The following is a 115,343-nucleotide window of genomic DNA, read 5'->3' on the forward strand; positions in this document are numbered from 1 at the left end:
ATGCGGAACCGGCAGCCGGCCGCCGCCACCACGTTCTCCTCGAGCATGGTGCCGCCCAGGTCGTTGGCCCCGAAGAAGAGCGCCACCTGGGCGAGCTTCGCCCCCTGGGTCACCCAGCTCGCCTGGATGTTGGGGACGTTGTCGAGGACGATGCGCGAGAGCGAGAGCACCTTCAGGTACTCGACGCCGGTCGCACTGGCGCCTCCGAGTTCGGTGTTCCCCGGCTGGTAGGTCCAGGGGATGAAGGCGGTGAAGCTCCCCCCCTCGGCCTGCAGGGCGCGCACCCGCATCAGGTGCTCGACGATGTCCTCGGGCCGTTCTTTACTGCCGAACATCATGGTCGCCGTGGTGGACATCCCAAGGCGCGCCGCCTCGCGCATCACCTGGGCCCACCCCTGCCAGCCGATCTTCTTGGGCGAGATCTCCTGGCGCACGCTGTCCACCAGGATCTCGGCACCGCCGCCCGGGACGGAATCGAGTCCGGCGGCCTTGAGGCGCCTAAGTGCCTCGGGGACGCTCAGCCCGGAAACCTTGGCGATCTGGGTCACCTCGGCGGGCGAGAGCGAGTGGTTCTGCACGCCGGGAAAGCGCGCCTTGATCTCGCGAAACAGCGCCTCGAAGTACTCGATGGAGAGCTCGGGGTGCAGCCCCCCCTGCATCAGGAGCTGGGTCCCTCCCTGGTCCACCAGTTCCTGGATCTTCGCCAGGATGGTGGGGGTATCCAGGAGATAGGCGTCCTCGGCGCCGTGGTCGCGGTAAAACGCGCAGAACTTGCACTTGGACTCGCAGACGTTCGTGTAGTTCACGTTGCGGTCCACCACGAAGCTCACCTCGGGCTCCGGGTGCAGCCGGCGCCGGATCGAGTCGGCAAGCCGCCCCAGCGCCAAGAGCTCACCATCGTTTAAAAGCCAGAGCGCCTCCTCGGTCGAGATGGCAACCCCTGCCGTAACTTTTTCATTTATCTGATTCAGCATGCCGTTCCTTGTCGAGCCGGGCTCGCGGGGCGTGTGCTTATCCCCTCCCGGTTTCCCCTAGTAGCCTTGAGCTCGCGGTACAGGGTGTCACGCTCCACGGGTACCCTGCCCGCCTTCCGGATCAGCGAGACGATGGCGTCGCGGCTCATGGTCTGCGGCGAGTCCGCACCCGCGTCGTGGCCGATGCGCTCCTCGACCACCGTGCCGTCCAGGTCGTTCACCCCGAAGGAGAGCGCCACCTGGGCGATCTTCTCGCCGAGCATCACCCAGTAGGCCTTCACGTTTGCGAAGTTGTCCAGGTAGATGCGCGCCACGGCGAGCGTCCTTAGATCGTCGACGCCGCTTGTGCCGCTTCCCACCTTCAGTTCCGAGTGCTCGGGCTGGAAGGCGAGCGGGATGAAGACCTGGAAGCCGCCGGTTCTGTCCTGCAGCTCGCGCAGCTGGCGCATGTGGTCCACCCGGTCGGCGACCGATTCCAGGTGGCCGTAGAGCATGGTGGCGTTGGATTTCAATCCCGCCTGGTGCACCTGTTCCATGATGGAGAGCCAGGCCGCGCCGCTGATCTTCTCAGGGCAGAGCTGGTCGCGCACCGCGGGGGCGAAGATCTCGGCGCCGCCGCCGGGGAGCGAGCCGAGCCCTGCCTCCTTGAGGCGCTCCAGGGTCTCCGGGATCGGGGCACCCGCGAGCTTCGCCAGGTAGGCGATCTCCACCGCGGTGAAGGCCTTCACATGCAGGGTGGGCGACACCGAGCGGATGGTCTTCAAAAGCTCCAGGTAGAACTCGAAGGGGAGCTCCGGGTGCAGGCCCCCCACCACGTGGATCTCGGTGGCCCCCTGGGTAAGCGCCTCCTCTGCCTTGGCGCGCACCTCGTCGAGCGTCATGAGGTAAGCGCCCGGCTGGTCCGCGGTGCGGTAGAAGGCGCAGAAGCGGCAGCGGTTCACGCAGATGTTGGTGTGGTTTATGTGCCGGTTGACGTTGAAGAAGACCCGGCGCCCGTTTTTCCGCTCGTTCACGGTCTGGGCCAGTTCGCCCAGGGCGAGCAGGTCCGGGTGCGCGAAGAGCACGAGCGCCTCGGCCTCGTCGATGCGCGCACCGGCGCGCACCTTGTCGGCTATTGCTGCAAATGTCGTCATGGTTAAGTCGCCTTAGGTCGTCGGACCGATCGGTCGGATCGACCGGATAAATGATTTCAGCTGCCCCAGCGCCGGAACAGCCCGTGCTCCACGCCTGCCGCGTCGAGCACCTTGCCGACCACGAAGTCGACCAGGTCCTCCAGGGTCTCGGGCCCCTGGTAGAAGGCCGGCATCGCCGGTACGATGCGCACCCCAAGGCGCGCCAGCTTGAGCATGTTCTCCAGGTGGACCGCGTTCAAGGGGGTCTCCCGGGGGACCAACAGGAGCGGGCGCCCTTCCTTGAGCATCACGTCCGCCGTGCGCTCCAGGAGGTTCCCGGAGACGCCGTGCGCGATGCGCGCCAGGGTCCCCATCGAGCAGGGGGCCACGATCATCTGGTCCGGCGCCGCGGAGCCGCTGGCGATCGGCGCACAGAAGTCGTTTTCGGCGTAGTAGCTGAGCCGGTCCGGCCCGGTCTCGAAGTAGCGGCAGAGCTCGCCCTGCAGGTCGTCGCACCCCTGCCAGTCGAGCCCGCACTCGGTTTTCAGCACGGCGAACCCGGCGCAGCTGATGGTAAGACTCACCCGCGCCCCGGCGCGCAGCAGTTCCCGGCAGAGCTTCAGCCCGTAGATCGAGCCGGAGGCCCCGGTCAGGCCGAGCGCCAGGTGCCGCGCACTCACGCCGCCACCTTCAGGGTGTCGAGCAGGGTCGCCAGGCAGATGGTCACGCTGATGTACCCGTTCATGTTGAAAAAGGCCGCGTCGAGCTTCCCCAGGTCGCCGCCGCGCAAGAGCCAGTGCTCGTAGAGGAGCATCGCGCAGGCTGCCGCGAGCCCCGCCAGGAACCAGGGCCCCAGCCCGAGCACCAGGTAAAGCGCCCCGAGGAAGCCGAGCGCCGCCAGGTGGAAAAAGCGCGCCGTCCAGAGCGAACCGGTGACGCCAAGCGCCGCAGGGATCGAGTGCAGCCCGGCCGCCCGGTCGAAGTCGAGATCCTGCAGGGCGTAGAGGACGTCGAAGCCGGCGACCCAGAAGAGGACCCCGAGCCCAAGGAGCAGCGCCGGGAGCTCGACGGCCCCCCGGATGGCGATCCAGGCCCCAAGCGGCGCACCCGCGAGACAGATGCCGAGCACCACGTGGGCGAGCGCCGTGAACCGCTTGCAGTAGGAGTAGAGCAGCAAAAAGGCGAGCGCTACCGGAGAGAGGTAGAGGCAGAGGGGGTTCAGCATCCCGGCGGCAAGGAGCATGAGCGCCACAGAGAGCGCGATGAAGACCCAGACCGCGGCGCGGCTTAAAAGTCCCGCCGGGATGGCGCGGGTGGCGGTGCGCGGGTTCCTGGCGTCGATCTCGGCGTCGATCACCCGGTTGAGTCCCATGGCCGCGGTACGGGCCCCCACCATGGCCAAAAGGATCCACCCCGCCTGGGCGGGGGTGGGGAGGCCGCGCGCCGCCAGCAGCGCCCCGGTGAAGGCGAAGGGGAGCGCGAAAATGGTGTGGGAAAACTTTATCATCTCCAGGAAAACGCGGATCCTGGCGTACAGTATCATCTCTGCTCCTGCCTGACAGCTCATGGCTACCTTTCTAGGCGGCTTAGTCCTTAAAGCCGTACTCTTTCCAGCGGCGCGTTACCAGCGCCTCGACCGCGGCGTCCTGCCCCAGCCGTACCTTCTCCTCGCCGCCCTCGCCCGGCCACTTGGCCGTGGCGTCGACCCCCAGAAACTTGCCGTCCACCAGGAGGTCCCGGGAGAGCCGCACCTCGTTGAGCGCACGCCACAGCCCGTAGGAGAGCGAAAGCGGAGCCGCCTCGGCATCGACGACCACCAAAAGCCGGCTGGCGCGCAGCCACCCCGTTTCGTGCAGCCGCTCGAGCACCCGGCGCCCCTGACCTGCGGCGCGCTTCTCTATGGCGACCACGGTACAGCCGTGGAAGATCCCCTCCAGGGGCTGCACAAGGTCGACGATCTCCGGGCACAGGCGCCGGCTCAGCGGCAAGAGGAGCCTCTGCGCGGCGAGGGCAAGCCAGCAGTCTTCCATGGGGGGCCTTCCCACCACGGTGGCCAGGCAGACCGGGCTGGCGCGGTGGGTGATACAGCTCACCCGGACGACCGGGACCTGCTCCCCGGGATGGTAGCTCCCGGTGTGGTTGCCGAAGGGTCCCTCGTCGCGCAGCTCGCCCGGTTCGATCACCCCTTCGATCACCAGCTCGGCGTCCGCCGGCACCAGGAGCTCCGAGGTCTTGCAGCGCACCAGCGGCACCGATTCCCCCCTTAAGTACCCGGCCAGGGAGAGCTCGTCCAGGGTCTGCGGCAAGGGGAGCGCGGCCGCCAGGGTGAGCACCGGGTCGCCGCCCAGCGCGATCGCCACCGGCATCGCACGTCCCGCGGCCTGGTACTTCCGGTAGTGGGCGTGCGCGCCGCTTCCCGGCTTCCAGCGGATCCCGGCGCAGCGGGGGTCGAAGAGCCGGACCCGGTACATGCCGAGGTTGTAGGCACCGGTCTCCGGGTCCCGGGTAACCACCAGGGGGAGCGTGATGAAGCGCCCGCCATCTTCAGGCCAGCTCTTGAGAAAGGGGAAAGAGAACAGGTCGGGCGGCTCTTGCTGCACGTCCTGGCACGGGGCACGTTCCACGATTCGCGGGGGCAAGACCTCGGCGGGGCGGTCCAAAAGCCGCTCCATGCGCGCGCTCAGCTGGTCCAGGTGGTCCACCCCGAGCGCCGCGCTCAGGCGCACCGGCGAGCCGAACAGGTTGGTGACCAGGGGAAACCGGCTCCCCTTGACGCGGCTGAACCAGAGCGCCTTGCCGCCCCCCGGCTCCTTGCTCTGCCGGTCGGTGATGGCCGCCACCTCCAGCTCCGGGTCGACTTCCACCTCCACCCGATGCAGCTCCCCGAGGGGGGCCAGCCTGGCCAGAAAAGCGTGTACATCCCGATACGGCATGGGCACTCCGGAAAGATCCTTAACTGGGCGTTTTTATCACTTCCGTCAGGTGAAGACAACGTTTTTCTCGGCGCGCCGCCCGCCATCCGCCGCGGGGTCCCGGGACGCGGGGAGGAGGCGCGCCCGGAAGCCCGGACGGCGGCGCCGGAAATGTGGGAGTTCGCCAGCGCAACAACCGTTAAGAAGCGCTAAAATTTCTCCGGTGCGGGGCTGTGCAGCGCGGGCTGCAGGTACCAGACAAAGCACAGCTCATGTGCAGGAGCTGAACATCCGCTTCCCGAAAAGGATTTTCAGATCCTGGCCGGAGCGCCGGGATTATCCGTTATAACCTGGGCACTTGCAGATTTCATTGGCATAGCATTCGTTATGGCACCTTGCGTGTAATGAGAAAGGCGAACGAACCTCAAAGGGGGTCACCAATGAACAGCAACCAGCACACTCAGACCCGACGCGGCACCCGGTTGGCAGCAGCGGCGCTCTGCGCTTCCCTTTTCATCGCCGGCTGCGGCGGCGGTGGCGGCACCCCGGGCGCGGTGAACGGCGTGGTCCCCAACGTCACCCCCTTTGCCGGCAACTCCTACAACCTGACCAGCGACAACTACGGCATGGCGAGCCCCACCTACCTGGCAGCCAGCAGCTCGCCCCTCGGGGTGGTACTGCGCAGCGCCCTGGCCACCAGCCTTACCGATCCCGACTTCAAGACCGTCACCCGCATCGACATCCCTGCCGGTGTGCCCCCCCGCGGCAGCTACGCGCTGGGAAGCGCCGGCCCGGGAACGCCGGCCTTCCCGGGAGCGGTCTACTTCTTCAACGGCCACCAGTCCACCCTGTTGCGGACCGTGGGCGGCACCATCAGCTTCAGTTCCTTCGGCGCGAACCCCGGCGACCGGGTCACCGGCTCGTTCAGCGCGCTCGTCGAGGACGGTGCGGACAGCGCGACCCCCAAGGCGACCTACACCATCGCGGCGAGCTTCGACTTCCTGAACGAGACTTCCGGCGCCGTCCTGCCGGCCCCGGCAGCGGCGGGCGCCGCAGCACCGAGCTACGACGCCAAATGCGCCTCCTGCCACGCCTTGGGGAGCTACGACACCACTACCCAAGGCACCGCCTCCGATCTGGCCCTCAAGGGTGGGAAACTCACGGCTCAATTCGGCAGCGACCTCCCCAGCCACCAGGGCGTGACGCTCGCCCCGGGCGAACTGAGCGCGTTGAAGGTGATGTTGAACGCCTACTGAGCTTTCCGGCGCTAACCTGCGAGGCACCCGGCAGGTTAGCGCCCCCCCCCCCCGGCCCCCCGCCTCCTCCAGCCCCTCCCGAAAACCACCCCCTCGAATCGTCTCCCCCCCCGCTGCCGGGCCTGAAAGGGCGGAACAATTCCTGCACAAACTGCCCTCTCATTGGATTTTCGGCAGCCCACCGCTAACTCGCGGCTCGTAAGTCTTCGATTTCCGTAGGGCTCCAATCTCTCTCATTCACAGACGTTCCCATTTTTATTGGGAAATTGCCGTTATCTCTGTCAGTTTATTTGCCTGTGTAACACGGTGATTCGATCATCGTCTCATTGGTGAAATGGCCAATTTTCGGCCCGACAACTGCCGTAAATTGTCACCCCACGCTGCCGGACCGCGCGCTTTATTAAAGCGCGACGCCCTCCAGTTCATGGGTGAAAAATAATTTGCTCCCCAAAACGGTCAACCGCTTGAAATTGTAAGTTTTTGCAGGCGAACAGAAACCCTTTTCGCCAAGGAGGACGAGCAGAGCCCCCGCCACATAACGTCTAACTCCGATAAAGGCAAAACCGGAGCAATCCGGTGACGCAAAGCCACGGGTCCACCACCTACCTTCAGTGGGGGATAGCCGGGTTACCGAAGAGAGGAGTCAGGCAGCAGCAGCGATCGACCTCGCCCGAGGTCCGCACTGAAGACGCCCAGGCTCCGCCGCCTCGGGCGTTTTTCGTTTTCGTGCCCCGCAGGCGCCAGCAGCACCGAAGGAACTGACAGCGGCACTTTTTTGTTATGCATGAGACACCAAAAAGGAGGAAACAGATGAAACACCCCGCCCCCACCGGCCTCGGCAGTCTTGTCCGAGGCGGGTCCCTAGCCCTCGCGGCGCTGGCGGCCCTGGCTGCAGCCCCGCAGCAGGCCCACGCGGCACTTCCGGGCAGCGCCGGCAACACCATCGTCCGCAACACCATCACCGTCAACTACGCCGACGCCAAAGGGAACGCCCAGGCAGCGGTGAGCGCCACGGTCGACATCACGGTCACTACGGTGGCTGCCACCCCGACCGTGATCGCCCCCTCCTCGGGGAGCACCGACGGCACCGGCGCCGCCCTGCCCTACACCTTCCGGGTGCGCAGCAACTCGAACGGCCCGGGCTCCATCAGCTTCACCACCAGCGACGGCACCTTCACGAACATTGCTGCAGGGACGGCGCCGACCGTACCCACCAACATCTTCCTGGGCGCCACGGTGATCGATCCCAGCGAGACCAAGACCGGTTCCCAGGCCGTCGCGGTCAACGCCACCATCACCCTGGCCGTCCCCAACGACGGCGGGGTCCCCACGGCAAGCGGCACCAGCGGCGGCGCGGTGAACGACGGCGTCATCAACGGCCTCGTGGTGAACGACATCGTCTACGTGGGCGACAGCAGCTCCAGCAACTTCTTCGGCCCCTTCACGGTCACCGCGGTCAGCGACCCGGCCGCAGGAAACGGTGCCACCGCCGCTCCCGGCAGCATCACCCTGAAGAACACCTCCAGCGCCTCCATCTCCTTCACCCCGGCCGCCGGGGTGCAGATCGTCGAGGCCAAGGACGTGACGCTCACCGTCACCCAGGGGCAGATCCCGATCGCCACCGCCCAGAACCCCGCCAGCTGGGTCACCACCCTGAGCGCCACCATGGGCGCGGCAGCGGCCGGCACCGGCACGGTCACCACCAACGCCCACGCCGGCAAACTTTCCATCGTGAAGTACGTGCGCAACGTGACCACCCCCGTGGCCGGCACCGGGACCCAGCTGAGCCCGGCGGTCACCGTGAACGGGGTTTCCTCGAACCTCTTCTACCCGGCCGGCGTGGTCGGCAAGCCGGGCGAGATGCTCGAGTACCTGGCGGTGGTCACCGACGCCGGCACCGGAACCTCCACCGCGGTCAGCGCCACCGACGTGGTACCGACCTACGCCGCGCTGGTTGCCGGCGTAAGCTACGGCAGCAGCACGGCGGGGAGCATCTTCGCCAAGGCGAAGCTCGGCACCGGCACCGAATACGACCTCAAGACCGACGGAACCGGCGGCGACACCAGCACCGCCAACGGCAAAACCACCGGAGTCTCCCCGGCGCCGGTAACCATGAACTTCTTCATCGGCGCCGGTGCCACGAGCAGCGCCGGCGGCAGCCTGACCCCCGGCCAGGCCGCCTACCTGATCTACCAGGTGAAAATCCAGTAACGTACCGCGGCGCCCGGGCGCCCAAAGCAGCAGGATCGGCCCAGCGCCGGCGAACCACGGGACGCTTTAGCGGTCCCAAAGGAGACGAACATGAACAGATCACTCATCGGCAGCACCCTCTTGCTGGCAGCCCTTATGCTTCCCGCGGTCGCCTTCGCCAAACCGCAGGTCACCATCGGCGTGACGGCGGAGAAGGAAATCACCGTGGTGAACCAGGGGAAAAAGAGCGTGAAGCTGGTCCCCGCCACCAAGATCACCCCCAACGAGGTGATCGTCTACACCGTGCACTACGCGAACAAGGGTGACGAGACCGCCACCAACGCGGTGATCGAGGATCCGATCCCCAAGGGGACCGTGTACCTCGCCGACGGCAGCGCGTCCGCCCCCGAGCCGGAGTTCTCCATCGACCACGGCAAGAGCTACAACAAGGCGACCCTCCTGAGCTACGAGATGAAGCTCCCCAGCGGCAAGGCCGAGCGCCGCCAGGCCACCAGCTCCGACTACACCAACATCCGCTGGACCATCAAGGAGATCCCCGCCGGTTCCAGCGGGAAGCTTAAGTTCCGCGTCAAGGTGAAGTAACCCGAAAAAGCAGTACCCCCGCCGGAACCGGGGCAGCACCGGCCGGCGGGCTTTTTGAGCAGCGACCCTAAGCAGTACCTGCAGCACCTTGCTATGCATTTTTTTCGGCACTACAAAAAGGAGACAACTGTGAAAAGAATCCTCAACCTCTGCGCTGCCGGCGCACTGGCGCTGGTCGCACTGGCCCCCTGCTCGGCCCACGCGGCGGGGACCCAGGGATCCGCGGCCAACGCGAAGATCCTCAACGTAGTCACCGTGACCTACTACGACGCCACCGGCAGCAACGTGCACCAGGCGGCCACCTCCACCAGCGTCCTGGTGGCCCTGAAGCCCACCCAGCTTACCGCCACCGTGGTGAACCCGTTCCCCAACGTCGACTCCGGCACCACCACCACCTCGCTCATCGCGCTGACCTCCAACGCGAACGGCCCGGACACCTACAAGGCGACCTGGGCGAGCTCGACCCAGTACCTGGTCACCCCGACCGGCATCACCGGCACCATCCTCACCGACGTAACCGGCGGGAGCTCCACGAGCTACACCTCCGGCGCCGACCTCGCCCTGGGCGCCACCTCGATCGTTTCGGTACAGCCCGCCGCGGGGGGGAGCCAGGTGATCAACATCCCGGCCGGCTCGCTGAACGGCATCGTCCCCGGGAGCGTCGTGGTGATCAACGATACCTCCTACAAGGTGACCGCCACCAGCGCCGGCACCCAGGCCGGCTACACCCAGACCGGCGTCTCCACCACCACCGGCACCGCCACCGCCGAGGTGCTGGGCAGCATCACCATCACCACCGACACCCACGGCTCGAACGTCGCCCCGAGCCTCGCCGGCTCGCTGGCCGGCATGATCGTTGGAGAGCGCAAGTACCTGCAGCTCCAGGACACCGCCGTGGTCTCCTCCAACACCAACAACGGCGTGGACACCGTAAGTATCGTGACCGACACCAAGACCGGCGGCTACGCGACCAGCGCCCTCAACGACACGGCCACCTTCTTCTTCGTCTCGGTCAGCATCGAGAAGACCGTAGCCAACGTGACCTCCCCCGGTGCCAGCGGCGGGAAGCCGGGCGAGGTGCTGGAGTACACGGTAACCGTGCGCAACGCCTCCTCGGGTAACGCCGGCAAGGTCTCCATCGCCGACGCGGTCCCCAGCTACACCACCCTGGTCTCCGGCCCGGGCGCCTACGGCACCGGCACCGGCAACCTCACCCCGAGCGCCAGCGACAAGTTCGCCGTGGTAAGCGACGGCACCAACAGCGTCGACATCACCCTGAACCCCAGCGACAGCGAAAGCCAGACGGTTGTGGTCGGTTACGGCGGCACCCAGAACAACGCCGCGGTCGCCGGAACCCCGATCACCTTCTTCCTCGGGTCCGGCTCCAGCAGCACCCTGGGCGGCACCGTCGCCGCCTCCAAGACCTACACCATCAAGTACCAGGTGAAGATCAACTAGTACCCCGGATCGTCCCGCCTCCCGCCGGTACCGCTGCGCCGGCAGGAGGCCCGGGCGATCCCGGTCTATGGGCACGCTGCCGTGCCGTGGCCCACCTCGACGCACCACGTAGCACCGTAGGACCCGTAACACCGTAGAACCCGCAGCACCGCAGGACCTTTTATTTTTTTATGCAATGCAGTACCAAAGGAGAGCATATGAAACCGCTGAGAGCAGGGCTTACCCTGCTTTGCCTGGCGGCCCTCGGCCTGGCCACCCCCTCGGGGAGCGCCTTCGCCAACACGGCTGCCAACACCCAGATCGTCAACTCCGCGAAGCTTACCTACGCGGGGGGGTCCGCCGCGGCGACCGTCGTGGTCTCCGTCGCGCTGGTCCCCTCGACCCCCAACGTCAACATCACCTACGGCAACGCCGCCTACACCGGCCCGAACACCCCGGCCATCGCCACCTCGGTGACCATCACCGCCACCGCCAACGGTCCGGCGAGCTACACGGTCACCCCGGCGGTGGGAGCCACCTCTAACGTCGCCGCCGCGAGCCCGGCCTCGGTGAACGCCCCGACCCCCAGCGTGACCGTGGGGGCGAGCGTCACCACCGGCACGAGCGGCACCACCTTCGTCACCGTACCCGCCGGCATCGCCTCGGGAAGCGGCAGCGCGGTGAACGGTATCGGCACCTCCTCCACCATCATCTTCACGGTGAACGGGACGAGCTACACCCGCCAGGTAACCGGCACCGCCGACAACGGCAACGGCACCTTCACCATCAACTGGGCGACCCCGATCCCGGCAGCCGACGTGCCGCAGGCCGGCGTCCTGGTAGCCGAGCAGAAGAGCGTGCCGGTGAACGTCCTCCCCGGTAGCGTGCTCGCCCCGGGGACCAACATCACCGTGATGGTCTCGGCCACCGTGAGCACCCCGGGCGCCGGCGACAAGACCGTAACGACCGCCACCCCGAACACCTGGACCACCCCCTCGCCCAACGTCTCGCTCGTGAAGTACGTGCGCAACGTGACTACCGGGGTCGCAGGGACCGGCGCCTACAGCGCCACCATCAACACCAAGACCAGCAGCTACTACACCGCGGGAGTAACCGGGAAGCCGGGCGACGTCCTCGAGTACCTGATCGTCGCGAGCAACACCGGCTCGACCGACCTCAACTCGAGCGCCATCTCGGACCTGGTCCCGACCGCCTACGTGAACCTGGTCAGCGCCCCGGGCCCCTACGGCGGCAACGAGGTCTTCTACATCGACCCGAGCAACACCGGCGTCAGCATCTCCGCCGCAGCGCTCGGCGCCAACCAGGCGAGCTGGGTTCCGGCCAACAACCCGAACCTGGTGGTCAACGTCGGCACCGGTGCCAGCAACACGGCAGCGGGGGCGATCCCGGCTCAAAAGAGCGTGTCCATCGCCTACCAGGTCACCATCAAGTAGGCAGGCCGCTCGCGTAGATGACCGTCGCCACGTTTCTTAAGCTCTCCCGAAGGCTCCCCGGCTCCAGGGCCGGGGAGCCCGAGGAGTGCCCGGCGCGCGCCGCATGCGCTCCGGGCTCCACGGCCCCCGTGCGCCGTGTAGGGAGAGTTGCGTCCGCGGCGCGTCAGGCCTTCCTTTTCCTGGCAGCGTGCCTCTTCTTCCTGCTGCCGGCCTCCCCCGCGGGGGCCTCGGTGCAGGGGGACCTGATCGTGAACCGTGCAAGCCTCGAGGTGGAAGGGGTCACCCAGGCCACCAGCTCGGTCACCGTCTCGGTGGTCCAGCGCACCAGTTCCACCATAGAGTTCCTGAAGTACGCCGCGCCGCTTGCCGACGGGAGCCTGATCCCCGGGGCCGCGCCGGTGAACGTCGACACCAGCCACTACCGCACCGGGAGCTCCAGCTCCTCCCCGTTCGCGGCGCTCCCTGCCCCGACCCCGTTGGGCGCCGGCGCGCCCCTGTCGCTTTTAAGCCCGCTGCCGCTCATCGCCGCCACCGCCTACCACGCCGGCGAGCCGGTCTTCATCCGGGTCACCGACCTCGACCAGAACCTGGACCACGGCGTGCGCGAGACCATCACCACAACCATCGTGAACACCGCGACCGGCGAAACCGAGGTGCTCAGGCTCACCGAGACCGGCCCGGACACCGGGGTCTTCGTGGGGTATATCCCCTCCCAGGACGGCAGCGGCGCAAGCTCCACCGGCTCCTACAACGGGGTGATCCCGGTCACCCAGGGGAACCCGCTCACCGCGCACTACGTGGACCAGGTGGACAGCTCCGACTCCTCCACCACCTCGGTCATCGTCGACCCGCTCGGTATCGTCTTCAACAGCTCAACCGGTGCCCCCATCGACGGGGCCACCGTGACCCTGTGGGACGTGGCCCGCAACCGTGCCGCCACCGTCTTCGGCGACAACGGGGTGAGCAGCTTCCCCTCCACCGTGGTCACCGGCTCGGTCCCCAAGGACTCCACCGGCCGGGCCTACGCCTTCCCGCCGGGCGGCTTCCGCTTCCCGTTCATCGAGCCGGGGACCTACCAGCTGCGGGTCGTTCCCCCCGCCAGCTTGAGCGTCCCCTCGGCGACGAGCGACGCGGCACTCGCCCAGCTCTCCGGCGGGCCGTTCCTGATCGCCACCGGCTCGCGCGGCGAGACCTTCACCGTGAACCCGGGGCCCGCGCTCAGGATCGACATCCCGGCCGACCCGGTCTCCGGGAGGCTCTGGCTGCAGAAGGCCGCCACCAAGTCCCAGGTCTCGGCGGGGGATTTCCTCCCCTACCAGATCAACGTCCAGAATAACGACCAGACGCTTCCGGCGAGCGCCATCGAGGTGACCGACCGCCTGCCGCTCGGCTTCCGCTACCGTAAGGGTTCAACGAAGTTAAACGGCCTCTCCCTTGCCGACCCGACCACCTCGGCGGACGGGCGCACCCTGGTCTTCGCCGTGGGCGACCTGGCCCCCAAAGGGACCGCGAGCCTATCCTACGTGGTCGAGGTCTCCGCAGGCGCCAGGCTCGGAACCGCCAACAACACCGCCGTCGCGCAGAGCGCCGGGGTGAGCTCGAACACGGCGACCGCGCAGGTCGAGGTCCGCTCCGACTTTTTGACCAGCCGCAGCCTGATCCTCGGCCGGGTCTACGCCGGGAGCTGCTCCGAAGAGGCACAAGGCGCCGAGCAGGGGGTCGCCGGGGTGCGCATCTACCTCGAGGACGGCAGCTTCGTGGACACCGACAGGAAGGGGATGTTCCACTTCGAAGGGGTGACCCCGACCCCCCACGTGGTGCAGCTCGACCTCGACTCGCTCCCCGCAGGTTACGTGGCGCTCCCCTGCGAGGCGAACAGCCGCTTCGCCGGCCGCGCCTACTCGCAGTTCGTCGAACCGCAGGGGGGAACCCTGTGGCGGACCGACTTCCACGTCGCGAAAAAGAACGAGCGCGCCGCAGCCGGCGAGCACCTCCCCCCTGCCCCGCTCACCCCCGTCGAGGGTGCCGGCGGCGCCGACGGAGTCCGGGGTGCCGGCAGCGCGACCGAGACCGGCGACCAGCCCGGCTCCCAGGGCTCGTCGCACAGCTCACTGGGGAGCGTGCACCTCGACCTCTCCTCGACCCTCAAGGACGCTGCCGTCGAATACCTGGTGCGCATCTGGGGACCGGCAGGGGAACTCAAGAACCGCCGTCTCACCCTCACCCTGCCGCCGGGAGCCACCTACCTCACCGGCTCGAGCGAGCTCGACGGGGTAAAAGCGGGCGACCCGGCCCTGGACGGCCAGGAGATAAGCTTCCCGCTGGGGGACTCCCGTGAAGAGTGGGTGAAGCTGGTCCGGCTGCGCGCCGAGATCAAAGGCGCCGGTACCGGCGACCTCCTGACCCGCGCCAGGCTCTCCTTCGAGACCCAGGGGGGGAGCCAGTCCACCCCCGATGCGGAGAACGTGCTGCGCCGGGTGAGCGAGGCGGGGCGCCAGGCGATCCCTGACCTGGTGCTGCACCCGCACTTCCCGACCTTCGGGGCCGAGTTGAGCGACGAGGACCGCGCCCGTCTGGACGAGCTCGCCCTGCTCCTTTCGGTGCTCGACATCGAAAAGATCAGCGTGACCGGCCATACCGACAACGTGCGCATCGCGCCCAGAAGCCGGGAGATCTTCCGGGACAACAAGGCGCTCTCCCTGGGGCGCGCCTCCAGCGTCGGGCGCTACCTGATCCAGAAGCTGCACCTCCCCCCGGCGAAGCTCGAGCTCTTCGGCTTCGGCGAGACCCGGCCGGTGGCGAGCAACCTCTCCGCCGAGGGGCGTGCCGAGAACCGCAGGGTCGAGATCCGGGTGCAGGCGGGGCGCCTGTTCAAGAAGGAGCGCCTGGAGCTCGCCAAGGAGCGCGGCTCCCAGGACCTGGCACTGGTCCAGCCGCTCGTAGCCCCCAAGGCCGAGCCGGCTCCCGTACCGGCACCCGCCCGCGCCCAAGCCGCCGAGGCGACTCCGGAGAAGGATCGTGAGGGGGCCGAAGCGGGCCCGAAAATCAAGGAGGAGCCGGGGATCCTGAGCCCGGCAGCAGGAAGCGTCCTGATCCACCCGATCAACGGGGTCCGGGTCTGCCTGGTGGCGAGCCTCACCCCGCGCCTGCTGCTGGACGGCAAGGAGGTCTCCGCGGAGCGCATCGGCTTCACCATGAAGGACCCGCAGACCGGCAAGGCGATGTACAGCTACATCGGCGTCGACTTCGGGGGGGCCGGCGAGCACACCCTGACCATCGAGGGGGTCGATCCCTTCGGCAACCCGCGCTTCAGCAAGAGCGCCAAGGTGACCCGCTCCGGCGAGGTGGTCGGGATGAGGCTGCTCGACAACCGCGGCAACGTGGCCGACGGCAAGACCCCGGTGCGCCTGAAGCTGGAACTTCTGGACGGCGCCGGGCACCGGATCCCCGCGGCCGCCGACCTGGAGATCCTGGAAGGGGAACTCAAACCGTACCGCGCCGAGGGGGAAAAGCTCGAGGCGAAGAACGGCAAGTTCGAAAAGGTCCACCTGGACGCCCAGGGGAACGCCCTGTTCCAGCCCATCACGAAGACCGGCCTGTACCGCCTGGTGCTGGGGATCAACGGGGTGCGGCTCGAGGCGGAGACCTACCTGAAGCCGGTGATGCGTGACTGGATCCTGGTCGGTATCGCGGACGGCACCGTGGGGTACCACACCATCGCCGGGCACATGGAGAGCGTGAAGGACGCCGGCATCGACGACAAGTTCTACGACCAGGAGCGCGTGGCGTTCTTCGCCAAGGGGACCGTGAAGGGGGAGTGGCTGGTGACCGCCGCCTACGACTCCGCGAAGAGCCGCGGCGCCACCGGGAACGGCCTGTTCCAGAGCATCGACCCGAACACCTACTACACCCTCTACGGCGACGCGAGCCAGCAGCAGTACGACGCGGCAAGCACGAGGAAGCTCTACCTGAAGATCGAGCGCGACCAGTTCTACGCCCTCTTCGGCGACTTCGACACCGGGCTTACCGTGACCGAGCTCTCCCGCTACAGCAGGCGCCTGAACGGGGTGAAGACCGAGTACAACGGCAAGAACTTCGAGGTGAGCGCCTTCGGGAGCCAGACCGGGCAGTCCTACGTGAAGGACGAGATCCAGGGTGACGGCACCTCGGGGCTCTACCACCTCACCCGCAAGGGGATCGTGATCAACTCGGACAAGGTGCGCATCGAGGTGCGGGACCGCTTCCGCTCCGAGGTGCTCATCTCCAGCCGGCAGCTCTCCCGCTTCGCCGACTACTCGATCGACTACGATTCGGGGACCCTGCTCTTCAAGGAGCCGATCTACAGCCGCGACGACCAGTTCAACCCGATCTTCATCGTGGCCGAGTACGAGACCAACGACGCGAGCTCCAAGGCGATCACCGCCGGCGGGCGCGCCGGGGTGAAGCTTCTGAACGACCGGGTCAAGGCCGGGGTCTCCTTCATCCACGAAGGGCAGGTAAGCGGCCGCGGCGATGCCGTCGGCTTCGACACCACCGTGAAGCTCACCCCGCAGACCACCGTGAAGGCGGAAGTAGCGCACACCGAGACCAACTTCGGCACCTCGACCAGCGGCAACGCCTACCTGGCCGAGCTGGCGCAGCGCACCGGCAAGCTGGACTCCCGGGTCTACTACCGCGAGATCGAGACCGGCTTCGGCCTGGGGCAGCAGCAGGGGAGCGAGGTGGGGACCCGCAAGTTCGGGGTCGACGCCGGCTACAAGCTGACCGACACCATCTCGGGGAGCGCCCAGGCGAACCGGCAGTACAACCTCGCGACCGGGGCGACCTCCGAGCTCGCCGAAGGAAAGCTGAACTACCAGGGGGCGAACTACGGCGCCAGCGTCGGGCTGCGCCACGCCAGCGACCACCTGGGGGACGGCAGCACCCAGGATTCCGAGCAGCTGAGCCTGGGGGCCTCCTACCTGACGCTCAACAAGCGGCTCACCCTGCGGGCGAACCGCGACCAGTCCATCGCGGGGAACAACAACGCGAGCTACCCGACCCGCACCGCGCTGGGCGCCGAATACAAGCTCACCGAACGGGCGAGCGTCTTCGCCCAGCAGGAGTTCACCGAGGGGAACAACGAGCGCAGCAACGCGACCCGCGGCGGGGTGAAGCTCTCCCCCTGGGAGGGGAGTTCGGTGAACAGCTCGCTGGAGCGCAACCTCTCGGAGAGCGCCGACCGGGTCTTCGCCCTCTTCGGGATCAAGCAGACCCTGAAGCTGACCGAGCGCTGGAGCATGGACGCCGGCCTGGAGCGCAGCCAGACCCTGAGAAACGCCTACCGCTTCAACCTGAACACCCCGCCGGTCTCCGGCAGCAGCGAGGACTTCACCGCGGTCTCTTTGGGGGCCGAATACCGGGAGAGCCTCTGGACCTGGAACGGCCGGGTGGAGATGCGCACCGCGGCGTCGCAGGACAAGTGGGGGGTGGTGAGCTCGGTGCTGGGCGAGGTGCGCGAGGGGATAGGCGCCTCGGCCCGCCTGCAGCTCTTCGATACCATCGGCTCCGGCCAGCGCACCCTGAGCGGCGACCTGCGCTTCGGCCTGGTCTACCGCCCCTTCACCACCCGCTGGATCGTCCTGGACCGCCTGGACTTCCTGGTGGACCGCGCAACCGGCGGGAGCGGCTCCACGGACAACCGCCGCGTCATGAACAACCTGAGCCTCAACTACAAGCCGGGCCGCAAGCTGCAGCTCTCTCTGCAGTACGGCGCCAAGTACGTCCTGGAGAGCATCGACGGCGCCGACTACAGCGGGTTCACCGACCTCATGGGGTTCGAGGGGCGCTACGACATCACCAAGAAGTGGGACCTGGGGGCCCGGGGAACCCTGCTGCACGGCTGGGAGAGCCGGCAGCTCGCCTCAAGCGCCGGGCTCTCGGTGGGGTACAACCTGGTGGAGAACGCCTGGCTGAGCCTCGGGTACAACTTCACCGGCTTCACCGACAAGGACTTCTCCCAGGCCGACTACACCGCCCAGGGCCCCTACCTCCGCTTCCGCTTCAAGTTCGACCAGAACTCGGTGAAGGACGCGGTGAAGTGGCTGAACCAGTAACGGGAAGCCCGCCGTAGCTGAGAGGCCCGGCGGAAGGGAGAGCTGCAGATCCCTTATCTGCCTTATCAGTCCCATCGGTCCGACCAGGATCGGTCCCATAACAAAAGGCTTAAACGAAATTTCCGGGGTACAGCCCCTCCCTCGACGGGAGGGGGCCGGGGGATGGGTGAAGCCGCCATCAGCAATGATGTGGCACCTTCCCCCTCACCCTGTCCCGCAAGGGGAGAGGGGACCTCCGTTGAACAGCTCTCCCTGAGTCACTTGAAACACCTGAATCCGTGCCTCCCCCCCTGAAGTCACTGGATCCCCGCAAGCACCTAACAGAAGAGGGCCACATTCAACCGAATGTGGCCCTCTTTTTTGGTCCTTCGTGGTGGCACCGGCGGCCGCGCATCGCCTCAGCGCAGCATCACCTTGTAGTTGATGGTGAACCGCGCCCCGCTTGGGTTCATGGTGCCGGCCATGGGGATCTGCCAGTTAGTCACCAGCCCGTCGTAACCGGCCGGTGCGCCGCCGGCGCCCGACGTGGGCACATACCCCCAGGTGGCGCCGCCGTCCTTCGAGTAGACCGGCGTCCCCAGGGTGAGCCCCGAAGCCGGGCTCCCCTCGGCGAACTGGAACGGGACCCCGACACCGTAGGCGTTGAGGCTCCAGTAGGAATAGGGGCTCAGGACGTCGGTCAAGACGACGCCGGTCGCATACCCGGAACTGGGGTTACTGATAACCTCGCTGTAGGTGATGAGCTGCCCGGGCGCCGCGGCGGTCGGCGTCACGGTCTTGGTGACCCCGAGGACCGGCGCCGGCGTGACGATGAGGGTCGCCGAGGCCGCGCTGCCGGTTCCCGCGTTCCCCGTCGTGATGGCGCCGGTAGTGTCCAGGTAGCTCCCCGCGCTCGCGCTGGTCACGTTGACGGTCACCGTGCAGCTCCCGTTGCCGGGGATGGTCGCGCCGGAGAGCGCCAGCGAGCTCCCGCCGTTTGCCGCCGCCACGCTGCCGCTGATGCAGGTGGTGGCCCCGGAGGCCGAGCCCGTGTTCACCAGCCCCGCGGGGTAGCTGTCGGAGAAGGCCGCCCCGGTTATCGCGATGCTGTTGGGGTTACCGAGGCTCACCGTAAGCTGCGTTACGTTGTTGAGCAGGATCAGCGCCGGGTTGAAGCTGACGCTCGCGCTCGGTGGCTGCAGCACGTTGAGGGTCGCCGAGGCGGCACTCCCCGTGCCGGCATTGCCGGTGGTGATGGTCCCGGTGCTGCTCAGGTAGCTCCCCGCGGCTGCCGCGGTCACGGTGACGGTCACCGTGCAGCTGCCGTTGGCGGGGATGCTGGCCCCGGAGAGCGCGAGCGAACTCCCGTTGTCGGCGGCAACTACCGTCGCGCCGTTGCAGGTGGTGGCGGCTCCGGCACTCGCCGCGTTGACAAGCCCCGTGGGGTAAGTGTCGGTGAAGGCCGCGCCCGTGATGGCCACGGAGTTCGGGTTGTTCAGGGTCACCTTGAGGAGCGAGCTGCCGCCTACCCCGATCTGGTTCGGCGTGAAGGCGAGGACCGCGCTCGGGGAGGTCATGGGGGCGACCGTCAGTACCCCGCTCGCCGTCGCCGAGGTCTGCGCGTTGGAGCTCGTCACCGTGGAGGTGGTGTTGGTGTAGGTCCCTATGGTGGGGGCGGAGACCCCGACCGCCAGGGTGCAGCTGCCGCCGGCCGGGATACTGCCGCCGGTAAGCGAGAAGGAGTACTTGTTGGCGGCGATCACCGCCGTGCCGCCGCAGCTGTTACTGAGGGTGCCCCCCGTCGCCACCACCATCTGCCCCGGCGAGGTCGGGAAGCTGTCCGAGATGGCCACGCCGGTGAGGGCGCTGGACCCGGGGTTGCTGAGGGTGACGCTTAAGGTCGCGGTGCCGTTCACCACCACCTGGTTGGGGGTGAAGCTCTTCTGTACGGTGGGGGCGGGCAAAAGCGTGGTGGTCAGGGTGGCGCCCGCTGCCGCGGCGCTCCCCGCGTTGCCGGTCGTGACCGTGCCGGTGGAGTTCGGGTAGCTCCCCGCCGCGGCGCTGGTGACCCTGACGGTCACGGTGCAGGAACCGTTGGCCGGGATGGTGGCCCCGGAAAGGGTGAGGAGGTCGTCGCCGTCCGCGGCAGCCACCGTCGCCCCGCTGCAGGTGGTGCTCACCGAGGAGGGGGTGAGGTTCACGAGCCCCGCGGGGTAGTTGTCGGTGAACGCGGCACCGCTGATGGCGGTCGAGTTCGGGTTACTGAGGGTCACGGTCATGAGCAAGCCGGTGTTCACCAGGACCGAGGCCGGGGCAAAGCTGAGGGCGACGCTCGGGGCGCTCAGGACGGCGAGGGTGGCGCTCGCTGCCGCGGCGGTTTCGGCATTGCCGCTGGCCACCGCCCCGGTCGAGTTGAGGTAGCTCCCCGCACTCGCACTCGTCACGTTGACGGTGACCGTGCAGCTGCTGCTCGCCGGGATGCTGGCGCCCGAGAGGGAGAGCGAGCTCCCGCCGTTTGCCGCCGTCACCGTGCCGCCCGGGCAGCTGGTGGCGCCCCCGGCCGCCGCGGCATTGACGAGCCCCGAGGGGTAGCTGTCGCTTAAAGAGACCCCGGTCACCGTGGTGGCGCTGTTGTTGGTGAGCGTGATGGTCTGCAGCGAGTTCGAGTTGACCGGGACCTGCGCCGGGGTGAACGACTTCACCACCGTGGGTGCGGCGAGCCGGGTGGTGGTGAGGGTCGCGCTTGCCGTCGCGGCGCTCCCCGCGTTCGCGGTTCCGATCGGCCCGGTGGAGTTGAGGTAGCTCCCGGCAGTCGCCGAGCTGACGTTGACCGTGACGCTGCAGGTCCCCCCAGCCGGGATGCTGGCTCCCGAGAGTGCCAGGGAAGTGCCGCCGTTGGTCGCGCTCACGGTCCCCCCGCTGCAGCTGGTCGCGGCGGCGGCACTCGCCGTGTTCACCAGGTTCGCCGGGTAGCTGTCGCTGAAGGAGACCCCGGTGATGGCGGTGCTGGTGTTCGGGTTGCTGAGCGTGACGGTGAGCTGGGAGGTGCTGTTCACCAAGAGTGAGGCGGGCGAAAAGCTCATGGTTGCCACAGGGGGAGCCATCACCAGGAGGGTTCCGCTCGCCGCGGCCGCGCTCCCCGCGTTGCCGGTGGTCACGGTCTCGGTGGAATCGGTGTAGTTGCCGGCTGCCGTCGGGGTTAGGTTCACCGTGACCGTGCAGCTCCCGTTGGCCGGGATGCTGCCGCCTGCCAGGGAGAGCGAGCTGCCGCCGTTAACCGCGGTCACCGTACCGCCGCAGGTCGTACTCCCCGAGGCGCTCGCCGCGTTGACCAGGCCGGAGGGGTAGCTGTCGGTGAAGGCGACCCCGGTGACCGCCACCGCGTTGGGGTTACTGAGGGTCACGCTCAGCTGGGAGTTCGAGCCAAGGACGATGCTCGCCGGGGTGAAGGCGAGGGCCACGGTGGGGGGCTGCGGTCCGTTCAAAGAGGCGGTTGCCGCCGCGCCGGTTCCCGCGTTACTGCTGCTGATCGGCCCGGTGCTGTCGGTGAAGGCGCCGGTTGCCGTGACGGTCACGTTGATGGTGACGGTGCAGGAGCCGCCGGCCGGGATGGTGGCGCCGGAAAGGGCGAGCGAGCTGCCGTTGTTGGCCGCGGTTACCGTACCGCCGCAGCTGCTGGTTCCCGACGCCGAGGCGGTGTTCACCAGGTTCGCGGGATAGCTGTCGGTGAAGGCAGCCCCGGTGATGGCCACCGTGTTCGGGTTCGAGAGGGTCACCTTGAGCTGCGAGACCCCTCCGATACCGATACTGCTCGGGGTGAAAAGGAGCGCGGCGGTCGGGGGGGCCATGACGGTGAGTGTTGCCGAGGCCGCCGTCGCGGTCCCGGCGTTTATGGTAGAGACGGGTCCGGTCGAGTTGGCGTAGACGCCGGCAGAGGCCGAGGTGGTGGTCACCGTGACGGTACAGCTGCCGCTTGCCGGGATGATGGCCCCGGTGAGCGACAGCGAGTTGCCGTTGTCGGCGGCGACGACGGTGCCGCCGGTGCAGGTGGTACTTTCCGCGGCGTTGGCCGCGTTCACCAGCCCGGCAGTGTAGGTATCCGTGAAGGAGACCCCGGTGATGGCGGTCGTGTTCGGGTTGCTGAGCGTCACCTTGTAGACCGAGCCCGCGCCGGGAAGTACCGTGGCCGGGGTGTAGCTCGCGCTCACCGTGGGGGGCTGCAGCACCGTGAGGGTGGCCGAGGCGGAGCTGCCGGTCCCGGCGTTGCCGGTAGTGACCGTCCCGGAGGGGTCGCTGTAACTCCCCGCGGCTGCCGAGGTGACGTTGACCGTGACTGTGCAGCTGCCGTTCGCCGGGATGGTGGCACCCGAAAGCGACAGCGAGTTGCCGCCGTCGGCCGCCGTCACCGTCCCGCCGGTGCAGGTGGTGCTCTCCGAGGCGTTGGCCGTGTTGAGCAGCCCCGCGGTGTAGGTATCGCTGAAGGCGGCGCCGGTGATGGGGGCCGCGTTGGGGTTCGTGATGGTGATGGTCGCCACCGAGGTGCCGTTCACCCCGATCTGGTTCGGCGTGAAGCTCTTGGTGATGGTGGGGGGAGCCATCGCCACCAGGGTCCCGGAAGCAGCGGCACCGGTCCCTACGTTGGTTGTCGTGATCGACCCGGTCGAGTTGAGGTAGGACCCTGCCGTGTTGCTCGTGGTGTTGACGGTGACGGTGCAGCTCCCGTTCGCCGGAATGGTGCCGCCGGTCAGTTTCAGCGAGGTGCCGCCGTTGGCCGCGGTCACCGTGCCGCCGCAGGTGGTGGCGCGCGCCGCCGAGGCGGTGTTGACCAGGTTCGTGGGGTAGTTGTCGGTGAAGGCGACCCCGGTCGCGGCGACGTTGTTCGGGTTATTGAGGGTCACGGTGAGCAGCGAGGTGCTGCCGCGCGGCACCGAGGCCGGCGTGAAGGTCTTGGTCGCCACCGGCGGGGCGTAGACCGTGATGGTGGAGCTGGCGCTGTCGTTGTTCGGATAGTAGTCGGTGACGGCACCCGGCTTGACCATGGTCGCGGTGTTGGTGAGCTGGCCGCCGGGCGGCGCCGCGTTCACCGTGGCGTTCAGGGTGTAGAGTACCCCGCCGTTTTTAGGGAGGTTCGCCGTACTGTTCAGGTTCCCGGTCCCCGAGGTGGCAGCGCAACTGGTCCCCGCCGGCGAGCCGCTTAGTACCGAGCAGGTCCAGTTCCCCGGGGTGAGGTAGGAGGGCATGGTGTCCTGCACCCCTACCCCGGTCGCCGTGATGGCGTTGGGGCCGTAGTTGCGCACGTTCAGCTGGTACTGGAAGGAGCCCCCCACCAGTGCGCTCGTGATCGCCGTGCTGGTGCCGGTGGCGACCGCGGTCTTGGTGACCCCCAGGTCGATCGAGGTGCTCTGGTTGATGGTGGTGATCAGGAGGTTCCTGATCTCGTGGTAGTTGGTGCTCGCCCCGGTGCTGGCCCCGAAGCCGACCTGGAGCTGCTGCGAGGCCGAGATGGCGGGGAGCGCCTGGTTGCTGATCATCTGCACCGGGGTGGTGTTGTAGCCGAACTGGATCCAGGCGTTGAGGACCGGGTTGGGGGCCGGCGAGATCGAGATGATCACCTTGCGGTAGTTGCTGCTGGTCTGCACCGGGCGGGTGGTCCCGCTGTAGCCGAGGGCGCCGTTATTCGAGGAGGTCGCGATCCAGGGGTAGGAGGTGCTCCCGGCGGTGGAGCCGGTGGCGCCCCCTCCGAAGCCGGCCACCGAACCGCGCACGGTCATGGTGTTGGCGGTCTGCCCCGGCCCCAGGTAGCGCCCTTCGGTGCCGGAGGCGAAGTTGCCGAACTCGTCGACCCCGATGCCGACGTAGCCGCCGCTCACCCCGGGGACCGCCGGGTTCACGGTCGGGGGGAGCTTCTGGGCGTAGCCCAGCGACCCGCCGAAGGCCCCGATGTTGAAGGCGGGGACCCCGGCGTCGAAGAGGAAGACCGAGTAGCCGTCCGCGCCGGTGCCGCCCCAGGTGGCGTAGTCGAACTGGACCAGGAGCCCCGAGGAGAGGTCGAAGGTGGTCGAGTTGGTGGCGTAGCCGGTCTGGTTGGTGGAGTTGCTGGTAAGGCGCAGCCAGCCGTCGCCGACCGCGTCGTCCCCGCCGGCGGTGTTGCCGGTTCCGGTGAGGCGCGCCGTGGTGGGGTTGCCGCCCAGGGTCCAGCCGGCGGCGTTATTGTCCGTCATCGGCGCGTTGATGATGATATAGCCGTAGGCAGAGGCGGAGAAGGCGAAACACAGGGCGAGTGCGAGCAGCCAGGCGAAGAGCGACCTGATCCGGCTGCTGCCAATGGTGTTGGCAAGCGGAGGTGTAACCAGAGACATTCTCATACTCATAGAACTTCAGTAGTGTGCATGTCGTTACACACCAGGTGAAACGAGGCAGACCACCGCTTGGACCTACGCGGTTCCGACAACGTCTGCGCAGTTAATCCGATTTGAAGCGCCTCTAGCTGATTAGAATGAGGAGCCGTGAAGATATCAGGAAAAGCACTGTGCTACAATCGAAAATTACTGTGACTCCAACAACTTTCCTCGATACAGCTTGCAATGGATGAACTACAGGCATCCTCGCTGGATTTCCTGTCCTGCTTCAGAAACGGCCGAGGGAATCTCGAAGAAAGAAGTACCCGGCAGTAAGCCCTGGCCCGCGCATCATTTGGGAGCCCCACCGGAAAAAAAACGGCACCCCTTGCAACTAATGCTTGCAATCCGTTTCGAAACTTGCTATACGTGTCCATCTGGTTGGCCCGCCAGACGAAGTACTCGCCGGAATGTAGCGCAGCCTGGTAGCGCACCTGCTTCGGGAGCAGGGGGTCGGAGGTTCGAATCCTCTCATTCCGACCATTACAAATCAAGGTCTTTGGAGAAATCCAAGGACCTTTTTGTTTATCTATTCCGGTCCATCCTGTCCTGTTCCGGTACCGGAGCTATCGCCCCACCTCGTTTAGCACGACCCATAGCAATTTTTTCTTTCTTCGAACCCTTGGACCTCCTGGCTAGTGCAGGGGTAATCCCTCCGGTTCTTCCGGTACGCCTCCGTTACACTTGCCCTACTTCCCATCACTAACCCATCGGAACGTTTTAAACATTCCTGCCTGGTTGCTGTAGCACGAAAAGAATTCCCCTACCTGCTTCCATGGTGATTACGAACACTGCCTCCGAAAGGTTAACGGTGCTAGAAAGGCGGGTAACTATCTCTTTTTGTTGCATACTGGCTCCTTCTGTGGCAGATAGTGGACAAAAAAACCCCCAATAGCCGATATGGACAAAGGGGCTGGAAACCGCAACTACCTTTATATAAAATTTGTGCACCGCCCCGGCGCTCTCCCCCTCTTTCACCTGTCACCGTGGAACTGATACCTCGAGGTCAGAACAAGGCAAAGGGCCACGCATGACACAGGTTCAGGCCAGCACTGTCATAGCTTACGGCCTTGAACACATAGGAGGGTGCAAGTCTTTCGTCTCAAACACCAATCCTCGGACCTTCTGTCCATCCGCCACAGTCGAAATGCTGCTCTCCTTGTGTCGACATTCCTTACAAAGCATCATAAATCTTGTCGATTCTCCTTACACTCTACATTCTCTTTAACCATTGCCAGAGGATGCCCGGGCCTAGAAATTACTGAAAAATTGAGCACTTCGAAAACACCCTATTCTTGGCACAAAGAGTGCTCAATCTTTAACACCAATATCTTTCTGCAGGACCAAACGCAGCTCAGGGAGAAAAAAATGAAAAAATTCGTTGCGGTGCTGGTTGGCGGCATGGTGTTTGGATTGGCCGGAATGGCTTCCGCCTATACCCTTAACTACAACTACCAACTTGACGGAAACGGTGGCATGACCTCTCCGTACGCGTCGGTCTTGGTGGAAACGTTCGACGCAGGCGACACTTTAAATCTGACCTTATCAGGCGATTTCAACATCGTTCAAGGTAACGCGTCAGGCCTGCATGCCGCACCTACGGGTCCCAGCGGGCAAGACCAGACTAATTACCTGACCGTCCCCAATGCTCGGAGTACTGGTTCCACCTTTGCAACTGGATTTGGCACTGCGAATTATCTTGGCCTCTGGTGGGGTTCCATAGATGTCTATAACACATTTAACTTCTACAATAACAACGTCTTGGTGCAGTCCTTCACCGGATCCCAAGTTTCAACCTTGGCAAACGGCAGTTGGACAAACCCAGCAACTAACAAATACGTGAACATCCTCGACCTGCCGGATTTCGACAAAATCGAGTTCGTCAGCACTCAGTATGCCTTTGAAACTGACAATATCGCTGTAGGCACCGTTGTGCCCGAACCGGGCACCATGATGCTTTTGGGCGCCGGCTTCCTCGGCCTCGCCATCTTCGTCAAGCGCCGTAAATCTGCCTGATAGCGAGCCTGGTAGCGCACCTGCTTCGGGAGCAGGGGGGGAGTTTCGAATCCTCTCATTCCGACCATTTTAAAGCAAAGGCCCCTGGAGAGACCCAGGGGCCTTTTTCGTTTTGAGTTGCAACACCCCTGCCACTTGGGGCACGCCTTTCCTTGCTCATCAGCAAGGAACGCGCCACGTCCCTCCCCCATCGCCGCCCGGGCTGCCATATTCCCGAGTCTGTCCTTCCAAGAGACGCCACTTTTAAGTTGCAACCCACCAAATTCGACTGTATATGAATTAATTACTACTTTTAAAAGAAAGCGACTGGCCGCTGTTGTGACAACCTGGTCTGACTTGGGAGAGTTGATGAAGAGCACCATAAAGCGTGGCTGGCGTAGGCTGGCGGCAAGGCAGTCCTTCAGGAAGATTAACGAGCTCATGTTCGATTGTGCTATTGCTGGGCTCGGAATACTTAACTATGAAAACGAGTATTGGTCCGGCGAAAAATTTTTTAGCGAGAAGTTGTTGCCGCTTTATCTGACAGCTCCCAATCCCGTCCTCATGGATGTCGGTGGCAATACTGGCGACTACACGAAGATGTTGAAGACTGCCGTTCCCGAGTCAACCGTCTGGACTTTTGAGCCGAATCCCAAAACATTTGCGAAGATGTCGGAAGAGATAGCCGACCTGGGCGCACACGCGATCAACAAGGGTCTAGGTTCTGAGGAAGGAATACTGAAGTTCTACGATAGAAAGGATCAGGCTTCGTCGTCTCAGCACGGCTCTCTCTATCGTGAAGTAATCGAGGAGTTACATCGAGTCGATTCGGAAGAGATGGAAGTTTCCATCACGACACTGGACAAATTTTGTGAGGCCAACAGCATTGAGCGAATAAACCTGCTCAAGATAGACACCGAGGGGCACGAGCTTGAGGTTTTGAAGGGTGCACGGGGGCTCATTGAGGCAGACAAGATCGATGTACTCCACATCGAGTTCAACGAGATGAACATCGTAAGCCGAGTATTTTTCAGGGATCTTGCGAAGATTTTGCCCAATCATTTGCCTTACCGGCTGCTTCCCCAAGGTGCCATCCCCCTGAGCGGGTCACCGCTCAAGACTGAGCTTTTTGCCTTTCAGAACCTGATATTTGTGCATCGCAAGTTTTCCCCGGACAAGTCGATGAAGCCGGGCAAGTACGCATGACGCATTTGCATTGGGAGCAGGGGATCGGGGGTTCGAATCCTCTCATTCCGACCATTTAAATCAAAAGCCCTCGGCTCTTAGCCGAGGGCTTTTTGCGTTGCTGTTCCGTGGCTCCTCCGGTCCGCGCAGCATGCTCCTTTCACGCGTTGACACCTTTTGTCTCCCCCAACTCCCCCATCAACAGCCACAGCAGGCAATCTCGCTCTTTCATTGGTTTTGACCTAGGTCAAACCAATGCAGCAGGTAAGACGCCATGATTAGGTCATGATGGCATATCGTGCGACGATACGGCGTGTCGCGATCCTGACGGTGCTGGCGCTCTTTATGGCGTCTTCTGCCGCTCCCGCCCACAGCCTGCGGCTCTTGAACCTCGACGCTCTCGATACGGTGACGGATTGCCATGAAAGCGACCAGAGCGGGGGCAACGGCTCCGGCGCCGGCAACGCGGACACAACAAGCCGCTGCGGGTTAGATCATCCTTTCGACACCTCCCCCACGGGAGATCTCATGGTCACGAGAGTCGAGGGGAAACTGGCCTGGCGTTTCCTGGGTGGAAGCCGCGAGGGCTACACCAGGCAGATCTATGTTCCTCCACGGTGTTCTCCTGGGCCCCGGGCTTCGTAGCAGCCTGAGGACTTCAGGCTGTTACCAGTGGACCACTTCCAACGGAACAGGAGATCTCGCCATGAAAACAAAAAATCTGACACTTGCACTGGCAACGGCTGCCGTTGTCGCCTTAAGCTCACTTTCAGCGCCTCGGCTTGCATCCGCACATTGCGATACGCTGGACGGCCCCGTGGTTCGCGATGCGCACCGGGCTCTTGAGAGCAAAAACGTCACCCCTGTCCTTAAATGGGTAAAAGCAAAGGATGAGTACGCAGTCAAAGCTGCCTTTGACAAGGCACTTGCGGCGGGCGGCGGAAAAACCGAAGCTGCCCACGAAGAATTCTTCGCGACCCTGGTAAGGATCCACCGTGCCGGCGAAGGCGCCCCTTTTACCGGGTTGAAACCGGCTGGAGCAGTGGAACCTGCGGTGGCCGAGGCCGACAAGGCACTGGCAAGCGGCTCTGCCGAGACCCTGGAGCACCTGGTCACCAAGGCTGTGCAGGAGGGAATCAGGAAACGCTTCGAGCGCGTGGCGGCGGCCTACCGGCACAAGGATGAAAGCGTCGTCCAAGGCAGGGAGTTCGTCGAGGCCTACGTGGACTTCACCCACTTCGTCGAGAACCTGCATACCGCCGGATCGGCTCCTGCTCATGGCGGGGGTGATGCGCATTCCGGGCACGGATCTTTCGAGGGTGCCGGGGAAAAACACCCGGACCGGGAACCGACCCATTCCCACTGACACACCTGGGGTTGCGGCAGACGTGCCGCAACCCCTTCCCTCGCGCCCCATCTGCCACGGATACTGTACGTGGGGCCCGTTTCCGGCCTTTCTCCCCTTGGTCTTGATGCGGGAACTGGTCCAGCAGCACCCGTACCGGTTTTGAGACCGTCACGGGCTACTCGTCGTCCCTCGCCACTGCTTCCCATTCGTAGTGCGATGCGACACCTTCCGTTCCATTTCAAAGCGACCTCGTCGAACGAAATTGCCCCTTCCTTCCTGTTTTCTTGCCTGCTGTGGACTTACAAGCTCCACAATTCACGGCCGAGATTCTAGAGCTTAGCTTAAAAATCTGCTCCAAATGCATTTCTCTTTCCTGGGAATGCAGCACCAGCGGCAGAGATCGCAGTTTCGGACGGCGGAAATTCATGACGGCACCGCGGGAATTCCAACCGGAAACGTGGAAATTCATACTGGCGACGTGGGAATGGATTCCCGCCCTTGGGAAATGCCAGTCGCGGGTGTAGTTAGAAATTCCGCCTCGGCGGGAATCGATTACCAGAGGGTGGAATTGTAATTCGTGGTGGAGAATAGGCCATCCCAGGAGTCAGTGAAGCATGTGTGGAACAAAACAATGCATCCCCGACGGGTGATCATCCTTGCGTGGAGCAAAGGAATGCATTCTCAGAGGATGGTTCAGGGTTTCGGTGCAGCGGGAATAGAATTGACCCGAAGAGAGCTCATTGTGATGGGCGAAAACTGGCTGAACAGCGCCAGTTTGACTTCGGAGGTGGGCATTTACGGGTGAGCGACGGTGAGTTTCCAACAGCGCGTGCATCAGTATCGCGCGACCGCAGGAATTACTGCAGGCAGGTTCAGCTCGAGGGGCGTGGTTGGGTTTTCTGCTGAATGAATACTCTGTGCCGACCGGGCGGTCAGCGACGGGTGCTACGATGCTCCTTCCGCAACAGGGATCTTTGCAGGTGCGGACTTCCGGCAGGCTCTCTTCCTGCCTCCAGGACTCACGATACACAGCCCTTGATTGCGGAATTCCTTAAAATCCTCCTCGGTCGCTACCGATTCCAGGAAGCTGAAGATTTTGTCGAAGGCTGCCGCGATTTCTCTCATCGTTTCGTTGCGCCAGGCGACTTCCCGCGTGTCCCGGAAGGACGCAGCCGAGATCTTCTCCAAAAGACGCCCCAAAAGAGTGCGCAAAAGGTCCGGACCGGGGACTCTGTCCGGTCGGGACAGGTACAAGGTCAACTCGGAGACGACTCTGAAGAGCCGGCATGCTTCAGCCCAGAACGCGGCAGGGTTTTTTGGCATTTTGCGGGCGATACGGTCTTTGATCCACCTCCTTTCCGTTGCCGGCACTCTTCAACGGCTTCGACTTTGGGTACGGCGTGTCCTCCCGACCTTTTGTAGGCAGCCAGGGCGACCATGGTTGCGACTGGGGCAAACCCCGCCCCCAGCCATCGGCCAGTCAAGAGTATCCTTCCAATTCCGGAACGCAAGCGGATTCAGTTCCGCCAACCTACACTGACAGCTCCTGTGGCAGAATGCGGCGGTCAGGCCATCATTCCCGGCTCGGACCATAGCCTTAAAACGGCAGGCTGCGTGCCACCGTTACGGCAGAAACCGCCTGTGCCCCCGCCTCCTCCAGCGCCTCCGCGCAGGCGCTCAGCGTGCTCCCGGTGGTGCAGACGTCATCCACCAAGAGCACCCGTTTCCCCCTCAGGCGCTCCGGCCTGCGTACCGCAAACGCCCCCTTCACGTTATCCCGGCGCTGTTCCGCATCGAGGCTCGTTTGCGGTTCGGTCCAGCGCTCCCGGCACAGGCTCCCCGTGTCTATGCGCAGCTTCCAGCGCTTGGCCAGCACTTCCCCGATCAGTTGCGACTGGTTGAAGCCGCGCTGGCGCAGGCGCTTGCGGTGCAACGGCACCGGAACGACAAGATCCGGTGCGGCGTCTTCCCGAAACGGCGACAGCGCCTGGGACATCATAATCCCCAGCGGGTCGCCCAGGTGCACCTTGTAGCCGTACTTGAAGCGGTGGATGAGCTCCTGCACCGGCCCGGCGTAGAGCGTGGCGGAGCGGCTCAGGTGTGAGGGGGGATGTTTGAGGCAGGCGCCGCAGAGATGGTCGCGGCCGTTTTCAGTCTTGAAGGGGGTGCCGCAGCTCGGGCAGAGCGGGGTAACCAGGAAGGTGATCTTCTCGAGACAGGCGGGGCAGATGAGGAGGTCGCCCGCGTTGGGGATGAAGGTCTTGCAGCAGTGGCAAAGCGGCGGAAAGAGGAGATCCAGCAGAGGCCGAAGCAACATGGTGCCCTCCGGTGCTGCGTGGGTGCAAGGTAGAAGGCCCAAGAGTCCCCCCTCCCCTTGCGGGAGGGGGTTAGGGGGTGGGGGAAGCTGCTACGGAGTGACCGGGTCGGTGCTTTCCGCTGCCCCCTCACCCCGACCCTCCCCCGCCAGGGGGGAGGGGGAGCTGGGAGAAAGCGGGGCAACTGCCAGCTTGCCGCGTCAACCTGGAGAAGTCTACAGCCCCATGTCTTCGTTGACCACCAACACGCGGATGTCGGTGTTGCGGGGCTTCTTGTCGATGATGGTGGTGACGCGGCAGATGCGCTGCGGGGAGTCGCAGTTGGAGCAGAAGCCGGTGGTCGCACACGGGGTCGCAAAATTCAGCCGCTTGGCATTGGCGGGAGCCGCAAAATTCTTGATCCGCTGGATCGCGTCCTCGACGCCGCCGTCCACCAGCTTGTTGCGCCCCACCACGACGATCACCTTCTTGGGGCCGAAGAACATGGAGGCGACGCGGTTGCCGTTGCCGTCGATGTTCACGAGGACGCCGGAAAGGGTCACCGCGTTGCTCCCGGTGAGGAAGAGGTCGCAGGTCAGCTCGCGGCGGCAGAGCTCCAGCTTCTCTTCGGGGGTGAGGTCGGGCAGATTGTGGTCCACGATCTCCTTACCCATGCCCTTCAGCTTCTCCCCGAGTTTCAGATCGGCCACCGACAGCGAGCCTCCGAAGCCGACGGTCTTGGCGTCGCCGACTTCGTTCAGGATGTAGTGGAACACCTCGCCGCTGTCCTGGCAGAAGACTGCGGTGAAACCGTTTTTCGCGAGGCCGGCCACCGCCTTCTCGCACTTCTTGGCATAGGCCCAGTGGTTGAGTTCTTCGGTTTTGCTCATGGTTCTCTCCGGGAGGTAGGTGATGGTTCAGCCGCGGTTGGCCCAGAATTCGCGCTCGTAGGTCCAGTAGTCCCCCATGAAGCCCACGAGCTGCTTCATCCGCTCCTTGAAGGCGTTGTGCGCCGCCATCTGGTCCGGGAAGGCGCGTTTTTCGGCGATGCTGGCGCAGAGCTCGGCGCCCAGGGTGCGGGCGTTTTCGAAGAGTTCATCCTGGTCGGGGAACTGGCGCGGTCCCGCCCCGGGGGAGGCCACGGAGCCCACGGTCAGGGCACCCAGCGCCGATACGACGCGCTCCAGGTACTCGATGACCTCCTCGTCGCCGCCGCCACCGGAGGTCTCCACCAGGGCCGCGTACTTCCCTTCCAGTGCGGTGCAGTGGACCAGGCCGTTCAGGCGGTCGATGAAGGCCTTCATCTGGGCCGAGACGTTGAAGATGTAGTTGGGGGTGGCGAGGATGAAGCCGTCGGCGTTCATGAGCTTGGTGCGCACCTCGCTGAAATCGTCCTTGATCGGGCAGTCGCCCACCTTGTGGCAGGCGTCGCAGGCGACGCAGGGGCCGACTTCGGTGCGGTCCAGACAGACCACTTCGACCTCGGCGCCGACCTGGGCGACCCCGGCCAAAACTTCTTCGAGCAAACGGCCGGTGGTGCCGCGCATGCCGCGCGGGCTGCCGTTGATAGCAATGATTTTCATCGGGTTCTCCTGTTTCGGGCGGCGCCTCGTCAGATCGCACCGGTCGGTCGGATCTGTCGGACCGGTCCTATCGGATGCGCCGCCTCGCGAAAGTTGCCAGCTGCTACTTCACAATAACGCTTTTGCCGGTCATCTCCGACGGCTGGGGGATCCCCAGCATCTCCAGCATGGTGGGCGCCAGGTCCGCCAGCACCCCTTTTCTCAGCTTCACCTCTTTGCGGCTTTCGTCCACCAGCACCAGGGGGGCCATGTCGCAGGTGTGCGCGGTGTGCGGGCCGCCGGTCGTGTCGTCCACCATCATCTCGGCGTTGCCGTGGTCGGCGGTGATGATCGCCGCCCCTCCCAGCTGAAGCACCCGGTCCACCAGCTTGCCCACGCACTCGTCCACCGCCTCGACGGCACGCACCGCGGCTTCCATGATGCCGGTGTGCCCGACCATGTCGGCGTTGGCGAAGTTGAGGATGATCACGTCGTACTTGTCCTCGTCAAGCCGCTTCAAAAGCTCGTCGGTCACCAGGTAGGCGCTCATCTCGGGTTTCTGGTCGTAGGTCGCCACCTCCTTCGGGGAAGGGATCAGGGCGCGGTCCTCGCCGGCAAAGGGGGCCTCGCGGCCGCCGTTGAAGAAGAAGGTGACGTGGGCGTACTTCTCGGTCTCGGCGATGCGCAGCTGGGTAAGACCCGCCTTGGCGATCACCTCGGGGAAGATGTTGGTGAGCTCCTCCGGACCGAAGGCGACGGGGAGGTCGAAGGTCTCGTCGTAGCTGGTCATGCAGACGTAGCTCGCGAGCTGCGGGAGCGCACCGCGCTCGAAGCCGCTGAAGGAGTTCTCGGTGAGGCTGCGGGTGATCTCGCGGGCCCGGTCCGAGCGGAAATTGAAGAAGATGAAGCCGTCGCCGTCCTGCACCTTTCCGGTGTGCGCCCCTTCGGCAGCGATCACGCTCGGCACCACGAACTCGTCGGAAACCCCTTCGCGGTAGCTCTCGCGCATGGCGGTCGCGGCAGACGGGTACGGTTTCCCCTCGCCCAGGACGATGGCCCGGTAGGCCTGCTCCACGCGCTCCCAGCGGTTGTCGCGGTCCATGGCATAGTAGCGCCCGATCACGGTGGCGATGCGCCCGAGGCCGATCTCGGCGATCTTCTCCTCGAGCCGGTCGATGTAGTCGGCACCGCTTCGCGGCGGGGTGTCGCGCCCGTCCATCAGGCAGTGCACCAGTACTTCCTTGATCCCCTGGCGCTTGGCCATCTCGATCAGGGCGTAGAGGTGGGTCTCGTGGGAGTGCACCCCGCCGTCGGAGAGCAGCCCCGCCAGGTGCAGCCGCCCGGTCGCCTCCTTCGCCTTCTTCATGCACTCGACAAGCTCCGGGTTCTCGAAGAACACGCCGTCCTGAATCGCCTTGCTGATCCGGGTCAGGTCCTGGTACACCACGCGGCCGGCGCCGATGTTGGTGTGGCCCACCTCCGAGTTCCCCATCTGCCCGTCGGGAAGCCCCACCGACATCCCCGAACCGTCGATCTCGCCCGAAGGGTAGTTCGCCATCAGCCGGTTCATGTTGGGGGTCTTCGCCTTGGCTACCGCGTTGGTTTCGGTTTCGGGGGCGATTCCCCAGCCGTCCAGGATCATCAAGAGCAGAGGCTTCTTTGGCATGTCACTCTCCTTGAATACTAGAATAAAAAAAGGTGAAGAAAAACTTCACCTTAATCGTTTACTCGTGGTGGTACGGCTCGCCGTTCATGATGGTGAACCCGCGGTAGATCTGTTCCAGGAGAAACACCCGGACCATCTGGTGGGTCAGCGTCATTTTGGAGAGCGAGATTGCCTTGAAGGCCTGGCTGCGGAAGCCGTCGGTAAAGCCGTAGGCCCCGCCGATGGCGAAGACCAGGTCCTGGGTCCCCTGGTCGCGCTGCTTGGTGAGAAAGTTTGCGAGCTCGGGGGAGGTCAGCTGATCGCCCCGCTCGTCCAGGACCACCAGCTTCGCCCCCTTGGGGAGCAGCTTCACGAGGCGCTCACATTCGCGCTCCCGCATCACTGCCGCCTGGGCTCCTTTTTCCTCGCGTGCCTCCAGGATCTCCAGGGGGCAGTAACGTTTGATGCGGCCTGCGTACTCCTCGATTCCTGTCTTGACCCACGCCTCCTGGGTCTTGCCGACCCAGAGGAGCTTCAGCCTCATTTTTCCTTATGCTCCCAGAGGAACTCCTCGGGGATCTCCAGCTGGGGAGCGCGCTCCCACAGTTCGTCCAGGTTGTAGTGGGCGCGCACCTCTTCCTGGAAGATGTGCACGATGATGTCGCCGTAATCCATGACCACCCAGCGCCCTTCCTGCAGCCCTTCGGTGTCGATGGTACGGTCGAAGGGCTTGAGCCCCATCTTCACGGAATCCGCGATCGCCTGGACCTGCTTGTCGGAGCGGCCGCTCGCGAGCACCAGGTAGTCGGCGATGCTGGAGATCCTGCTGATATTGAGCACCCTCACGTTGAGGGCCTTCTTGTCGAGGGCGAAAGCGGCGCACTTGATGGCACGCTCCTCCGCCGGCATTACTACTTTATCTTCCATCCGTGTATAACCTTTGTCCTTTGAGGTAATCTGCCACGGCTTCCGGAACCAGGTACCTGATCGAGCGGCCGGTCCGGGCCAGTTGCCGTATGTGACTGGACGAGATGTCCAGGAGCACTCCGTCCAGCGCGTAAACTGCATTTCCCGAGCTGTGACTGAGTTTTTTAGCCTGATGGTTATAGCAGAATTCCCCTGCTATAGCAACAGGGAGGGCCTGAGCCAAGCTCTTGATAGTAGAGCCCGGACGCTGCATGCAGACCACGTTTGCCAGGGTGAAAATGGCCGCGTACTCGCGCCAGGTCCCGATGTCCGCAAACGAGTCGCCCCCAACGATGAAGTAGAGCTCGTCGTCGGGGTGTTCCCGCTTCAGCTCCCTTAAGGTGTCGATCGAGTAGGAGCGCCCGCCGCGCACCCCCTCCATGTCCGAGACCGCGAAGGCAGGGTTGTCCTGGATGGCCAGGCGCACCATCTGGTAGCGGTCGGTGAAGGAGAGCTGTCCCACCGAGGGCTTGTGCGGCGGCGTCGAGGCCGGGATGAAGAGCACCCGGTCCAGGGCGAAGCGGTCCCTGACCTCCTCCGCGATGCGCAGGTGCGCCAGGTGGATCGGGTTGAAGGTCCCCCCGAGGATCCCAATCTTCATGGAACCGCGACCTCCGCGCGCCGGGAGCTCGTGAACATCAGGCGCGCACCTGCCCTTCGCCGTAGACGATGAACTTGGTCGTGGTGAGGTCGGTGAGCCCCATCGGGCCGAAGGAGTGCAGCTTGGTGGTCGAGATGCCGATCTCCGCCCCGAGACCCAGCTGGTTGCCGTCCGAGAAACGGGTCGAGGCGTTCACCATGACGACGCCGGAGTTCACCTCGCGGATGAAGCGCTGTGCGTTGCCGTAGTCCGAGGTGATGATCGACTCGGTGTGCAGCGAGCAGTACTTGTTGATGTGCTCGATCGCCGCATCCATGTCGTCCACCACGCGGGCCGCGAGGATGAGCTCCAGGTACTCGGCGTACCAGTCCTCCTCGGTGGCGGCGCCGGCTGCGGGCGCGTACTTCCTGAAGGCCTCGTCGCCGCGCAGCTCCACCTTCTCCTGGGTGAGCGCCTCGGCGATGAAGGGGACGAAGCGCTCGGCGATGTCGCGGTGGATCAAAAGCGTCTCCAGCGCGTTGCAGACCCCGGGGCGCTGCACCTTGGCGTTCACGATGATCCGCTTGGCCATCTCGAAGTCGGCCGAGGCGTCCACGAAGACGTGGCAGACCCCCTTGTAGTGCTTGATCACCGGGATCTTCGAGTTCTGCACCACGAAGCGGATCAGCCCCTCGCCGCCGCGCGGGATGATGACGTCGATGTACTCCTCCTGCTTGAGCATCTCGGTCACCCCTTCGCGCTCGGTGAACGGGATGAGCGAGAGCGCCGCGGCCGGGATGTTCCGGTTGGCGAGCGCCTTTTGCAGGATGGTGGCGATGGCGAGGTTCGAGTGGATCGCCTCGGAGCCGCCGCGCAAGACCACCGCGTTCCCGCTCTTAAGGCACAGGGCCGCAGCGTCCGAGGTGACGTTCGGGCGCGACTCGTAGATGATGCCGATCACCCCCAGGGGGATGCGCATCTTGCCGACCATGAGGTCGTTGGGGCGCTTCCACATGCCGGTCACCTCGCCCACCGGGTCGGGGAGCGCCGCCACCTCGCGGATCGCGTCGGCCATCCCCTTGATGCGCGCCTCGTTCAGCATGAGCCTATCCAGCATGGCCGCGGAGAGCCCGTTCTTCTCGCCGGCCTCCAGGTCCTTCTTGTTCTCCTCGACGATCTTGGGGGCGTTGTCGACAAGGGCCTGTGCCATGTCGAGCAGGAGCTCGTTCTTGACGCCCGGGGAGAGCTTCGCCATGGCGAAGGAAGCCTGGCGTGCCGCGCTGGCAATGCTCTTGATCTGTTCTGCTACGGTCATGGGAAACTCCTTCCGCGGGGAACCGCTCTAAGACGTAAAGCTCCCGCCTGTGAGTACGGCGCGGGAGCCTATGAGTAGCAAAGGTACCGCCTTTAACAGTACCAGATTGGGCGAAGCTATAACAATACCAGATTGTCCCGGTGAATCACGTCGTCGCCGTAGCGGAAACCGAGGATCTGCTCGATCTCCGAGCTCTTGTGCCGGCTGATCTGCTCGATCTCCTGGCTTGAGTAATCGACCAGGCCGCGGGCGAACTCGACTCCCTCGGTATCCACGATCCTCACGCAGGCGCCGCGGGCGAAACGCCCCTCGACCTTGGCGATGCCGGAGGGGAGCAGGCTTTTCCCGTGCTTCGCGAGCACCTCGCGCGCGCCGGCGTCCACGACGATGCTCCCGGCAGGCCTCAGGGTGTAGGCGATCCAGTGCTTGCGGCGGTTCAGGCTCTCCCCGGCGGGTAGGAACAGGGTCCCCACCAGTTCGCCGTCCATCACGCGCGTCAGGTTCCCCGGCACCTTGCCGGCGAAGACCACTGCGGCCACCCCCGACTTCATCGCCTTCTTGGCGGCGGCGAGCTTGGTCGCCATGCCGCCGGTCCCCACGCTGGTGCCGCTGCCGCCGGCGCCGCGCTCCATGTCGCGGGTGATGCTGCGCACCTGGTGGATGAGCGCCGCGTCCGGGTTGGAGCGCGGGTCGGCGGTGTAGAGCCCGTCGATGTCGGTCATGATGAGCAAAAGCTGCGCTTCCACGAGGTTCGTCACCAGGGCGGAGAGGTTGTCGTTGTCGCCGAACTTCAATTCGTCCACCACGACGGTGTCGTTCTCGTTGATGACCGGGATGATGCCGCAGGATAGAAGCGTATCGAGCGTGCCGCGGGCGTTCTGGAAGCGGCGCCGGTTGGCGAGGTCGTCACGGGTCAAAAGGATCTGCGCCACGTTGAGGCCGAAGCCGGAGAAGGCCTCCTCGTAGGAGCGCATCAGGCGCGACTGCCCGACCGCGGCCGCCGCCTGCTTCTGCGGCAGGGTGCGCGGCCGGTCCGGCAGACCCAAAACCGGGCGCCCTGCGGCCACCGCGCCGGAGGAGACGATCACCACCTCCATGCCGCGCTTCTTGAGACCGGCGACCTCCGAGGCGAGCCCCGCGAGGAAATCCGGATCGATCCCGGTTCCCGCTCCGGTCAGTACGCCCGAGCCTATCTTCACAACGATCCGCTTTACCTTCTTGAGTAGTTCTTTACGCATCACTCTAGTCGCACCGATCATGATATTTTTTTAAAGGAGCAGATACTAGCACGTTTGTAAACATCTGGCAAACCCTTGCTTGTAGGCCGGGTTAAATGAATTGACAAACCACCGGTCGGCCTTTAGACTGAGCGCTTCACATCGAGGTGACTGTTTGCTGAACAAGAAACGCTGGAAAAAAACGCTCTATAAGATCCTATCTCTAGACAGCCATCCCGGGCACATCTCCGCCGGATTCGCCGTCGGCGTTTTCATCAGCTTCACCCCGTTTTTCGGTCTGCACACCCCGATGGCCATCGCGGCCGCCTTCATCTTCCGCCTCAACAAACTCACCTGCGTCACCGGCGCCTGGATCAACACCCCGCTCACCATCGTCCCTATTTTGGGCATCAGCTACAAGCTGGGGCGCTTTCTGCGCGGCCGCCCCGTGAACGAGCTGCCGCTTACCGGGGGGAGCCTCGAGTGGCACAACCTGGAGAAGTACGCCAAGTCGCTGCTCCTGGGGACCTCGATCCTCGGTTTCTGCGCCGCCATCATCGCCTACTTCGTCTGCTACTACCTGGTGATCCGCTTCCGCTCCCGCGACGCCGCCCAGAAGGAGCTCACCGAGGAGATGGAAGAGGTCGGCGAGGAGCTGGAGTAGGCGGGGAGAGGGGAGTCGTACCTTACTCAAAACGAAAAGCGCCGGCAGCTTCTTGGCTACCGGCGCTCTTTTTTTGCCTTCAGTTCCTGACGCCTTAGCGCCCCAGGAACGGTGACAGCACCGTGTAGCTCAGAAAGCCGACGCCGGCGGAGGCTGGGATGGTGATGATCCAGGCGGCCACGATGCGGTAGGCGACCGTCCAGTTCACCGCCGACATGCGCTTGGAAAGTCCCACCCCCAGGATGGCGGAGGTGATCACGTGGGTGGTACTGGTCGGCAGCCCCATGGCCGAGGCGCCCAGGATGACGCCCGCCGAGGCGGTCTCCACGCAGAAGCCGTGCACCGGTTGCAGCTTCACGAAGTCGTGCCCCACGGTCTTGATGATCCTCCAGCCGCCGGCCGCGGTACCGAGCGCCATGGCGACCGCGCAGGCGATCTTCACCCAGGTCGGCACCTCGAAGCTGCTCAGGGTCCCGTACGAGACCAGCGCCATGGTGATGACCCCCATGGACTTCTGGGCGTCGGCGGTGCCGTGCGAGAAGGCCATGACCGCCGCGGAAAGGATCTGCAGCTTGCGGAACACCTTGTTGAGGGTGTACGGGGCCTTGTTGCGGAAGGTCCACATCATGATGATCATGAACAGGAACCCGAAGAACGCGCCGACCACCGGAGAGACCAGCAAAACGGTGACGATCTTCTTAAGACCCGCCCAGTGCAGCGCACTCATCCCGGCATGGGCGACCACCGAACCGGCCAGGCCGCCGATGATGGCGTGCGAGGAGGACGAGGGGAGTCCGTAGTACCAGGTGATCAGGTTCCAGACGATGGCACCGAGAACCCCCGCCAGCACCACCATCTGGGTGATGTTGTTGGCGTCCACGATCCCCTTTCCGATGGTGGCTGCCACCTTGGTGGAGATCATGGCTCCCACGAAGTTGAGCCCGGCAGCCATGAAGATGGCGCTCCTGACGGTCAAGGCACGGGTCGAGACGCAGGTGGCGATGGCGTTGGCCGTGTCGTGGAATCCGTTGATGTAATCGAAGGCAAGCGCCGCGACGATCACGGCGACCAGCATCACGAGCATCGCATCAGGCATTTTTTACCACCACGCTTTCCAGGATGTTTGCCGCGTCCTCGCACTTGTCGGTCGCGGTTTCCAGCGTCTCGTAGATCTCTTTCCACTTGATGAGCTGGATCGGGTCCTTCTCCTCGTCGAACAGGCGGCTGATCGCCTCGCGGCTCACCCGGTCCGCCTCGTTCTCCAGGGCGTTTACCTCGATGCAGTAGGCGCTGATCGGCTCCAGTTTGCCCCCCAGGAGCGCCACGGTCTTATCGATGGTCTGGCAGGCCTTCAGGATCAAAAAGCCCAGCTCCTTGGATTCCGGGGTCGGCTTCTCGACGTTGTACATCACGATCCGCGCGGCGCAGGCGTCGATCAGGTCGAGGATATCGTCCAGCGCGCCGGACAGGGCGTAGATATCCTCGCGGTCGAACGGAGTGATGAAGCTCTTGTTCAGCTTCTTGATGATGTCATGGGTGATGGTGTCACCCTTGTGCTCGATGTCCTTGATCTTCCGCTGGCTTTGGGCGGGGTCGGTGAAATTGTCCAGCATGTCCTTGAGAAGCTCAGCACCTACGACGATGTTGTGCGACATTTCACGGAACATCACGAAATACTGTTCGTCTTTCGGAATCAGTCCAAACATGTATACTCCTCCACATGGGCGGCCCCTGCCGGGCCAAGGTTACAAAACTGGCAAGATATAACACAACTGTCACAAAGATCACAGCACGAAATGAGTAATAAGTCCTTATGTGATGAATACATACCCCTTTCCGCCTTGATTTATGTCGGAATTTCGCTTATGGTTGCGATATTTTGCGACGAAACAGGAGTTAAGCCAGCATGAATCCAACGCACGCCGCGGTCCTTGGAGCGGTCCAGGGGCTCACCGAAGTTCTCCCCATCAGCAGCTCGGCCCACCTCATCCTGATACCTGACTTTTTGAAGTGGCCGGAATCCGGCCTCACCTTCGACGTGGCGCTGCATGTGGGTACCCTCCTCGCGCTGCTCCTCTACTTCTGGCGCGACTGCCTGGAACTGGTCGGCAACTTCTTCGCAGCCTGCCGCGGCGGCCTCACCACCCCGGCCCGCCGGCTCCCCTTCTACATCATCGCCTCCACGATTCCCGCAGCCCTGGTGGGGAAGACCCTGGAAGGGCCCATCGAGGAGATCTTCCGCAAAAGCCCCGCCACCATCGCCGTTTTCCTGATCCTCTTCGGCCTCCTGCTGGCCTTTGCCGACACCACCGGCGCCAAGCGCTGGCGCATGGACCGCATGACCCTTAGGTGCGCGGTCATCATCGGCCTTGCCCAGTGCCTCGCGCTGGTGCCGGGGGTCTCCCGCTCGGGGATCACCATCACCGCGGCGCTTCTTCTGGGCTTCCACCGCGATGCTGCGGCCCGCTTCTCCTTCCTCATCTCGCTCCCCATCGTGGCCGGTGCCGCGATCCTCAAGGTGGGCCACCTGGTGAAAGCGGGGATCCCTGCCGACGAGCAGCTCCCGCTTGCCATCGGCATCGCCACCTCCGCAGTCTTCGGGTTCATCAGCGTCGCCTTCCTGCTCAAGCTGGTGCAGCGCGATTCCCTCTACCCCTTCGTCTGGTACCGGCTGGTCGCCGGCTGCGCCGCGCTGGCCTTCGTCTTTCTGGGCGCCTGAACTGGCAAACCCCGCTTCCTGAGGTATCATTCCCTTCGTTTGGCGTCCGCCAGGGGAGGTAAACCATGGGAAGCGGGATCAAGGATTGGCCGGAAAACGAGCGTCCCCGGGAGAAGCTGCTCCGCCTGGGGAGTGGCGCCCTGAGCGAGGCGGAACTCCTCGCCCTCATCCTCGGCAGCGGCGACGCCGCCTCTAACCGCAGCGCCCTCGACCTGGGGCGCGCCCTTTTGACCGAGTTCGGTGCGCTGCGCCGGCTGGCCGACGCCTCCTGCAGCGAGCTGCAGCGGGTGAAGGGGGTCGGGCTCGCCAAGGCCACCAGCATCAAAGCCGCACTCGAGCTCTCCAACCGCTGCAAGGCACGCCCACTCGAGAGCCTCGCCAGCTACACCTCCCCCTCGCAGGTCTTCGAACATCTCAACTACGAATTTAGGGATCGCCGCAAGGAGTACTTCATGGCGCTGCTCTTGGACGGCAAGAACCGGATCATCAGGCGCGCCCAGATCTCCGAGGGGTCGCTGAACCAGAGCCTGGTGCACCCGCGCGAGGTGTTCAACGTGGCGGTGCGCGAATCCGCCGCGGCCCTGATCCTTCTGCACAACCACCCGACCGGCGACCCCACCCCCAGTCCCGAGGACCTGGAGGTGACCCGGCGCCTGTGCGAGGCGGGCGAACTGATGGGGATCAAGGTGCTCGACCACATCATCATCGGCGACGGCAGCTTCTACAGCTTCACCGAGCGCGGCATCATGTAGCCCAAAGGAGGCATCATGCGCAAGGAACTGATCACCCCCAACGACCAGGCGGAAAAATCGTCGCGCTGGCTCGACCTGGAAAACCTGGCCAAGGTCGAGCTCAGCTCGGAGGATCCGCGCCACCCCATCGAAGCCGCCCTAACACCCGGCACCGGCGACGGCTGGCTCGCTTCACAGCTCGGCCCGCAGACCATCCGGATCGTCTTCGACACCCCGCAGTTCGTGCGCCAGATCTACCTCGAATTCCGCGAGGAAAAGGCGAGCCGCACCCAGGAGTTCCTCCTGCGCTGGTCGCCGGACCCGGGACAGAGCTACCGCGAGATCGTGCGCCAGCAGTACAACTTCAACCCGCCGGGCACCACGACCGAGCGCGAGGAGTACCAGGTGAACCTGACCGGGGTGAGCGTCATCGAGTTGCAGTTGGTCCCGGACCTGGGGGGTGCCGAGGTTCTGGCCTCGCTGGCCCGACTGCTGATCGCCTGACGCGGCGCGCTTCGAGGAGGTTTCCCATGCTGCACAGCTTCGATGTCCTGGTTATCGGAACGGGAACGGCCGGCTACACCCTGGCCCTCGCGCTCAGCAAGGCGGGGCGGCAGGTTGCCGTCGTCGACCAGCTCCCCTACGGCGGCACCTGCGCCATGCGCGGCTGCCAACCCAAGAAGTACCTGGTGGCGGCCGCCGAAGTGGCGCAACTCTCCCACCAGATGTCCGAGATCGGGATCCACCCCGAGGCGAAGATCGATTGGCCCGCCCTGATGCGCTCCAAGTCCGCCTTCACCGACGCGGTTCCGGAGCGCACCGAGCGCAGCTTCGAGAAGGCCGGCATCCACCTCTTCCACGGCAGCGCCAGATTCAGCTCGCCCGGCGAGGTCGTCATCGGCGACGAGGAGAACGTGCAGGCCGAACACTTCGTCATCGCGACCGGCTCGCGCCCCGCGCCGCTCAACTTCCCCGGGGCGGAACTGATGAGCACGAGCGACGACTTTTTGAGCCTCAGCTCCCTGCCGCGCCGCATCCTGTTCATCGGCGGAGGCTACATCTCGCTGGAACTCGCCCACGTGGCGCGCGCCGCCGGAGCCGCAGTCACCATCCTGCACCGCGGGGAGCGCATCCTGAAGCGCTTCGACGCCGAGCTCACCGTCCGGCTCGCCGAAGCGGCCCACGCCCGGGGGATCGTCATCGTCACCGGCATCAACGCCTGCTCGTTCGAGCGCTACCGTGGAGCCCTGATGACCTACGGCGCCGCGGGGTGCACCGAGAGCTTCGTCTCCGACATGATCGTGAACGGCGGCGGCCGGATCGCCGACCTGGAGAGCCTCGATCTCGAGGCCGGGGGGGTGGAGCGGGTGCCGCGCGGGGTCGCCGTGAACCAGTACCTGCAGAGCACCACGAACCCGCGGGTCTACGCCATCGGCGACGCCTGCGACTCCCCCTACCAGCTGGCCACGGTGGCCGACATGCAGGCGGAGGTGGCCGCCTTCAATATCCTGCACGGCAACCAGGTGGCACCGGACTACGCCGCGGTGCCGACCGTGGTCTTCAGCCATCCCCCGCTGGCGAGCGTCGGGGTGACCGAGGAACAGGCCCTGAAGTCCGGCGCCCGTTTCCGGGTGAACCGCGGCTCGATGGCCAACTGGCCGTCCTCGCGGCGCATCGGGCAGCAGCACGCCTACTTCAAGGTGCTCCTGGAGGCGGGCACCGGGAAGGTCCTCGGCGCGCACCTCCTGGGGCACGGAGCGGAAGAGGCGATCAACATCTTCGCCATGGCCATGAAGTTCGGCCTCACCAACCGCGACCTGAAGCGGGTGCTCTGGGCCTATCCCACCCACGTTTCCGATCTGAAATACATGATTTCCTGATCCAGACCCGGATCGCATTCAATGCCCCCAGGAGGATGTCCCATGCCAGTCCAGCTCCGTATCTACACCATCACCCCCGGCAACCTGCAGCAGTTCGCCCGCGAATGGCAGGAAAAGATCCGGCCGGCCCGCGAGAAGGTCGGCTTCAGCATCCCCGGTGCCTGGAGTGTCCCGGAAACCGGCCAGTTCGTCTGGCTGATGGAGTACCCGGACCAGGCGGCCTGGGAGGAGCGGGACCGCGCCTACTTCGATTCCGACGAGCGGAAGGCGATGGATCCCAACCCGGCGCGCCTCATCGCCAAGATGGAGCAGTACTTCGTCGAACCGGTTACCTGACGGAAAAAAGTTTTTTTGTTTGACGCACCGTCAAATCTTTGAAGAGAAGAGACCGGCACTGCGGGGCGGGGGTTGAGGCAAAAAAAGGCGCCCTTGGCGAATGGAGGGTTCGCAAGGGCGCAAAAGGGGATCCTGCTTGTTACGTCTGGTACTGGTCCCAGGTTCTCTTCCCGGTGAAACGGTATCCGGGGGTATCCGGGAAGTTCCCCGTTTGGTCCAGTAACCTCCATATTTCAATTATGGTGCCAAGAAGATCTTTTGCGGTGACACCGAAGAACAAGGTTGGACCGCACGATGGTGGGGAGAAAAAAAAGACAACCGGGGGGGCCTCAGTTGTCGGATTACGGCAAAAAAAAGGCGCCGACCAAAAGAAGGAGAACTCTCAGTCGGCGCAAAAAGTGGGGTGTTGCTGGTTACTGCTGTGCTACCTCGGTTACCTTGGTCCAGACTGCTATGCTAATGTTTCGGTCGAGAAGTTCCCACAGCCTGCCCGGGTCTGGGAGAGCTGGCTCGACGGAACGGGTCGTCGTCGTTGAGTCGGTGTTTCGCCGCGCCCTGAAGGCGGCCAGCGAAACCAACATGCCCTTGCTCATGACTTACCTCGTCATCTTTCTGGTCAGGCGCCCTAGCGTCACTCGTTCGCCCGACGCCTTATCCCTTTACAAATCCGGTGCCAGAACGCGATAAAACCAAAAAAGCAGCGTAAATCGCATAGTTACGCCTCGCCGGCAGGGTTTCCGAAAGCGCCTGAAAAGTGCAGGCGCTGAACAGCATCCGGGCCAGAGCCGGCCAAGTCGCCGGAGTGGCGCGGAATAGCAGATTTTCAACAGCAGTTCAACATCTGCACAGTCGCCCACCAACAAGAAAAGGCCACGGTTCGCACCGTGGCCTTTTCTGCGTCCTACCTGCTATCTTCCCGGGAAACTACTTCTGGACCCAGCGCCCGTTCTGCAACTGGACCCACCAGCCGGGCTGGGCCGCCTCGCGCTTGGTGTCGGCGTAGGTCGCTGCGGCCTTCCCCATCACCTGGTCCAGGGCGGCTTTGCTCTCTTTCTGCTTGTTCAGCTTGACGATCGCCTTGGCCATGCTGGTAACCACGGTCTTTCTGCTCTGGTTTTCCGCGGCGAGCAGGCTCTCGTCCTGCGCCGCCAGCTTCGCCTTGTCACGCACCGACACCAGCCCCTGGTTGGTAAGTCCGACTGCGCCACTTGCGAACAGGTCGTTCAGCCTGGAGAGCCTGCGGTTCATCTCGTCGTAGGCCTTGAGCACCTCCGGCATGCTGGAGAGCTCCACCGCCAGGGCGTCGGCATCCACGTCGGCGGCAAGCGCCTCCGACACCAGGGAGAAGGAAGGGATCTCGTCGAAGAGCCGGCTCTGCGGCTTATCCGGTTGCGCCTGCTGACCGGGCGCCGGAGCGGGCGGAGCGGGCTCGCCGGTCGGAGTACCCGGGGTACCCTTGTCGCCCGGCGCTTTCAGGAGCATCTCGTCCAGGGACTTGTAGGCTTCCTTGGCGGCCTTCTCCGGGAAATACACGTTCACGGTTATCACCGCGCACGCGGCCAAAACTGAGCAGGCAGCGGCCAGCAGGCACTTCAAAAGTCGTCGCTTCATGTGAACCTCCAGGTGATGGATAAGGTAACGGCAGCCTGTGTCGGGGGCGCCGGAATCATCAGCTTTGCGCCGTGCCAGCTAACAATATAGCACGCTTAGCATTTATGGGAAGCCTCTCGTGGCTGCGCAGCCGCTTACTCGCCCCATTTGAACTCCGGGGCCGGCGCCGCCTCGGGTGCCGCCTCGGGAGCACCCGCCGGAGCCGGCTCGCCGGTGGCAGCCTTCCCACGGGTGGCAGCCTGCTTCACCGAGTCGAGCAGGTGGTCCAGGGCGATCCGGTTCTGGGTCGGTGCGATGGAGACGTTCAGGTCCTTCACGCCGATGAAGTTGGTGTGCAGGATCTTCAGGCTGTCGAAGGTGAGGTAGCCACCCTCCATGATCGCCTTGATCTCGGCTTCGTCGTAGCTGCGGTCCGAGCGGAAGAAGAAGCCGCTCAGCTTCTGCTTGGCAAGCCGCTGCAGGAACTCCTTGCTCACCAGCATCTTCTCCCCCTTCCCGTCGCGCGCCCAGAGTTCGGTGAACCCCGTGATGCCGGCCAGGCCGTGCGCGCCGCCGCTTACGCTGAAGACGCCATCCACCCGCCCCGAGATGTACCCCTGGATCCCGGGGAAGATGCTGCAGAGCTGGCGCAGGCTCATGCCGTTGAGCAAGAGGTCGCCGCGGTAGTTCACCCCCTGGTGCAGGGTAAGATACCCCTTCCCCAGGAGCGCCCCTTCGTAGAGCGAGGAACTGAGCGCGGAGATCTCGGTTGTGCCGCGGGTGGCGTTCAGGTGCATGGTCAGCGCCCCAAGCTCGAGCGGTCCGAAGGCTATCTTGGCGACCCGGACCACCTCGCCGCTGGAGCGCTGGCTGCGCAACTGTTCCAGGAGCTTTTGGTAGTTGTCCCGGCTAAACGCCATGCTGGCCGGTGGCTTCCCCCCCGCTTTCCCGGAGAGGTCGAGCGAGAAGGGGAACCTGCCGTCGATTCCGGAGACGGTCAGCTTCTGCTGCGGGAGCTCGAAGCGCGCCCCCTTGAAGTCCAGGGTCCCCTCGAGGAGCCGGCTCCCCTGCCCCAGGTCGAGCCGCCCCTGCGCGGCCAGCGCTCCGTCCAGGTTTGCCTCCTGGAGCGCACGCGGCAGCAGGTCGATGAGCGCGTCGACCAGGTTAGTGGCGCTGACCTCTGCCAGGGTGAAGGTGAACCACCCGGCACGCTCGGGGGCGAAGGGGCGGTTGAGAGTTCCCCGGATCCCGAGGTTGACGCCAGGGCCGGGCATGAGCTGCGCCTTGGTGACGCTGAGCTGGTCCTTGGCAAGCTCGCCGCTCAGATTCAGGGCGGCGCCACGGACGAGCCCCTTGCCGCCGGATCTGGTAAGTGCCACCTCGCGCGCCGCACCGTCCAGCCGGCAGGCGAAGCCGGGACCCTTCTGGTAGCTCCCCGCCAGGTGCAGGTCGACCTTGCCGGCCGCCGGGAGCACGCTCGGGTTCTTGGGGAGAAACGGGGCAACGTTAACCAGCTCCGCATCCTTGAGCGTGAGATCGAAACGGGTGCCGCTTCCGGGCGCGAAGGGATCCGCGGAGACCACCCCGGAAAGGGCGCCGCCGGCGAGTTTGCCCCCCAGCTCTGCCTTGCCGCCGGCCTTGGCAAAGCTGAGCTTCAGCACCGGGGCGGCAACCGGTTTCCGCTGCCAGGTAAGCGCTGCGGCACTGAGCTCCCCGGAGCCGTCGATCCAGCGCCCGCCCGCCTCGGAAACGATCCGGCCGCGCAGCGCACCGGCAAGCGAACTCACGGCCAGCTCCTTCCAGGAAAGCGAGGCACCGTCGAACTGCAGCACGAGCGGTGCCGGGCCCCCCTTCGCACCCGAGGCGGCCGGCAGCGTGGTGTTGAGATGCGCGAAGGAGAACCTAGTCGCGCCGAGCTCCGCGCGGGCCGCTTCCAGGCTCAGCTGGCGGTCGGCAAGGCGGTAGGCGAACCCGGCCGAGCCGCGGGTGGCGTCCCAGGCGGCGCCCTTGAGATCGGCGTTCCCCTCGGCGAAGAGATGCCCTGCCGAGCGACGCAGCTTCGCCGCCACGACGCCGTCCTTCAGCTCGACCGCGTTTTTGCCGCGCCTGCCGGAAACACCTGCGAGGTGTACGTTAAGCGTCGCCGTCAGCTGCTGCAGGTCCCGCCCCGAGGCTTCGAGCTCGAGCGCGGCCGTGCCGGAGCTTGCGCTGACCTGGTATTTTTGCAAAAGCGACTGGAAGTTGGCCAGCCGCGCCGCCGGCACCTTGAGCGAGAGGTTCAGGGGGGCGGGGCGCGCAGGGTGGTAGGCTCCCTTCCCGGAGAGATCGGTTCCGAAGACCCGGGCGCTGAAGCCCGAGCTCTCGGCGCTTACCGGTTTGAGCCGCGGAGAGAGCTCGACCCGCACCGGCAGGTCGAGCGCCTCGACGAGCGCCGCGCTCTTTGCTGCAGAAGCGCTGCAGCGCCCCTGGGCAAGCACGCCTTCCGGGCTGCGCGAGAAGGTCAGGTCGCTGCTGAGCCCCGCCACCAGCAAACGGCCGGCCCGCTCCAGCCTCCCCTCCCGCAGGTGCAGGCTTCCCGTTGCCGTGGTCAGCTCATTGCCGCGCCCCGCCAGGTGCAGGGTATCGCCGGAGAGCCGCCCCGCCACGCTGAGGCCGCGGCGCGCTTTCTCGGGGACCAGCGCCCCCAGGTGCGCCAGGTCGACGTCGCTGAAGCCGAGGTCGGCGGCGAAGGCCCGCTCTTTCTTCACCCCCCGCACGGTTGCGCTCGCGCTGACGCGGACCAGGCCGTCCAGCTCCAGCCGGGCCATCTCGAGCCGGGCCGTATCGCGCTTAAGGCCGTAGCCGGCGGCGAACTCGAGCCGGCCGGCGAGCGGGTACGGCTTTCCGGCGACCCGGTAGCTCATGCCGGCGAAGCGGAACAGGCCCGAGGCGGAGAGTTCCTTACGGTGCAGTCCCGCCTTGAGTTCGAGGCTCCCGGTGCCGCCCTGCAGCAGTTCCGGCACCTTGAGCTGCAACAGGGCAGCGGTTTTTGCCAGGGCGAGCCGCGGCGCCGCCAGCTGCAGGTCGAGGTCCGGCTCCGGGCCGGGGCGCAGCTTGCCGGTGAGGGTAAAGCGGTTGCGGCCGGAGTCCTCGAAAGAGAGGTCGAGGTCAGAGGAGGTGGAACCCTTGGTGGCGAGGTTGTACACCTTGAGCGAGATCCCCTCGACCCCCTGGCCGTTTATCGTGAGGGAGCCGGAGTCGAGTGCCAGCCGATCGATCCTGGTTTCGGTGGGTGAGGGTTTGCGTGCGGCGAGCAGTTTCTGCAGCTGGCTGAAGTTCCAGGTCCCCCGGCTGTTCTGCTCCAGGTTCACCTTGAGTCCCTTCAGCTCGATGAGCCGGTAGCGCTGCCGCCCCGCCATGAGGTCGCTCCAGCTGGGCGCAACGGCCACGGTATCGGCTGCGGCCAGGTTCCCCCTGGCAAATCCCGGCGGGTTTTCCAGTTTCAGGCCGCGCAGGTAGAGCGTGGCGCCCGAGATCTCGAGCCGCTCCACCACCAGGCCCTGGTGCAGGAAGGACGAGCCGAGCCGGGAGAGGTGGCGGGCCGGAAGCGGCGTGGCCAGGTAGAGCCCCGCAGTCAGCACCATAAGGATCAGCAGGCACGCAACTGCCAGCAAGATGCGCCGCAGCAGGCTGCGCCTTGTCCCCTGGTTTTCGGTTTTCTCGTGCGCCGGTTCAGACATGCACTAGGGCCCTCGACCGTAGAATTTGCCAGCACCTCATTGTACTACAGGTTTTCCGATTGGTGCCGCGGTCTCCCGCCATCCCTGGGGATCCGGAACAGCCGCGGCAAAAGGAGCAAAGGGCACCCCGACGAGGTGCCCTTTGCGGTAAGGCGGACTGCAGAAGGGGTGCTACTCCGGCAGGGAGGGGAGTTCCAGTCCCGCCATGCGCTGTACCATGCGCACCACCTGGCAGCTGTAGCCGAACTCGTTGTCGTACCAGACGTAGACCACGCAGCGGTTTTTCTGCACGATGGTGGCGAGCGAATCGACCACGCCGGCGTGCCGCGAGCCCACGAAGTCGCTGGAGACCACGTCCGGCGAGTTGGTGAAGTCGATCTGGTTCTGCAGCGGCGAGTCGAGAGAGGCGGCGCGCAGTTCGCCGTTCAGCTCCTCGACGCCGGTCGCGGCGCCCAGCTCGAGGTTCAGGATCGCCAGCGAGACGTTGGGGGTCGGGACCCGGATCGCGTTGCCGGTGAGCCTGCCGGTCAGCTCCGGGAGCACCTTGGCCACCGCCTTGGCGGCGCCGGTCTCGGTGATCACCATGTTCAAGGGGGCGCTGCGCCCGCGGCGGTCGGCCTTGTGGTAGTTGTCGATCAGGTTCTGGTCGTTGGTGTAGGAGTGGCAGGTCTCCACGTGGCCGCTCACGATCCCGAAGCGGTCGTGGATCACCTTGAGAACCGGGACGATGGCGTTGGTGGTGCAGCTTGCCGCCGAGAAGATCTTCTCCTGCGAGACGATGAGCTCGTTGTTCACCCCGGACACCACGTTCGGGATGTCCCCCTTGCCCGGTGCGGTCAGGAGTACCTGCGCGACGCCGGGTGCCTTCAGGTGGCGCCCCAGCCCTTCGCGGTCGCGCCACTTGCCGGTGTTGTCGATGAGGATCGCGTTGTGGATGCCGTACTGGGTGTAGTCGACGTTCTCCGGGGCATCGGCGTAGATGATCCGGATCATGTTGCCGTTGGCGATGATGGCGTTTTCTTCCTCGTCGATGGTGATGATCCCGTTGAAGGGGCCGTGCACCGAGTCGCGGCGCAAGAGGCTCGCGCGCTTCACCAGGTCGTCGGGACTCCCTTTGCGCACCACCGCGGCGCGCAGCCTGAGCTTCTCGCCGCTGCCGGACTTCTCGATGAGGATGCGGGCCAAAAGGCGCCCGATGCGGCCGAAGCCGTAGAGCACGATGTCCTGAGGTTCGCTCAAAAGCGGGGTGCGGCCGGTGTTGACCGCGGCCAGTTCCTGGCGCACGAAGCTGTCCAGGTCGAGCTTGCCCGCCTGCGCCTGGTAGCGCACGGTGAGCCGGCCGATATCGATGCGGGCCGGGGCCAGGTCCAGCTTGGCCAGGGCCTCGAGGACGGGAAAGGTTTCCAACACGGTAAGCTCGTCGTCCAGGATCAGGCGAGCGAAGCGGTGCGCCTTCAGGATGTCGATGGTCGGCGTGTTGACCAGGGAGCGGCCGTACACGGTGGTGACCACGTTGTTGTCGCGGTACAGGTGACCGATGATGGGGAGCATGCGCTCGGCATACTCTTCGTGCCCCTGCCATTCCTTCAGATAGACTTCTTGTTTCTCGGTGTTCATGTGCGATCCTTTCTGTTGATGTACCGCCAGCCAGGCATCGCTTCCACTGTCCCAGTAACCAAAGCGAACCGTTAACACAGCACCTTGTCCTACTATGGCACAGCGAGGTGGATCCACTGTCAAAGGGCGGCAGGCGACGTATCGGCGAGGGCTGAACTGAGTATATTACTGCATAAATTTCGCGTAAACAAACAGAAAAACTCGGACACCTCCTTAAAGATTCTTTGCACGATGTCCGCTTCGCAGCAACGCCTCCCCCCGCTTTTGCCGCGCGTCCTGCGCCCGTGGCGTCCCCCGCACCTTGCTTAGCCTTGGCAAGTCGTGGTATTCTCACTTGGTTTTAATCCCCGTGAAGGATGCACTTTTCATGAAAACCGTCGTACTTCTCGTCATGTCCAACGTCTTTATGACCTTTGCCTGGTACGCCCACCTGCGCAACCTGCGCGCCGCGCCGCTGATCGTCGCGGTGCTGGCCAGCTGGGGGATCGCCTTTTTCGAGTACCTGCTGCAGCGGGGTACGGGATCTTCACCCTGGCGCAGCTCAAGATCATCCAGGAGGTGATCACCCTTTCGGTGTTCGTCCCCTTCGCGGTCTTCTACATGGGGCAGCCGCTCAAGCTCGACTACCTGTGGGCCGCCCTGTGCCTCGCCGGAGCGGTCTTCTTCATCTTTCGCAGCTGACGCGCGGCAGCGTCTCTTGTGCCCGCGGGAAAACTCTTTACTATTTCTCGTGTCAAAGGAGGGAACCTTATGAGTGACAAGCCCATCGGCGCCGGCAAGAGCAGTTTCGAGCTCATCGACTTCCCGGCCCTTTTGGCCGAGCTCCCCATGGCCGACGACACCTGCCTCTTGGACCTGGCCTGCGGCGCGGGGGCCTACTCCCTGGCACTTGCAGAGCGTCTGGGCAAGGAGGCGGAGATCTTCGCCTACGACTTGTGGGCCGAAGGGATCGAAAGGCTCAACCGGGAGATCGAGGCCCGGCAGATCAAGCAGATCCAGGCCGGGCTCGCCGACGTGACCCAGTCGATCCCCCTGGAGGACGGCTGCGTCGACGTCTGCCTCATGGCGACGGTGCTGCACGACTTCGTGGCCATCAAGGCTGAGCAAGGGGTCTTGGGCGAGTTGGCACGGGTGGTGAAACCCGGGGGGACGCTGGCGGTCGTCGAGTTCAAGGTGCTGGACGGCCCGCCGGGCCCGCCGCGCGAGGTGCGCATCAGCGCCGAGACCGTGGCAAAGCTGGTCTGCAGCCACGGGTTCCGTCTCGCCGGGATGAAGGAACTGGGCCCTTACAACTACCTCTCGCTCTTCCAGAGAAACAAATAACGTCACACGGGAGTTTTCATGATCAGCGTCATCGCCTCCATCCGCCTCAACGAAGGTGCGCGGGAGAGTTTTCTGCAGATTTTTAACGCCAATGTCCCCGCAGTGCGCCGGGAGGACGGCTGCCTGGAGTACTACCCCGCGGTCGACGTCGACTCGGGAATCCCGGTGCAGCGCCTCGACGCCGACATAGTGACCATCCTCGAGAAGTGGCAGAGCCTCGAGGCACTCCGGGCGCACCTCGCCGCCCCGCACATGCTCGCCTACAAGGAAAAAGTCGCCCCCCTGGTCAAGGAGACCGTGCTCAAGGTGCTGACCAGCGCCGAAGGGTGAGCGACCCGCTCCGGAGGGATCCATGAAAAAGAAACCGGTCAAACCCGCCTCGAAAGGTGGCCTGCGCGTCGTTGCCCTCTTCGAGGCGATGAAGGGTGTGCTGGTGCTGCTGGCGGGGTGCGGCCTGTTGACCTTCATCCACAAGGACCTGCACGAGGCCGCCATTCACCTGGTCCGGGTGCTCCACCTGAACCCTGCGAAGCACTACCCGAGCATCTTCATCGACGCCACCAACAAGGTCACTGACCTGCAGCTCTGGATGATCGCGCTCTCGGCGCTGCTCTACGCGACGGTGCGCCTGGTCGAGGCCTACGGGCTCTGGCGCCAGATGCAGTGGGCCGAGTGGTTCGGGCTCCTTTCCGGGGCGATGTACATCCCGCTGGAGATCTTCGAGGCCTCCCGGGAGTTCACCTGGCCCAGGATCACCGTCCTCGTGGTGAACCTGGCGGTGGTCGGCTACCTGGGCGACGCGCTTTTGCGCTCGCGCAAGAGTCCCAAGTTCGTCAAATAAAGGTTCCTGAATTCCAGATGGGCCTGAAAGAGAGGAGCTACCATGCAGCACAGGATCGTGAAGAAACAGTACAACTCGAAGCTCTGCTTCATCTGCGGGCTGAAAAACGGCTCCGGGTTGCAGGCCTCCTTCTACGAGACCGAGGGGGGCGAACTGATCGCCACCTTCACCCCGAGCGACGAGCACCAAAGCTACCCCGGGCGGCTGCACGGCGGTATCGCCTCGGCGATCCTGGACGAGACCATCGGGCGCGCCATCCTGGTCGGGCGCGAGGAGGAGATCTGGGGGATCACCATCGACCTGAGCCTGAGCTACAAAAAGCCGATACCGCTCGGGGTCGAGCTGAAGGTGGTGGGGAGGATCACTGAGGAGAACAGCCGCTTCTTCCACGGCACCGGCGAGATCGTGCTGCCCGGCGGCGAGGTGGCGGTGACGGGTAAGGGGAAGTATCTGAAAGCGCCCTTGGACAAGATCGCCGATTTCGACCGCGACGCCCAGGAGTGGGCCGTGGTAGCGAGCGAGCGGGATCCCGAAATTATCGACATTTAACAGGCTTCTGCCGCAAAAAGGCACAAAAGGCACAAGAGAAACCCGAAGGGGGGCAGGCACCGTCTCGTAAAGGCGGGACAGTTATAAAAAAGGGGACCGGCACCTTGCGGAGCCAGTCCCCTTCACCATTCACCGCCGACCGATTACTTCGAAACCCTCAACGAAAAAAACCCGGCCCGCCTTTCGCGCCAGCCGGTTTTTTTGTGTCTTTTGTGCTTTTTTTTGCGGCAAAAAGATTTTGCTAGTTACTTCAGCCACTTCTCCAACGCGACCAGCGAGCGCTCCAGATCGGCCTTGCTGTGAGCCTCGATGGTGTAGGCGGCGTTCGGGGCGTAGCGCTCCATGAGATCGAAGTAGAGCTCGAAATCGATGGCCCCCTCGCCCGGCGGCGCGTGATCGTCCCGGGTGCCGCTGTTGTCGTGGATGTGCACCTCGGTGATCCGCTCGCCGAGCACCTCGAACCACTCCGGCATCCCCACCTTCTTGAACAGGTTCCAGTGCCCCACATCGAAGCAGTGTCCAAGCTGCGGATCCCCCACCGCCTCGAAAAGCCGCCTGAGCATCTCCGGGTCCTCGTCGAAGATGTTCTCCACCGCGATCCGGGTGTCGATCCGCCGCGCCCGCTCGAGCACCATCTGCCAGGCCGGCACGCTGTGGGCGAGCCACAAGTCGCTCGCCTCGCCGTAGCGCCAGCGGTCGAAACCGGGGTGGAATACCATCACCTCGGGACGCAGCATCTCGGCGGCGTCGAGCACCTGGTTGAAGCGGTTGAGCGTCGCCTCGCGCAGGTAGCGCTCGAAGGAGCCGGGGTTCAGGTCCATGAAGGGGGCGTGGATGGTGCAGCCGAGCCCCCCCTCACGCAACTTCTCAGCCACCCCCTCCAGCTCGCCCGGATTGAGCGTCTCGAGCGCATCGGCGGAGAGGAAGATCTCGGGGTTCAGGCGGTTTTCCAGAAGGTACGGGAGATGCCCGGCGAGCTGCGGGAAGGGGACGTGGACGAAGACGCGTTTACTCATGGGGCCTCTTGTGCTTCTTGATGGTTTCCTCGGCGCAGCTCGAGCAGCGCACCAGCTGGTCCAGCTTGGTGATGGCGGTCGGCTCGCCCAGGACGATCAGGGTGTCGCCGGACTCGATCCTGGTGTGCGACTCGGGGTTGAACCCCATCTTGCCGCTCTCCTTCTTGATGCCGACGATGATGACGCCGGTCTCCTTGCGAAAGCCGGAACTCGCCAGGCTCTCGCCGATGAACCCGGAATGCTCCGGTATCACGATCTCCTCCATCTGCAGTTCCATGTGCTCGTGGCCGGTCGCTATCTCGATGAAGTCGACCACCGTGGGGCGCAGGATCGCCTGGGCCATCCTGGAGCCGCCGATCAGGTAGGGGGAGACCACCTTGTTGGCGCCGGCGCGCTTCAGCTTGATCTCGGACCCCTCCTCGCCGGAGCGGGCCAGGATGTAGAGGTCCGGGTTCAGCCCCCGCGCGGTCAGGGTGATGTAGACATTCTCGGTATCGGAGGTGACGACCGAGATGAGCCCCTTGGCGGTCTTGATCCCGGCCTTCAACAGGGTGTCGTCCACGGTGGCGTCGCCGCGCAGGAAGAGGTAGCCGTGACCGTCGGCCTCCATCCGTTCGATGGTCTCGGCGTCCTTCTCCACCACAACGAAGGGGAGCGGTTTCGCCGCGAACTCCTTGCAGATGAGGGCACCGATGCGGCCGAAACCGCAGATGATGTAGTGATCCTGCAATGCCGCAATCGCCTTTTCCACCTTCTTCCTCCCGATGATGCGATGGAACTGCCCTTCGAACATGATCTGGGCCAAGCTGCCGACGATGTAACCGATGACGCTCACCCCGAAGAAGATGAGCAGCATGGTGAAGACCTTGCCCGGGGCGCTTAAGGGCTGCACCTCGCGGAATCCGACGGTCCCCAGCGTGATCACGGTCATGTACAGGGCGTCCAGCGTGTCCCATCCCTCGATCGCGATGTAGCCGAAGGTCCCGAAGGAGAGCAGCAAGAATAGCACGCAGATGGATATCTTCAGATGTCGGACCGGATCCATGAAAGCCCCCTTGGCGCGACAAGATACCGTTGCAGAGCCTAAATTTCAAGACAATTGCGCGAAATAGCTTGAAACTTCGGGGAAGTCCTTGACAAATTATGGATACTGTATACAATACTCCGCGATCTTGGGGGGGCCAATGAAGAAGAACGTCGAGAAGCATCTAACCCTTAGGGAACGGATCCTGGAAACGATCCGCGACGCCATCATGACCGGTGCCCTGAAGCCAGGGGAGAAGGTAGCGGAGCCGGAGCTCGCCTCCCGCTTCGGCATCAGCCGCACCCCGATCCGAGAGGCCTTCCGCCAGCTGGAGTCCGAAGGGTACCTCACCGTGGTGCCGCGCAAGGGTGCCTTGGTTGCCTCGTTTTCTCCCAAGGATGTCGAGGAGTTCTACGCCATCAAGAGCATTTTGGAAGGGTACGCGGCCCGCAAGGCGTGCAGTCGGCTCAGCACCCGCGAGATCGCCAAGCTCGAGGGGATCAACGAGAAGCTCCGCGAGATCGCGGCGGAAGGGGACGTGCGCCACTTCTTCAAGGTGCACAACACCTTCCACGACACCTTCATCAAGGGGGCCGGCAACGAGAAGCTGCACGAGATGATCGGCGGGCTTTTAAAGAAGTTCCAGCGCCTCAGGCTCGCCTCGCTCAGCAAGCCCGGGCGCATGCTGATCTCGGTCGAGGAGCACGAGAAGATCATCGAGGCCTTCCGCAACCGCGACGCGGTGCTCGCCGAGATGCTGGTGCAGAAAAACGCCGAGTTCGGCGGCAAGGTGCTCATCGAGGAGGAGCGCCTCCAACTGAACGCCGGCGGCTACCCGGAGACCGATCTCTAACCGTATCGTCCACCGTCTCTGCCGCGGCCCCGCCTCGAGCGCCCCTCCTTGCAGCGCCCCTCCTTGCAGCGGCGCCCAAGGAGCATGCTACCTGTCGCTCTTTCTGGCTCCCGTGCAACACGCTTCCGCCCCCTTTCCTCGATCCGTCCCTGCCCCAGCCTTTTTACCTGTTCCGCCTCGAGCGCTCTTCCTCTCTCCCACCCTCGCCCGCCGAAACCACCGTTGTTCTTGCCTCTCACCCGACTTTGGGTTAAATTTGCCGCTGGAATTTTCTCATGGGAAAAGGGAGGCGGCGTGCAGCAGCTCAAAATGATACCCAAGGTGGACAAGGTCCTGGAATGGCCCGCAGTGCGCGCGCTTTTGGAGCGCCATGCCCGGCCCCTGGTGCTGAAAGCCCTGCGCGTCGTGCTCGATGAACTCCGTGCCGCCGCCCTGAAGGGGACGCTCGCCAAGGACGCCTTCGGCGAGGCGGAGCTGGTAGCCTCCCTTACCCGGGAACTCGAGAAGCTCCAGGCGCCGAGCCTCAGGCGGGTGATCAACGGCTCCGGTATCGTGATCCACACGAACCTGGGGCGCTCCATCCTCCCCGAACCCGCCCGTCAGGCCCTGAACAACATCGCCTTTTGCTACTCGAACCTCGAGTTCGACCTGGCCGCAGGGGAGCGCGGCAGCCGCTACAGCCACGTCGAGTCGCTGATCTGCGAGCTGACCGGCGCCGAGGCCGCCATCGTGGTGAACAACAACGCCGCGGCGGTGCTCCTCGCCCTGACCGCGCTCGCCAATGGCCGCGAGGCGGTGGTGTCGCGCGGCGAACTGGTGGAGATCGGCGGTTCCTTCAGGATCCCGGACGTGATGCGGCTTTCCGGGGTGACGCTCAAGGAGGTCGGCACCACCAACCGGACCCACGCGAAGGACTACCGCGGCGCGGTGACCACCGAAACTGCACTCTTTCTCAAAGTGCACTGCAGCAACTTCGCGGTGGTCGGCTTCACCGCCGAGGTGGGCGCGGCGGACCTGGTCTCCCTGGGCGCCGAGTGCGGGGTGCCGGTACTGGCGGACATGGGGAGCGGCAACCTGGTGGACTTCGCCGGCAAGCTCCCCTGCGATGAGCCGACGGTGCAGGAGTTCGTGCGCGCCGGGGTGGACGTGATCACCTTCAGCGGCGACAAGCTTTTGGGCGGCCCGCAGGCCGGCATCATCGTCGGCAAGAAGGCCTTCATCGAGCCGATGAAGAAGCACCAGCTCCTGCGCGCCCTGCGCATGGACAAGCTGACCCTCGCCTCGCTGGAGGCGACCCTGGGGCTGTACCGCGACGAGCTCGTGGCCTTGCGCGAGATCCCCACCCTGCGCATGCTCACCATCCCCTACTCCGAACTCGCCGAGCGGGCCCGGCGTCTCGCGCGCCAGCTGCGGCGTAGGATCCCCGCAGCTGTGACCCTGGCGCTCGTCGAGGGGTTCTCCCAGGCCGGCGGCGGCACACTGCCGCTTTTGAACCTCCCCACCCTGCTCATCGAGGTGCGCCGCGAGGGGCTCTCCCCCAACGACATCGAGGCCGCCCTGCGCGGTTTCTGCGTCCCGGTCATCGGCAGGATCTCCAAGGGGGGCTTCCTGCTCGACCCGCGCACCCTCCTGGAGGGCGATCTCGCCGACTTGGCCGCGGCACTCACCTCGCTCGCCTGAGCCTGGGATCCCCGGCTGCACGAAGTTCTTGGATATTTGAGCGCGCCGCTGTATAATCGGCCCCTTATACCAGACAACTCTTTCATGAGGCATCGTGTGAAAAAGATCTACGCCCTGATTCCCGCCGCGGGGATGGGAAAACGGATGGGGGCGGGGCACAACAAGCAGTACCTGCAGTTGGAGGGGAGGCCGATCCTGGCCCACACCCTCAAGGTGTTCCAGGAGGCTCCCTGCATCGACGGGATCTACCTGGTCTCCCCTGAGGCGGAGATCCCCTTCTGCCAAAAAGACGTGGTGGAGCGCTACGGCTTCTCCAAGGTGCGCGCCGTGGTACCGGGTGGGGCCGAGCGCCAGCACTCGGTGTACAACGGGCTCTGTGCCATCGAGGAGGCGGGCCCTGACGACCTGGTGCTGATCCACGACGGGGTGCGCCCCTTCGTGACCGGCGCCATCCTCGAGGCGGCCGCCCAGGCCGCGGACCGCTTCGGCGGCTGCGTGGTGGCGGTACCGGTGAAGGACACCGTGAAGGTCGCCCGCGACGGCATCGTCACCGCGACGCCCCCCCGCGAGGAGCTCTGGCTCGCCCAGACCCCGCAGGCCTTCCGTTACGGCATGATCCGCGCGGCTCACGACGCCGCGGCCGCCCAGGGGTTCCTGGGGACCGACGACGCCTCCCTCTTCGAGCGCCAGGGGTGGCCGCTGCACCTCGTCGCCGGCGACTACCGCAACATAAAGATCACCACGCCCGAGGACATGATCCTCGCCCAGGCGTTTTTGGACCACGCGCAGCACTGATACTTTAAGAAGGGGGGACATCAATGAGGATTGGACACGGCTACGACGTACACCGGCTGGTTGCCGGCAGAAAGCTCATCCTGGGCGGCGTCGACGTCCCCTACACCAAGGGCCTTCTGGGGCACTCGGACGCCGACGTGCTCCTGCACGCGCTCTCCGACGCCATCTTGGGCGCCATCGGCGAGGGGGACATCGGCAAGCATTTCCCGGACACCGACCCCGCCTACAAGGGGGCCGACAGCCTGAAACTCTTGCGCCACGTGATGGCGCTCGCCGACGCCAAGGGGTACCGGATCGGCAACGTTGACGTGACGGTAGTGGCGCAGCGCCCGAAGCTTGCCGGTTACATCCCGCAGATGCGGGTGAACATCGCGCGCACCCTCTCCTGCGACGAGGAGCGGGTCAACGTGAAGGCGACCACCACCGAGGAACTCGGCTTCGCCGGCCGCGGCGAGGGGATCGCCTCCTACGCGGTGGCACTATTGGAAAACAAGCGCTAGCGGTTTGCCGCGCCAGACGGCGCCAGCGTATAATGAGAGCGGCGGCACCCGGCAACTGCGGCGCACCAGCGCGCGGCAGAACACGGCCCGCTCAGTGAACAGACCAACTACTCCAACGCGCCTCACCCATGAAGGCGCCAGGGATCGAGCTCATGACCACCGAAATCCAGACACCCGAGAAACCGACCAACTTCATCCGCAACATCATCAACGAGGACCTGAAAAACGGCAAGCACACCGGCATCGTGACCCGTTTCCCTCCCGAGCCGAACGGCTACCTGCACATCGGCCACGCCAAGTCGATCTGCCTCAATTTCGGGCTCGCGCTCGACTACCAGGGGCGCTGCCACCTGCGTTTCGACGACACGAACCCCGCCAAGGAGGAGATCGAGTACGAGGACTCCATCCGCGAGAACGTGAAGTGGCTCGGGTTCGAGTGGGGCGAGCACCTGCACTACGCCTCGGACTACTTCCAGGCCTTCTACGACCATGCGGTGACCCTCATCAAGAAGGAGCTCGCCTTCGTGGACGACCTCTCCGCCGAGGAGATGCGCGCCCACCGCGGCAACCTGAACGAGCCGGGCAAGGAGAGCCCCTGGCGCACCCGCTCCGTCGAGGAGAACCTCGACCTCTTCAGGCGCATGCGCGCCGGCGAGTTCGAGGACGGCTCCAAGGTCTTGAGGCTCAAGATCGACATGGCCTCCCCCAACCTCAACCTGCGCGACCCGGTCATCTTCCGGATCAAGAAGGTGGAGCACCACCGCACCGGGGACACCTGGTGCATCTACCCGATGTACGACTACGCCCACTGCATCTCGGACTCCATCGAGGGGATCACCCACTCCATCTGTACTCTGGAGTTCGAAGACCACCGCCCGCTCTACGACTGGGTGCTGGACAAGCTGGAGGTCCCCTGCCACCCGCAGCAGATCGAGTTCGCCCGGCTGAACCTCTCCTACACCGTGATGAGCAAGCGCAAGCTCCTCGAGCTGGTGCAGGAGAAGCTCGTCGACGGCTGGGACGACCCCCGCATGCCGACCCTGGTCGGCCTCAGGCGCCGCGGCTTCACCCCGCAGTCGATCCGCGCCTTCTGCGAGACCATCGGCGTGGGCAAGAGCGACAGCTTCATCGACATGAGCATCCTTGAGGAGGCGGTGCGCGAGGACCTGAACCAGCGGGCGCCGCGCGCCATGGCGGTCTTGAAGCCGCTCAAGGTGGTAATCGACGGGTATCCCGAGGGTGACGGCGAGGCGTTCGAGGCGGCGAACCACCCGAACGACCCCGCGCTCGGCACCCGCAAGGTCCCCTTCTCGAAGGTGATCTACATCGAGCGGGACGACTTCCAGGAAGAGCCGGAAAAGGGGTTCTTCCGCCTTGCCCCGGGTCGCGAGGTGCGCCTGCGCTTTGCCTACATCGTGCGCTGTGAAGAGGTGGTAAAAGACGCAAGCGGCGAAGTGGTCGAGTTGCGCGTCAGCTACGATCCGGCTTCGCGCGGCGGTACCGCCCCCGACGGGCGCAAGATCAAGGGGACCATCCACTGGGTCTCCGCGGCCCACGCGATGGACGCAGAGGTGCGCCTCTACGACCGGCTCTTCACCGTCCCGAACCCCGGCGGCAAGAACGAGGCGGATTACCGCGAGAACATCAACCCGAAGTCGATCGAGGTGCTCACCGGCTGCAAGCTGGAGCCCTCCCTGGCCAAGGCCGGCGTCGACGACCGCTTCCAGTTCGAGCGCCTGGGGTACTTCTGCCCGGACTCCCGCGACTCGAAGCCGGAATCGCTGGTCTTTAACCGGACCGCGACCCTGCGCGACTCCTGGGCCGAAAAGAAATAATCAGGCATTGAACCGCAGAGGGGCACAGAGGAACACAGGGGAAGACCTAAAGCTCTTTTAGGTTTTTTGGTTTTCCTCGGTGATCCTCCGTGTCCTCTGTGGTTCACGCTTTTACTGCAATCACCAAAGAGGAAATCCCCATGTCCCTTCGCGTCTATAACACCCTCTCCGGCAGCAAGGAGGAGTTCGTCCCGCTTACCCCCGGCAAGGTCGGCATGTACGTCTGCGGCGTCACCGTCTACGACAACTGCCACATCGGCCACGCCCGCGCCGGCGTGGTCTTCGACATGATCTACCGCTACCTGGGCGCCAAGGGGTTCGAGGTCAACTACGTCCGCAACTACACGGACATCGACGACAAGATCATCAACCGCGCCAACCGCGAAGGGGTCCCCTACAACGTGATCTCCGAGCGCTACATCCACGAGTTCGACGTGGACATGGCGCGCCTGTTCATGCTGCTCCCCACCCACCAGCCCAAGGCGACCGAGCACATAGCCGAGATCATCGGCCTCATCGAGCGGCTCATCGAGCGCGGCTTCGCCTACCAGGCCGGCAGCGACGTGAACTTCTCGGTGGACAAGTACGAAAGCTACCTGAAGCTCTCCAAAAGGAACCTCGAGGACATGCAGGCCGGCGCCCGCATCGAGGTGGACGAGCGCAAACAGCACCCGATGGACTTCGCCCTCTGGAAGGGATCGAAGCCTGGCGAGCCGTTCTGGGAATCCCCCTGGGGACAGGGGCGTCCCGGGTGGCACATCGAGTGCTCCGCCATGAGCATGAAGTACCTGGGCGAGACCTTCGACATCCACGGCGGCGGTAAGGACCTGGTCTTCCCGCACCACGAGAACGAGATGGCGCAGACCGAGGCGGCCACCGGCAAGCCCTTCGTCAAGTACTGGATCCACAACGGCTTCGTGAACATCAACGCCGAGAAGATGTCCAAGTCGCTGGGGAACTTCTTCACCATCAAAGAGGTGCTCGAGCGCTACGACGCCGAGGTGCTGCGCTTCTTCCTGCTCTCGGCCCACTACCGCTCGCCCATCGACTTCTCGGACCAGAACCTCAAAGACGCCGAGGCTGGCCTGGAGCGGATCTACAAGGCGCTGGCCGGCGTGGACGAGAGGCTTCAGGGAGCCGAGGATCCGGCCCGGACCGAGGAGTGCGCCGAGCTCGAGGAGAAGTGCCAGGGGCTCGCGACGCGCTTTACCGAGGCGATGGACGACGACTTCAACACGGCCCTTGCCCTGGGTCACGTCTTCGACCTGGTGCGCGCCATCAACAAGTGCCTCCCGCACGCCCCGAAGGCGCTCCTGGGCCAGGTACAGGCCGAGGTGGCCACGGTGGCAACGGTTTTGGGGGTGCTGGATTCGAAGCCGGCCGAGTTCCTGGAGCGGATCAAGGCACGCAAGACCGAGGGGATGGAGATTGCGGTAGAGGAGATCGAGCGCCTCATCGCGGAGCGTGCCGAGGCGCGCAAGGCGAAGGACTTCAAGAAGAGCGATCAGATCAGGGACGAGCTCCTGGCGAAAAACATCGTCCTGCTGGACAGCGCTCAGGGGACTACCTGGCAGGTCAAGTAGGAAAAACTCCGTCAAAATTTCGTCTTTTCTGTCAGAAGCGTGGCGGGAGAGGCGTGGTGTCGGGTGCTTAAACCCTGCTGTTGCGGCTGCATCGGGGCGGCTGGCCCGGTTCTAAAACCGGCCGCCGCTACCGGGCCGCCTTCGGGAAGGGTGTCCCAGAATGACACAAAAAAAGGCCGCAGCAAGCGGCCGTTTTTTGGTTTGCGGTGGGTGCAGGCGGCCCGTTAGGCCGCCTGTTTGTCCATAGCCCTCGACTTCACGAGCTCCATCGCTTCGCGCATGATGTCGGAGACGCTCTTCTTGGTGCTCAGCATGATCTGCTCGAGGGTCTCGCGCTCTGCGTCGCTGATCCTCATGGAAATGACGTTGTACCTCGGATTCTCTCTCATTCTGCCCATTTTGTTCACCCCTTAGGTTATGTGTGAAATGATGTGCTACACACCCATAATATTGCTATATGCGTGCCAAGCACCCAAAATGGTAAAGCGTCTACATAACTCTCTGTAATCTCACGCGATTTAAAAACACCATTAATATTTTGTTATATTTCTCCGTATACAAAGTGCGCCACTTTTGGCACACGCCTGCCAAATCTACCCAATTGTATCATTTTGACCTATCTGGGGCCGCCTTGTTCTGAAAATCACTCGTCGAACTCCTCCTCACGGGCGCGAATGAACCTCCCTTTGAGCCCGTGCTTGTCCAAAAGCCGGTAAAACGTGCGCCTGGGGATATTGGCAAGCTGTGCCGCTTTTGACACATTGCCTCCGGCGTCCGCTAAATAGCGTTGAATGAGCTTCTTCTCCACCCGGAGCACGTGGGGCTCCCGCTCCTTCTTAAAGGACCGCAGATCAATGGGTTCCTCCCCTTCTTCGGCGTAGCTCTCGGCGAAGGAGAGCGGCAGGTTCCCCAGCTTTATCACGTCGTCGTGGGTGAGCACCGCAGCACGCTCGATGACGTTCTGCATCTCGCGGATGTTCCCCGGCCACGGGTACTTCACCATGGCGTTAACCGCGCGCTCCTCGATCCCCTCGATGTTCTTGTTCAGCTTGTTGCGGGCCTTCTCGAGGAAGTGGTGTGCCAGTTGGGGGATCGACTCCACGCGGCTTCTCAAGGGGGGCATCATGATCGAGAAGACGTTCAATCGGTAGTAGAGGTCCTCGCGGAACCACCCTTCCCGCACCCCGTCCTCGAGCGACTTATTGGTGGCGGCGATAAGGCGCACGTCTACCCGCTTGGCTACCGTGCCACCTACCGGGCGCACCTCGCCCAGGTCGAGTACGCGCAAAAGCTCCCCCTGCAGCTTCGGGGTGATGTCGCCGATCTCATCCAGGAAGATGGTGCCGCCGTCGGCCGCCTCGAAGAGCCCCTTCTTGTCCGCGACCGCGCCAGTGAAGGACCCCTTCTTGTGGCCGAAGAGCTCGCTTTCCAAGAGCGAATCGGTGATGGTGGTGCAGTTAACGGTGACCAGCGGCTTGTCGTTTCTCTTGGAGTAGCGGTGGATGGCGCGCGCCGCGAGCTCCTTGCCGGTCCCGGACTCGCCGCGCACCAGCACCGTCGTCGGGGTCGGCCCGACCTGCTTAATCTGCTCCAACACCTCCAGGGTGCGGCTGTCGCTCCCCACGATGAACTCGTCGCCATACTCGCGGTCCAGTTCGCGTTTGGCCAGTTCGTACTTCTGGATCAGGCGGCCGCGCTCCTCCTCGAGCTGCTGCAGGTTGTGGGGGAGGCACATCTCCAGGTCGGCGAGCCCCTGGTAGACCGCCACCGCGTACTCCCGGCAGGTCCGGTAGCCGCAGGTCCTGCAGTTGAGCTCGTCCTTCTGGGTGAACTTGTTGGTGGCCTGCAGGATCTTCTTGACGTCGGCCCCTTTCGGGATCGGGAGCTTCGCGTGCTTGCTCGAGAAGGTGCGCTTCAGCGGCACCGGATCCGCGTCCTGGTACGCGGGGGTGACCCGGTAGGGGGTCTTCTTGCGGTAGTGGGAGATCACCAGGTTGCGCCTGGAGTACTCGGTGAGGTCGTCGTTGCGCCCCGGGCCGCCGATGCAGCCGTCGTAGCAAAAGCGCAGGTCGACGAGTTTCGGGCTGATCCTCCCGGCGGCGAGGTCTTTCACGATCCCCATGACGTTCACCTCCCCCTCGGCGGTCACCACCTCGGTGTCCAGGGGATCCGCCTCGATGCCGAAGGCCTTGAAGGAGCCCTGGGAGAGGGCGAAGATGCGTCCCATGTTGGGCTCGCGGCCGTCGAAGGGGGCGTCGTCCAGCGCGGCGAGGTCAATGGCGCGGGCCCGGAACATCGATTCGAGTTCGCGGTAGGTGAGCACCACGTCCACGGCCCCCTTGGTCTCCTCGGCCTGCACCTCGAACTTTCCCGCCATGCAGGAGCTGATGTAGATCACCTTGACCCGGTCACCCAGGACCTGCTTCACGAAGCGCCCCATGGCGAGCATGTGGGTGACCACCGGGACCAGGTTGCCGATCAGCTGCGGGTAGTGCCGCTCGACCAGGTCGACGACCGCCGGGCAGTGCGACGAGATGAGCGGCAAGTCCGCCGAGCGGATCGCCTCGGCGTACTCGCCGGCAATAAGCTCGACGCCGCTCGCCCCCTCGTGTACCTCGGCAAACCCCAGCTGGTGCAGCCCCGCCGCGAGCTGCCCCGGCGAGGCGTAGTGGAAAAAGGCGGGGAACGAGCAGCCGAGTACCGCCACCACCGGCCCCCCCGAGCCGAGCAGCTCTTCGGTTTTGGTGATGTTGTCGGCGATGACCTTGGCGTGCTGGGGGCAGGTGCTCAGGCAGTTGCCGCAGCCGATACAGCGGTCGAAGATGATCTCGGTGTAGTTTTTCTCGACCTTGATCGCCTTGACCGGGCAGCTGCGCACGCAGGAGTAGCATTTGCGGCACTGATCGGTAATGGTGACTATCGGGTACATGGCGCCTCGTATAGGATTTTTGCGCTACTATAAACCATCAGCCAAAAGTGTGCAACAAATGGCACAGACCCTCTGCAAAGGGAAACAACCGGCACGACACTGCCCCGAAGGCGCCCTGGGACGGCAGTCCAACTGGGGAGGCGGAGTTCGGACAAAAAAAACCCTAGCGACTAGGAGGGCAAGTCAGCTAGGGGAAGGAGGATCCGACGATCCTCCGCAACTCTAAACTTTGATTTTATTATAGCTCCCCCCCCAAAGTCGGGCAAGGTACTTATTTGTCGGCTTTTTTACCTCACCTGTGGTTATCCGGGGCTAATGCGGCCTACCGGGGACTCCCCGCGTAGGCGGGATTGCACCTCCCCCCTTTGCTGTGCTATACCTCTGCTTAGTGTTGATGGTACTTGAAAAGGCCGCTCACGTTGGACCGAGCCGGCCACAATGGAGTCTAGAATGCGCGCCCGTCACGCCGCCTTGCGGCTGCTTCTCATTGTCACCCTGCTCTGCCTCCCGCTCCTGCTGCACGCTGCCGAGATCCCGAAAATCCCTGCGCCACCCGTTGGCGAGCGCTGGTTCACCATCATCGTCGGCGGCGAGCGGGTCGGTTTCGCCCACTTGAGCATCGCAGAGGCCCCCGGCGGCTACCGGATCGACAGCGACGGCAGCGTCAAGATGCGGATCATGGCGGTTTCCCGCGAGGCAACCACCAAGGAAAGCTACCTGGTGGGAAGAGATCTGGCCCTGCGCTCCTTCAGCGCCGAGAGCCGGGTCGATGGCAGCCCGCTCACGGTGCGCGGCGAGCTGACCTCCAAGGGGATCAAGGTCACCACGGAGTCGGGGGACGGCAAAAAAGAGCGCACGCTGAAAGTCAAGGGGCCCGTATACCCACCGCCGGTGCTCAACTTTTACCCGCTGATCCAGGGCGCCCCGGTCGGCAAGACCCTGAAGCTCGCCATGCTGGACAGCGAATCGGTTAAGGTCAAGCAGGTCAAGGTCGAGGTGGTCGGTGTCGAGACCCTGGCCCCGCAGGGGACCGTGGTGCACCTGCGCAACAACCTGTATCCCGTGGTCGACAACGACATCTGGGTCGACCTGAAGGGGAACACCGTCAAGGAATCGGTGCGTGACGACCTGGTGCTGACCGTGGCCGAGGAGGAAACCACCGCCAAGGCGGCCCTGGCCGAGGCCGCGCTCGCCAAGAACGACCTGGCCCTCGATTTCAGCCTGGTGAAGCTGAGCCCGCCGCTGGAGCGCCCCGCGCAGCTGAAGAAGCTGGTGCTCGACCTCTCCGGGTTCCCCGCTGAGTTTCCGCTGCTCCAGGGAAGCGCACAACAGGTGAGCCGGCTCGACAACGGCACGGTCCGCTTTACCAACCCCAATCCCGCCTTCCACCCCGCGCCCGCTGACCAACCGGTGGCGGCGGACCTGGAACCGGGACAACGGATTCCCAGCGACAACCCGAAGATCGTAGCCCTGAAAAACGAGATCCTCGGTTCCCAGACGGATCCGGCCCAGGGCGTCCGTCTCCTGGTTCAGTGGGTAGCCAGGGAGATCAAGGCTGCGGTGACCGACAACCAGTCACCGGTCGAGACGCTCACCTCCCGGGCCGGCAACTGCCAAACCCACACCCGGCTCTACACCGCGCTGGCCAGGAGCGCCGGCATCCCGACCCGCTTCGTTTCCGGGCTGGTGTACGCCGACGGCAAGGGATTTCTTTACCACGCCTGGGCCGAAAGCTACCTGAACGGCACCTGGGTTCCAGTGGATCCGACCTTCGGCGAGGTCCCCGCGAACCTCACCCACCTGAAGCTGGTGCAGGGTGACAGCAACGACGATCTCGCCCTGTTGGCGGGCGTGATCGGCAGGCTGAAGGCAAAGGTCGTGGAACAGGGTTACTGAAGCGGTTTCGATTAATCGGGACGGCGTAGCTGCTGAGCCCGCGAGGTCCCGTCTTTTAGGCGGGACCTTTTTTGCGCCCACCCCCCCCATCTCGCGGAGACACCGCCCCAGCCTAGGTGAGGTGCAGTAGCGGATAGCGCTCCAACTCTTCCCGGGTCCACAGCGACAGCCCCGCCCGCGGGCCGACCGTCTCCAGCGCGAGGATGGCGTCCGGATCGTCGAAACTGATCTCCCCTTCGTTGCCCGCCATCTCGAGCGCCTCAAGGAGGTAGGTGTCCAGAAAGCGCTCCTCGTCGAGGCTGGAGAGCTTCCCCTTGAAACCGCGCCAGTGCATGCGCAGATAGAAGCTGCACCCGCCGAGCTCCGGGAGCCAGCGCTGTACCGCGCGGCGCGCCTTCCCCTCGAAATCCGCCGCATTTTGAAAGGAAAAGGTCTCGAAAACCGGCATGACCCGCGCCAGCGGAGCCAGCGCTTCGGGGTCGCGCACGGCCTCGCGGCGCAGCGTCTCCAGCAGTTGCCAGGGCTCCTCCTGGTGCATGAGCAGGATGTTGAAGTAGTCGGTGCGATCCACGTTGCCGTAGTGTTCCAGAAGCTTGCGCGCCGGATTGAAGCCACCCTCGTTGACGGTGATCACCACGTTCCAGTCGTGCATCGCCCTCTCCTCCAGCAACAGCGGAACCGGTGTCTGAAATCCCGGAAACACATTAACAGACCCCAAGGAACTCGCCAAGTCTAGCATGACATCGGGAAGTCGTCAAAGCGGCGCAGATTTTTCTGGTGGGAAGGACCGTAAGGCCAATGAATACGCGGGGGATAGGACCTTCACACGACAAAAAAAGGGCCGGCATCGAGGAGATGCCGGCCCTTTACCTATAGGGTCGTACGGAAAACAGACAGGAAACTTCCGAGGGGAACCAGGATCCTAACGCCCCAGGGCCTCCACGATTTCCCGGCGGGCTTCGCCGATGGTGAGGGGGATGCGGGAGAAGGGTACCCCCTCCTCGTGTTTAAGTTTGTAGATCAGCTCGGCTATGTGGGGGAGACGCAGCTTCACCTGCTGCAGTTCTTCGGGGGCGGTGAAGACCTCTTCGGGCGTCCCGCCGCGCACCAGGCGGCCGCGGCTTAGAATGTGGAGTTGGTGCAGGAAGATGGGAACCAGGTCCACGCTGTGGGTGGCCATGACGATGGTGACCCCCTGTTCGCGGTTGAGCCGGGTCAAGAGCTCCATCATCCGGTATTCGCCCATCGGGTCCAGCCCCGCCGTCGGCTCGTCCAAGAGCAGGATCTCGTGCCCCATGGCCAGGAGCCCGGCGATGCAGACCCGCTTCTTCTGGCCATAGCTTAAGTTGTGGATCCCCTTGGCGGCAAACTCCGCCATGTCGACGCTGGCCAGGGCCGAGAGCACACGCTCGCGCACCTCCGGCTCGGCACACCCCATGTTACGCGGCCCGAACGCGGTGTCCTCGAAAACCGTGGTGGCAAAGAGCTGATCGTCGGGGTTCTGGAAGACGAGGCCGACCTTGCGGTAGATGTCGCGCGGGTGCAGCTTCGTCACGTTCTCACCGTCGAGGAGCACCTCGCCCCGGTACCCCTTGATGAGCCCGTCCATGATCTTGAGCAGGGTGGTCTTACCCGAGCCATTGGATCCGAGGATTCCGGCGAACTCGCCGCGCGCCACCTGAAGGCGCAGATCGGCAAGCGCGACGGTGCCGTCGGCGTATTTGTACTGTTCGAGGTTGACGGAAATCCTGACCGGGTTCACGGGGGTCCTTAAAAGCGGCAGCGTTGCCGTCAGATGAAGCGGATGAGCGCCAGGGAGCTCACGAAGAAGAGGGAGCAGAAGACCTGGCGCGCCACGAACGGTTTATGCAGCAGCATCGGCATCTGGCCGTCGTAGCCGCGCTGCACCATTGCAGTGGTGACGCTCTGGCTGTTGTCGAATGCCTTGATGACCAAGACGCCGGCGAGAGTGCCGAAGGAGCTCAGGCCGCGCCGGTAGCCGACGTAGCCAAGCCGGTTGCGCTGGGCATGGTAGACCACCTGGGCGTCCTCCAAAAGCAGGAAGAGATAGCGCCAGGCGAAGAGCGCTACGTCGATGAGCGACTGGGGGACCCGCAGCCAGGAGAGCGCCGCCATGAGTTCAGTGAAGGGGGTGGAGAAACCGACCACCGCGAGGATGGTGACCCCGCCGGCGATCCGTCCGGCGATCTGCACCCCCTCCCAGAGCCCGTCCCGGTGCCCCACCAGCTCGATGCCGGCCAGGTGCCAGGTGAAGAGCGGCAGGTTCCCGGCGCAGAACAGCTTGAGGATCAATACGGTGCCCGCGATGAAGACGGGCTCCGAAAAGCGCAGCGCCAGTGTCTTCGGAGTAACGCCGAGGTTCAGGCAGAGGGCCAGCGACAGCACCGTCACCACGAGAGAGAAGGCGATTCCGTGCGAGCTGATCACCAGCCCCAAGAGCGCGAAGGCGCTCAAGAGCTTCACCCGCGGATCGAGCGCGCTGACCCAGTGCGAGGGATCGAAGGTCTGTCGGGTGATGTGATGGTGCATGCTGGTAATCCTCGGGAGCGGCTCCGGCTTTCCGGGGGAAAGCCACCGGGCACAGTAGCAGAAGCGTGCGGCAAACTCAACCGTTCAGGTGAGAAGGCTCCTTGGGCCTCGCCTGCGGCCGGGTGCGGCCCCGGTTGCGGCTATGCCTTCTTTTTCACCAGCTCGCGCCAGTAGTAGCCGCCGGCAAAGCCGCCCAACGCACCGGCGACCAGGAAGGCGAAGAGCAGCAGATCGCCCGAGCCGGGATCGATAACCGGGGGCACGGCTTCACGCCCGTGTTCCTTGGCGATTTTCTCCACCACCGCCTCGTCCACCCCGTTCCAGGACTTCGGCGCGACGTTGAAGTGGCTGACCGCGAAGTAGAAGGTCGGCAGCGTGACGAGGTGCACCAGCACCATCTTCCAGGCGCATTTGTTAAACATGGTCAGGAACCTCCTGTTCGGTAATCACCTTCATCCTGACCAGGAGATCCGGACGTTTCTTGTACAAAAGCTGCACCATTCCCGCCGTGATCACCCCTTCCAGGATGCCGAGCGGCAACTGGGTCGGGATGAAGGCGATGACGACCTTGCTGAACAGCGGCAGGAACGGGGAGTTCCCCCGGATCCCGGCGGCGAGGATCAGGGAGGTGGTGGCATAGGTGCCCCAGTCGGCGAGGATGCCGGCGAGGAATCCGGCGACGCCGAGGCTCGCGCCCATGCGCCGCAGCGCCTTGAAGGTGAACCACCCCAGGAAGGAACCGACCACCCCCATGGAGAAGACGTTGGCTCCCAGGGTGGAGAGACCGCCGTGGGCCAGGAAGAGGGCCTGGATCAAGAGGGCGACTGCCGAGATCAGGACGCTCGCCAGCGGACCGACCAGGATGGCGGAGACCCCGGTGCCGCAGGGGTGCGAGCAGGTTCCGGCGGTCGGCACGGGGATCGGCATGCAGGAGATGATGAAGACGACCGCGGCTAATAGCCCCACCAGCGGCTTGAGCGAGAGGTCGTCACGGCTGAGGGCATTCAGCTGCCGCACCCCCAGGGCCACAAAGGGGAGCACCAGCACCGACCATAACACCGCCCAGTCAAAGGGGAGGATCCCCTCCGAGATGTGCATGGCGAAGGCAGGCATGGCGGAGAGAAGGCAACATATGGTGAGGCAGGTGATTCTGCCCATGGAAAAAACTCCTGTTGTACGGCCCGATGGCAAGCACGTTTCGACTTCGGGACGCCGGAGCGTCCCTGGCTGCCTTCCCGCGCCGGAGCGTGGGAACGAGGTTACGGGGTCATGAGGTCATGCGCCTCTGCTCCTCCCCCTTGCGGGAGGGGGCAGGGGGGTGGGGGAAGTTGCTACGAAGCACCTTGGTAGCTGGTGCCGACGTCCCCCTCACCCCGCCCCACACCCGCCAGGGGGGAGGGAGACTGTGTTAGCGGTTCCTTTTCCTGGACTGAAATGAGCCGGTGACGCGAAAAGAGCAAGCCCTTTTACACTTTGTCGCCGCAGAGGTACCCGGCGAAGAGTTTCCCGGCACCGCGCGACGCGCAGAAGTCGCCGCACATGGTGCAGGTCTGCTCGTCCTCGGGGACCCGGCTTTTCCTGATGGCCGCCGCGTCCTCGGGGTAGAGGGCGAGTTCGAACTGGCGCTCCCAGTTGAGGTCGCGGCGCGCCTTGCTCATCTCCTTGTCCCGCTCGCGCCCCTTTTCCGGGTACTTGTTCATGTCACCGATGTAAGCGGCGATCTTCGCGGCCTTCACCCCGACCCGCACGTCCTCCTCGTTGGGAAGCGCCAGGTGCTCGGCGGGGGTGATGTAGCAGATCAGGTCGGCGCCGTAGCGTGAGGACTGCGCGGCACCGATCGCCGCGGTGATGTGGTCGAAGCCGGGCGCCACGTCGGTGGAGATCGGCCCCAGCATGTAGTAGGGTGCGCCGCCGCTCATCCTTTTCTGCAGCTTGATGTTCCCCTCGACCTCGTCGAGCGGCACGTGCCCCGGCCCTTCCACCAGCATCTGGCACCCCATCTCGCGTCCGATCTCGGCGAGCTCGCAGTTGATCAGGAGCTCCTGGATCTGGGCGCGGTCGCTGGAGTCGTGGATCGCCCCGGCACGCAGGCCGTTACCGAGCGAAAGCACCGTGTCGTAGCGCTTGAGGATCTCCACCACCCGGTCGAACTTCTCGTAGAGCGGGTTCTCGCGGTTGTTGGCGAGCATCCAGGCGGCCATGCTGACCCCCCCCTTGGAGACCAGGCCGCCGTAGCGGTACCCCTGCTTCTTCAGGCGCTCCAGGGTGTAGAGGTTGATGCCGCAGTGCACGGCCATGAAGGACATGCCGTCGGCGCACTGGCGCTCGATCAGCTCGAAGAGGAGCTCCTCGTCGAGCTTGTTGGGATCGCCGTAGCGGCGGGCCGCCTCGCAGAAGGCCTGGTAGAGCGGCACGTTCCCGACGGGGAGATCGACCGCGGCGATCACCTCGCGGCGCACCCGGTCCAGGTCGCCCCCGACCGAGAGCTCCATGAGGGTGTCCGCGCCGGACTCCTGGGCCGCCAGCGCCTTACGCACTTCGGCCCCGTAGTCGATGATGTCCGAGGAGGTGCCGATGGAGGCGTTCACCTTGGTGCGCAGACCGGCGCCGATCCCCACTGCGCGCGGCTTGCTGATCCGGTTCCAGGGGATGACGATGCGCCCCCGTGCCACCTGTTCCCGGACGTACGCGCCGGTTACCCCTTCGTCCGCGGCCACTGCCGCCATCTGCGGGGTGATGATCCCCTCGCGTGCCTGTTCCAGCTGTGTTTTCAAGATGCCGCTCCTCGTATGAAATTTCTGCAGTGCTGCACAAAGTTGCCGGCCAGATCCGGAGAACTGCCGAAGTGAAGGTGGATATAGGAGGCGAGGCAGTTCCGGAAGCGAAAACCTTCCAGCCCCAGCAGCTCACCCTTGCGGCTCACCCGGTAGACCCGCTCGACAGTCGGCGGCATCGGCTCCATCTCGGAATAGTGGAACTCGTGGCCGCGCGCCCTGGTTCCTGCCGGTCCCAAAGGTGTTTCGGAGGCAAGCTCCACCTCGCGGTACCCCAGTGCCTTGTGTCTGGGGAGCATGCGGGTGGCAACCGGGAAGATCCCTACAAAGGGATGGTGGATCCCCCCGACCTCGACCCCTTGGCTCAGGTAGATGAAGCCGCCGCACTCGGCGTAAACCGGCAGCCCCGCCCCGATCGCCTTGTGAAGCGCACCCTTGAGCGCACGGTTCGCCGCAAGCCTCTCGGCGAAAAGCTCGGGATACCCCCCGGGGAGGTACACCCCTGCCGCCCCCTCCGGGAGCCGAGTGTCGGAAAGCGGGGAGAAAAAGGAGATCTCGGCACCCGCTTCCTCGAGCAGGCGCAGGTTGTCCGGGTAGCAGAAGCAGAAGGCGGCATCGCGGGCGACGGCGATCCGTAGCGCCCCTGCCTCGGCAGGTGCCGAAGGTGGCCCCGGCACGATTGCCGTTGTTTGAGCCATGGCGAGGATCCCCTCGAGGTCCAGGTGCTGCTCCATGACCCCGCGCAGGTGATCCAGAAACTCCCCCGAGAGCGGGTTTTCTTCCGCAGTGGTGAGCCCCAGGTGCCGGGAGGGTATGGCCAACCGGGGGTCCTTCGGGAGGCACCCCAGGACGGCGACATCCGGGCGGCTCGCAGCTACCGCCTCGCGCAGGATCCGCTCGTGGTTTTTGCTTGCCACGTTGTTGAAGATGACCCCTGCCACCCGCAGGGCGGGATCGAACGAGGCGAAGCCGTGCACCAGGGCCGCGGCGCTCCTCGCCTGGCTGCGGGCGTCCACCACCAGCAGCACCGGAGCCCCGATCAGCTTGGCGACCTCGGCCGTGCTCCCCGCCTCGGAAACCCCATCGATCCCGTCGAAAAGCCCCATCACCCCTTCCACGAGGGCGAGATCCGCCCCTTCCGTGTGCCGGGAGAAGGTATCGCGAACGAAGTCGTGCCCGCACATCCAGCCGTCCAGGTTCACCGAGGGGAGCCCGGTCACCAGACGGTGGTAGCCCGGATCGATGAAGTCGGGGCCGACCTTGAAAGGGGCGACCTTCAGGCCGCGCCGGGTCAGGGCGTGCATGAGGCCGAGAGTCAGGGTCGTTTTCCCGGAGCCGCTGTGCGGGGCTGCGATGACGATCGTTTTCATGGGAACCTGCGGGCTTAGCCGTTTATGAGCTGCACGACGCGGTTGCCGTCGGCGTAGTAGTCGACGATGTTCAGCGCGCAGTACTTCTGGTCGATGGCGAACATCGAGGAGAGCGGCGCGCCGATGGCGTCCAGCAGGACGATCCGGTTCACGCCGCCGTGCGCCACGACGAGGACCTCCTCGCCACGGTGTTTCTCGACCAGGTCCGAGAGGACCGGCAGCACACGCCCCGCCAGATCGGTAAGGCTCTCGCCTCCCGGCGCACGGAAATTGACCACGTCCGCCAGCCGCGCCGCCCACTCCTCGGGACGCTGCTTTTGCACCTCGCTCAGCGTCAGTCCTTCCCAGGCCCCGCAGTTCAGCTCGCGCAGCTCGGGGAGCGCCACCGGCGCCACGCCGAGGTAGGCCCCGAGGATCTCGCCGCCACGCCGGGTGCGGGTCAGGTCGCTCGTGTAGAGAGCCGTGATGCGCCCGGGCTCCAGGCGCGGCTTGAGGCCGTGGTACTGCTCGACGCCGCGCGGGGTGAGCCCCACGTCGTAGTGGCCGTTGTAGCACTGCCGCTCGACTTCGCCGTGCCGGATCAGGTGGATGCGGGTTTTCGGGGTCATCTGGGCTCCTAGAAAAATGCCTGCGAGCCGCGGCCGACCAGCGCCGCCAGCACGATGAGGCTCAGGATTTCGTTAAGTTCGCTGGCGCAACCGATCAGGTCTCCGGTCACCCCGCCCAGCCGGTTGTGGGCCCACGCCTTGAAACGCCAGGTGAAGAGATACAGCGCCAGGGTGCAGTAGAGCCCGTTCATCCCCAAAAGGAGGTAGGCCGCAACCAGGGTGGTGGAGTAGGCGATCAGGAACTGCGGTAACCCGGCCCCGCCGATGAAGGCGGCGCCGAGCCCGTCCTTCCTGGCCCGGGTCGCCCCCACGGTCATCTGCACCTGGGCGAAGCGGGCCACCAGCGGGAAGAACAGCAGCACCGCGCGCTTGTAGGGGGGCGGCACCGCCAGGAGTGCCTGGTACTTGATCCCCAGGGCGAGCACGAGCCCGACCGCGCCCACCGCGCCGACCCGGGAGTCCTTCATCACCTCGAGGAAGCGCTCCCGTGAGCCGCGCGCCGCCAGGCCGTCGCAGACGTCGGCGAGCCCGTCCAGGTGCAGGGCTCCGGTGACCAGGGCCAGCAGGGCGATGAGGATGAGGTCCACCAGGGCGCGCGGCAGAAGCGGCGCGACGAGGTAGTCAGCCCCGGCCAAAAGCGCACCCAGGGCGAGCCCCACCAGCGGGAAGAGGCTCATGGAGCGTCCCAGGTCCTCCTCCTCGCAGCGCACCGTCAGGGGGAGCGGGATGATGGTCAAGAACTGGAAGGCGAGCAGGAACAGTCTCATGTGAGGCTCCTTCCGGGCACGGCTACCCTTCCGAAACGCCGGCCTCGGCGAAGGTTGCCATTTCGTTGAGGACCTTAAGCCCGGCATCGATGAGCCCCATGGCGAGCGCCGCACCGGTCCCCTCCCCCAGGCGCAGTTTCAGATCCAGCATGGGAGTGGCGCCGATGCGCTCCAGCATCATCCGGTGGCCGATCTCCACCGAGGCGTGGGCGGCGAAGATGTATTCGCGTACGCAGGGGTGCATCTCGCAGGCGATCAGGGCACCCGCGGTGGAGATGAAGCCGTCGACCACCACCGGGAGCCGGTTGGCCGCGGCGCCCAAGACCAGGCCGGCGATGCCGGCGATCTCCAGGCCGCCGACTTTGGCGAGGACGTCGAGGGGGTCGTTGGGATCCGGGCGGTTCAGCTCGAGGCCCGCCTCGATGACCTTGATCTTGTGCTCCAGCGCGCCGTCGTTGATGCCGGTGCCGCGGTGGGTCACCTCACGGACGCTGCAGCGCGAGAAAGCGGCGATGATCGCCGAGGAGGGGGAGGTGTTGCCAATCCCCATCTCGCCGGTGCCTACCATGGTCACCCCTTCGGCCTTGGCCTGCGCGGCGAGCTCGATGCCGACCTCGAGGGCTGCCACCGCCTCCTCGCGGGTCATGGCGCTCCCCTTGGCGAAGTTGCGGGTCCCCTTGGCGATCTTCTTGATGATGAGCCCCGGGGCCGGTTCGAAGTCGTAGTCGACGCCGATGTCCACCACCCGCACCTCGGCGCCCGAATGGCGCGCCAGCACGTTCACCCCGGCGCCGCCGCGCAGGAAGTTGAGCACCATCTGCGGGGTGACTTCCTTGGGGAACAGCGAGACCCCCTCCTCGACGATGCCGTGGTCGCCGGCGAAGGTGAAGATGACCTTCTTGCCCACCTGCGGGCTCAGGTCGCCGGTGATGGCGGCGAAGCGGCGCGCCACCTCTTCCAGGGTGCCCAGCGAGCCGAGCGGCTTGGTCTTGTTGTCAAGCTTCGCCTGGGCCTGGGCCAGGAGGGTTTCGTCGACGGGGGCAATGGCGGCGAGGGTACGGTTGAGCAGTTCCATGGGTTGGGGTCTCCTTTTTTTCGACCGGCCAGATTGGTCGGATCGGTCCGATCAAAGTGGTTGTCGGTAGTGCCGCAGGTTATTTCAGCTTGAGCGGCAGCCCGGAAATGGTGGCGTAGACTTCATCCGCCGCAGCGGCGATAAGCTGGTTCGCCTCGCCGGCCAGGTCGCGGTAGGCGCGGGAGAGCGGGTGCTCGGGGACGATCCCCATGCCGACCTCGCTGGTGACGATCACCAGGGGGGTGGTCCAGCCGGCAAAGCGCCCGGTGAACTCGCGCACCCGCTCGAGCGCCTCCGGGGCGCCGCCGGGCGCGCTGAACATCAGGTTGGAAAGCCACAGGGTCACGCAGTCGAGCAGGACCACGCTGTAGCTGCCGTCGATCCGGCTCAGCGCCTCGGCCACGGCAAGAGGCTCCTCGACGGTCACCCAGTCGCTGCCGCGCCGGCCACGGTGGCGCTCGATGCGCTCGGCCATCTCGGCATCTCCCGCCTGGCCGGTGGCCAGGTAGCCGCGCGGCCCGGGATAGACCTCGGCCAACTGCTCGGCGAAACGGCTCTTGCCGCTGCGCGTCCCCCCCGTCACCAGGGTAACTCTGGACATGAAAAAACCCCCCTTCCGACGGAAGGGGGGCGTTGTTGAAAATCGTGAAAAGGCACGATGCCAGCGGGAGCCCCTCTGCCACGGAGGTTGCATTCTGCGGTCATCCGGGCAGGTTTCCTGACTTACGGGTCCACTTACTCACCGCGCCTTCCCGATACTCTCAGTGGCATTGTTGCGGCTTTCATCACCGTTCACAGTTGCGGGACAGCGAGGGATTTGCACCCTCTTCCCTTTTAACCCCTCTCGGGGCACCTGGACGAGCTATTTATTTGTGACTGACCTTGTAACAGAGGGGTGCATCAATGTCAATCGGTAAGCTCTTTGGGCTCTACCGAAGCATCCTCCTGAGAGGCGGTACCCGGCTCAGTGACCGGGGGGAGCGCCGCCTTTGCCAGTAGGGCGTCGATCCGGTCCCAAATACCCTCTTTACCTTCCTTGGAAAGTGCCGAAAAGTAGTTCAGGTCACCTTTATCGAGACCCATGCGCTGCATGATCACGGCACTCTGCTTGGCCCGCTCGTTCTTGGAGACCTTGTCGCACTTGGTCACCACGACGATGGGGGGGATACTGAAGGCCCGCAGCCACTCGAGCATCTGCAGGTCTTCGTCCACCGGGACCCGGCGGATGTCCAGGATCAGCACGACACCGACCAGGTTCTCGCGCTTGGAGAGGTAGGTCTCCATCATGGGTCGCCAGTTGCGCTTCACATCCAGCGGCACCTTGGCGTAGCCGTATCCGGGGAGGTCGACCAGCATGAAGTCCTGGTTCACCTGGAAGAAGTTGATGAGCTGGGTGCGCCCCGGGGTGGAACTGGTTCGCACCAGGTTCTTCCGGTTCACCAGCACGTTGATGAGGCTCGATTTCCCCACGTTGGAGCGTCCGGCGAAGGCGATCTCGGGGAGATCCCCCTCCGGGTAGTGGGCGGGCTTGGTGCCACTTTTAATGAATTCAGTTGTTTTTACGATCACTCGACGACCTTCTTCTTTAATTTTCGGCCAGTATAGACCGCTCACCCGGCAGGTTCAATCATTAAATCCCCTATTCCCAGGGGCTAACCGTATGCTATAGTACATGGCGGTCAACGCCGCCTCACACTCAAGGACGATCCAGGTATGAACAAAGAACTCGAAAACGCCATCATGAGGGCAGCCGATCTGCCCACCATCCCGGTCGTGGCGATCAAGGTGATGCAGCTGATCGAAAGCGAGTCGGCGACCGCAGACGAGCTGGCCAAGATCGTGGCCTCGGACCCTGCCGTGGCCGCGCGGGTGCTCAAGATCTCCAATTCGTCCTTCTACGGCTGCCAGCGCCAGATCCAGACCCTTTCCAGCGCCATCGTGGTGCTCGGCTTCAGCACCCTGCGCAGCCTGGTGGTCGCCGCCTCGGTGAAGCAGGTCTACCGCCCCTACGGGCTCACCGAGAAGATGCTCTGGGAGCACTCCTTTGCCGCAGGGCTCGCCGCCCGGATCATCGCCGGCCAGACCAAGGCGGTCAACGAGGAGGAGGCGTTTCTCGCGGGGCTTTTCCACGACATCGGCAAGATCATCATGAACACCCTGGACCGCAACAAGTTCCAGGAGGTCATGCAGCACTGCTACAACGAGGGAATTTCCTTCCAGGAGGCGGAGAAGGGGGGCTTCACCTTCGGCCATGACGAGGTGGGCGCCTACGTGGTAAAAAAGTGGAACATGCCGGATACGCTCTCGGTGGCGATCCTGCAACACCATCGGATGGAATTCAGCATCGAGGTTCCCCCGGCACTGGTGACCCTGACCGCGGTCACCTCGCTGGCCGACCAGTTCTGCCTGAAGCTGGGGATCGGCGCCCGCGCCCCCCAGGAGAACCTGGACATCGCCGGCTCCCAGGCCGCCCGCCTGTTGCGGCTCCCCGCCGACCGGATCGCCGCCCTGCTGGAGACCTTCGGCACCGCCTTCGAGACCGACCGCGCGCTCTTTCTGAGTTGAGCGTCGAAAAAGGCAGAATCAGCCACTGGCGCCGGCACTACTCCCGGTCCCCCTCCGGCTCCGCATCCTGCTCCGTGGCGCTGCGCAGCCGCGCCTCCTCGGAGATGCTGACACTGTCCTTGCCCCTCTTTTTCTCGGGCGGTTTTTCCCGCTTACGCTGGCGCTCCTGCCCCCCCGCGTCCGGATCGATGCGCAACCTCCCCGGAATCCTGTCGACGCTGTAGCTCATGCTCTCCTCCTCGTGCGGCCAGGGGCCTGCATCAAAAAAAACGCCGGCCGGCATCATACCAGTTGACAGAACCCCATGGGAAGCTAATTAATAGTCTCGGCACGCACCCTCCCGTGCCCTGGACATACGGCTTGTACAGCGCCAAACGCTGATGTATACTTGCCAACTTGGTGGGAATTCTCTCATAAAGTAGGACTACATCGTAATGAGACTGAATACGAAGCTGGTGATGATCATGCTCTCCATGCTGATCATCGCCATGTTGATCCTCTTCATCCTGAACCAGTTCAGCCAAAACGACCTGGTCCAGGAGATCCAGGAAAGTTCCACCGTGGTGTCGAAGGCGATTCAGTTGAGCGTCGAAGATCTGACCTCCGAAACGGACGTAGAGTCCTCCCGCCTTAAGGAATATCTGCAGCAGGCACGCAACAAGGGGATCAGCCAGATCAACATCATCAACAACGAGGGGGAGATCATCAACTCCTCGGACCCGGAACAGGTCGGCAAGAAGCGCGAGATCAAGAAGCTGGAGAAGGGGCTCAAGGCCTCGCGGCGCGGCGTCGACTCCGGAACGCTCAAGCCCTACGACCTGGTGGTGCCGGTCATCGTCGGCGACGAGCAGCTCGGTTACGTGCAGGTCAACATCCTGTTGGACAACATCCGGGACATCCAGCACGCGAACTTCGTCAGGCGCCTGGTGGCAACCACCTTGGTCTTCCTGTTCGGCATGTTCCTCACCATCTTCCTGGCCCGCCGCTACACCTCGCCGATCCATCGGCTGGCCACCGGGGTGAAGGACGTCTCCGAGGGGGACCTGAGCGTCACCTTCGACGTGGCGAGCGACGACGAGATCGGGGAGCTGGCCCAGAACTTAAACGAGATGGTGGAAAAGCTCAAAGAGCGCGAGCTCTTGGAAAAACGGCTCTACGAGGCTGAGCACCTCTCCAAGGTGGGGCAGCTCGCCTCGGGAATCGCCCACGAGATCAGGAACCCGCTCAACTACATAAGCCTCGCCATCGACCACCTGAAAAGCGAGCTCCTGCCTGCCTGCCAGGGGCGCGGCGCGGAACTGGAGTCGATCACCAACACCATCAAGGAAGAGGTGCGCAAGGCGAACTACATGGTGCTGAACTTCATGAACTACGGGCGCCCCCTGAAGCTCAGGCTGCAGCAGGTGAGCTACCCGGAACTGCTGGACAAGGCGATGACCATCCTGGAGGACAAGCTGAAGGAGGCCCGCGTGGAGGTGCGCCGGGAGATTCCGGAGGGGCTTCCCCCCATGCTGGTCGACCCGGAGCTGATGCGCAACTGCCTGTGCAACTTCATCACCAACGCGGCCCAGGCCATGCCGCAGGGGGGAACCATCACCCTCGGTGCGGGGGTGGACCACGAAGCGGAGGAGGTCCGGCTGAGCTTCAGCGACCAGGGGGTGGGGATCGAGCCCCAGGACCTGGAGAAGGTGTTCCAGCCCTACTTCACGACGAAGGAGGCCGGCATCGGCCTGGGACTCGCCATCACCGAACGCATCATCAGGGAACACGGCGGGAGCCTCGAGGTCGAGAGCAGCCCGGGTAACGGCACCACCTTCACCGTGCGGCTCCCGCTGCGGTAACCGATTATCTCAACCTCAACCTCAACCTTAACCTCAACCTGTTTATTTAGATTGGAGCAGCAATGAGTGGCAGCATCCTGATAGTTGACGACGAAAAAGGGCAGCGCGACATCCTCTCCGCCATCCTGAGCAAGGAAGGGTACGACATCGTGACCGTCCCCGGCGGGCGCGAGGCGCTCGAGGAGCTGGAGAAAGGGGAGTTCGACCTCCTGCTCACCGACCTCAAGATGCAGGGGATGTCCGGCATGGAGCTCATGGAGCGGGTCCTCGCCGAGAACCCCGGCCAGTGCGTGATCATGATGACCGCCCACGGCACCATCGACTCGGCCAAGACCGCCATCAAGATGGGAGCCTTCGACTACCTGGAAAAGCCGCTGGAACGCGACGACCTGATCCTCACCCTGCAGCGCGCCTTCGAGAAGATCAACCTCCTGAAGGAGAACCGGGTGCTGCACAAGCGGCTCGCCGAGACCCGGATGCTCCCCAACATGATCGGCGAGCACCCGAAGATGATGGAAGTGGCGAAGATGATCAACAAGATCGCCCCCACCTCCACGACCGTACTCATCTACGGCGAGTCCGGCACCGGCAAGGAGCTGGTGGCACGCGCCATCCACGACGGCTCGCCGCGTCGGGACAAGGCCTTCTTCGCCATCAACTGCGCCGCCATCCCCGACTCGCTCATGGAGAGCGAACTCTTCGGGCACGAGAAAGGTTCCTTCACCGGGGCCGGCACCCGCGAGATCGGCCTTTTCGAGGCGGCCGAGGGGGGGACCGTCTTTCTGGACGAGATCGGCGAGATGAACATCGCCATGCAGGCGAAACTCTTGCGCGCCATCCAGGAGAAGGAGATCCGGCGCGTGGGGGGGAAGATGAACATCCCGGTGGACGTCCGGATCATCTCCGCCACCAACAAGGACCTCGAGCAGGAGACCCGCAAGGGGGCCTTCCGCGAGGACCTCTTCTACCGCCTCAACGTGATCCGCATCACGCTCCCCCCCTTGCGCGAGCGCGGCAACGACATCCTCACCCTGGCCAATTTCTTCCTGAAGAAGTACAGCGAGTCGAGCGGCATCACCCTGAAGGGGATCAGCAAGCCGGCCCTTAAGATCCTCCTCGAGTACAGCTGGCCCGGCAACGTGCGCCAGCTGGAATCGGTCATCGAGCGCGGCGTGCTCATGGCCGAGAGCGACTACATCCAGCCGGAGGACCTGCCGGCCGAGGTGCACCACGAGGCCTCCCCCGCCGGGAGCCTCCCCTTCGAGTTCCCCGCCGGGGGGATCTCCATCGACGAGTTGGAGCGGGACCTGATCATCAAGGCGATGCAGCGCGCCGACTGGGTGATCAGCAAGGCCGCGCCCCTTCTGGGCATGAGCTACAAAACACTACAGTACCGGCTGGAGAAATTCGGCATCGGCAAGCCGGAGTAAGCCGCCGGTTGAAAAGGAGTGCGTCATGAACCTCACCAGGACGCTACACCGATTCACCGTAGTTCCCTCCCTCCCCAAGGAGCTGGCAGGGTTGGCCCGCATCGCTTACAACCTCTGGTGGAGTTGGGATTCCGACGCCATCGGCCTCTTCCGCCGGCTCGATCCCGAGCTCTGGCGGGTCACCCGCCACAACCCGCTGGAAATGCTCGGGAGCCTGCAACAGGCCACCCTGGACAGCCTGATGGCGGACGAAGGGTTCATGTCGCACCTCGCCCAGGTTGAAGAGAGCCTGGACGCCTACCTCACCGCGCGCACCTGGTACCAGCGCCACGGCAATCCCGGCGCGCGCATTGCCTACTTCTCCATGGAGTTCGGGCTCCACGAATCCCTCCCCATCTACTCGGGGGGCCTCGGCATCCTGGCCGGGGACCACCTGAAATCCGCGAGCGACCTGGGGCTGCCGCTGGTCGGCGTCGGGATCCTCTACCGCCAGGGGTACTTCCGCCAGTACCTGAACCTCGAGGGGTGGCAGCAGGAGATCTACCCGGAGAACGACTTCTACAACCTCCCCCTGCACCTGGAGAAGGACCCAAGCGGCCTGCCGCGGCTTTTGGAGCTGGAGATCTGCGGGCGCGCGGTGAAGGTGCAGATCTGGCGGGTCCAGGTGGGTCGGGTGCGCCTGTACCTGCTGGACACGAACCTGGAGGGGAACCTCCCCGCGGACCGGGAGATCACCACCCGGCTCTACGGCGGCGACCAGGAGATGCGCATAAAGCAGGAGATCCTGCTGGGGATCGGCGGCGTCCGCGCCTTAAGGCTCCTCGACCTGGAGCCGAACGTCTGCCACATGAACGAGGGGCATGCGGCCTTTCTCGCCCTGGAGCGGATCCGGATCCACATGGAGGAGGAGCAGCTCACCTTCCCCGAGGCGGTCGAGGCGGTGCGCGGCGGCAACATCTTCACCACCCACACCCCGGTCGAGGCCGGCATCGACCACTTCCCCCCCGACCTTTTGGAGAAGTACCTGGGGCACTACTACCGCGGTCTGGGGCTCGCCCCGGAGGCCTTCCTCTCGCTGGGGATGCAGACCCCGGAGCGCCCGGGGGAGAGCTTCTGCATGGCGGTCTTGGCCATGAAACTCTCCAACCACTCGAACGGGGTGAGCGAGCTGCACGGCGAGGTATCCCGCAAGATGTGGGCGGACGTCTGGCCCGACCTCCCCGAGGAGCAGCTGCCGCTCACCTCGATCACCAACGGCGTGCACCAGAACACCTGGCTTTCCGAGGAGATGGCGGCGCTTTTGGTGCGCTACCTGGGGACCCGCTGGATCGAGGAGCAGGGGGCCGAGCAGATCTGGCACAAGGTGACCCGGATCCCCGACGCCGAGCTCTGGCGCACCCACCGCCGCGGCACCGCCCGCCTGGTGGACTACGCGCGGCGCACCCTCAAGGGGCAGCTGCAGCAGCTGGAGGCGAGCGCCAAGGACATCGCCAACGCCGTCGAGGTGCTCGATCCCGAGATCCTCACCATCGGCTTCGCCCGCCGCTTCGCCACCTACAAGCGCGGCACGCTCCTTTTGCACGACAAGGAGCGCCTGGCCGCCATCCTGAACCACCCCACCCGCCCGGTGCAGATCGTCTTCGCGGGGAAGGCGCACCCGGCCGACCACCAGGGTAAGGAGCTGATCCGCCAGATCGTGCAGCTCTCGCACCAGGAGCGCTTCAGGCGCAGCATCGTCTTTCTCGAGGACTACGACATCTCGGTGGCGCGCCACCTGGTGCGCGGGGTCGACGTCTGGCTCAACACCCCCTTGCGCCCCCTGGAGGCGAGCGGCACCTCGGGGATGAAGGTCGCCTTCAACGGGGGCTTGAACCTGAGCATCCTGGACGGCTGGTGGTGCGAGGGGTACCGGGGGAACAACGGCTGGGCCATCGGGCGCGGCGAGGTGTACGACGACCTCGCCTACCAGAACGAGGTGGAGAGCCGTGCCATCTACGACCTTCTGGAGAAGGAGATCGTGCCGCTTTTCTACAACCGCGACGTGGACGGGATCCCGCGCGGCTGGACCGCCTGCATGAAGAACTCGCTGCAGTCGCTCTGCCCGGTCTTCTCCACGGACCGGATGGTGCGCGAGTACACCCGGCGCTGCTACCTGCCGGCCTTCGAGCACTGGGAGCGCCTGAACCGGGACGACAAAAGGCTCGCGGTGGAGCTTGCGCACTGGAAGCAGAAGCTGCACGGCCTGTGGGGGCAGCTCTCCATCGACGAGGTGCAGGCGGAGATCGACCGCGAGGTCACCGTGGGGGACCGGCTCTCCATCAAGGTGCGCATCAGCACCGGGGAGATCCCGCTCGCAGAGATCGCGGTGGAGGCCTACTTCGGGGTTCTGGACTCGCAGGGGAGCATCATGGGCGGGGAGCTGGTGCCGCTGGAGCCGGCCGGCACCAAGGGGGGGAGCTGGAGCGGGCACTTCGAAGGGGAACTCGAGTGCCGGTTCTGCGGGCGGCACGGCTTCATGCTGAGGGTCATGCCGCGCCACCCCGAACTCGGCCCGGTCTACGCGCCGGGACTGGTCCTTTGGGGCTAGCAGCTTCTACATCTTTCCTTTCAGGCTGTACACATAGGCCAGGATTTCCGCGACTGCCGCGAAGAGCGACTCGGGGATCTCCTGGCCTTCCTCTACCTGGCTGTAGAGCTCGCGCGCCAGGAAGCGGTTCTCCACCAGGGTCACGTTGTTTTCCCGCGCCATGATCTTCATCTGCAGCGCCATCTGGTCCACACCCTTGAACAGCACCACCGGGGCCGCGTACTTGGTGCGGTCGTACTTGAGCGCCACGGCGTAGTGGGTCGGGTTGGTGACCACGACGTCCGCCGTCGGGACGATCTGGCGCATGCGGCGCCGGGCCATCATGAACTGCTTCTGGCGTATCTTCCCCTTGACCGCCGGGTCCCCCTCGGTGTTCTTGTGCTCGTCCTTCACCTCCTGCTTGGTCATCTTCAGGTTGTCCAGGAAGCGCCACTTCACGAAAGCCAGGTCGATCACGGCCAGGACGATCAGCACCCCGCAGGTGTGCAGCATGATCTTGAAGGAGATGTGCCCGATGAACTCCAGGATCCCCGAGAGGTCCTGGTCCACCAGGAAGATGATGCTCTCCAGCTCCTCCGTCAGGATCTTGTACGCCATGTAGCCGACGATCAAAAGTTTGACAAGGGACTTGCAGGCCTCGAACAGGGAGTCCTTGTTGAAGAGCTTGTTCACCCCCTGCAGCGGGTTCACCTTGTTGAAGTCGAGCTTGAGCTTCTCGGAGCTTACGTTGAACCCGGTCTGGCCCAGTTCCACCACGAGCCCCGCCGCCAGCACCACCAGGAGAAACGGCCCGAGGATCATGGCGAGGTACCCCAGCTGCTTGATCATCAGGGTGTGCGCCCCGCTCGCGGTGAGCTCGGTGCGGGTAAGGTTCCCGAAGATGTCGTGCATCTCCCCCTTCAAGGTGCGCAGCATCATCCCGGACGTCGCGTAGAGCCCGGTCATCGCGCAGATCAAGGATACGGCGGAGGTCATCTCGCGGCTGTGCGGGACGCTCCCCTTGCTCCTAGCGTCCTGGATCTTCTTGCTTGTCGGTTGTTCTGTTTTGGAGTGTTTGTCGTCGGACATGGCGCTAGGAGAGCAGCTTGAAGAGGAGCCTCATCTGCCCCTGCATCGCCCCGAAGGTCCCCTCGAGGACGCGCAGGAAGACCGGCAGGGAGATCCCCAGGATGACGAAGCCGATGCCGATGTTGAGCGGCATGCTGACCATGAAGACGTTCATGGCCGGGAAGCTGCGGGCCATGATGCCGATGGCCACGGTGGTGGCCAGGAGCGCCACGGCAACCGGGGCGGCCAGCTTGACGGCGATCACGAAGACGCCGGTCGAGGCCTCGAGCAGGAACTTGAGCAGACCGGGACTGGTGTGCCAGGCACCGACCGGGATCACCTGGTAGCTCTCGACGATGCCGCGCAGGAAGAAATGGTGCACCCCCAGGGTGAGGAAGACCAGGGTGGCCAGAGCCCCCTGGAACATCGCCATGGTCGGGACGTTGTTTTGCGTGGTGGGATCGAAGAGGGTCGCCATGGAGAGGCCGATCTGGGTGCCGACCTGGTGGCCGCAGAACTCGACCGCCGCGAAGACCATCTGGGAGATGAGCCCCAGGGTGAGCCCGACCAGGGTTTCCAGGATGACCAGGAGGGCAAGCGAGATCGCGTCGTCCACCGGAGGGAGCACGCGCGGTTTGACGATGGGGAAGAGCATCAGGGCCATGGTGAAGATCAGCGGGGCCTTGATGCGGCTGGAAACCACGCGGGAGCCGAAGACCGGGATCGCGGCGAAGAGCCCCGCCACCCGGGCGAGCACCAGGCCGAACGGGATGACGTCGTTCAGCGCTTTGATGGGCAGTGTTTCGAACACCGCTAGTGCCTCATGTTGGCGATCATCCCGAAGATCTCCCGGGTGAAATCGCTCATGAAAGACATCATCCAAGGGAAGAAGATGACCATGGCGATCATCACGGCGGCGATCTTGGGGACGAAGACCAGGGTCGCCTCGTTGATCGAGGTGACCGCCTGGAAGATGCTGATCAAAAGGCCCACGACCAGGGCGCAGATGAGCATCGGCGCGGAAAGCATCAGCACCGCCTCGAAGCTGCGGCGCCCCAGCTGTACAACCAGTTCGGGTGTCATGTAAAACCTCCAGAAAGCAGGTCGAGGTTAAGGTTGAGGCAGAGAAACGGGTTGAGGTTAAGAAGAGGCGCGCGGCCGGGACGGACCCGGCTGAAGTTCGACGGGAAGGCCCAACCTGCCTCACCCTTACCCGAAGCTCTTGACCAGCGAGCCGATGATGAGGCCCCAGCCGTCCACCAGGACGAAGAGCAGGATCTTGAAGGGGAGCGAAATCATGACCGGCGGCAGCATCATCATCCCCATCGACATGAGCACCGAGGCGACCACCATGTCCAGCACCAGGAACGGGATGTAGACCAGAAAGCCGATCTGGAAGGCGGTCTTCAGCTCGCTCACCACGAAGGCCGGAATGAGGGTGAGGGTCGGGATGTCGTCGACGTTGCGCGGCCGGGGGAGCTTGGAGAGCGACAGAAACAGGGCCAGGTCCTTCTCCCGCACCTGGGAGAGCATGAACTTGCGTATCGGCGCCACGCCGCGCTTCAAGGCCTCTTCCTGGCTGATGGTCTGCGCCTTGTAGGGCTGCAGCGCCTGGGTGTTCACCTGCTGCCAGACCGGCGCCATGATGAAGAAGGTGAGAAACAGGGAGAGCCCGATCACGATCTGGTTCGACGGGGCCTGCTGGGTCCCCATGGCGCTGCGCAAAAAGGAGAGCACCACCACGATGCGGGTGAAGGAGGTGGTCATCATCAGGAGGCTCGGCGCCAGCGAGATGACCGTCATCATGAAGAAGATCTGCAGCACCACCGCCACATCGGCGGGCTTGGAGACCTTGCCCATCCCGACGCTCACCGTGGGGAGGGACAGCGGCTCGGCGCCGGCCGTCGCCACGAGGGCCAGGGAGGCGAAAAGAACCAGGAGCGCACCCAGAAGCTTGTTATTTTTCACGCAAAACCGCCACTTTTCTTCTGCAGGCAGAGATCCGCCATCCCGGTGGATGCCGTGATCTTCCTGAGCTTGTTCACCAGGCTGGTCGGGATCAAGGTGGCGCAGCCGCGCTCGTCCACGATCTCGATCTCCTCGAGCATCTCGACCTGCTTGATGAGGTTGATCCCTTCACCGGTGTTGGAGAGCAGGAGGTACTCCCCCCCCACCTCCACCAGCATCAGGGACTTCTTGGGCGCCAGGTGCCTGGTCTCCACGACGCGGATGTAGCTGAACGGGGTCCCCCCTCCCTGCGGGAGCTTCAGGTAGCGCCCGGCCAGATAGTAGAGGATCAGGATGATACCGATCACCAGGACCAGGGATCCCAGCATCCTGGCGAAGCTGCCGGCCAGATCTGCACCGTCCGAGGCGAAGGCCCCGGCGGGAACCAGCAGCAACGCTCCTGTCAGCGCACCGAGCTTTCTCATAGCACCTTGTCCACCCTCTCGTTGGGACTCACGATGTCCAAAAGCCGGATGCCGAACTTGTCGTTCACCACCACCGCTTCGCCGCGCGCCACCAGCTTCGAGTTGACGAAGACGTCCAGCGGCTCGCCGGCCAGCTTGGTCAGCTCCACCACCGAACCCTGGTTCAGCTGCAAAACGTCGCGCACCAGCATCTTGGTCCGCCCCAGCTCGACCGTGAGCTGCAGCGGGATGTCCATGATGAACTCGAGGTTCTTCATCTGCGGGACTTCTTTCTGATCTTCCAAGGCAAGTTTCTCACTCATATTCAGGAATTCCCCCCCTCACGCAAGGGGCGGCTGATCTGCACCGCCTTGTTCCCCCCGCTGACTCCAGCAATGCCCATGAATTTCTTGGTCCCGCCCACCTTGACCAGAAGCTCGTTGCGGCTACTACCTTCCAACATGACGGTGTCTCCCGGAGTGAGCTCCAGGAGTTCCGACAGGGTTATCGTGGCGCCCCCCATCTCGACCGAGAGGTCGAGCGGCGCGTCCAGCAGTTCCTCGGAGAGCCGGTAGGACCAGAGCGGGTCCACGGCCATCATCTCGGTCTGCACGCCACGCTTCAGCTTGTCGCGGATCGGCTCGACGGTCAAAAACGGGATGGCCAGCGTCATGTTGCCGACCGTCTCCTCGATCTGGATCTTGAGCGACATGGTGACCACCTGGTACTCCGGCGGCACGATGTTCACCAGACGCGGGTTCATCTCCATGCGCAAAAGGTTCATGTTGACCGGGCACAGCGGCGCCCAGGCACGTTCCAGGTCGGCCAGCACGTCCTTGACGATCTTCTCGATCAGCCTGAGCTCGATCGAGGTGAAGAGCCGGTTGATCCCCGGGCCGATGGTGACCCCGCTGCCGCCCAGGATGCTGTCCACGATGGTGAAGACCAGCGTCGAGTCGAAGGCGACCAGGGCGGCACCCTTCAGGGGCTCCATCTTGTAGATCGCCATGCAGACCGGCGACGGGAGCACGCTCATGAAGTCCCCGAACTTGAAGGGACGCGCCTCCTCCTTCTTGATCTCCACCATGCGCCCCAGCCGGTTGGACAGGGTGACCCGGTTGTAGCGGATGAACCCGTCGTAGACGATGTCGAGGTTCGGGATGACCCGGTGCGCCTCGATGTCCAGCAGGTCGAACTGCTCCGCCTGGGGTCCGCTTTTGGCCAGCTCGAGTTCGGGGTTCAGCGTCCCCTCGAACACGGCCGCGACCAGGGCGTCGATCTCTTCCTTGGTGAGAAGTTTCTCCATCAGGGGATCCCTTTACTGCACCACGAAGTCGGTGAAGTATACCTTGCTGACCTTGTTGGTGCCGATGATCCGGCTGGTAGCCGAAAGGATCTGCTCTCTCAGGGTGTTCTTGCCCTGCAGATCCTGGATCTCCTGCATGGTCTTCGTGGTGAGCAGAATCAGGATGGCGTCGCGCAGGGCCGCGGTCTTGGTGTCGAGTTCCGGCTTCACCTCGGCGTTTGCCATCTCGAACTCCACCTTGAGTTTCAGGTAGCGGATCTCCTGGCCGTCGTAGATGTTGACGATGAAAGGCTCGAGGGGGTAGCTGCTTGCGCTGGCCTTCCCTTCCTTGCCTTCGCCGTGACCGCCGGCTTCGGCGGGCTTGGCCTCGCCGTGGCCGCCCTCGGCCTTGGCGTCCGCCTTGGCTTCCACCTTCTGAGCGGTCTTATGGTCACCCTTGCCACCCATGACGACTGCGGCACCGCCGCCGACAGCCAAGAGAGCTACCGCCGCGCCGACGATGATCAGCAGTTTCTTTTTATCCTTCGGTGGTGGGGCATCCTGGTTTTTTGCCTGTTCGGCCATACCGGTTCTCCTTTTGCGCTTGTCGCTTGATAGCGTAACGTCTGAGTCCCTTTGCAACCAGGGTGCCAGTTCGAGATATTTCTCCCCCTTCTCGGGCAACATCCCTGCTGCCGTCGGCATCTCCGTGAAATATCGGCCGGGACTGCCCCCCTGTTCCGGCCATGCCGGCGGGGTGGTCGCCGGGCCAGACGCCGGGCTTTTGAACCGATCCGGTCAATGTTTTGACTGCCAGCGCCTAAGCCCCCCGCGTTTCCGGGCCGGCCCCGGCTGTCAAATTGTTCGCGGGTGACCGCCTTGGGCCCGACACCCGCCCGGCCCCGGACCTCTGCCCCCCGGCACCGGCCCGCGCGAGCCGCTTCCGGGGTTTCACCGGCGCCCCGCCAGGCGCAGCTCCCGGCAGGCCCGGCGCCGGTCCTGCCGGCCACGCGCTCTCCGGGACGGCTCGGGAAAAGCGCAGGGGCAGCGCCGAAAGTTTGGCAGGGGGCTTGCATCACCCCTGCCGTAGTGTAACGGTCGGGCCAAGGGCACCGACAGCGTCCGGGCGACCCGCATTGCTTATAGGGGGAAGCCGGCGTATCAACCTGGCCTGTGGCGGCGCGCTCCGTCCTATCCGGCAGTGGAGGTTTCATTTCATGGTTCTGCGTTTGGCTCTCTTTCTCGCTCTGCTGACGGCGCTCGGCTGCGCCTCGCGGGTTCCCGTGGCTGTCAACCACTCCCTGACCACCCAGAAAAAGGCCAAGGCGGCCCACCACTGGGACGTGCTGGCCGAGGACATCGCGCAGCAGACCAAGCTTGCCCTGTCCGACCCCAAGAAGCCGTTTCCCAAGAAGCCGATCTACATCAGGCCCGGCGGGGACTCCGCCTTCGACACCGCCTTCCGCAACTTCCTGATCACCCGGTTGGTGAACCAGGGGGTACCGGTGACCGCGGAGCCGCGCGAGGCGCTCGCCATCAGCTACGACACCCAGCTGGTGCGCCACGACAGCAACCGCTACACCCACATTCCGGGGACGCTCACCACGCTGGCGGCCGGGGTCTGGGTGATCCGGGACCTGGCGGCAGGGGCGGCCGCCGATGCGGCCCCCGCCACCCTGGGGCTCACCGCGCTCGCCGACTACGCCCTGGGGCACTACGCCGGTGGCGCGACCCACACCGAGCTCATCGTCACCACGACGATCCTGGATCACGCGAGCTACCTGTTCAGGAAATCCGACATCTACTACCTGGAAGACGAGGACACCGGGCTCTACAGCAGCGCGGCCCCGAGCCGTCCGGTGAAGGAACTGGGGGTGGTGGCACGATGAGACACGTACTTACGGCGCTGGCGCTGACCCTCTTTACCGGATGCGCCTCCCTTTCCGGCTCGACCCAGCCCGACGGGGACGACTTCTTCATGCAGTCCAACTACCGCGCGGTGGACCAGCTCTTGACCCACATCCCCGCCTCCAAGGCGCTGAACCGCCAGCAGCCGATCGTCGTGGCCTCCCTGGTGAACATCGACGACCTGTACAGCTCGCGGCTGGGGCGCACCCTCTCCGAACAGCTCGCCACCCGGCTCACCCAGAGCGGCTATTCGGTGGTCGAGCTCAAGCTGCGCGACAGCATCTTCGTGAAACAGCTGCAGGGCGAGCTTTTGCTCTCCCGCGAGCTCAAGGACATCACCCGCACCCACAAGGCCCAGGCGGTCCTGGTGGGGACCTACTCCGAGGCCAACGGCCAGGTGTACCTCACCATCAAGCTGGTCGGCGTGGCAGACAACGTGGTCATCTCGGCGCAGGACTACCTGTTGCCGCTCAATTCCAGTGTCCGGTCGCTGCTTTGGGGCAGCGCCAAGCAGCCCTAGTCCGGCGTAACCAGGAGAAACCATGAGAAGTTCGCACGTCAGAATTTTGTTGTCCTGCCTGCTGGTGGCCTGTGCCGCCTCCGGCGCCGCCGCAGCCGAGGTCGGCAGCGGCTACCTCTCCGTCAAGGGGGGGAGCTACCTTCCCAACGGCAAGAGCGGCAGCCTCAAGAGCTTCGATACCGGCTACAACGCCGAGGTGGCCGTCGGCTACCGCGCCGAGAAGTACGCCGCCATCGAGATCGGCACCGGCATCTTCAGTTCTTCCAGCACCGTCAGCAATGCCGACGCCAGCTCCAAGATGAGCCTCTATGGGATCCCGGTGACCGCGACCGCCAAGGCCATACTTGACCTGGAGAAGCTGGACCTCTTCGCCGGCGCGGGCCTCGGCTACTACTTCGCCTTCGTCGACAACGACGTCACCTTCAACCAGGGCCCCCCTCCGGTGCACGAGAGCAGCCACGGCGGCGCGCTCGGCTATCACCTGGTACTGGGCGGGGACTACAAGCTCTCCGAGCGTTTCAGGGTAGGCGCGGACTTCAAGTATTTCGTCGCCAAGCCGGAGCTGGAGCTTACCGACGCGCAGAACGTGAAGACCCGCTCCAAGTGGGACGTGGGCGGCACGGTCATCAACGCGGGGATCAAGTACCTGTTCTAGCTAAAACGTAGTAGTAAGAGGATCAAAAGGGATGCGCCGCCGGCGCATCCCTTTTTTGTTCGGAACTCTCCCGCAAAAAAGGTGCGGCTCACGACAATTTAAGACTCTGACTTCTTTTGCATTCAGCTTTGCGGCCGATTCCTCGTCCCCCCTTTGCGAAAGTTCCTCCTGGAATTTCGGGGAGACCACATCTCCCCCGCCCTTGACGGGAGGGGGTCGGGGGGTGGGTGAAGCTGCCATCGGCAATGAAGTCGGGGCACCTTCCCCCTCACCCTGTTCCTCTCCCGCAAGGGGAGAGGGGACCCGAGTGCCGCCGGCCGCGTCCCCGGCATGAACGACCTCCCGGGATTTCCGCGCCCCCCTTTTGCTTGCCAAAAAAAAGAAGCTCCCCCGGGCCGGCGGCCGGGGGAGCTTCTTTGTGCGCGTCAACGTTTCGACGGCAGCGTCGGACCCGCCGCCACGAGCTGCCGTTAGGGGAGTACCGGCACCACGTTGGCCGTCTTGATCTCGAAAAGTGCCGTACCGTCGAAACCGAAGAGCTGGGTCCCGGAGATCTGGAAGTCGCCGGTACTGGGGATGACCCCCGGTTGCGCCACATAGGTGACGGTGGCGAATTCCCCGAGAGCGAAACCCGGATCCGCTATGACGGCGAGCGTGAGGACACCCGGAGTGCTGTCGGTCGGGTCGCTGTAATTGAGCCCCGCCGTGGCCGCATGGCTCGCCTTCCCGGAGGTCACCACGACAGGAGTCCCGGCGCCGTTCTTCTTGAGGGTCACCCCGGCGGGGAGGGTAAGCGTGGTCTGCAGCGAGGTGATGGGAGCCGTGGCTTGGCCCTCGGTGTACAGGTACAGGGTGCCGGTGAAGTAGCCGACCTGGCCGATACCCGGCGGAAGGCTGCCGACGCCGGTGTGGTTGTGGCTGGTGTCGTTCAGAAAGTCGCTGACCCCCTGTTTGAAGTCGTTGACGCTGGTTGCCGAGAGCCGCTCGGTCGCGGCCAGTTCGCTGTACCAGGAACCAAGTACGCTCTCCACCGAGCCGGCGTTTGCTGCCAGCTTCGAGATCCCGGCCAACGCAAGGGTGTAGTTTCTCTGGTTGTCGCTCGCAGCGGCCATGGCGGTAACGCCGGGATCTACCGGGGGGGTGGCCACCACGTCGAACTGGAACAGGTTCGATACCAGGGCATTGGCGGCCCGCACCGCGCTTGGAGCCAGCTGGGTGCCGGTGCCCAGGGCCTTGCGGGTGGCAAGTTCGGTAAGCGGGGTAACCGATACGCTCACCGCGCTGCTGCTGTCGATCACCTGGGCGGCCCGCAAGGGTGCCGACTCGCTGACCGTGGCGCTCGACCCGGTCGCCTCGTCGGTGTAACTGCCGCTCACCTGGACCAGAACCACGCCGGTGTAGCTCCCCAGGTTCGCACTGTAGAAGCCGGCCGAGTCGGTGCTGGTGCTCTTCAGCAGGATCTTCCCGTTGAGGTCGCCGTTTGACGCGGGGGCGTAGATCTCCACCTTCCCCTGCTTGATGAGCCCCTTGGAAGCCACGCCGCTTATGGTGGTAACCGAGGGGTTCGGCCCGCCGGGTGAACCGGTGCTGCTCCCCCCGCCCGCACAGCCGGCAAGGAGCAGGAGGATTTGAGCTGCTGCTAAAAGGTAACCCTTCTTAGTACTCATGATTTACCACCTTGATATCGTGTTGAGTAGTTCGTCACCAAGTGACGCGCCCGACCACCCGGGCCAGGATCATGTACGCATCGCTTGCGTCGATTTTGCCGTCGGGATCGGGCTTGGCGTTAAAGGGAGCCAGGTCGCCGTGGCGCAGCTGTTCGGGCGTCGGCGTCACCTTTTTCACCGCCATCTGCAGGCAGAGCAGGGCGTCCGCCAGATCCACCTTGCCGTCCAGGTTCACGTCGCCGTCCGGGTCCGTGCTGAAGCTGAAGCTGTAGGTGCTCCCCAGCGTGTTGTGCGCGTAGTCCGCGATGCCGGTGCCGAGGGTCGCCGTGTAGGTGGTGGCGTAGGCCAGGGGCCCGTTCGGGGTCAGGGTCGCGGTCCGGGTCGCCGGGTCGTAGCTCACCTGGGCGGTCGCACCGTGGTCCAGGTAGAAGGTCGTGCCGTCCACGGTTGCCGGATCGAGGTTCTTGCTGAAGGTCGCCGTCACCTTGGTGCCGGCCACGCTGATGCGTTTGGCGCCGTCGGCCGGCGCGACCCCGGTCACCGTGGGGGGGATCCGGTCGATGGTCCAGGAGACGGTGTTGGCGCTCGTCTCCTGGTTGCCGGCGGCGTCGCTGGCCTGGACCGCGAAGACATGAGCGCCGTTACTGAGCCCGCTGTAGCTCTGGGTGCAGCTGGTGGCCGGCGCACTGCCGCACGCGGAGCAGGGGGCGGAGACGCCGTCCAGGGTGCAGACGAACCGGGAGGGTTCGTTGGCTACGAAGCTGAAGCTCGACACGAGCTGGTTGGAGAGGGCCGCCGGCTGCGCGGTGATGCTGGAGACCGGGGCCACGTTGTCGATGGTTACCGAGCTGGTGGCGGCGACGGCCTGCTGGTTGCCGGCGTTGTCGGTGGCGACCGCCTGGATGGTGTAGCTGCCGTCGGCCAGGGTGCCGCTGGTGTAGACCCAGCTCTTGCCGGAGCTGTTGTAGTTGGCGGCGCCGCTGCTGGCCACCTGCCCCAGTCGGTCGGTGAGCGTCACCGCCACCTGCGCGATCCCGGTGCCGGGGCTGGGGTCGTCGGCGCTGCCGTTCAGGGTGACCAGGTGCCCCATCAGGTAGGGGTTGGCGAGCGCAACGATGCTGGATACCGGCGCCGCGGTATCGATGGTCACGTTGCGGCTCACCACCTGGGAGACGTTCCCCGCGATGCTGCCGTCCAGGGCCGGAGCCACGTCAAGCACCCGGGCCTGCACCGTGTAGGCGCCGTCGGGGGGGAGCTGCCAGTTGTAGCTCCAGGCGGTGGTGCCGGTGGCGTCGTTCCAGGTGAGGGTACCCGGCGGGTTCGCGGAGCTGAACACCGCGACCTGCACCTTCTGAAGCGGCAGCCCGCCTACAGCGGCCTGGGCCGTCCCGGTGATCACCCGCGGGGTGGTGCTCCCCACCAGCGCCGCGTTGAGCGGTGCCACGAGCTGCACGTCGGGGAGCGGGTTCGCCACGATGACGCTCACCGTGGCCGGGTTCGCCTGCAGGTTGCCGGCGTTGTCCACCGCCTGGGACTGGACCGAGTAGGTGCCGTTCACCGGCAGGCTCCAGAGGTAGTTCCAGCTGGACCAGGGGAGTGCCGGACTGAGTGCCGCGTCGGCCGCGGCTCTGGCAATGCCACCGTTCACCGTGAGGTTCACCCGGCCCACCCCGGAGACGGAGTCGCTCGCGGTGCCGGTGAAGCTGTAGCTCGCTCCGGAGAGCGGCCCCGCCGGCTGGCCCAGGGTGGAGAGCGGCTTGTTGTTCTTGTCGACGATCCAGCTCACGGTCTGGGTGGTGGGCGGGGTGGCCGCGGTGTTGCCGGCCGGGTCCGTCGCCTGAACCGTGAAGACGTGGTTGCCGTCGGAGAGGTTCGTGAAGCTCTTGGGGCTCGTGCAGGGGGCGCTCACCCCGTCCAGGCTGCAGACGAAGGTCGAGTTGGCCTCGCTGGAGCCGAACCCGAAGCTCGCGTCGGAAAGCGGGCTGTAAAACGGCGGGGCGCTCAGGATCGAGGTGACCGGCGGCGCGGTGTCGATGGTCCAGCTGTAGCTCTTCACGCTGGTCTCGACGTTCCCCAGCGAGTCGGTGGAGATGACGCCGAAGGTGTGGCTCCCGTCCAAAAGTGCGCTGTAGGAAAAGGGGGAGCTGCAGGAGACCGTCAGGTTGTCCAGGGTGCACTGGGAGCTGGAGCCGGCCTTGTCCACCGTGAAGCTGAAGGAGCCGCTCGCCGAGTTGCTGAGCGCCGCGGGCCTGGCGGAGATGGTGGTCACCGGCGGCACGTTGTCCACGGTGAGGGTGACCGTCGAGAAGGCGCTCTGCACGATGCCGTTTGAGTCGGTGGCGCGGGCCGAGATGACGTAGGGGCCGTTTAACGGGAGCGGGGTGGTGGTCCAGGTGTAGCTCCACTGGGTCCAGGAGTTGAGCGTCTGGTTCTTGGTGGCGGCGTTCCAGGTGGCGCCGCCGTCGGTGGAGATCTCCACCTTGGTCAGGTTACTGCCGGTGCCGTCGGCGCCGGTCACCTGGTTCTTGTCGATCGCGGTCCCCGAGATGACAACCGGGTTGCGCACCGTCCCCCCCAAAGGCTGGGTGATGGTGGCCACCGGCGGGAAGCCGCCCTTCCCCTGCAGGTAGCTCGTGACCGGTTGGTTGGGCGCGTCGGAGGCGACGACCAGCGCCGCGGTCTTGGTGCCGGTCGTGGTCGGCGCGAAGTTGACCCCGACGGTGCAGAAGTCCCCTGCCTCGATGACGGTGCTGGGGAGGGTGCACTGCCGGCTGCCGGCCGCCACCACGTGATAGAGCCCGGCGTCGGTGCCGGTGAGGGTGAGCGACGAGACGTTCAGCTGCAGGGTTCCGGTGTTTTGCAGGGTGAAGACGGTGGTCTTGCCGTCGTTCACGTTGACGATGCCGAAGTCGACCGGGGCGCTGGAGAGCGGCGCGGCCGGGGTCACCGCGGAGACCGGGCTCAGCTTCAGGGCGAAGATCCTGGAACCCGCGGTCCCGGCGTACACCCGCTTCGAGGCCGAACTGGCCGCCAGGGAGGTGACCGACTTGTCGCTCAGGCCGGCGTTCATCGCGGTCCAGACGTCGCCTGCGTTGGTGGAGAAATAGACCCCGCCCCCCAGGGTGCCGGCGGTGAGGAAGACCGGGTTGCCGGCGGTAAGCCCCAGGGCCTTCACGTTCAGGTTGCCGATGCCGCTGTTCACCGTGACCCAGTTGGCGCCGTTGTCCGGGGAGCGGAACACCCCGGAGCCGGTGGCCACGAAGAGGTTGCCGGCATCGAGGGCCAGGGCGTTGATCACCGTGTTGGCGAGGCCGCTGTTCACCTGGGTCCAGCCGCCGCCGTTATCCGAGCGGTACACCCCCCCGCCGTTGGTGGCGGCGAAAAGGGAGCTCCCCCGGTAGGCCAGGGCGGTCAGATCCGTGTTGGGGGGCGGGCCGCCGGGGTAGGCGCTCCAGCTGTCGGTCCCCGCGTTGTAGACGTAGATCCCCGCCCCGGTGCCGGCGTGCAGGGCGCCCGCCGCGCCGAAAGTGAGGGCGCGCACGTCGCTGCTGGGGAGGTTCGCGCCGATGCCGGTCCAGGTGGCGCCGTCGTCCAGCGACTTGTAGACCCCGCTCCCCGAGGCCGCGTAGACCTGGGAACCGGAGGGATCGAAGAGGACGGCGGTCGGCGTCCCCGGGTTCGCGCTGCTCGCGGCGATCCAGCTGGCGGCGCTGTCGGTGGAGCGGTAGAGGCCGCCGTTGGTCATGCCGGCTACCAGGACCGTGCTGTCCGAGGGCTTCACGGCGAGCGCGTTGCCGGGCCTCAGCCCGCTAGAGAGCGCGCTCCAGGCCGCGCCGGAGTTGGTGCTGCGGAAAGCGCCCAGGTCCGTGCCGGCGTACAGGGTGCTGCGTGCGGCCGGGTTGTTGGTCAGGGCGTGCACCAGGGCGGGCGCGCTGACCCCCGTCGAGACCGAGCTCCAAGCCCCCCAGCTCCCCGAGGCGTACCCCTGCTTGTAGAGCCCGTTCCCCGTGCCGGCGAAGGCGTTCGCGGGGGCCGACGGGTTGTCCACCAGGATTACGTTCACCACCAGGTTCCCGAGCGAGCCGTTGTCGGCGGACCAGGTGGCGGCACCGTCGCTGCTCAGGAAAACGCCGCCGCCGTTGGTCCCGGCCAGCAGGGTCGCGGTCGGCGCGGTCCCCGCCCAGGCCAGGCAGAGGACGTCCAGGTTGTTGAGGCCGGTGCTGGCGGCCGTCCAGTTGGCGCCCGCGTCGCTGCTTGCGAAGATGCCGCCGTCGGTGGCCGCGTAGAGGTTCGCGCCGTTTTGCGGGTCGACCAGGATGGCGCGCACGTTGCTGCTGGTAAGCCCGGCGTTGGCAGCGCTCCAGCTCGCCCCGGCGTCGCTGCTCTTGGAGACCCCCGAGGGGCCGGCGGCGTACAGGGTGGCCGGGGCCTGCGGGTCGATCGCCACGAAGCGCACGTCGCGGCTCGCCAGCCCCGCGGAGACCTCGATCCAGGAGGCCGCGCCGTCCGAGGTCTTGAAGAGGCCGTCCCGGGTCGCCGCGTAGACCACCTTGGGATCCAGCGGGTGCACCGCGACCCCCTGGAGCTGGCGGTTGGCGAGCCCCCCGTTGGCCGGGCTCCAGCTGGCCCCCCCCTCGTTCATGGTGTAGACCCCGCCGCCGTCGGTGCCGTTGTACACGGTGGCAACCGGGGTGGTCGGCGCGACCGCCAAAACTTTGACTACCGCCTTGGCAGGGGTCGGGAAGGGACCGGAGCTGCTCCAGTTGTTGAAGCTGACGGCGCCGGCCTCTGCGCAGATGAGGATCCAAAACGCCAGGGTCAGCACAGCGCCCCCCGGCAAACCTAACACTACCCTTTGTAGATGTCTCATCACGTATCCTTGGGCACAACCGATGGAAAAAAAGCTCGTCCCGCCGGGGCGCAGACCCCGCTCGGGTGACCGGAACCGCCAGCCGGCGCACCGCGTGGGTGCTACCGCATCTTTCGACATTTCGCCGAAAAACATGAGCAAATAATGCACTTGGCCGTTTCGGGACCGGAAGAAAGGCCGCCTCGGACCGGGGCCGCCAGCCCGGCCGGCAAAAAAAAAATCCGCCCCGACTTTTCCTCAAGCCAAGGCGGATCCTTTGGGTACTCAAAGAGTCAAACCGACTACCTGATCAGGCTCAGAATTTCCTGGGTCATCTGGTCGGTGGTGGTGATGGTCTTCGAGTTGGCGGAGTAGGCCCGCTGGGTGGTGATCATCTTCACGAACTCGCTCGCCAGGTCGACGTTGCTCTGCTCGAGCGCGTTGCTGATCACCTGCTCGCTGGAGCCGTTGGGCTTGTTGGTCCCCAGGGAGAAGGCGGCGGTGGAGACCCCCGCGTCGGTGCTCGCCTTGTACAGCGAGCTGCCGGCCTTGGTCAGGGCGCCGGGGTCCTTGGCGGCGACCACGGCCACGCGCTGCACGGTGGCGGCGTTGGCGGCAGTCACCGGCAGGCCGGGGACGCCGCTGGTGTCGTAGTAGTTCTGGGTGATGCCGTCGGCGCCCAGGTAGGTGATCAGGCCGTCCGGGTCGATCTTGGTGATCTTGCTGAAGGCCTTCCCTTCCTCGGTCTGCACGTTACCGTAGGCTGTGGTCACCGTGTTGACGGCGGTGGTGGTGCCGGCCGCGACCGAGGTCCCCGCTGCGACCGAGGCTTCCTGCAGCGACGCGAAGGCCGCGGAGAGTGCCGCGTTCACCGCGTCGGCATTGGGGCCGTTGGGGGAGGTGCCGAAGGCGGTGTCAGCCGCGATCGCGGCGTTGTTGGCCGCGGTGGCCGCGTTCACCAGGTTCTGTGCGGCGGTCTTGGCGGCGCCGGCGGCCATCGCGGTCACCGCGGTCTGTGCGGTGGCGATGTCGGCGGTGATCGCGGTGGTGGCCGGGGCGACCACGGCGGCGGCGTTGAAGGCGACGGCGGCGGCGGTGATCCCCGTGGCGTTGTCGGAGAAGCGGATCGGGTTGCCGGCGGTGTCGAGCACCTGGTAGCCGTCCGGGTTCACCAGGGTCAGGTTGCTGTCCACGTGGAAGGCGCCGTTTCTGGAGAGGAAGGCGGCGTTCTGGGTGGCCACCGGCGACGGGGTGCTGGGCGCCTTGAGGGCGAAGAAGCTGTTGCCCTGGATGTACATGTCGGTGACGTTCTCGGAGCTCTGGTAGGAGCCCTGGGTGAAGATGTTCTGGATCGCCTGCAGCTGCACGCCGCGCCCCACCTGGGAGTTGTTGCCGGCGTCGCCGGAGAGCATGTCGGCGAACAGCGCGCGACCCTGCTTGAAGCCGGTGGTGTTCACGTTGGAGATGTTGTTGCCGATCACGTTCATGGAATCGCCGTAGGCCGAAAGACCGCTGACGCCGGTGTAAAGAGCGGAAGTAAGACTCATTGTTGTTGCCTCCTGTGTGTTGGTTGGGACACCTCTGTCGGTCGGTGTCCGCCGGGCTTCCTTCAAGAGGGCCAGCCCAAAAATCGGTTCCAGGTTCTAGGTTCGAATGCTGCGATGTTTCTCTTTTTCGGCTTTTCTCCGTGTGCTCCGTGGCTAACCCCGGTTTTTAGAGCACTACCGCCGAGTCGATGTTGGTGAATACGTTCCCCTGCATTGCCTGGCGATCCATCGCCGTGACTACCGTCCGGTTTTTGACGCTTACCACGAGCGCCGCATCGCCCAGCATGATCAGGGAATCCCTGCCGCCCTTTTGGGCCACGCTGTCTACTGCTCCTGCCAACTTCTTCAGATCCGCCTCGGAAAGGGTGATCCCCCGCGACTTGAGTCTCTCCTGGGCGTGCTGGGAGAGCTTTACCGGCTGGCCGGTGAGCTTCTGGTCCAGCACCTTGGCAAACGGGGTGTTCGATCCCGCCTGCTGCGTTCCCTGAGGCTTGGCCGGGTTGGGCCGGACCGGGGCCTGAATCGGTTGCGGGAACAGGATGCTGTTGTCGATCAACTTAACCTCCTGAGCTTACCGCGGTGACATCCGTGAGACTCACTTTGACGTTGCCGATGGAGAGGACCGGGGTCGCCCCGGACATGTCCACGCCGTCGACTTTCCCCTTGATGAGCGGGGTGGTGGTTACCTTGTTGCCGGTGGCGTCGCTTGCTGCTACCGAGAAGCTGTAGGCGCCGGAGGCCACCTGGTTGCCCAGGTTGTCGGTGCCGTCCCAGTTGAGCGAGCCGTCCCCGGCGCTCATCGCCCCGCCGTGGATGGTCTTGATCACCGAGCCGCTCCCGTTCAGGATCGAGACGGTCACCTGGTCGGCCGCCTGGCCCAGGTTGAAGTTGACGCTGCTCGGGCTCCCGGAGCTGAGGCTCACCTGGGACCCGCTGGCCTGGACCTGCTTGCCGATCATGGAGACCGACGCCATGGTCATGCTGTTCCCCCCCTGGTTCAGGAGGCTCTGCAGGTTGGTGTTGGTGTTGTAGGCCTGCTCTACCTGGGTGATCTGGGAGAGCTGGGTGATGAACTGGCTGCTGTCCTGCGGGTTCAGCGGGTCCTGGTTCTGCAGCTGGGTGACGAACAACTTCAGGAAGTCGTCCTTGTTCATCCCCGTCGCCTGCTTCATGGCTTCCGCGCCGGTGCTGGAACCGGTGGCCGCGGTGCTGGTTACGTTACTGATCATCTACTGCCTCCTTGGGTTAGAACCTCACGTCGAGCAAGGTGTTGACTTCCTCGGTCAAATAGTTGACCCGGCCGGTTTCCGGCTGGTCGTCGTAGCCGCCGGCACGGGCCGTCCTGACCCAGGAACGCTGCTGCCGGTCGTCCCCCTGCTGCTCGTTGAGCGGCGAGTTGAAACCTCCGCCCGTCGAGACGTCGAACCCCTCCATGGTGAAGTTCTTGCTGGTGAGCGATTCCTTCAGGGTGTCCAGGTTGCTCATCAGGAGATCCTTCACCATCTTGTTGTCGGCCTGCACCTCGACCCGGACCTGGTTCCCTTCCATCCGGACCTGGATCTTCAGGTCGCCCAGCTCGCCGGGATTGAGCCTGATGCTCAACTGGCCGTTCCCCTTGCCGTCGTGGGTCACCACGCCGTCTTTTACCTGGGACAGGATGCTGTCGTGCAGCTCCTTCAGCTGGCCGGGCTTGGGTTCGGCCGCGGCCTGGGTGGTGCCGGCGCTTTCGGTCTTCAGGGTGAAAGCGTTCGGCTGCTGGGTTGCCGCGTGTTCGCCTTGCACCGGTCTCTGCTCGGCGTGCCCCTTCTGGTCCTCCCCGGCCCCCTTCTGGTCGGACGGAGTTCCTGCGAACGCGTCGGGACGCGCCGTTGAGGCTTGAACCTGCGGGGTTGCCTCCGCGCCCTCCTGGACCGTCTCCTGCTTCGCGGCGCTCCGCTCTGCCGCTCCGCGCAGTTCGGAATAGGTGCCGTGGAGTGCCTGGGAGAGGTGTGCTCCCTTAGGTTCGGCGCCAGCCGTCCTGTCGGGGGTCGGGGCCGCCGGTTGGGCGAGCTCCGCCTGGTCCTGCCGCTGCGCCGGTTCGGTTTGCGGCGTGGCCGGTGCCGGCTGGAATGCCGCCGTTACCGGGTGGGGTTGCTGCGCGCTGCCGGCCGGAGCCGGGGTTGCCGCAGCCGCGGGGTCGGTACTTGCTGCTTGTGCTGTTGCCGGTACTACTTCCGGTGCTACTGCCGGGGCGGCCGCGCGCAGGGCGTTGTGAGCCTGCTGGTCGGCTCCCGGTTGCTGCTTCTCGACGGTGACCGCCGTCTGGTTCAGACGGGGAGCAGGCGTCGGGTCGTTCTCGGAGCTTGCGGCGCTGCCGGTTGCTGCCGGTGCGGTCGCAGCCGAGAAGGTGCTCGCCAGTGCCGGTGCCGGGGCAGGTTCCCCGAAGGCCGGCAGGACTACCGGCTGGGGAGCCGGAGCCTTGGTCTCGCTGAGCTGGTCCGGCTGGAGCGCCGGCAGCTCGGTCTGCGGGACCGCCTGCTGGACCGGGAGGCTGGCCGCCTCCACCCCCTGCTGAGGTTGTGGCGCAACGGCCTGGGCCGTCGCCGGCAGCTCGGGAGCCTTGGTTGCCGCGGCCAGGGTGGCCGCCTGAACGCCTGCCGCTAAGAGCGCGGCAGCCATCTGCTGCGCCGCCTGACTAAGCGACGCCGGGTCCGTAACCGGCAGCTCCGGGGTCTCCGGGTCGGCCGTTTCCGCCTGCCGGTTTGCCGGCTGCTGCGTTACGGTCCGGTCCGGCTGTGCTACCTCTACCTCTACCGCCGGTGCTTCCTGGTTCTCCGCTCCCGCCCGGTTTGCCGCGGGGAGTGCCCCCTCCGCGGTTTGCGCGCCGGTTGCTTGCTGCCGGGCAACCGGGACGGTCAGCCCCTTACCGGTCAGCTGACGCAGGGCCGCATCCAGACCGGCGATCACGCCCGGAGCCCCGGACTGCTGGGGGAGTGTCTCCTCCAGTTCCTGCCCCAGGGCCGAAAGGTCCGCCAGAACCGGGGTGTTCTCCGCCGCCCCGACGCTTTTGAGCGGCGTTTCCGGCAGCTGCTGCCCCTTGCCTGAAGCCGGCGTCGGGACAGCGGGGCTGGCGCTTGCCGGTGTTCCCGGGTCTGCCGCGTCGCCCGCGCTGCGGTCGCTTTGGCACCCCTTGAGCAGCTGTGCGAAGGGACCCGCAGCGTCTCCCCCTTGGCTAGCCCCCTTCCCCTGCTGGGGCAGGACGGCCGGTGCTCCTTCCGGCATGACAAGATTTGCTATCGTCTGCATGTTGTTCTCACCTCCTTTTTTTCCGACGTGACCTGCCAAAGGTAAGCGGAGCGCCAACTGGCCGCACTCACGCATGTTTTCGACCGTGCAACTTTTCTGCCAGAAAGGCCCGTGCCGGCTACGCGCCGCGCAGGGTGAGCCGGGTCCACTCGAGGACCCTCGGCTGGGTGATGAACGGGATCAGCTTCACCACGGTCTTCTGGTCCATCAGGTTCAAAAGGTCGATCAGCATCTTCTCGTCCAGCTTGTTGAGCAGGTTCCCCGCGTCGCTCGGCTTCAGGGACTTGTAGATCTTGACCATCTTCTTGTAGCGCTCTTCTTCCGCCTTCTTGCGGGCGCCCAGGGCGCCTTCCAGACCCTTCTTGGCCGCGTTCAGCTCGGCCGCCCGGCTCTCCAGGGTCGCCGCGAGCTTCTTGAGCGACTCCTCCTTGGCCTTCAGCTGGGCCTCCTTCTCGGCGAGCTGCTGGCGCTTGGACTCGAGCAGCGCATCCTCGGAGAACCGGGGTGCCGCGGCCCGCGCCCCCTCGGTGGCTGCGGCCCTGAAATCCCAGGGACCGGGGACGAAGCAGGTCAAGACGCCGGCCGCCGCCAAAAGGGTCAACACCGTCTTCTTCACTAGTGGCCTCCCCTATTCTGCACCGCGACCTCGTCGAGGAAGGTGCGCTCGCGGCTGAGCTGCTCCAGGCGCAGGTCGCGCAGCTTCTTCTCCTTGAAGACCTCCAGCGCGCGCTTCTCCTTCGCCGCGGTCAAGAGCGCCTCGCGCCGCTCCTGCACCACCTTCTCGAGCACCGGAAGGGATTCGCGGATCGCCCGGATCTCCCGGGTCTTGCGCAGCGAGAAGTCGCCGTAGAGCTGCAGGTCCTTGGCGTCGATCCCCTCGGCCTGGCGCTCGGTCAGCTCCGACTGCAGCTCCTTCAAGGCGCCGCGCTCCGACTTCAGGCGCTCGCGCGCGTCGTCGTGCTGCTGCCTGGCCTGGGCCAGCTCCAGCTGGTGCATCCGCTCCACTTCCTTGCGAAACTTGAGGACCTGCTCAAGTCGGAATTCCGGTTGTCCTGCCATCTGCTACCTCCTTACTCTGCCTAGCCCTGGTACCCCTGGATGATGGAGGCGAGTTCCGCGACCGCCGCGTCGACCCCCACCGCGTCCGAGATGTCCTGCTTCAGGTAGGCGACCATCTGGTCCATCTTCGCCACCGCGTAGTCGATCTTCGGGTTGCTCCCCATCTTGTAGGCCCCGATGTTGATCATGTCCTCGGCCTGCCGGTAGGCGGCCAGGACCTCCTTGAACTGCCCGGCCAGCCTGCGGTGCTCCGGCGTGGTGACGTCGGACATGACGCGGCTGGCGCTGTTTAAGAGGTCGATGGGGGGATAGATGTTGCGCGCCGCCAGTTCGCGGGCGAGGATGATGTGCCCGTCCAGGATGCTGCGCATGGCGTCCGAGATCGGCTCGTTGAAATCGTCCCCCTCGACCAGCACGGTGTAAAGGCCGGTGATCGACCCCCCCTGGAAGTTGCCGGTGCGCTCCAGAAGCCTCGGGAGCGCGGCGAACACACTCGGGGTGTACCCCTTGGTGGTGGGGGGCTCGCCGATCGCCAGCCCCACCTCGCGCATCGCCATGGCGAAGCGGGTGGCCGAGTCCATCATGAGGAGCACCTTCTTCCCCTGGGCCTGGAAGTACTCGGCGATGGTGGTGGCGATGTAGGCCCCGCGCATCCTGACCAGCGGGGGCTGGTCCGAGGTGGCCACCACGACCACCGACTTCGCCAGACCCTCCTGCCTCAGGTCCTTCTCCAGGAACTCCCTGAGCTCGCGGCCGCGCTCGCCGATCAGGGCGATCACGTTGACGTCGGCCTCGGTGTAGCGGGCGATCATCCCGAGGGTGGTCGACTTGCCGACCCCGGACCCCGCCATGATGCCGACCCTCTGCCCCTCGCCGCAGGTCAAAAGCCCGTTGATGGCCCGGATCCCCAGGTCGAGCGGCTTGCGGATCGGCCGCCTGAGCATCGGGTTTACCGGTGCGGCGTAGATGGGGTATTCGTCGGCCACCGTGATGGGGCCCTTGCCGTCGATCGGCTCGCCCAGCCCGTCGATCACCCGGCCCAGGAGTTCGGGCCCCACGCCGAGCGCCGCCTTCTCGCGCCGGACCGAGATCAGGCTCCCAAGCCCCACCCCGCGCAACTCACCCAGCGGCATGAGCAGCGTCTTGTTGTCGCGAAACCCCACCACCTCGGCGGGGATGGGATCGGCCCCCTCGGAGTGCACGTCGCACAGGCTCCCCACCGCGGTCTCCGGGCAGTACCCCTCGATCACCAGCCCCACCACCTGGGTGACCTTGCCGTGGAAGCGGACCGGCTTCGCGCCCTGCACCACCTTCAGGTATCGGCTCAGGTCAATTCCCACCCTGCCCCCCGTGCCGCAGGCACCTCTCTTCGCACAGGCGGCGATAGATCTGGTCCAGCTGGCTCTCGACGCCGGCATCCAGGGTGCCGCGCGCGGTCTCCACCAGGCAGCCCCCCGCCGGGAGCGCGGCATCCTCCTTGAGGGAGACCCGTCGCTTCTCCCCCGGGGAGACGGCGAACTCCGGGCGCTGCACCACCATCTGGTAATCAGCGGGGCTGAGCCGGACCACCACCTCCCCGGCGTCGGAGGCGAGTTCTACGGCCCCCTGCACCACCGAGGCGAGGATCCAGGGGTCGCAGGAGAGCTCGCGCTGCAGGACGGTCCGGGCGATCGAGACGGAAAGCTTCAAGAGGTCCTCCTCCGACTCCTGCAGGATGCGCCCCCTGATGGGCCCCGTGGCCAAAAGGGCCTGGGCCAGTGCCTCGCTCACCTTGGCGAAGTCCTCCTCGGCCTGGCGCCTCCCTTCCTTGAGCCCCTCGGCGTGGGCCTGCTGGATGCGCCGCAGCGCCTCTTCCTCGAGGATCATCGGGGGCTGGTAGACCTCCTCCTCCTCGACTTCCTCCTCGGGCTCGACCTCCTCGTCCTCGCGCCCCAGGTTGACGGCGCGGAACGGTTCCGGCGCGGGCGGCTCCACCACCTCCCCCAGGGGTCCCAGGGTGTAGCTCGGCGGGAGTTCCGCCCCTTTCCTGATGATCTTAGACGAGGACATCGTCGGCCCCGCGACCCGCGATGACAACCTTCCCTTCCTCCTCCAGCTTCCGGACGATTTTGATGATCTCGGACTGGGCCTTCTCCACGTCGGAGAGGCGTACCGGGCCCATCACCTCGAGGTCCTCCTTGATCATCTCGGCCGCGCGGCTCGAGATGTTGCGGAAGATCTTCTCCTTCACCTCGTCCGGCGAGGTCTTCATGGCGAGGGTCAAGGTGTCGTTGGACACCTCGCGCATGATCCCCTGGATGCCGCGGTCGTCCAGCTTGAAGATGTCTTCGAAGGTGAACAGGTGCTTTCTGATCACCTCGGCCAGAGGCGGCTTCATGGAGTCGAGCTTGTCGAGGATCTTCTTCTCGCGGCTTCTATCGAGGTGCCCGAACATGTCGACCACCTTCTCGACGCCGCCCACCTTGAAGCGCTGCACCCCGCCCAGGGCGGTGAGTTCCACGCGGATCACCTCGTCGATCTCGGCCAGGATCTCCGGCGAGACCTGGTCGACCTCGGCGATGCGGATCACCACCTCGGCCTGCAGTTCCTGGGGGAGCAGCGAGATGATCTCGCTGGTCTGCTTCGGCTTCAGCTTGGCGAGGATCACCGCGATGGTCTGCGGGTGTTCCTGGGAGAAGAAGTTGGCGATGGTGCGCGGGTCCATGGTGGACAGCAGGTCGGTCATGTCCCCGATGCCGGAGGTGCGGATCTCGTTCAGCAGGGACTCGGCGCGCAAGGGGCCGAGCGCCTTCTCCAGGATCTTCTTGACGAACTCCTCCCCCTGCGAGAAGAAGCCGGTCTCCGGGTTGGTGATGTCGGTGAACTCGGCGACCACCGCGGAGATCTCCTCGCGGGTCACGTGGCCGAGCTTGGACATGCTCTGGCTGATCTTCTTGATGTCGGTGTCGTCCATGTGGCCGAACACCTTGGCCGTCGCCTCGGGTCCCAGGTAAAGAAGGAGTATCGCGGCTTTCTCAGCTCCCGTCATGCACCACCTCTAGGTTCTGCGCGACGCCTTTGGCGTGACGCGCGTCAATAAATCGTCAGTCTTTGCGGCTCAGCCAGTTCTGGAGGATCTGGGCGACCTGGTAGGGGTCCTGCTTCACCTTCTCGATCAGCTCGAGCTGGGTGATCCTCATGGCCTCCTGCTCCTTGTTGGCCTGCTCCACCAGCTTGATGGCGTCCAGGTCGGGAATCGGGATCAGGCTCTCCTGGTGCGGCTCGGTCTTGAGCACCTTCAAAAGCGGGCGGATCACGAACAAAAGCAGTGCGGCGAAGCCCAGGGCGATAAGGCCGTTTTTCATGAGGGCCTGCAGGATCGGCGCGTCCCACCAGCGGGGCGCCTCGCCGGCGGCGTCGCCGGTCTCCTGGAAGGGGATGTTGGCCACGGTCACCTGGTCGCCGCGCTCGGCGTTGAAGCCGACCGCGCTCTTCACCAGGGCCTCGATCTTCTGCAGCTCGTCCGGGCTCCTCGGCTGGTACTTGGGCTTCGCGTCGGGCTTGGCGCCCGGGGCGAGTTCGTACTTGCCGTCCACCAGGATGGCCACCGATACCTTGGAGAGGCTCCCCACCGGCTCGATGATGCGCGAGGTGGAGCGGCTCACCTCGTAGTTCAGGGTCTCGTCGCTCTTGGAGCCCCCACCCTGGGTGCTGGACGCGGCGCCGTTTTGGCGGTTCAGGTTGGACTGCACCCCGGGGACGCCGGAGGCGGTCGTGGTGGTGGATCCCTTCTCGTCGCTTCTCTGCTCGCTTCTCACCGCGCTCGCGTCCGGGTCGTAGCGCTCCTCGAACTTCTCCACCTGCTTGAAGTCGAAGTTAGCCGAGACGCGGGCCACCGACTTGCCGCTCCCCACCACGCGGTCCAGCAGGCTCTGCAGCTTCTCCTCCTCGGCCCTCTCGAAGGCGAGCTGGGTCTCCTGGCGCGCGCCGGAGAGCTTGCTGGCGGGGTCCTGGACCGAGGCCTTGCTGAGCACCTTGCCGCGGCTGTCCAGGACGCTTACGTGGTCGGGGTCCATCCCCTCGATCGAGGAAGCCACCAGGTGCACCACGCCGTTCACCTCGGCTTCCCTCAGGGTCCGGTTCGCCTTCATCTTGAGGACCACCGAGGCGGTGGCGGGCTTCTCGGAGTCCTTGAACAGGGACTTCTCGGGGAGCGCGAGATGCACCCGGGCCGACTCGACCCCGGCGATCTGGGAGATGGTCCGCGACAGCTCGCCCTGCAGCGCCCGCTGGTAGTTGAGCTTCTGCACGAACTCGGTCATGCCGAAGTTCTTGCGGTCGAAGATCTCGAACCCGACTCCACCCCCCTGCGGGAGCCCTTCGCTCGCCAGCGAGAGCCTGAGCTCGTGCACCTTCTCCGCGGGAACCAGGACGGCCTTGCCGTCCTCGGTGATCTGGTAGGGAACCTTCTGTTCCTTGAGCTTCTTGACGATCTCACCGGCGTCCTCGCTGTTCAGATTGGCGAACAGGGGGCGGTAATCGGTCTTGTTCGCCACGCTGATCAGCGCGGCGAAGGCAAGCAGCGTCACCAGGGCGACAGCGCCCACGATCAACCGCTTGGCGGTGTTCAGGGCAAGAACGGGTTCCAGTAGTTTTTTAAGGCCTTCCGGCATGGCGTCCCCATCTCGTAGGTAGGCGTACCTCCCGTCGGGGGAGGATTGCAGAGGTAGCGCCGGCGGGGGTTACCCGCCCAAGCGTCCGTCGAAACCGGTTAGACCGGCATCCTCATGATTTCCTGGTAGGCCTCCACGGCCTTGTTGCGCACCTGGGTGAGCATCTGGAACGAGACGCTGGCCTTTTCCACTGCCAGCATCACCTCGTGCAGCCCCTTGTTCTCGCCGGTGGCGAGCCCCTGGATCGACTTGTCCGCGCTGTTTTGCAGACCGTTCACCTTGCCGACCATCTTGCTTAACAGGTCCCCGAAGTCGTTGACCGCGTTGGGGACCGCCTGGTCCTGCTGGACCGGGAAGGCTTGGGACAGACCGCCAGAGATGCCGGAGACGGCAGTGATTTCCATGAGATACTCCTTGAAAAACGGGTAGTTGTTGTGTGGTTGTTAGCGGCCCAGGTCCAGGGTCTTGAGGGCCATCGCCTTGGCGGCCTGCGCCGCGGTGACGTTGGCCTCATAGCTGCGGGTGGCCGACACCATGTCCGCCATCTCCTCGACCACGTTCACGTTGGGATAGGCGACGTAGCCGTTCGCGTCGGCGTCCGGGTGGGTCGGTTCGTACTGCAGACGGGGCGGGTTCGGGTCCTCGCGCACCTGGCTCACCTCGACCTTGCGGGCCGCGGCGGCCTTCCCCAGGGCGGCGCCGAAGGAGCTCTTCTCCGCGGGGGTCGCGGTGAAGATGGCGTCCTTGCGCCGGTAGGGCCCCCCCTCGGCGCTGCGGGTCGAGTTCACGTTGGCGAGGTTCGAGGAGATCAGGTTGATCCTGGTGCGCTCCGCGCTGAGGGCCGAGGAGCTTATGTCGATAGAGGAAAAGAAGTCCATTTAGAGGGTCCCCCTGATTGCCTGCTTCATCATCTCGAATTTCTTGGTCAAGAGCTGGATGGAGGCGTTGTACATGATCTGGTTCTCCGACAGGCGGCCCATCTCGTTTTCCAGCTCCACCGAGTTGCCGTCGGGGCTTGGCGCCTTGCCGGGGACCTCGACCACCTCGCCGGTGACCAACTCCAACCGGGGATTCCCCTGCCCCTTGAGCGGGATGTGGCGTGGGTTGGTGAGCGAGCCCTTCCCCCCCTTCTTGAGCGCCCCCTGCAGTTCCTTCTCGAAGCTCAGGTCGGTCGGGGTGTAGCCGGGGGTCTCCGCGTTGGCCACGTTGGCCGCGATGAGTCCCTGCCGCTTCGACCTCAGGTCCAGCGTCTTGCCGAGCAGCTCGATGGAGCCGCCGAAGATTCCGTTGACAGGCATGCCTTCCTCCTTGTACCAGTGCACAGCCTGCAGCAGCAAAAGCCGTACCAGAGACCGAGGCGCGCAGTTACAGGCACTTGCGCCGCCCGAGTCATGGTTTTGACAGGCTAGGGGAGTTCCCCGGCGATTTTCAGACGCCAGCCCAGGTCGGCGAGCGACTCGCTGGCGAGCTTGGCCCAGGTGCCGGCCTCCTTCATCTTGACCACCTCTTCCCAGGCAGCCTTGGCCTCGCGCACCATCTTCAGCTGCAGGTAGATCTCCCCCATCTTGTACCGGAACAGGGCGGCGTTCTCGCCGCCGGTCACCTTGAGCCCCGCGCGGCAGGTCTCGAGCGCCGCGGGGTACTGCTTCAGCGCACTGCGCCCGTTCAAGAGCATGAGGTAGCTGTCCGCCAGGAGGTTGCTCCCGGCGGGGGGCGCGGCGCAGAAACGGCTCAGCGCCCGCTCGGCCCCGGGCCAGTCGTTGCCGGCCACCAGCGCCTTGCCGAGGTAGTAGTTGCTCTCCGGGGAGAGCGCGCTGCGTCCCTTCTGGTTCAGGAAGGCGAGCTCGGAGGCCACCTGCTTCAGGTCCCCCTGCTCGAAGGCCATGCGCGCCAAAAGCTCGTGCAGGCCCTGGGTGCGGGGGTCGGACGGGTAGCGGGCCAGGAAGCTGCGCGCGCTCGCCTGGGCCAGGGGGCGGTTCCCCACCGCGAGCGCGTCGTCGATCAGGCGCCCCAGCATGAAGGGGGCGGAGCCGCCGGCCCAGGGGCGCTCCAAGAGGTAGCCGAACAGGGCGAGCTCCTGGTTGAGCATCCCCGCCTTCTGGCAGGACTGGGCCAGCCGGGGGGCGAACTCCGGATCGGCGAAGCAGCGGGTCAGGTACTCCTTGTTCTCCAGGGCGAGCTGCACCAGCTCCTGGTAGCGGCGCCCGGTCCAGCTCTCGCCTAAGGCCGGCACCAGCAGTTCCTCGCGCATCTTCTTCACGATGGTGGAGAAGATGCCGCGCGGGTAGCGCTGCTGGTACGCGATGGCCGTGCCGAGCCCGGCGCGGGCAGGGCCGTAGAGCCCCTGCACCAGGGCGAGCTTGTAGAGCGCCTCGTCGCGCAGCGGGAAATCGCAGGGGGAGCCGTAGATCTGCTGGTAGCGGTCGGAGAGTTCCTGGTAGCGGTCCCGGGAGATGCTGAACAGCTCGCCGTCCACCAGTTTCATGCGTGCGCGCTGGGCCGGGGGGGTGCCGGCTGCGTGCGCCGCCACCGTGCGGTAGAGGTTCCGGGCCTGGGCGGCGTTGCCGTGCCGGGCGGAGAGCTCGGCCAGGCGGTTCACCAGCTGCGGGACGTAGCCGGTGCCGGCCATGCGGCCGACCAGGTCTCCCAGGAGCCTGCGGGCGCCCTGGTAGTCTCCGCTTCTGGCCTTCAGGTCGGCGAGCGTCTGCATAAGCTCCGGGGACTGCCCGGGGTACTCCGGCCAGAGCGCGGCGGCCGCGTCATAGGCCTTGCGCGCCTCGTCGTAACGTTCCAGCTGCACCAGCGCCTGGGCGCTTCTGAACCCTGCCAGGGCGCGCACCTGCGGGCTCTTTCCCTGGAAGTTGGCCAAAAGCTTCAGCGCGTCGCTTGCCTTTTCCTTGTAGAGTGCCCCCTCGGCCAGCTCGAAGAGCTTCACCTCCTGCTCCGGGAGCAGGCGCTTCAGGGTCTTGGTATCGGTGGGGGTGAAGGGGAGCGCGGCCGGCGCCGGGGTGCTGTAGTCGCGCACGAACTGCTCGACACCCGAGAGGATCGGCTCGCGCCCGGGGAGGACGTCCACGCGGTTCGGGCGTTTCAGGGACGGGCCGATGTCCAGGGTGAGCACGGTGGGGGCCACGAAGTCGACCAGCGCCACCCCGGTGTCGGGCTGCCGGGTCGGCACGGTGAGCTGCAGGTGGTCCTGACGCGAGGAGCAGATGATCCCCCCCAGGTTCTGGTCGCGGTAGCCGCGCAGCCCCTTGAAGCCTGGGGCGTCGGCCTGCCGCACCAAGAGGCGCACCCGGTCGCTGCCACGGGTCAGCTGGTAGTCCGGGGGAGCCTGGAAGAACAGCTCGACCCGGGTGAAGCCGTGGTGGGGCCGTACCTTGATGCGCAGCAACCGGTTGGCCTCCTCGCCCCGGGCGGTGCCGGGGAGTGCACAGAGCGCGACCAGGAGCAGCCAGAGGTGCCGGCGGGTTTGGGCGGTAGCGAGCAAAGAAGTCATGAGGGGTGTTAAGGCAAAAGGCGTGCCCAATCTCGTAACGCCGACTCGGAGGGGGGGAAGAGGGGTTCGAACCCTCTCCAGGGGGGCAATGCGCCCCAGGCGGGGGTGCCGGGGAGGCCAAGCGGCGCCCCGCCAGTCAAAAAAACCGCAGCGGGAGATGTTTTTTTGACGTCTGTCCGGGGTGCTCCACGCATTTGGTGCTTGCGCCGTCGCGCCCCGGGCGGGTGGCGCCGGATGCAGCTAGCGGGTGGGGTGGCAAGGGCGGCGCGGCACGTCGCAGGCTCCGCCGCGCTCGGTGCGGAACCGGGGAGCGCTGCGGGAGCCGAAAAGCGGTCTAGTGAGGGAAACCTGCGGAGGGGGTCCGGGAGGAGGATCGGGCGGCGCTGCCGCCGGTCAGCTTGCCTTGAGAAACTGGTCGACCTTGGCGTTCAACTCGTCGTGGTCGAGCGGGGGCATCAGGATACCCTTCACCCCGGCCTTGAGCGCCTTGAGCACCGCAACCCGGGTCCACTGGGGGGCGCAGACCAGCACCGAGCCGCCGGAGCGTCCCACCAGCGGAACCACCCGGTTGAAGATCGACAGATCGCGGTCTGCGGTCCGTTGCAGGGTCACCAGGGCGAGTTTCACCTCGCCTTGCGCCAGCACCGCCTGCAGATCGGCGTCGAGCGGGGCGTGGATCAGGCGCAGCCCCTTGGGCTCCAGTTCCGACACCAGGTTCTCGCGTCCCTCGACGTCCCCCATGACGAGGATCGAGGGGAGCGGCTTCTCCTCCTTGGCCTGGCCGGTCGCCTCGGC

95 protein-coding genes, 1 tRNA gene, 2 pseudogenes and 2 riboswitches (2 of these 100 cut by a window edge) are annotated in these 115,343 nt (G+C 64.9%); of the genes and pseudogenes, 35 read left to right on the top strand and 63 right to left on the bottom strand.

Translation table 11 applies throughout. The features are described 5' to 3' along the window. The 5 genes in view from mqnC to GMST_RS04145 are tightly spaced (at most 56 nt apart) and all read right to left on the bottom strand, a layout consistent with a single transcriptional unit that may run on beyond the window. A protein-coding gene (mqnC, locus tag GMST_RS04125; protein WP_183353364.1) for a cyclic dehypoxanthinyl futalosine synthase crosses the window boundary here: on the bottom strand, positions 1–974 show its 5' portion. Its footprint begins 91 nt before the window's first position; 974 of the gene's 1,065 nt are visible here — the first part of the coding sequence; the start codon lies at positions 972–974; its stop codon lies off the left edge, out of view. Next, a complete protein-coding gene (mqnE, locus tag GMST_RS04130) occupies positions 968–2,107 on the bottom strand; it encodes an aminofutalosine synthase MqnE (RefSeq protein ID WP_183353365.1) in 1,140 nt (379 codons plus the stop codon). The genes mqnC and mqnE overlap by 7 nt, the downstream gene beginning before the upstream one ends. 56 nt (positions 2,108–2,163) lie before the next feature. Then, positions 2,164–2,766 (bottom strand): UbiX family flavin prenyltransferase, encoded by a 603-nt coding sequence (locus GMST_RS04135; RefSeq protein ID WP_183353366.1) that lies wholly within the window; start codon positions 2,764–2,766, stop codon positions 2,164–2,166. Then, positions 2,763–3,629: a 4-hydroxybenzoate octaprenyltransferase gene (locus GMST_RS04140; protein WP_183353367.1), complete on the bottom strand. Its 867-nt coding sequence runs from the start codon at positions 3,627–3,629 to the stop codon at positions 2,763–2,765. Before GMST_RS04140 ends, GMST_RS04135 begins: the two co-directional genes overlap by 4 nt. 43 nt (positions 3,630–3,672) lie before the next feature. Further along, the gene (locus GMST_RS04145) at positions 3,673–5,019 is read right to left on the bottom strand and encodes a UbiD family decarboxylase (RefSeq protein WP_183353368.1); all 1,347 of its coding nucleotides are present in this window, start codon (positions 5,017–5,019) and stop codon (positions 3,673–3,675) included. A 419-nt stretch (positions 5,020–5,438) separates the two neighbouring features. On the opposite strand from GMST_RS04145, the gene GMST_RS04150 reads away from it, so the two are divergent. From GMST_RS04150 to GMST_RS04175, 6 genes are all read left to right on the top strand, one after another. Continuing rightward, positions 5,439–6,254 (top strand): hypothetical protein, encoded by an 816-nt coding sequence (locus tag GMST_RS04150; RefSeq protein ID WP_183353369.1) that lies wholly within the window; start codon positions 5,439–5,441, stop codon positions 6,252–6,254. Positions 6,255–6,800: 546 nt separating this feature from the next. Continuing rightward, a riboswitch (cyclic di-GMP riboswitch) is annotated at positions 6,801–6,889 on the top strand. A gap of 175 nt (positions 6,890–7,064) precedes the next feature. Beyond that, entirely contained in the window at positions 7,065–8,465 is a 1,401-nt protein-coding gene (locus GMST_RS04155) for a hypothetical protein (RefSeq protein WP_183353370.1), read from the top strand. A 90-nt stretch (positions 8,466–8,555) separates the two neighbouring features. After that, a complete protein-coding gene (locus GMST_RS04160; protein ID WP_183353371.1) occupies positions 8,556–9,047 on the top strand; it encodes a DUF11 domain-containing protein in 492 nt (163 codons plus the stop codon). Between the two features lie 129 nt (positions 9,048–9,176). Beyond that, on the top strand, positions 9,177–10,505 hold the full coding sequence (locus tag GMST_RS04165) for an autotransporter outer membrane beta-barrel domain-containing protein (protein WP_183353372.1): 1,329 nt from the start codon (positions 9,177–9,179) through the stop codon (positions 10,503–10,505). 197 nt (positions 10,506–10,702) lie between these two features. Next, positions 10,703–11,938 carry a hypothetical protein gene (locus GMST_RS04170; RefSeq protein ID WP_183353373.1) on the top strand — a complete coding sequence of 412 codons (1,236 nt, stop codon included), beginning with the start codon at positions 10,703–10,705 and terminating at the stop codon, positions 11,936–11,938. A gap of 17 nt (positions 11,939–11,955) precedes the next feature. Further along, a complete protein-coding gene (locus GMST_RS04175) occupies positions 11,956–18,033 on the top strand; it encodes an OmpA family protein (protein ID WP_183353374.1) in 6,078 nt (2,025 codons plus the stop codon). 398 nt (positions 18,034–18,431) lie between these two features. On the opposite strand, the gene GMST_RS04180 is transcribed toward GMST_RS04175, so the two are convergent. Further along, positions 18,432–24,371, bottom strand: coding sequence for a DUF7933 domain-containing protein (locus tag GMST_RS04180; RefSeq protein ID WP_183353375.1), 5,940 nt, complete (start codon positions 24,369–24,371; stop codon positions 18,432–18,434). Positions 24,372–24,816: 445 nt separating this feature from the next. Here GMST_RS04180 and GMST_RS04185 point away from each other — a divergent pair. The 4 genes from GMST_RS04185 (at position 24,817) to GMST_RS04200 (ending at position 28,956) form a co-directional block, all read left to right on the top strand. After that, positions 24,817–24,893 (top strand) — tRNA-Pro (locus tag GMST_RS04185). Positions 24,894–25,778: 885 nt separating this feature from the next. Then, positions 25,779–26,426 carry a PEP-CTERM sorting domain-containing protein gene (locus GMST_RS04190; RefSeq protein ID WP_183353376.1) on the top strand — a complete coding sequence of 216 codons (648 nt, stop codon included), beginning with the start codon at positions 25,779–25,781 and terminating at the stop codon, positions 26,424–26,426. A gap of 348 nt (positions 26,427–26,774) precedes the next feature. Next, the gene (locus tag GMST_RS04195; protein WP_183353377.1) at positions 26,775–27,611 is read left to right on the top strand and encodes an FkbM family methyltransferase; all 837 of its coding nucleotides are present in this window, start codon (positions 26,775–26,777) and stop codon (positions 27,609–27,611) included. Positions 27,612–28,296: 685 nt separating this feature from the next. Beyond that, on the top strand, positions 28,297–28,956 hold the full coding sequence (locus GMST_RS04200) for a DUF6448 family protein (RefSeq protein ID WP_183353378.1): 660 nt from the start codon (positions 28,297–28,299) through the stop codon (positions 28,954–28,956). A gap of 927 nt (positions 28,957–29,883) precedes the next feature. Here GMST_RS04200 and GMST_RS04205 read toward each other — a convergent pair. The 10 genes from GMST_RS04205 to proB form a co-directional block, all read right to left on the bottom strand. After that, complete coding sequence (locus GMST_RS04205; protein WP_183353379.1) at positions 29,884–30,126, bottom strand: hypothetical protein; 243 nt, start codon at positions 30,124–30,126, stop codon at positions 29,884–29,886. A gap of 409 nt (positions 30,127–30,535) precedes the next feature. After that, the gene (locus GMST_RS04210) at positions 30,536–31,255 is read right to left on the bottom strand and encodes a ComF family protein (protein WP_183353380.1); all 720 of its coding nucleotides are present in this window, start codon (positions 31,253–31,255) and stop codon (positions 30,536–30,538) included. Between the two features lie 213 nt (positions 31,256–31,468). After that, positions 31,469–32,122 carry a lactate utilization protein gene (locus GMST_RS04215; protein ID WP_183353381.1) on the bottom strand — a complete coding sequence of 218 codons (654 nt, stop codon included), beginning with the start codon at positions 32,120–32,122 and terminating at the stop codon, positions 31,469–31,471. Between the two features lie 27 nt (positions 32,123–32,149). Continuing rightward, positions 32,150–32,815 (bottom strand): flavodoxin family protein, encoded by a 666-nt coding sequence (locus GMST_RS04220; protein WP_183353382.1) that lies wholly within the window; start codon positions 32,813–32,815, stop codon positions 32,150–32,152. A gap of 103 nt (positions 32,816–32,918) precedes the next feature. After that, positions 32,919–34,460 (bottom strand): 2,3-bisphosphoglycerate-independent phosphoglycerate mutase, encoded by a 1,542-nt coding sequence (gene gpmI / locus GMST_RS04225; RefSeq protein ID WP_183353383.1) that lies wholly within the window; start codon positions 34,458–34,460, stop codon positions 32,919–32,921. Between the two features lie 58 nt (positions 34,461–34,518). After that, complete coding sequence (locus GMST_RS04230; protein ID WP_183353384.1) at positions 34,519–34,983, bottom strand: 23S rRNA (pseudouridine(1915)-N(3))-methyltransferase RlmH; 465 nt, start codon at positions 34,981–34,983, stop codon at positions 34,519–34,521. Next, complete coding sequence (gene rsfS / locus GMST_RS04235; protein WP_183353385.1) at positions 34,980–35,366, bottom strand: ribosome silencing factor; 387 nt, start codon at positions 35,364–35,366, stop codon at positions 34,980–34,982. The genes GMST_RS04230 and rsfS overlap by 4 nt, the downstream gene beginning before the upstream one ends. Further along, positions 35,356–36,006 (bottom strand): nicotinate-nucleotide adenylyltransferase, encoded by a 651-nt coding sequence (nadD, locus tag GMST_RS04240; protein ID WP_183353386.1) that lies wholly within the window; start codon positions 36,004–36,006, stop codon positions 35,356–35,358. The genes rsfS and nadD overlap by 11 nt, the downstream gene beginning before the upstream one ends. A 37-nt stretch (positions 36,007–36,043) precedes the next feature. After that, on the bottom strand, positions 36,044–37,300 hold the full coding sequence (locus GMST_RS04245) for a glutamate-5-semialdehyde dehydrogenase (protein ID WP_183353387.1): 1,257 nt from the start codon (positions 37,298–37,300) through the stop codon (positions 36,044–36,046). A gap of 116 nt (positions 37,301–37,416) precedes the next feature. Continuing rightward, positions 37,417–38,538: a glutamate 5-kinase gene (gene proB, locus GMST_RS04250; RefSeq protein WP_183353388.1), complete on the bottom strand. Its 1,122-nt coding sequence runs from the start codon at positions 38,536–38,538 to the stop codon at positions 37,417–37,419. A 154-nt stretch (positions 38,539–38,692) separates the two neighbouring features. On the opposite strand from proB, the gene GMST_RS04255 reads away from it, so the two are divergent. Continuing rightward, positions 38,693–39,181, top strand: a complete 489-nt coding sequence (locus GMST_RS04255; protein ID WP_183353389.1) for a DUF2062 domain-containing protein — start codon at positions 38,693–38,695, stop codon at positions 39,179–39,181. A gap of 94 nt (positions 39,182–39,275) precedes the next feature. Here the strand turns inward: GMST_RS04255 and GMST_RS04260 are convergent, their stop codons facing one another. Both GMST_RS04260 and GMST_RS04265 read right to left on the bottom strand, forming a co-directional pair. Then, positions 39,276–40,277, bottom strand: a complete 1,002-nt coding sequence (locus GMST_RS04260) for an inorganic phosphate transporter (RefSeq protein ID WP_183353390.1) — start codon at positions 40,275–40,277, stop codon at positions 39,276–39,278. Continuing rightward, positions 40,270–40,887, bottom strand: a complete 618-nt coding sequence (locus GMST_RS04265) for a DUF47 domain-containing protein (protein WP_183353391.1) — start codon at positions 40,885–40,887, stop codon at positions 40,270–40,272. Before GMST_RS04265 ends, GMST_RS04260 begins: the two co-directional genes overlap by 8 nt. Positions 40,888–41,087: 200 nt before the next feature. Between GMST_RS04265 and uppP the strand changes: the two genes are divergently transcribed. The 5 genes from uppP (at position 41,088) to GMST_RS04290 (ending at position 44,847) form a co-directional block, all read left to right on the top strand. Beyond that, positions 41,088–41,900 carry an undecaprenyl-diphosphatase UppP gene (gene uppP, locus GMST_RS04270; protein WP_183353392.1) on the top strand — a complete coding sequence of 271 codons (813 nt, stop codon included), beginning with the start codon at positions 41,088–41,090 and terminating at the stop codon, positions 41,898–41,900. Between the two features lie 65 nt (positions 41,901–41,965). After that, positions 41,966–42,652, top strand: coding sequence for a RadC family protein (gene radC, locus GMST_RS04275; protein WP_183353393.1), 687 nt, complete (start codon positions 41,966–41,968; stop codon positions 42,650–42,652). A gap of 15 nt (positions 42,653–42,667) precedes the next feature. Further along, entirely contained in the window at positions 42,668–43,135 is a 468-nt protein-coding gene (locus GMST_RS04280) for an anaphase-promoting complex subunit 10 family protein (protein WP_183353394.1), read from the top strand. Between the two features lie 26 nt (positions 43,136–43,161). Continuing rightward, positions 43,162–44,511: a dihydrolipoyl dehydrogenase family protein gene (locus tag GMST_RS04285; protein WP_183353395.1), complete on the top strand. Its 1,350-nt coding sequence runs from the start codon at positions 43,162–43,164 to the stop codon at positions 44,509–44,511. 42 nt (positions 44,512–44,553) lie between these two features. Then, entirely contained in the window at positions 44,554–44,847 is a 294-nt protein-coding gene (locus tag GMST_RS04290) for an NIPSNAP family protein (protein WP_183353396.1), read from the top strand. Between the two features lie 924 nt (positions 44,848–45,771). Here GMST_RS04290 and GMST_RS04295 read toward each other — a convergent pair. From GMST_RS04295 to GMST_RS04305, 3 genes are all read right to left on the bottom strand, one after another. After that, positions 45,772–46,458, bottom strand: a complete 687-nt coding sequence (locus GMST_RS04295; protein WP_183353397.1) for a DUF1318 domain-containing protein — start codon at positions 46,456–46,458, stop codon at positions 45,772–45,774. A gap of 134 nt (positions 46,459–46,592) precedes the next feature. Further along, on the bottom strand, positions 46,593–50,156 hold the full coding sequence (locus GMST_RS04300; protein ID WP_183353398.1) for a DUF748 domain-containing protein: 3,564 nt from the start codon (positions 50,154–50,156) through the stop codon (positions 46,593–46,595). 171 nt (positions 50,157–50,327) lie between these two features. Further along, positions 50,328–51,773, bottom strand: coding sequence for a glyceraldehyde-3-phosphate dehydrogenase (locus GMST_RS04305; RefSeq protein ID WP_183353399.1), 1,446 nt, complete (start codon positions 51,771–51,773; stop codon positions 50,328–50,330). A 406-nt stretch (positions 51,774–52,179) separates the two neighbouring features. On the opposite strand from GMST_RS04305, the pseudogene GMST_RS04310 reads away from it, so the two are divergent. The 5 genes and pseudogenes from GMST_RS04310 (at position 52,180) to GMST_RS04330 (ending at position 54,486) form a co-directional block, all read left to right on the top strand. Further along, positions 52,180–52,454 (top strand): annotated as a pseudogene (locus tag GMST_RS04310) (DMT family protein). Between the two features lie 69 nt (positions 52,455–52,523). Next, positions 52,524–53,096, top strand: coding sequence for a class I SAM-dependent methyltransferase (locus GMST_RS04315; protein WP_183353400.1), 573 nt, complete (start codon positions 52,524–52,526; stop codon positions 53,094–53,096). An 18-nt stretch (positions 53,097–53,114) separates the two neighbouring features. After that, complete coding sequence (locus tag GMST_RS04320; protein WP_183353401.1) at positions 53,115–53,426, top strand: putative quinol monooxygenase; 312 nt, start codon at positions 53,115–53,117, stop codon at positions 53,424–53,426. Positions 53,427–53,448: 22 nt separating this feature from the next. Beyond that, positions 53,449–53,937, top strand: a complete 489-nt coding sequence (locus tag GMST_RS04325; protein ID WP_183353402.1) for a DUF2127 domain-containing protein — start codon at positions 53,449–53,451, stop codon at positions 53,935–53,937. Positions 53,938–53,979: 42 nt separating this feature from the next. Then, positions 53,980–54,486, top strand: coding sequence for a PaaI family thioesterase (locus GMST_RS04330; RefSeq protein ID WP_183353403.1), 507 nt, complete (start codon positions 53,980–53,982; stop codon positions 54,484–54,486). A 245-nt stretch (positions 54,487–54,731) separates the two neighbouring features. On the opposite strand, the gene GMST_RS04335 is transcribed toward GMST_RS04330, so the two are convergent. After that, complete coding sequence (locus GMST_RS04335; protein WP_183353404.1) at positions 54,732–55,502, bottom strand: sugar phosphate isomerase/epimerase family protein; 771 nt, start codon at positions 55,500–55,502, stop codon at positions 54,732–54,734. Continuing rightward, positions 55,495–56,547 (bottom strand): potassium channel family protein, encoded by a 1,053-nt coding sequence (locus GMST_RS04340; RefSeq protein WP_183353405.1) that lies wholly within the window; start codon positions 56,545–56,547, stop codon positions 55,495–55,497. Before GMST_RS04340 ends, GMST_RS04335 begins: the two co-directional genes overlap by 8 nt. A gap of 139 nt (positions 56,548–56,686) precedes the next feature. Here GMST_RS04340 and GMST_RS04345 point away from each other — a divergent pair, with 139 nt between their 5' ends. The 6 genes from GMST_RS04345 (at position 56,687) to cysS (ending at position 63,772) form a co-directional block, all read left to right on the top strand. Then, entirely contained in the window at positions 56,687–57,379 is a 693-nt protein-coding gene (locus GMST_RS04345; RefSeq protein ID WP_183353406.1) for a GntR family transcriptional regulator, read from the top strand. Positions 57,380–57,688: 309 nt separating this feature from the next. Continuing rightward, complete coding sequence (gene selA, locus GMST_RS04350; RefSeq protein ID WP_183353784.1) at positions 57,689–59,059, top strand: L-seryl-tRNA(Sec) selenium transferase; 1,371 nt, start codon at positions 57,689–57,691, stop codon at positions 59,057–59,059. A gap of 96 nt (positions 59,060–59,155) precedes the next feature. Next, entirely contained in the window at positions 59,156–59,854 is a 699-nt protein-coding gene (ispD, locus tag GMST_RS04355) for a 2-C-methyl-D-erythritol 4-phosphate cytidylyltransferase (protein ID WP_281379892.1), read from the top strand. A gap of 23 nt (positions 59,855–59,877) precedes the next feature. Next, positions 59,878–60,354, top strand: a complete 477-nt coding sequence (gene ispF, locus GMST_RS04360; protein ID WP_183353408.1) for a 2-C-methyl-D-erythritol 2,4-cyclodiphosphate synthase — start codon at positions 59,878–59,880, stop codon at positions 60,352–60,354. Between the two features lie 152 nt (positions 60,355–60,506). Beyond that, positions 60,507–62,189 carry a glutamine--tRNA ligase/YqeY domain fusion protein gene (locus GMST_RS04365; RefSeq protein ID WP_183353409.1) on the top strand — a complete coding sequence of 561 codons (1,683 nt, stop codon included), beginning with the start codon at positions 60,507–60,509 and terminating at the stop codon, positions 62,187–62,189. Between the two features lie 140 nt (positions 62,190–62,329). Next, positions 62,330–63,772, top strand: coding sequence for a cysteine--tRNA ligase (cysS, locus tag GMST_RS04370; protein WP_183353410.1), 1,443 nt, complete (start codon positions 62,330–62,332; stop codon positions 63,770–63,772). 224 nt (positions 63,773–63,996) lie between these two features. Here cysS and GMST_RS04375 read toward each other — a convergent pair whose 3' ends face one another. After that, positions 63,997–64,170, bottom strand: coding sequence for a ribbon-helix-helix protein, CopG family (locus GMST_RS04375; protein ID WP_183353411.1), 174 nt, complete (start codon positions 64,168–64,170; stop codon positions 63,997–63,999). A gap of 245 nt (positions 64,171–64,415) precedes the next feature. Next, complete coding sequence (locus GMST_RS04380) at positions 64,416–66,701, bottom strand: sigma 54-interacting transcriptional regulator (protein WP_183353412.1); 2,286 nt, start codon at positions 66,699–66,701, stop codon at positions 64,416–64,418. A 450-nt stretch (positions 66,702–67,151) separates the two neighbouring features. Here GMST_RS04380 and GMST_RS04385 point away from each other — a divergent pair, with 450 nt between their 5' ends. Next, positions 67,152–68,597, top strand: a complete 1,446-nt coding sequence (locus GMST_RS04385; protein WP_183353413.1) for a transglutaminase-like domain-containing protein — start codon at positions 67,152–67,154, stop codon at positions 68,595–68,597. A gap of 112 nt (positions 68,598–68,709) precedes the next feature. Here the strand turns inward: GMST_RS04385 and GMST_RS04390 are convergent, their stop codons facing one another. From GMST_RS04390 to yihA, 12 genes and pseudogenes are all read right to left on the bottom strand, one after another. After that, entirely contained in the window at positions 68,710–69,249 is a 540-nt protein-coding gene (locus GMST_RS04390) for a hypothetical protein (RefSeq protein ID WP_183353414.1), read from the bottom strand. A gap of 270 nt (positions 69,250–69,519) precedes the next feature. Further along, positions 69,520–70,359, bottom strand: coding sequence for an energy-coupling factor ABC transporter ATP-binding protein (locus GMST_RS04395; protein WP_183353415.1), 840 nt, complete (start codon positions 70,357–70,359; stop codon positions 69,520–69,522). 29 nt (positions 70,360–70,388) lie between these two features. After that, positions 70,389–71,147 (bottom strand): cobalt ECF transporter T component CbiQ, encoded by a 759-nt coding sequence (gene cbiQ / locus GMST_RS04400; RefSeq protein ID WP_183353416.1) that lies wholly within the window; start codon positions 71,145–71,147, stop codon positions 70,389–70,391. Positions 71,148–71,287: 140 nt separating this feature from the next. Next, positions 71,288–71,473: pseudogene (locus GMST_RS04405) on the bottom strand (cobalt ABC transporter permease); the annotation flags it as partial. An 88-nt stretch (positions 71,474–71,561) separates the two neighbouring features. Beyond that, a complete protein-coding gene (locus tag GMST_RS04410; protein WP_183353418.1) occupies positions 71,562–72,305 on the bottom strand; it encodes an energy-coupling factor ABC transporter permease in 744 nt (247 codons plus the stop codon). A gap of 308 nt (positions 72,306–72,613) precedes the next feature. Further along, positions 72,614–73,921: a phosphomethylpyrimidine synthase ThiC gene (gene thiC, locus GMST_RS04415; RefSeq protein WP_183353419.1), complete on the bottom strand. Its 1,308-nt coding sequence runs from the start codon at positions 73,919–73,921 to the stop codon at positions 72,614–72,616. Continuing rightward, positions 73,918–75,291: a cobyrinic acid a,c-diamide synthase CobB gene (locus GMST_RS04420; protein WP_183353420.1), complete on the bottom strand. Its 1,374-nt coding sequence runs from the start codon at positions 75,289–75,291 to the stop codon at positions 73,918–73,920. Before GMST_RS04420 ends, thiC begins: the two co-directional genes overlap by 4 nt. 14 nt (positions 75,292–75,305) lie before the next feature. Continuing rightward, the gene (locus GMST_RS04425; RefSeq protein WP_183353421.1) at positions 75,306–75,899 is read right to left on the bottom strand and encodes a histidine phosphatase family protein; all 594 of its coding nucleotides are present in this window, start codon (positions 75,897–75,899) and stop codon (positions 75,306–75,308) included. Positions 75,900–75,907: 8 nt separating this feature from the next. Next, positions 75,908–76,666 carry an adenosylcobinamide-GDP ribazoletransferase gene (gene cobS / locus GMST_RS04430; protein WP_183353422.1) on the bottom strand — a complete coding sequence of 253 codons (759 nt, stop codon included), beginning with the start codon at positions 76,664–76,666 and terminating at the stop codon, positions 75,908–75,910. A 22-nt stretch (positions 76,667–76,688) separates the two neighbouring features. Continuing rightward, positions 76,689–77,741 carry a nicotinate-nucleotide--dimethylbenzimidazole phosphoribosyltransferase gene (gene cobT / locus GMST_RS04435; RefSeq protein ID WP_183353423.1) on the bottom strand — a complete coding sequence of 351 codons (1,053 nt, stop codon included), beginning with the start codon at positions 77,739–77,741 and terminating at the stop codon, positions 76,689–76,691. Between the two features lie 79 nt (positions 77,742–77,820). Continuing rightward, entirely contained in the window at positions 77,821–78,342 is a 522-nt protein-coding gene (gene cobU, locus GMST_RS04440) for a bifunctional adenosylcobinamide kinase/adenosylcobinamide-phosphate guanylyltransferase (protein ID WP_183353424.1), read from the bottom strand. Positions 78,343–78,432: 90 nt separating this feature from the next. Continuing rightward, positions 78,433–78,613, bottom strand: a riboswitch (cobalamin riboswitch). Positions 78,614–78,647: 34 nt separating this feature from the next. Next, positions 78,648–79,310, bottom strand: a complete 663-nt coding sequence (gene yihA, locus GMST_RS04445; protein WP_216629477.1) for a ribosome biogenesis GTP-binding protein YihA/YsxC — start codon at positions 79,308–79,310, stop codon at positions 78,648–78,650. Between the two features lie 144 nt (positions 79,311–79,454). Between yihA and GMST_RS04450 the strand changes: the two genes are divergently transcribed. After that, positions 79,455–80,306 (top strand): HDOD domain-containing protein, encoded by an 852-nt coding sequence (locus GMST_RS04450; protein ID WP_183353425.1) that lies wholly within the window; start codon positions 79,455–79,457, stop codon positions 80,304–80,306. 37 nt (positions 80,307–80,343) lie between these two features. Here GMST_RS04450 and GMST_RS04455 read toward each other — a convergent pair whose 3' ends face one another. Continuing rightward, a complete protein-coding gene (locus GMST_RS04455) occupies positions 80,344–80,535 on the bottom strand; it encodes a hypothetical protein (RefSeq protein WP_183353426.1) in 192 nt (63 codons plus the stop codon). 205 nt (positions 80,536–80,740) lie between these two features. Between GMST_RS04455 and GMST_RS04460 the strand changes: the two genes are divergently transcribed. The 3 genes from GMST_RS04460 to glgP all read left to right on the top strand — a co-directional run bounded on the left by GMST_RS04460 (position 80,741) and on the right by glgP (position 86,164). Then, positions 80,741–82,147: a sensor histidine kinase gene (locus tag GMST_RS04460; protein ID WP_183353427.1), complete on the top strand. Its 1,407-nt coding sequence runs from the start codon at positions 80,741–80,743 to the stop codon at positions 82,145–82,147. Positions 82,148–82,209: 62 nt separating this feature from the next. Next, positions 82,210–83,577, top strand: coding sequence for a sigma-54-dependent transcriptional regulator (locus tag GMST_RS04465; protein WP_183353428.1), 1,368 nt, complete (start codon positions 82,210–82,212; stop codon positions 83,575–83,577). A gap of 25 nt (positions 83,578–83,602) precedes the next feature. Beyond that, complete coding sequence (gene glgP, locus GMST_RS04470; protein WP_183353429.1) at positions 83,603–86,164, top strand: alpha-glucan family phosphorylase; 2,562 nt, start codon at positions 83,603–83,605, stop codon at positions 86,162–86,164. A gap of 6 nt (positions 86,165–86,170) precedes the next feature. On the opposite strand, the gene flhB is transcribed toward glgP, so the two are convergent. The 8 genes from flhB to GMST_RS04510 form a co-directional block, all read right to left on the bottom strand. Beyond that, positions 86,171–87,232 carry a flagellar biosynthesis protein FlhB gene (gene flhB / locus GMST_RS04475; protein WP_183353430.1) on the bottom strand — a complete coding sequence of 354 codons (1,062 nt, stop codon included), beginning with the start codon at positions 87,230–87,232 and terminating at the stop codon, positions 86,171–86,173. Between the two features lie 4 nt (positions 87,233–87,236). Then, the gene (gene fliR / locus GMST_RS04480; RefSeq protein WP_183353431.1) at positions 87,237–88,022 is read right to left on the bottom strand and encodes a flagellar biosynthetic protein FliR; all 786 of its coding nucleotides are present in this window, start codon (positions 88,020–88,022) and stop codon (positions 87,237–87,239) included. A gap of 2 nt (positions 88,023–88,024) precedes the next feature. Beyond that, positions 88,025–88,294, bottom strand: a complete 270-nt coding sequence (gene fliQ / locus GMST_RS04485) for a flagellar biosynthesis protein FliQ (protein ID WP_183353432.1) — start codon at positions 88,292–88,294, stop codon at positions 88,025–88,027. A gap of 126 nt (positions 88,295–88,420) precedes the next feature. Next, a complete protein-coding gene (fliP, locus tag GMST_RS04490) occupies positions 88,421–89,179 on the bottom strand; it encodes a flagellar type III secretion system pore protein FliP (protein WP_183353433.1) in 759 nt (252 codons plus the stop codon). Next, positions 89,176–89,643, bottom strand: a complete 468-nt coding sequence (fliO, locus tag GMST_RS04495) for a flagellar biosynthetic protein FliO (protein ID WP_183353434.1) — start codon at positions 89,641–89,643, stop codon at positions 89,176–89,178. The genes fliP and fliO overlap by 4 nt, the downstream gene beginning before the upstream one ends. Beyond that, positions 89,640–89,945, bottom strand: a complete 306-nt coding sequence (fliN, locus tag GMST_RS04500) for a flagellar motor switch protein FliN (protein WP_183353435.1) — start codon at positions 89,943–89,945, stop codon at positions 89,640–89,642. Before fliN ends, fliO begins: the two co-directional genes overlap by 4 nt. A gap of 2 nt (positions 89,946–89,947) precedes the next feature. Then, positions 89,948–90,928 carry a flagellar motor switch protein FliM gene (fliM, locus tag GMST_RS04505; protein ID WP_183353436.1) on the bottom strand — a complete coding sequence of 327 codons (981 nt, stop codon included), beginning with the start codon at positions 90,926–90,928 and terminating at the stop codon, positions 89,948–89,950. Positions 90,929–90,940: 12 nt separating this feature from the next. After that, on the bottom strand, positions 90,941–91,492 hold the full coding sequence (locus GMST_RS04510) for a flagellar basal body-associated FliL family protein (protein ID WP_183353437.1): 552 nt from the start codon (positions 91,490–91,492) through the stop codon (positions 90,941–90,943). Positions 91,493–92,124: 632 nt separating this feature from the next. Between GMST_RS04510 and GMST_RS04515 the strand changes: the two genes are divergently transcribed. From GMST_RS04515 to GMST_RS04525, 3 genes are read left to right on the top strand one after another with little or no spacing between them, the layout of a single operon-like run. Further along, on the top strand, positions 92,125–92,796 hold the full coding sequence (locus GMST_RS04515; RefSeq protein ID WP_183353438.1) for a hypothetical protein: 672 nt from the start codon (positions 92,125–92,127) through the stop codon (positions 92,794–92,796). Beyond that, positions 92,793–93,335: a FlgO family outer membrane protein gene (locus GMST_RS04520; protein ID WP_183353439.1), complete on the top strand. Its 543-nt coding sequence runs from the start codon at positions 92,793–92,795 to the stop codon at positions 93,333–93,335. The genes GMST_RS04515 and GMST_RS04520 overlap by 4 nt, the downstream gene beginning before the upstream one ends. 22 nt (positions 93,336–93,357) lie before the next feature. After that, positions 93,358–93,990, top strand: coding sequence for an OmpW family outer membrane protein (locus GMST_RS04525; RefSeq protein WP_183353440.1), 633 nt, complete (start codon positions 93,358–93,360; stop codon positions 93,988–93,990). A gap of 470 nt (positions 93,991–94,460) precedes the next feature. On the opposite strand, the gene GMST_RS04530 is transcribed toward GMST_RS04525, so the two are convergent. The 17 genes from GMST_RS04530 to GMST_RS04610 form a co-directional block, all read right to left on the bottom strand. Continuing rightward, positions 94,461–95,657, bottom strand: coding sequence for a hypothetical protein (locus tag GMST_RS04530; protein ID WP_183353441.1), 1,197 nt, complete (start codon positions 95,655–95,657; stop codon positions 94,461–94,463). Positions 95,658–95,691: 34 nt separating this feature from the next. After that, complete coding sequence (locus GMST_RS04535) at positions 95,692–100,482, bottom strand: Ig-like domain-containing protein (RefSeq protein WP_183353442.1); 4,791 nt, start codon at positions 100,480–100,482, stop codon at positions 95,692–95,694. 326 nt (positions 100,483–100,808) lie between these two features. Then, a complete protein-coding gene (locus tag GMST_RS04540; RefSeq protein ID WP_183353443.1) occupies positions 100,809–102,053 on the bottom strand; it encodes a flagellar hook-basal body complex protein in 1,245 nt (414 codons plus the stop codon). 166 nt (positions 102,054–102,219) lie between these two features. Next, on the bottom strand, positions 102,220–102,609 hold the full coding sequence (locus GMST_RS04545) for a TIGR02530 family flagellar biosynthesis protein (protein WP_183353444.1): 390 nt from the start codon (positions 102,607–102,609) through the stop codon (positions 102,220–102,222). Between the two features lies 1 nt (position 102,610). Beyond that, positions 102,611–103,282: a flagellar hook assembly protein FlgD gene (locus GMST_RS04550; protein WP_183353445.1), complete on the bottom strand. Its 672-nt coding sequence runs from the start codon at positions 103,280–103,282 to the stop codon at positions 102,611–102,613. A 16-nt stretch (positions 103,283–103,298) separates the two neighbouring features. Next, a complete protein-coding gene (locus GMST_RS04555; RefSeq protein WP_183353446.1) occupies positions 103,299–105,338 on the bottom strand; it encodes a flagellar hook-length control protein FliK in 2,040 nt (679 codons plus the stop codon). Between the two features lie 118 nt (positions 105,339–105,456). Then, a complete protein-coding gene (locus tag GMST_RS04560) occupies positions 105,457–105,954 on the bottom strand; it encodes a hypothetical protein (protein WP_183353447.1) in 498 nt (165 codons plus the stop codon). Next, a complete protein-coding gene (gene fliJ, locus GMST_RS04565) occupies positions 105,954–106,397 on the bottom strand; it encodes a flagellar export protein FliJ (protein ID WP_183353448.1) in 444 nt (147 codons plus the stop codon). The genes GMST_RS04560 and fliJ overlap by 1 nt, the downstream gene beginning before the upstream one ends. Before the next feature lie 20 nt (positions 106,398–106,417). Next, positions 106,418–107,737 (bottom strand): FliI/YscN family ATPase, encoded by a 1,320-nt coding sequence (locus GMST_RS04570; protein ID WP_183353449.1) that lies wholly within the window; start codon positions 107,735–107,737, stop codon positions 106,418–106,420. After that, positions 107,727–108,446 (bottom strand): FliH/SctL family protein, encoded by a 720-nt coding sequence (locus GMST_RS04575; protein WP_183353450.1) that lies wholly within the window; start codon positions 108,444–108,446, stop codon positions 107,727–107,729. Before GMST_RS04575 ends, GMST_RS04570 begins: the two co-directional genes overlap by 11 nt. Then, a complete protein-coding gene (gene fliG / locus GMST_RS04580) occupies positions 108,433–109,425 on the bottom strand; it encodes a flagellar motor switch protein FliG (protein ID WP_183353451.1) in 993 nt (330 codons plus the stop codon). Before fliG ends, GMST_RS04575 begins: the two co-directional genes overlap by 14 nt. A 55-nt stretch (positions 109,426–109,480) precedes the next feature. Continuing rightward, on the bottom strand, positions 109,481–111,049 hold the full coding sequence (gene fliF / locus GMST_RS04585; protein WP_183353452.1) for a flagellar basal-body MS-ring/collar protein FliF: 1,569 nt from the start codon (positions 111,047–111,049) through the stop codon (positions 109,481–109,483). Between the two features lie 98 nt (positions 111,050–111,147). Then, complete coding sequence (gene fliE, locus GMST_RS04590) at positions 111,148–111,453, bottom strand: flagellar hook-basal body complex protein FliE (RefSeq protein ID WP_183353453.1); 306 nt, start codon at positions 111,451–111,453, stop codon at positions 111,148–111,150. 39 nt (positions 111,454–111,492) lie between these two features. Further along, on the bottom strand, positions 111,493–111,927 hold the full coding sequence (gene flgC / locus GMST_RS04595; protein WP_183353454.1) for a flagellar basal body rod protein FlgC: 435 nt from the start codon (positions 111,925–111,927) through the stop codon (positions 111,493–111,495). Next, positions 111,928–112,347, bottom strand: a complete 420-nt coding sequence (gene flgB, locus GMST_RS04600) for a flagellar basal body rod protein FlgB (protein WP_183353455.1) — start codon at positions 112,345–112,347, stop codon at positions 111,928–111,930. Positions 112,348–112,454: 107 nt separating this feature from the next. Further along, on the bottom strand, positions 112,455–114,548 hold the full coding sequence (locus tag GMST_RS04605; RefSeq protein WP_183353456.1) for a tetratricopeptide repeat protein: 2,094 nt from the start codon (positions 114,546–114,548) through the stop codon (positions 112,455–112,457). A 393-nt stretch (positions 114,549–114,941) separates the two neighbouring features. Continuing rightward, positions 114,942–115,343: the end of a response regulator gene (locus GMST_RS04610; protein WP_183353457.1), read on the bottom strand. The gene runs 621 nt beyond the window's last position; the window shows 402 of its 1,023 coding nt (coding positions 622–1,023); its start codon lies off the right edge, out of view; it ends in the stop codon at positions 114,942–114,944.

It is taken from the genome of Geomonas silvestris (assembly GCF_014193515.1).
Classification (GTDB): Bacteria; Desulfobacterota; Desulfuromonadia; order Geobacterales; family Geobacteraceae; genus Geomonas; species Geomonas silvestris.

Bases quoted from the DNA above. Each gene is read 5' to 3' on its own strand.
- mqnE (WP_183353365.1), bottom strand. From the start codon at position 2,107: ATGACGACATTTGCAGCAATAGCCGACAAGGTGCGCGCCGGTGCGCGC.
- GMST_RS04140 (WP_183353367.1), bottom strand. From the start codon at position 3,629: ATGATACTGTACGCCAGGATCCGCGTTTTCCTGGAGATGATAAAGTTT.
- GMST_RS04145 (WP_183353368.1), bottom strand. From the start codon at position 5,019: ATGCCGTATCGGGATGTACACGCTTTTCTGGCCAGGCTGGCCCCCCTC.
- GMST_RS04150 (WP_183353369.1), top strand. From the start codon at position 5,439: ATGAACAGCAACCAGCACACTCAGACCCGACGCGGCACCCGGTTGGCA.
- GMST_RS04155 (WP_183353370.1), top strand. From the start codon at position 7,065: ATGAAACACCCCGCCCCCACCGGCCTCGGCAGTCTTGTCCGAGGCGGG.
- GMST_RS04160 (WP_183353371.1), top strand. From the start codon at position 8,556: ATGAACAGATCACTCATCGGCAGCACCCTCTTGCTGGCAGCCCTTATG.
- GMST_RS04170 (WP_183353373.1), top strand. From the start codon at position 10,703: ATGAAACCGCTGAGAGCAGGGCTTACCCTGCTTTGCCTGGCGGCCCTC.
- GMST_RS04175 (WP_183353374.1), top strand. From the start codon at position 11,956: ATGACCGTCGCCACGTTTCTTAAGCTCTCCCGAAGGCTCCCCGGCTCC.
- GMST_RS04180 (WP_183353375.1), bottom strand. From the start codon at position 24,371: ATGTCTCTGGTTACACCTCCGCTTGCCAACACCATTGGCAGCAGCCGG.
- GMST_RS04190 (WP_183353376.1), top strand. From the start codon at position 25,779: ATGAAAAAATTCGTTGCGGTGCTGGTTGGCGGCATGGTGTTTGGATTG.
- GMST_RS04195 (WP_183353377.1), top strand. From the start codon at position 26,775: ATGAAGAGCACCATAAAGCGTGGCTGGCGTAGGCTGGCGGCAAGGCAG.
- GMST_RS04200 (WP_183353378.1), top strand. From the start codon at position 28,297: ATGAAAACAAAAAATCTGACACTTGCACTGGCAACGGCTGCCGTTGTC.
- GMST_RS04210 (WP_183353380.1), bottom strand. From the start codon at position 31,255: ATGTTGCTTCGGCCTCTGCTGGATCTCCTCTTTCCGCCGCTTTGCCAC.
- GMST_RS04215 (WP_183353381.1), bottom strand. From the start codon at position 32,122: ATGAGCAAAACCGAAGAACTCAACCACTGGGCCTATGCCAAGAAGTGC.
- GMST_RS04220 (WP_183353382.1), bottom strand. From the start codon at position 32,815: ATGAAAATCATTGCTATCAACGGCAGCCCGCGCGGCATGCGCGGCACC.
- gpmI (WP_183353383.1), bottom strand. From the start codon at position 34,460: ATGCCAAAGAAGCCTCTGCTCTTGATGATCCTGGACGGCTGGGGAATC.
- GMST_RS04230 (WP_183353384.1), bottom strand. From the start codon at position 34,983: ATGAGGCTGAAGCTCCTCTGGGTCGGCAAGACCCAGGAGGCGTGGGTC.
- rsfS (WP_183353385.1), bottom strand. From the start codon at position 35,366: ATGGAAGATAAAGTAGTAATGCCGGCGGAGGAGCGTGCCATCAAGTGC.
- nadD (WP_183353386.1), bottom strand. From the start codon at position 36,006: ATGAAGATTGGGATCCTCGGGGGGACCTTCAACCCGATCCACCTGGCG.
- GMST_RS04245 (WP_183353387.1), bottom strand. From the start codon at position 37,300: ATGACCGTAGCAGAACAGATCAAGAGCATTGCCAGCGCGGCACGCCAG.
- proB (WP_183353388.1), bottom strand. From the start codon at position 38,538: ATGCGTAAAGAACTACTCAAGAAGGTAAAGCGGATCGTTGTGAAGATA.
- GMST_RS04260 (WP_183353390.1), bottom strand. From the start codon at position 40,277: ATGCCTGATGCGATGCTCGTGATGCTGGTCGCCGTGATCGTCGCGGCG.
- GMST_RS04265 (WP_183353391.1), bottom strand. From the start codon at position 40,887: ATGTTTGGACTGATTCCGAAAGACGAACAGTATTTCGTGATGTTCCGT.
- uppP (WP_183353392.1), top strand. From the start codon at position 41,088: ATGAATCCAACGCACGCCGCGGTCCTTGGAGCGGTCCAGGGGCTCACC.
- radC (WP_183353393.1), top strand. From the start codon at position 41,966: ATGGGAAGCGGGATCAAGGATTGGCCGGAAAACGAGCGTCCCCGGGAG.
- GMST_RS04280 (WP_183353394.1), top strand. From the start codon at position 42,668: ATGCGCAAGGAACTGATCACCCCCAACGACCAGGCGGAAAAATCGTCG.
- GMST_RS04285 (WP_183353395.1), top strand. From the start codon at position 43,162: ATGCTGCACAGCTTCGATGTCCTGGTTATCGGAACGGGAACGGCCGGC.
- GMST_RS04290 (WP_183353396.1), top strand. From the start codon at position 44,554: ATGCCAGTCCAGCTCCGTATCTACACCATCACCCCCGGCAACCTGCAG.
- GMST_RS04295 (WP_183353397.1), bottom strand. From the start codon at position 46,458: ATGAAGCGACGACTTTTGAAGTGCCTGCTGGCCGCTGCCTGCTCAGTT.
- GMST_RS04300 (WP_183353398.1), bottom strand. From the start codon at position 50,156: ATGTCTGAACCGGCGCACGAGAAAACCGAAAACCAGGGGACAAGGCGC.
- GMST_RS04305 (WP_183353399.1), bottom strand. From the start codon at position 51,773: ATGAACACCGAGAAACAAGAAGTCTATCTGAAGGAATGGCAGGGGCAC.
- GMST_RS04315 (WP_183353400.1), top strand. From the start codon at position 52,524: ATGAGTGACAAGCCCATCGGCGCCGGCAAGAGCAGTTTCGAGCTCATC.
- GMST_RS04320 (WP_183353401.1), top strand. From the start codon at position 53,115: ATGATCAGCGTCATCGCCTCCATCCGCCTCAACGAAGGTGCGCGGGAG.
- GMST_RS04325 (WP_183353402.1), top strand. From the start codon at position 53,449: ATGAAAAAGAAACCGGTCAAACCCGCCTCGAAAGGTGGCCTGCGCGTC.
- GMST_RS04330 (WP_183353403.1), top strand. From the start codon at position 53,980: ATGCAGCACAGGATCGTGAAGAAACAGTACAACTCGAAGCTCTGCTTC.
- GMST_RS04335 (WP_183353404.1), bottom strand. From the start codon at position 55,502: ATGAGTAAACGCGTCTTCGTCCACGTCCCCTTCCCGCAGCTCGCCGGG.
- GMST_RS04340 (WP_183353405.1), bottom strand. From the start codon at position 56,547: ATGGATCCGGTCCGACATCTGAAGATATCCATCTGCGTGCTATTCTTG.
- GMST_RS04345 (WP_183353406.1), top strand. From the start codon at position 56,687: ATGAAGAAGAACGTCGAGAAGCATCTAACCCTTAGGGAACGGATCCTG.
- selA (WP_183353784.1), top strand. From the start codon at position 57,689: ATGATACCCAAGGTGGACAAGGTCCTGGAATGGCCCGCAGTGCGCGCG.
- ispF (WP_183353408.1), top strand. From the start codon at position 59,878: ATGAGGATTGGACACGGCTACGACGTACACCGGCTGGTTGCCGGCAGA.
- GMST_RS04365 (WP_183353409.1), top strand. From the start codon at position 60,507: ATGACCACCGAAATCCAGACACCCGAGAAACCGACCAACTTCATCCGC.
- cysS (WP_183353410.1), top strand. From the start codon at position 62,330: ATGTCCCTTCGCGTCTATAACACCCTCTCCGGCAGCAAGGAGGAGTTC.
- GMST_RS04375 (WP_183353411.1), bottom strand. From the start codon at position 64,170: ATGGGCAGAATGAGAGAGAATCCGAGGTACAACGTCATTTCCATGAGG.
- GMST_RS04380 (WP_183353412.1), bottom strand. From the start codon at position 66,701: ATGTACCCGATAGTCACCATTACCGATCAGTGCCGCAAATGCTACTCC.
- GMST_RS04385 (WP_183353413.1), top strand. From the start codon at position 67,152: ATGCGCGCCCGTCACGCCGCCTTGCGGCTGCTTCTCATTGTCACCCTG.
- GMST_RS04390 (WP_183353414.1), bottom strand. From the start codon at position 69,249: ATGCACGACTGGAACGTGGTGATCACCGTCAACGAGGGTGGCTTCAAT.
- cbiQ (WP_183353416.1), bottom strand. From the start codon at position 71,147: ATGCACCATCACATCACCCGACAGACCTTCGATCCCTCGCACTGGGTC.
- GMST_RS04410 (WP_183353418.1), bottom strand. From the start codon at position 72,305: ATGGGCAGAATCACCTGCCTCACCATATGTTGCCTTCTCTCCGCCATG.
- GMST_RS04420 (WP_183353420.1), bottom strand. From the start codon at position 75,291: ATGAAAACGATCGTCATCGCAGCCCCGCACAGCGGCTCCGGGAAAACG.
- GMST_RS04425 (WP_183353421.1), bottom strand. From the start codon at position 75,899: ATGACCCCGAAAACCCGCATCCACCTGATCCGGCACGGCGAAGTCGAG.
- cobS (WP_183353422.1), bottom strand. From the start codon at position 76,666: ATGAGACTGTTCCTGCTCGCCTTCCAGTTCTTGACCATCATCCCGCTC.
- cobT (WP_183353423.1), bottom strand. From the start codon at position 77,741: ATGGAACTGCTCAACCGTACCCTCGCCGCCATTGCCCCCGTCGACGAA.
- cobU (WP_183353424.1), bottom strand. From the start codon at position 78,342: ATGTCCAGAGTTACCCTGGTGACGGGGGGGACGCGCAGCGGCAAGAGC.
- GMST_RS04450 (WP_183353425.1), top strand. From the start codon at position 79,455: ATGAACAAAGAACTCGAAAACGCCATCATGAGGGCAGCCGATCTGCCC.
- GMST_RS04455 (WP_183353426.1), bottom strand. From the start codon at position 80,535: ATGAGCTACAGCGTCGACAGGATTCCGGGGAGGTTGCGCATCGATCCG.
- GMST_RS04460 (WP_183353427.1), top strand. From the start codon at position 80,741: ATGAGACTGAATACGAAGCTGGTGATGATCATGCTCTCCATGCTGATC.
- GMST_RS04465 (WP_183353428.1), top strand. From the start codon at position 82,210: ATGAGTGGCAGCATCCTGATAGTTGACGACGAAAAAGGGCAGCGCGAC.
- glgP (WP_183353429.1), top strand. From the start codon at position 83,603: ATGAACCTCACCAGGACGCTACACCGATTCACCGTAGTTCCCTCCCTC.
- flhB (WP_183353430.1), bottom strand. From the start codon at position 87,232: ATGTCCGACGACAAACACTCCAAAACAGAACAACCGACAAGCAAGAAG.
- fliQ (WP_183353432.1), bottom strand. From the start codon at position 88,294: ATGACACCCGAACTGGTTGTACAGCTGGGGCGCCGCAGCTTCGAGGCG.
- fliO (WP_183353434.1), bottom strand. From the start codon at position 89,643: ATGAGAAAGCTCGGTGCGCTGACAGGAGCGTTGCTGCTGGTTCCCGCC.
- fliN (WP_183353435.1), bottom strand. From the start codon at position 89,945: ATGAGTGAGAAACTTGCCTTGGAAGATCAGAAAGAAGTCCCGCAGATG.
- fliM (WP_183353436.1), bottom strand. From the start codon at position 90,928: ATGGAGAAACTTCTCACCAAGGAAGAGATCGACGCCCTGGTCGCGGCC.
- GMST_RS04510 (WP_183353437.1), bottom strand. From the start codon at position 91,492: ATGGCCGAACAGGCAAAAAACCAGGATGCCCCACCACCGAAGGATAAA.
- GMST_RS04515 (WP_183353438.1), top strand. From the start codon at position 92,125: ATGGTTCTGCGTTTGGCTCTCTTTCTCGCTCTGCTGACGGCGCTCGGC.
- GMST_RS04520 (WP_183353439.1), top strand. From the start codon at position 92,793: ATGAGACACGTACTTACGGCGCTGGCGCTGACCCTCTTTACCGGATGC.
- GMST_RS04525 (WP_183353440.1), top strand. From the start codon at position 93,358: ATGAGAAGTTCGCACGTCAGAATTTTGTTGTCCTGCCTGCTGGTGGCC.
- GMST_RS04530 (WP_183353441.1), bottom strand. From the start codon at position 95,657: ATGAGTACTAAGAAGGGTTACCTTTTAGCAGCAGCTCAAATCCTCCTG.
- GMST_RS04540 (WP_183353443.1), bottom strand. From the start codon at position 102,053: ATGAGTCTTACTTCCGCTCTTTACACCGGCGTCAGCGGTCTTTCGGCC.
- GMST_RS04550 (WP_183353445.1), bottom strand. From the start codon at position 103,282: ATGATCAGTAACGTAACCAGCACCGCGGCCACCGGTTCCAGCACCGGC.
- GMST_RS04555 (WP_183353446.1), bottom strand. From the start codon at position 105,338: ATGCAGACGATAGCAAATCTTGTCATGCCGGAAGGAGCACCGGCCGTC.
- fliJ (WP_183353448.1), bottom strand. From the start codon at position 106,397: ATGGCAGGACAACCGGAATTCCGACTTGAGCAGGTCCTCAAGTTTCGC.
- GMST_RS04575 (WP_183353450.1), bottom strand. From the start codon at position 108,446: ATGTCCTCGTCTAAGATCATCAGGAAAGGGGCGGAACTCCCGCCGAGC.
- fliG (WP_183353451.1), bottom strand. From the start codon at position 109,425: ATGACGGGAGCTGAGAAAGCCGCGATACTCCTTCTTTACCTGGGACCC.
- fliF (WP_183353452.1), bottom strand. From the start codon at position 111,049: ATGCCGGAAGGCCTTAAAAAACTACTGGAACCCGTTCTTGCCCTGAAC.
- fliE (WP_183353453.1), bottom strand. From the start codon at position 111,453: ATGGAAATCACTGCCGTCTCCGGCATCTCTGGCGGTCTGTCCCAAGCC.
- flgC (WP_183353454.1), bottom strand. From the start codon at position 111,927: ATGGACTTCTTTTCCTCTATCGACATAAGCTCCTCGGCCCTCAGCGCG.
- flgB (WP_183353455.1), bottom strand. From the start codon at position 112,347: ATGCCTGTCAACGGAATCTTCGGCGGCTCCATCGAGCTGCTCGGCAAG.
- GMST_RS04605 (WP_183353456.1), bottom strand. From the start codon at position 114,548: ATGACTTCTTTGCTCGCTACCGCCCAAACCCGCCGGCACCTCTGGCTG.